Below are 115,343 nucleotides of genomic sequence, written 5' to 3'. Positions count from 1 at the left end.
AATCTAAAGCATTTTGAGCTAGAATACTTTCTCCAGTTTGCAAGACACCTTCTTCTTGTGCTAGTGAAAGCATTGATTTAATATCTTCTTCAGAATTAGTTACATAAACATTTTTTGATAGTTTACTTATTGGATATGTTAATGGGAAAAATAATCAAAACATCAACTCGTTAAATAAGCAAAAGATTTTTAGATATCTTTCAGGATTATATTTAGCAATTAATTTTGGTGTTATTTCACCAAAAAGCACTAATATAGGTGTAACAACTGCTGTAGAAATAATTACTGTTAGTGGATCACCTTCAGCAAAATATAATGAAAGCACATAGGATGTTAATGCTGATGAAGCAACATTAACTAAGTTATTACCAATTAATATAGTTGATAATAATTGATTATATTTTTTTACTTGTTTATTTATTAAGTTAGCAAATTTATGTTCTTTTTCAGCCATATCATGCAATTTAGCAGGTGATATAGTGCTATAAGCTGTTTCGGAACCTGAAAAAATGCTACTTAATAAGAATAAGATAATTAGCACAGCTGCAACAATTCCTGTAATTAGAGGTTTATTTGAATCACTAGTTGTAACTGTATTTGAAACTGTTTCTTGAAAATTTGTTATAAAACTGGGGTAACCATCCATAATTTAATAACTGTTCCCTTCTTTTTCATCTGTAAATTTTACATATTTACCAGTGTAGATTAATGTTTCAGAAACAAATGGTTGTCCGTTTCTATTTTTAGCAACAGTAAGTACTACTGGAATATGTTCATTTTTATTAGATTCTTCTTCGGAAATACCTTTTTTAAGAGGTTTTCTACTTAAGAAAAGTACAATATCGGCATCCTGTTCAATTTGTCCTGATTCACGTAAATCACTTAATTGTGGACGCTTGTCTTCTCTATTTTCGACACTACGAGATAGTTGTGATAATGCAATAATAGGAATTTTTAATTCTAAAGCTAATGTTTTTAATGAACGAGATATTGCAGCAACTTCTGTTTGTCTATTTCCGCTAGCATCACCTGATAATAGTTGTAAGTAATCAATAACAACTAAATCAAGTTTGCCTTCTAGATTTTTCATTAAGTGTCTTATTTTAAATATGATTTCAGAAATATTGCTTTTTGGTTCATCATCAAATCAAACAACACTATCTTTTTTCATATTTTCTATAGTATGGAAAAGTTTTAATGCTTCATCTCCGCTATTAATTAATTTGGGGTTTTGAATTTTATAAAGTTCAATTCCGCTTGAAGTTGATAAATATCTACTTGTTAATTCACTAGTTGGCATTTCTAATGAAATAAAAGCAACATTTTTCACTTCATTTTTCATATTAGCTTCATCAACAATATTTTTAGCAATATTTAAAGCTAAAGCAGTTTTTCCTACTCCGGGTCTAGCTGCTAGAATAATTAATTGTCCGGGTTTAAATCCTTTTATATATTTATCAATTGAGTAAAAACCTGTATAAAGATATTTTTGTTCTTCTGCATTATTTTGCAAAATAGAATTAATTCTTTCAGCTAGTTGCATAGCAGCTTCATCCAAAGGAATGAATTCAGAGTTTTTAATTGACATGTTATTGTTTGATAATAAGAAATTTTGTAAGTCTTGAATACTTTTATCTCATAAAATCACTTTATTTTGTCCTAAAGATTTTAAATATTCAGTATAAAATGATTCTAAATTTCTCATTTTTTGTAGGTCAATTAATTTTTCAATGTTATTTACAAAGTTATCTTCATTATAAAATGATGAAGTAATTTTGTTAAGAATAGCTATATTTAAAGCACTATATTCAAATTGTGTATTATGTGTTTCAATTAACTTTTTAACATCATTATAATCAAATGTTATTGTTTTATTATTTGAATTTGATCTGGTTTGTTTTACAAGTTTAAATAATTGTTGATAAGCAATATTATAAAATGCTTGTGGAGTTAAATAATCAAAACCAAGCGATTGTTTATCTAAATCATTAAACATATTACTAAGCACTTCACGTTCAACACTTTCATCGTGAAATAAAGTATCTTTTAGAGGAACTAATTCACCTGAAATATAGTTATATTGTTTTTCTTCGAAAAATCTTTTACTTCTTGACATGTTTTAATGTAATCACAACTCTTATATTTGCTTTAATATCTTTATACAATATAGCTTCGATATCATGTGGCCCTTCTGAAACTAGACGAACTTTGCTTAATGAGTGTTTATCCAGTTTATAACCTCTATTTTGTAATTCTTTTTCAACGTCTTTAGTTGATACTGAACCATGTACATTTAAATTTCCGTTTGCATCTGTATTAGCTTCTAATACATAGCTTAGTTCTATTTTTTCTAATTCATCTTTTAAATGTAAAGCTGATGTTCTTTTTTCATGTTCTTCAGCAACTAAATTATTTAATCTTCTATTTAGTTGATGAAGTGTTTGTTCATTATATGGAACACCAAAACCATTTTTAATCAAATAATTTGATCCATAACCATTTGAAACTTCTACGATTGTATTAGCTTTTCCATCTTTACAATCTTTAATTAATATTACTTTCATCTTGTATCTCTCTTTCACTAGTAATTATTGCATGTCTAATATTATCAACAAATGTTTCTAGATCCTCATCGGAAGTGGCAGCGGCTGTAGAAAAATGCCCTCCACCACCAACTTGTTCACAAATAATTTGCACATTTGTAGCTATACCACGCGCACTAAGCTTATATTTTTTAGTATCTTTTAATTTAGCGACCACAAAACTAGCTTCACGTCCTTTGATTCTAAGTATTTCATTAGCAGCCATTGAGATTACATCATTTGAAACTTCAATATCTGAGTAAGCTAAATAATATCCACTTTTTACTTCTTGTGTATTTTGCAATAATTTTTGAATTTGTTCTTCTGTTTCATCATCTATTTTAAGTAGATTTCCACTCTTAATTACATTTGCACCTTTAGATTCAAGTCAAGCACTTGCTTCAAATGTTCTTGTTGTTACTGATTTTGAAAATTGAGCCGTATCTAAATAAATACCACTTAAAAGTAACTGAGCACATAATTGTGAAATATGTAAGTTGTAATCCATAAATGTCATTATTTCAGTTACTATTTCAGAGGCTGATGAAGCAGTTGTATCAATATAGATATTGGTTAAAGGACAAAAGTCAATACTTTTTCCAACACGATGGTGATCGAAAACAAATATGTTATTTCTAAGTGCATTAATAACTCCATCTTTATTATCTGTACGATTTATATCAGAGTTATCTACAAGTACAACTAAAGTATTCGCATCAGTTATTTTTGTTGCATGAGCTGGTTTTATGAAAATACCTGTATCAAAATCAGATTCAGTCTTTAATTCATTTAAGTATTTTTCTGTTGTTTGGTCAAATGTTATATTACAAATATAAGCATCTTTTCCAAAACTACGAGCTACTTCAACAATTGCATATGATGAACCTAGCGCATCAAGGTCAGCTAAACTATGACCATAAACAATTACTTTCTCAATAGTTTTATCTTGCAATCTCTTAGAAAACTCTAGAGCAACTGCTTTAATTTTGGTTTTATTATTATTTGACATAATTTCACTATTTGATCCAAAGTATACAGCAGGTTGCACATTAGAAAATATTGCAATTTGGTCACCACCACGGTTTTGTGCCTGCACAAGAGCTTTTTTAGCTTGTTCTAATTTTTCTTTTAAAGAACTCCATCCATGTGCAAATCCGACACTAAGTGATAACTTATTAATAGCTGTATCATTTACATTTTGGTGGATATTAGTAAATAATGAAAAATTATCCTTAGACATTTCTTGTAATGATTTTTCATTTGTGATTACAACAAATTTACCATTGGTATATTGACGATAAATTAAATTATATCTTTCCATATATTCTTTAATTGTGTCTATAACGATTTTATTTACGATAAATAATTGTTCTTCAGATAAAATAGATTGATACATTTGATAATTATCTATTTCTATTTCACCAATTACAGGTTTTTGTTCTCAAGCTTCCACCTTGAATAAATGTTCTGATGTTATATCACGAATTACAATTGTATTAGACAATGGCCAAAACTGCGCTTCATAAATGTTTTTATTATTATAAAACTCTAATTTTGTTTGATTTAAATCGACTTCTTTTTGGTAATTATCATCAATCTTTTCAAAAAATTGATTAATTGATCAATTAATGAAGTCTTTATGAAATTTATTTTTAATGAAATTACTTGTTCATACAATATTTTGATCAATATCATAAATTATCAAACCAATATTGTTGTTAGTCATAATCTTTTCTAAAAATCCATTAAAGGACTTGTTAATTAGTTCTCTTGATTTAGCAAAATTATAAATTGCAAAATAAAGCAGCATTATAACAATACCTAGTACTACAAACATTCCAAATATAATCAAAATATTTGTAAATAAATCTGTTTTAATCTTTGTCAATGCTCATATTAATAAAATGAACATTATGATAAATAATGTAATTAATCCAGAATAAATTCAAACTTTCTGTTTCTTGCGCATCAGCTCCCTTTCAATAATTTCTTAAATTATATAATAATTTAAGGCACATATTCAATGAACCCAAAATTTTGTACCTTGAGAAATATTTATAATGTCGATTTCCTTAAAATTTAGTTAAATAATTCTATAAGAATGTAACTACCACATTATAAAATTCAACTCAATTAGAAAAAAACGCACCTAGATTCTAGATGCAGAAAATTACAATAATAAAGTTTATAAACTTTGAGTGCTATGGGATATAACTCCCATTTCTACTTTATCTTTAAATTAATTTAATTTTGTTTACAAACTTTAGTTTTTTTACATTCAATACTTTGCAATATAGCTAATGCTCACATTGAAATTATTAAAATTATTCCAAATGATGCAATTACTGTAGGCAATGAACTAATTGTATTACCATTAGCATAATTAGGTTTAATATATGCCGCTACCAATGCACATAAGATGAAAATATATATTGAATAAATTAATGTAACAAATTGTGATGTATGCATTATTACTTTATTATGGTATTGTTTTAAGAATTCGCTAATTATTAATAACATAATAAGTATTATTCATGAAAAAACAAATCCTGTTGTTAAAAATTCACCAGGTAGCCCTTCAGATGTACCGCCAATAAATGATATGTAACTATAGATTGTTGTTAGTTTTGCATCAGTATTTGTTACATTTGCGATAATAATTTGATTAGGTACAAGCATTAAAATTAAAATTAGAAATGCAAACCCCATCAGTAAATAACCACTATATTTTTTGAGAAATTTCATTCTTTACCTCTAAGCAATATTTAATAATATTACCTAGTTATATTTTACTCTTTTTGGCATCTATATACCATTTTGTGGAAATGTGGAAATATATGTAAAAACATAAATAATTAAATATTTTTTACTAAATTTAGATATTTTCACTAATGCAGTAGATATTAAAATATCTAAATAAATATTTTTAACTGTTAATTTAATTATTATGAGTATACTCCTTCCCGTTATCTTAACCTGTGATTCCAAGTTAAGAATGTCAAAAATATTTTTGTCCCTAGAAAATAGTTAAATTATTGTATAAAAGTGCTCAAATTACACAGAAAAAATAATTCCACTAATATTTAGCGGAGAATTAGATTCATAAATAATAAAAGATACAATTTTTGAAAACTTCAAAATTTCTGTGTAATTATTGATGCTGAAAAGCAAAAAAGCACTATAAAATAGAGCTAAAAGTAGATTTTATCTGGATAACTTGGAAACTCAGGTTTTTTAATTTACACAAAATTAATTATTGTATCGTAAGTATAGTAATTAGCTAATAATACAGTAATAAAAATCCACTCTAGTGTGAGTGGAATGATAGAATTAAAACTCCTATTATTATTCCAATGAATAATGAAACAAGAACGGTAAATCATTGTTTTTTGCTCATATGATTGTGATAGAATTCAGGAATAAATTCAACTATTGCAATAAATAAGAATATACCAGCAATTGCTGAAAACATAATTGCTTTTAATCATCATAATTCATTTATGTATTGGCCAGCATAAGCACCAATTAACATAAATGGCAAGAATAATGATAAACCTAAAAATGATAAAAGTAATGAATTAATACGGCCAAAACCTGCTTCTCTTAATCTGAAATAAAATATTGATTCTTCAGGTATTAAGTGTAGTATTAATGAAACAAAGTATGCTATTGTTAAGTTATTTGTTTGTCCCTCGGTAGCTAATGTTAAGTTGTAACCTAGTAAAATTCCCTCAGGAATACGATGAGTTAATAACAATAACAATGCAATGACTTTCATTTTAGGAGAAGTTTTATTAATAATCGTTTCTTCTGCTTGAGCTAAATTTTCTTCTTGCCCGAAAATATAATCAGGGTGCGCATGAGAATGTGTGTGATTAAGATGTTTATGTTGGTGAATATATTTATCACCACTATATATCACTACATCAGACGATGAAATTTTCTGTTCAGCATTCAATAAACTATCAGTATTATCATTTTTTTTATTAGTATGTGAATAAACCACTAAACTACTATGATCATGATCATGTGAATGATGTTCAACACCATGATCATGCACAAAAACACTTAGTTTTCGATCTTTTTTAAGAACTTTATTTATACGGTATGTAATTACAAATTTTAAAGCAAATGAAAATAGTAATCCAAAAATTAATCCAGAAACTACAGTTCCTATATTAATTCCATAAATAATACTTTTGTTTCGATCTCCGAAGTGAGCAGCTGCTCCATGTGAAGATTGTTCTATACTTTCTCTTAAAAATCCAAACATTGCAAGTGCAATGAAAAATCCGGTTGAAAAAGCATATAGGTAAAATGTAAAATTTTTAAATCTTTTATCTTTAAGTCGATGGAATAAAGGCAAAATTAGTGATAGCAAAGTAGGTACTGCTAACAAACATAATAAAGCAATTAATATAATTATAAAAGTTGCTAGCGAAGCTGAACTACCGGGTAAATTTGCTAAATATTCATAAAAATTATTTAATGACATTATTCCTTGATATCGATATTATGGTAAACGTCTTGAACATCATCATCATCTTTTAATTTTTCAACAAATTCAAGAAGTTTAGCTTCTTTTTCTGCATCGTATTCTACATACATATTTGGTAAATATGTAACTTCACATTGGATATATTCATTAATACCAAGTGATGATTCTAGAGCTGATTTTAAATCTGAGAAGTTTTCTGGTGCTGTAGTTAATACAAATGAATCTTCAGCAACTTCAACATCATCTGCTCCATTTTCTAAAGCAACTAACATAATGTCATCTTCTGATACATATTGTTTAGAAACTTCAATAATCCCTTTTTTATCGAAAGCAAATGGAATTTGTCCAGTTTTACCAAGTGTAGCATTTTGCTTATTAAAGTATGATTGAATATTTGATTTAACTCTATTTAAATTATCAGATAATGTAACAACTATAAATGTTGCTCCACCACTTACTGTTGCATTAAAAACTGTTTCAACAAATGTGTTAGCATTTTTGTCTCCTGCGGCTTTTTTAATTGCTCTTTCAATGTTATCTTTTGGCATGTTTTTAGCTTTTGCTTTAGCAATTGCTAACTTTAATGCTGGGTTTGTGTCAGGATCTGGTCCTTTTTGTGCTGCAACGAAGATTTCTTTTGATAATTTTTGAAAAACTTTTCCTCTTGCTGCATCTTGTGCCCCTTTACGGTGCATAATATTGGCTGCGTGTGAATGTCCTGCCATAATATCTCCTTTAGTTATTTAATTTCAGATGGCTTATATATTGCGTCTCTCTTATGTTGAGAAATTGCATGCTTATGTTGAATTTTATCAACTGTATCTTTTGATAAAACTTTTGATATCAACTCTTTATTATCAAGATTATCTAAGTAAAAATCAAGTTGTTGATATGAAAATCCAAGTTCGCTTTCATCTGTTTGGTTTTCTCATAAACCAGCAGATGGAGCTTTATTGATAATTTCATTTGGTACATTTAACAATGAAGCTAAAAATCTAACCTCACCTTTGGTTAATCGTGAAATTGGAAGCAAATCAACTCCACCATCGCCATATTTAGTAAAGTATCCAATATATGTTTCGTCTAGATTATCAGTTCCAAGCACTAAAGCATTTTTATCTTGTGCTTTTGCATATAATGTTGTCATTCGTAATCTAGGCTTAATATTTGCTATTGCTAAAGGATTTGAAACATTTACAGCATTATAAATTGAATTAAATGTTTCAGATAAATCAACTACTTCAAATTTATCATCAAATGTTTCTTCTAATTTAGCAATATGTCCTAAATCTTCTTGTAACATTTTACCAACAGGCATGACAATACCAAAGGTTTGACTTGGACGAATATTTTTAGCTATAGCATATACTAAAGCTGAATCAATTCCTCCCGAAATACCTACAACAAAGGCATTTGCATTAGCTTTTTCTAAATATTCAAGTAAGAAGTTTTTAATCACTTCTAAATAATCTAGAGCAGCTTGTTTATCATAAATCGGTCTATTGTTTTGATAACTTGTGATTTTGCTCATAATAACCTCTTTAATTAGCTTGATAAATATCTAAAATTTTACTAAAAATTTTACATTTATGCTTGCTATTAATTTATATCACAATTTTACTAATTTATATTACTTAATAGTAATTTATTAAATTTACTATGATTTTATTAAAAAGTTAAAAATTTCAATATTTTACATATAAAAACTAATTTTTTATTTTTAAACTCTCATATATGTAATTTAAATATATAATATAATTTACTTAAATATTATCGAAGAGTAAATATGAAAAATATTACAAGCAATTTAGTAAATGATCAATATGAAAGAAACATTTTTAGATGAAAAAGCAATCTTATTCCATCGTTTAAGATTGCTTTTTCAGGTTTAATGCTTGCTATTTCCATATTACTATCAATAATTGGATCAGTAATGAAATTTAATAGTTTTTTATCATTTAATCTATCCTTAGTTCCTATATTTATTACATTTATGTATATTGGATTACAATATGCTTTAATAATATCTGTTTCTAGATTCTTATTAGTTCCAGTAATCTCAAGTACTATTCCAACATTAAGTGCCGGTATTCCTTATGAATATTTAGGGAATTTTATTGTCTTAGTTAGTCATTTGTTCATTTTAATAATTTTTTATTTAATATATTGAGTGTTAAATTTATTTTATAAACAAAATATCTTGGCGAAAATATCGATTTCTATGATTATTACATTAATAAGTGTTTCTGTAATTATGCCACTACTAAATACTTTTATTTTTAATGTTATATATTTTTGAATGTTAAATATGACAGAATTTTCATTATTAGATGTAATTGAAAAATACGATTCTTCATTTAAGGCGTTTTTCTTTTTTATACCTAATTATTTTGTTGGTTCTTTTACACTTTATTTTATTTTTAATTTAACAAACATATTAATAAATTTCATTATAATTTATATATTTATTATATGAGAGACAAAGGCTAATTTTATTTATAAAATTAGAAAATCGAATTATTATTAAAGGAGTATGAATGGATAAATTTGATTTCAAACTTATAGACAAAAAGTGACAACAAATTTGAATGGATGAAAACTACTTTGAACCTAAAGAAGATTTTGCTCTACCAAAAAAATATATTTTAAGTATGTTTCCGTATCCTAGTGGAAAGCTTCATATGGGACATGTGAGAAATTATTCAATTGGTGATGCCATAGCTAGATACTATCGTCGTAAAGGATATAATGTCTTACACCCATTTGGATGAGATGCATTTGGATTACCTGCTGAGAATGCAGCTATTAAACACGGAATTCATCCAAGAAAATGAACATATGAAAATATTGAATCAATGGATAATGAAATTCAAAAATTAGGTATTTCATTTGCATGGAATTATGAATGCATTACAGCTGATTACGATTACACTAAATGAGAACAATACATCTTCATTAAACTTTGAGAAAAAGGTCTAATTTACAAAAAGAAATCACAATTAAACTGATGTGAAAACGATAATACTGTTTTAGCTAATGAACAAGTGATTGATAATAAATGCTGAAGATGTGATGGAGAAGTTGTCCAAAAAGAAATGGATACTTATTATTTAAAAATCACAGCTTATGCAGACGAATTATTAAGAGATTTAAAAACTCTTGAAGGACATTGACCACAACAAGTTTTAACAATGCAAAAAAACTGAATTGGTCGTAGTGAAGAATATAAGGTTGAATTTAGTTTAAACACAAATCCATATTCAAATGAAGCGATGTTGAATGTATATGAATCAAATGTTAATGTAATTTCAAACATTGATTATATTACGGTATCTAATAAACATCCGTTAGTTGAACAACTAAAAAACGAAAACTTTTTTACAGACGAACAACTTAATTTACTTGAAGAAATCAATTTAAATTTTGTTAAGAAAGATTTTTCAAAGAAAATTTATATCAATACTCCATTTACTGTTATTAATCCATTTAATAATCAAGAAGTTTCTGTATTTATTTCAGACTTTGCTTCAAATAATCCGAATAAAGAAGCTATTATTGTTTCTGCTACAAATGAAACACAAAAATCTTATATGGATTTTAATAATTTACCATATAGCTTTATTATTAATGATGATATTGATGTTTCATTATTAACTAAAGAAATTAAATATAACTTAAGAGATTGAGGGATATCTCGCCAAAGATACTGAGGAACACCAATTCCTTTAGTAAATTGTGATAAATGTGGAACTCATCCAGTTTCATTAAATACTTTACCAGTCTTATTACCAGAAAAAGTTGCTTTTACAGGACAAGGAAATCCATTAAGCACAAATGAAGACTGAAGATTAATTAAATGTCCTAATTGTGGACAATATGCACAACGCGAAACTGATACTTTAGACACATTCTTTGAATCTAGTTGATATTTTTTAAGATACACTACCCCAACTTATTTAAGAGAAGAATATGCAATTGAACCAAATCATTTAGCTTATTGGAATTCAGTAGATGAATATATCGGTGGAATTGAACATGCTATTTTGCACTTACTTTATGCTAGATTTTTCACTAAAGCTTTAGCCGATGTTGGATTAGTTACATTTAGAGAACCATTTAAAAACTTAATTACTCAAGGTATGGTGCTAAAAGATGGTGCTAAAATGTCAAAATCAAAAGGCAATGTAGTGGAACCTGGCGAAATGATAGAGAAATATGGTGCTGATACTTCAAGATTATTTATTCTTTTTGCAGCACCTCCTCAAAAAGAACTTGAATGAAGTGATTCAGGCATAGTGGGATGTTTTAAATTTATCAACCGTTTGTATGAACGCTCAAAAGAAATAGATATAAATTCCAACTATAAAACTATTGATGCTGATGCTTTAAGCAATCAAGAAAAGTTAGCTAGATTTAAGTTATATACTGGTATGCAAAAACAAATTGTCACTTTTGAAGACAGAAGTAATAATTATGCTTTTAATACATTAGTTTCTTGAACGATGGAAACTTTAAATGAATATGATAATATAACTCGAAGTGATTTAATTACAGAAATGTTTTATATATTATTAAACATTTTAGAACCATTTATACCTCACTTTGCATGAGAATTATCAAATAAATATTTCAATCTTGAAAACTTAAAAGATTTTTATATCGATACTAAAGCTCTAGAGCTTGATTATGTTACATATGGTATTACTATTAATGGAAAAGTTCGTGGTGAACTTCAAATATTTAAATCGGCAAATAAAGATGAAGTATTAGCACAAGCAAAAGAAATAGTTGCGAAATGAATAGAAAATAAAGAGATTATTAAAGAGATATTTGTTCCTGGCAAAATAATTAATTTAGTAATCAAATAAGGAGAAAAAAATGCCTAAAAAAACAACCAAGAAAACAGAGAATCTTGAACAACAAGAATTAAATAATGGATTAGTTATAACAAATACAGAAGATTTAATAGATCTTTTTGAAGCAAATAATGCATTTGATGCAGCTTTAGACTCACTATATCAAAATGTTAGCGGTTCTAAATCGCTTAAGAAATTTATAATGAAAAAATTTGCTCTTGTATTAGATGCTAGTGAAATTTGTTTTCCAGCTGGATTTGGTGTAATAGAAGCATCAAGTGATGATAAACAATTTGCTACATTATACGATTTCTTTAATCAGCCAAATATCAATATTAGCGATAGCAAAAACCGTTTAGTACTAATTTATAACTTTAATAAATTCAATATCGCAGACCCCGAAGATACAAGAGATAAATTTGGATTATTGGTTCAACCTCTTGAAATCGAAAAAGATACTAAAACCAATACAATTAAATTCACTTTTAAATCATTAAATGTATTTAAACAGTTATATTATTCTGAAATTGATGAAGTTCGTATTGATGATGGATTATTAGTTACTCCTAAAATGATTGCATTTGGAAACTTACTTGAAGGGTTTGGGGAAGATTGAAAACAATTTATGCAAACTGATATGGATATTAAAGTAATGCAAGGATTCCTTGATACAATTACTAATATTTCAAATACAGGGCTTCCTTTTGCTATGGACCAAGAAGATCCAAATATTGTTGCATTAGATAAAAATATAATTCCATTTAAATTCAAACGTGGTTCAAAAGCTAAAAGATATACATTCTCTGAAATTCAAAAATTATTTGATAAATACGAAGATAAGAGAAAGAGCAAAACATCTGGTTCATATATTTATGATAAATTATGTACAGTACTTAACTTCTTAGACCCAAATGAATTTATGATTAAATACGATTCATTAGGTCAAAATGATTTATTTGATGGTGGAATGACACCAATTCAAGCTTTAATTAATCAAGTAACTGAAATCATTGCTATGGAAATGCAAGTAGCTTCAAATGTTAATGAAAAACTTTCTAAGAAATTAAATCGTCAACAACAAGAATTTATAGCTAGAGAAAAAATTAAACAATTACAAGATTTTCTTGAAGAAATGGGTGCTCCAGCAGAAGAAGATGAATACACAAAAATAATTAAAGATCCAAAATTAAAAGATATTTATCCTGAATCAGTTATTAAATTAATCGCCGAAGAAGAAAAACGTTCATCTGAAATGATGCCCGCATCACCTGAAGCTGCTATTTCTAAAAATTATGTATCTACTTTAAAGAAATTACCTTGAAGAAAAGTGCAAAAAGAATTATTAGATATTTCTCATGTAAAAGATACTTTAGACCAATACCATTATGGTCTAGAAGAAATTAAAGAAAGAATTTTGGAATATTTAGCTGTCTTGATTAATGTTAGAAATCAAAATAAAGATAAAGATGAATATACAAAAATTGATGATGAAACTTTAATCGATCACAATTTATTCCAAGAGACTGGAAAAAGTCTTCAAGACAAATATAACAATGTTCCAATCCTTACTTTAGTAGGTCCTCCTGGAACTGGAAAAACATCACTTTCTAAAGCTATTGCAGAAGCTCTTAATAGAAGATTTTTAAAAATCTCTCTAGGTGGTGTACATGATGAAAGTGAAATCAGAGGTCACAGAAGAACTTATGTTGGCGCTATGCCTGGAAAAATTATTAAAGGTATAACTAAAACTGGTGTATCTAACCCTGTTATTTTACTTGATGAAATTGATAAAATGGCTTCAGATTTCAAAGGCGATCCAGCTAGTGCTATGTTAGAGGTTTTAGATCCAGAACAAAATACTAAATTCCAAGATCACTATCTTGAACATGAATATGATTTATCAAAATGTATTTTTATTGCAACAGCAAATTACTTTGATAATATACCACCTGCTCTTGTAGATAGAGTTGAAATTATTGAATTATCAGCTTATACATTAAATGAAAAAGTAAACATAGCTAAGAAATATCTAATGCCTAAAGTTGTTGAACAAGCTGGATTAGATGCAGAAATGTTTATTATCGATGATGAGACTTTAGCTTATATTATTAAACACTATACACAAGAAGCTGGAGTGCGTGGATTAAAACGTATTCTTGATAAAATTGCTCGTAAAATTGTTTTAAAGAAATTAAACGATGAAGCATTAATGTCTTATGAAGTAAAAATTTCAGAATTAGAAAATTTACTGGGTGTTATTAAATTTAAAGATGAAGAAAAAGAAGAAGATTTAACTCCTGGTACAGTTACTGGATTAGCTTACACATCATTTGGAGGCTCAACTCTTCCTATTGAAGTTACAACATACCAAGGAAAATCTGAAATTAAATTAACCGGTTCATTAAAAGAAGTTATGCAAGAATCAGCACAAATTGCTTTAACTTATGTTAGAGCTAATGCGGATAGATTTGGAATTAAAGATTTTGATTTCGAATCTAACACCATTCATATTCACGTACCTGAAGGAGCTGTACCAAAAGACGGTCCTTCTGCTGGTGTTACTTTCACAACCGCTATCATTTCAGCACTGTCTCATAGAGCTGTATCAAACGAAATTGGTATGACTGGAGAAATTACATTAAGAGGCAAAGTGCTTGAAATTGGTGGATTAAAAGAAAAATCATTTGCCGCCGCTTCTAAAGGATTAAAACGTATTTTCATTCCTGCTGGAAATGTAAAAAACCTTAAAGATGTTCCGCTTGAAATTAAAGAAAAATTAGAATATATTCCAGTAAAAAATTATGATGAAATATATTCAGTAATTTTTGAGAATAAATCTCCAAAAGAATCATTAACATTTAAGGATAAGTAATCTATGCAAAAGCAGTTTACTGAAAAAAGTTTTACATTTTTTACAATTAACTTTGTTATAGGTGTTGGCTTTATTACTACAGTTTCAACTGTTTTACAAATCTCATATTGAGGATACCTAGTTTTATTATTAGCTGGGTTCTGTGTATTTGGTGTAGCTTTAGTTTATTCAAGACTAGCTAACACCTATAACGACCATTATGGCGGTTCTTATTCATTCGCACGTCATTTAGATGATGATGTTGCAAATAATCGTGCAATTAGGTCAAAAAATAAATGATTAGATAATTTAGTCTTTTTCGTTGGTTGAAATCAATTCATCCAATCTCCATTATTAGCAGCTATTGCTCCATTATTTTTAGCTGATGCAGTTGAAATAGTTATTCCACACGATTACGAATATCGTACTTTAATTATATGAATTACTCGTGTGGTTTCTATTTTGTTTTTCATCGGAATAGTTGCTTTATCTACTATTGGGTTAAAAACTAATAAAAAAATAATAGCTCTTTCATCACTAGGAAAATGATTTATCCTAGTTTTAGCTATTATTTTAATGATAATTGCTATAGCACAAAATGGAACTTTACCACATCTTAATATTGATAAAGATCCTAAATTTAATACTATTCAACCCAAATTAATTATTTCTAATACATTACTCTTCATGTACGCTTTCTCAGGAATTGAAGATGTATCTTCAATGGTAAAGGATGTAAAGTTTAAAAATTTTAGAAAAATTTTACTAATTTCATTTGCATGTATATTTACATTCTATTTAATATTTTTTACATTCTTTTTATTTTTACCTGAAGAACTAAAAATACTATTAGTAAATAGTGCTAATTTGTCAACCATTTATTCTTATTCATTAGGACTATCAGGAGTCATATTATTTATCATTGGATTTTTATCTAATGACTTAAGCTTTAAATTGTTCCAGAGTGTTACAACTGCTAGAAGAGTTGTTCCACTTGCTGAAGATACATATTTTCCAAAATCACTTGCTAAAAGAAATAAAAATGGTGAATTTAAAAATGCTATTGTATTTTCAACTGTTGTAATTCTAGTTTCGATGGTTGTTCTATGAATCATTCCTTCTTTTATGGATGAACAAGGAAGTAAGGAATTCTTTGATGGAACAATTATTGGAACTACAACAGCATTATTTATCGAGGATATAATCACATTAAATATGGCTTTTGCTTTAGAAAAGAAAAAGCGAATTCCGAAAATACCTTGACTAGAAAAAATTGTATATATCGTTACTATGATAGCTATATTTTTCTTATTAATGTTATTTTATACTCCTTGAGTAATCAGTGATTCATGAGGCATAAAAAATACTGTAGCTTTAGTATCCTATTTAGCTTTTGTAGGATTTGGATTCTTACTTAAGAAATGATATCAATATAACATTTCACCTAAGATAAGAACAAAAACCTTATTTAGATCACAAATGTATAATCCTAAACCGCAAAAAAATGCTAAAAAAATATATTCACACAAACACACACGAAAACACTATCATTGAAACAATCATCATTAATGCATTGTCCCTATTATAGGGACAATTTTTTTACAAAAAAATGAGCTATACTAGCTCATTGGATTAATCACCTTCAGGTGTAGGAACAAACACATCTTTTAATTCTTCTTCGACATCATCCGAACTTTCCTCTGGTAAGCTTGCTGTATACTTACATTTAGGGAAATTTTTACATGCTACAAATGGTTGATTTTTCTTATTATATCTTTGCACCAATATTCCACCATCTTCTGGACATGGTTCTGGAAATTCTTTTAATTCAAATTTATAAGTATCAATTTTTTCATCCGCTTGAGCATATTCAACTTCAAATTTATCTCAGAATGATTGCATAACTTCATTTTTTGATAATTGATCTTCAGCAATTGAATCAAGTTCTAATTCAACTTTAGCTGTGTAATCTTCATTTATAATATTAGGGAATGCTTTAATAAGGTTCTTAAGTAATATTTCGCCAAATTCAGTTGGAACTAAAGCTCCACTTTCTTTAACTGCAAAATTTCTATCTTTAACAATTTTTACGGTTGAAGCAAATGTTGAAGGACGACCTACTTTGATATTATCTAATGCTTCAATTAAAGAACCATCATTATATCTTGGTGTAGGTTTAGTTTCATGATCTTGGAAGATAAATTCTTCAACAGGTACTATTTCATTTATTTTGTAACCAGGGTTTTGTTCTTCAAGTTCTTTTCCAGTTACAACATAGTATCCATCGAATTTAATTCTTGAATATGAATTTCTAAAAGTATAATCACCATTTTGGTATGTGTATGCTGTAATTTCTCTAACAGGTTGTTTAATTAAAGCTTGTAATGTATTATCGTAAATCATTTTATAAATTTTATATTCTGATTCAGATAAATTGTAAAGAGCTTTAGCGTGTTCAGGAGTTAATTCTACATCAGTAGGTCTAATTGCTTCATGGGCATCTTGATCACCGCTAAATCCTTTGATTTCAGATGCTACATAATCTTTTCCTCATTTATTTTCAATGTAAGCATGTGCTTTATTAATAAAATCTTGTGATAAACGGGTAGAATCAGTTCTTGGGTATGAAATTAGCCCACCATCTCCAAATCCTTCATATAATTTTTGCAATACATATTGAGTAGATTGAGATGATAATGGCGAACGACGATAAATGACAGCTTGTTTAAATGGTTGCATAGCTTGCATTTTACGTTCGCTAGTTTTAATATTACTTACTACTAATTCATTTTTAGCTGTAGCAAAGTATTTTTTAAAATCATCTAATTGATTTTCAAGAATTCAATCTTTTCTATCACCTGTTATATTATCGTTAAAATAATATGCTAATACTTCATTATTTTTAAGCTTAGCTCCTAGAGTTGCATATTTTTCGGGCACAAAGGCTCTAATTTCATTTTCTCTGTCAACAATTAATTTTAGAGCAATACTTTGTACACGACCTGCTGTTGGAGTTCCTGGCGCTTGTTTTAATTTAGTTCTCATTAATTTAGATAATCTAAACCCAATGATTCTGTCAAGCATTCTACGAGCTTTTTGAGCATCAATTAAACTAAAATCTAGTTCTTGTGGCTTAGTTAAAGATTTTAAAATTGCTTCTTTAGTAATTTCATTATATTTAATACGAGAATATCTATCTTGTACCTTTAGATAATAAACCAAATGAGCTCCAATAGCCTCTCCTTCACGGTCAGGGTCAGTTGCAATAAAAATCTTATCAGCATTTTTAACAGCAGTTTTTAACTGTGCTATAACATTTTTCTTGCTTGGATCTGCAACATATTCTGGTTCTCAAGTTTCCATATCAATTCCAAAACCATATTGCCCAGTGGTTTTCATTTTTAAAATATGACCAACACTAGCTATAACTTCATAATCTGAGCCAACATATTTTTGGATGGTACCTACTTTATTAGGTGACTCAACGATTATTAAATTCTTTTTACTCATAAATAAACCTCATATCTATTTTGTAATCTTTATACCGCAATAGTATATATTAATTATTTGCATTAATGAAAAATTTTTAAGAAAAAACATCATATGATGTTATTCCTTATTTGTTATTTTATTATATATGTAATTAGCCATATTTATAACACTTTGTTTATCAGCTAATTTAAATTCATGATATTGGTATAAAATTTCACCATTTATCATTGTCATCATAACATCAGAACCAGATGTTGAATATACTAAGGAATCAATAATATTAGCTCTTGGGGTATGATTTAAGTTATTTAAATTAACCATAATTAAATCCGCTAAATATCCTGCTTTAATTTTACCTAATTCATTTTCTCTATGTAAAGCTTTGGCTCCATTTACTGTAGCCATTTTCAAAGTATCTCATGCATTTAGCATATCAGGTTGTCCAAATACACCTTTTTGTAATAATGAAGCAAATTTCATTTCTTCAAACATATCTAAATTATTATTTGAAGCCGCTCCATCAGTTCCTAAAGTAACATTAATACCTTTGCTTAGTAATTTATGTACTTCCATAATTCCTGAAGAAAGCTTTAAATTAGAACAAGGATTATGAGCTAGTGAACATCCAACTTCTTGTATTAATTTAATTTCTTCATCATTTAAATGTACTGCATGAGCTACAATAGTTTTTGATGTTAAATTACCAGTTTTATAAGCTTCTAGTAATGGTGTAGTGTTATATTTTTCCATAGAATTATTTACTTCATTTCACGATTCATTTAGATGTATTGTTTCTAACGATCCTAATTCTTTAGCTAATTTACCTGCTTGAATTAAATCACTTTCATCATTAGTGTAAACTGCATGCGGTGCAACGATGATATTAATTAAATCATCATTTTTATAGTAATTAAATAATTCTTTAGTTTGACTTAAATTTCTTTCTAAAGAATCTTTAGTTATACCAATTCCTAAATAAGCACGCATTTTTAATTCTTTAGTTGCTTTAGCTATTTCTTCAACATGGAAATACATATCAACAAATGTTGTTGTTCCAGTCGAAATCATTTCTAAAATTCCTAATCTAGTACCATGATAAATATCTTTAGCACTTAATTTTGTTTCTACTGGAAAAATATGTTTATATAGCCAATCTTCCAAATTTACATCATTAGCATGATTACGAAGTAATACCATAGGTATATGTGAATGAGTGTTAATTAATCCAGGCATTATTACATTTTGTCTTGCATCTATTATTTGGTCTGCAATAAAATTGTGATCAATATCAGTTGAAACAGCACTAATGTGTTTATCAATAATGTAAACATTAGCATTGTATAAAATTCTTTCACTATCATCCATTGTTACAACTGTTGCATGTTTAATTCAAATTTTCATATTTTATACTCCTTATATGTGGATAAATTATATTATTTTGGATTTAAGTATCTAAACTTTTATTAGTTTATTTTTGAATAAAACACATGCTAAATGCATGTGAAATATTTTTAATTCTTTTTGCCTTTTATTTTTATTCTTTCTTTGACAGCAGGAATTTGGTCTCTGTAAGAATGTGTCATTTTACCGTTTTTAAATGCTTTTTGAGTTAATATTGATGAATCATAAATAATTGCAACTTGTTCTTTTTGATTAGCAATTTGTGGATATTTCTTCGGATCTCAATTAGATTGTTCTTGAGTTTGTAAAATCATTTTTCATTTTGTACCTTTTTGATTATCTCTATTTAATTCATCTAAAATATATTGAACTTGTTGAGCATTTCCATCATTAATTTCTGTTAATCCAACTATATCAAATCCACCAGCTTTTATAATTTTTGCGATTGAAACTACTTTAAATTCATTAGTTTCTTTAATTCCACCTTTAGTTCCATAATTTAGAATATTTCAATGAGCGACTCTTAATGATTTATTTCCTTTAGCATAATTTGTAATTGCTGGATTTGATTTAAACTTATCATTGTTTACTTCGACATCAAAGAATACTGGGGCATGATCACTAACTCTATTTCTGATTGCTCATGGTATTGTTTCAGAAGATGGCCAACCAACTAATTGCTTATCTGATTCTTTTAAAATGCCATCATTAAATGCTCTTAAGATATCTATTTTAAATTGAATTTCAGGATTAGTAGCTTGTGTTAATCCTTTTAGTGCATCCATATTTTGGTTCTTGAAAAACATTTTATCATATGGATTAACATATGGATTAGTTGTTCCAATTGATGTTAAATATCTTTTATCTTCTAAATTGCTTATAACAGGTTTATAAGCAGATTTGAATGCATCTTGTAAATAGAAGTTTTCAGTTTCTATATTAGTATCACCACCATAAATTAAGAATGCATTGTCTTCAGATAATTCCTTAAATTTATTCATCATATTTGGAATTGCTAAGAATTCGGATAATTCTTGATTACCAATTTTTTTCTGTACAATAGGGAAGTCTTTTGGTGATACTATTTGTTCACCTGTAACAGTTTTTCTTGCGCCCGGCGAGTCTAAATGAGAAAATACTGTAGTAATATTTGCATTATTATCAATATTTAAATGGAATTGAGCACCAAATGGTGGTCTAACATATACTGTTTTAATATTTGACTTAATTACATACTCATTATTAGCAAAATTAATATTAGGAGCTTCTATTTCGTTTGGTTTAACGAACGTTTTTTCACTACCTGCACTAGGTTTTCCTGGTTTACTTGGTTTATTAGGTTTGTCTTGTTGCTTTTCGTTACCCAGTTTATCAACTACTTCTGGTTCTTTATCTTGAATATTTTCATATTTATATGATGATAAATCAACCTTTTGTAAAACATCTTTATCAGATTTTTTATCATAAGCAAAAATAGTAAATATTCCGTTTTTAGGACTAAATGTACCTGTTAAAACTCTATTTCTTGAATTTTTAGTAGATCTTTCTTTATTTATGAATAAATCATATGTTTCACTATTATATGTAGCTAAAAAGTTATTTTTGTTGTTTATCTTAATAAATATTTTAGATGACGATGGTTGTGCAGATAAATCTAACTCAAAAATATCTGTCATTTCATCTGTATATTCTTCTATTTGATAGCTAGATAAAATAGCTTTAACAATATTTTTGTAAATATCTAATGTTTTTTCATCATCTAGATCTTTTAATATTTCTTCAGAAATATATGCATTGTATTTATTTAGAATTTCAGTAGCATAAGTAGATATTTTATTTAATAAAGCTTCAATTTTAGTATTTACTTCATCTAATTGAATTAATTTAGCAGTCTGTACGTTAGCTTCATCTATTGGAATTAACTCTTGATCAATATTATATAAATAATCATTAGTATCAAGCATATTTAGATTATCTATTTCACTGTACTTATCTCTTATTAATTTAATAGCATTTTTATTAATTTGTATAAATTCAGTTTTTAAACCTTTGAGCTGTTTGATTATGGTATCTAATGATATTTCAAGATTATTTAAAATACTTGTATCAGTAATTTTGTTATCTTTTCTTAATTTATTTAGTTCATATAATTTTGTAGCTTCTATAGAAATTGTGCTTAGTTTCTTACTAATAATTGAATTTTTAATTGAACCATTAGAATTTAATAGTTCTCTAATAGTGTGTATTAAAGCACGATTTCTTTTGAACTTTTTAATATTATGTTTATATTTTTCAACTCTTTCTTTGAAGTTTTTAAATTTCTTATGTTTTTCTCTTAAGAATTCAATATTTTGACTTTCATTATTTTCAATCTCATCTTGATTCAATTCTTTTTCAAGATTATCAATATAAAATTTTTCTTCAGAAACTTCTTCTTTTTCAATATCTTCTAAATCAACTCTAATACTTGTAAGAATTGCTTTATTTTCTTTAATAAGAGTTATTTTATTACTATTTTCTACTGGATTTTCTACTGGATTTTCTACTGGATTTTCTACTGGATTTTCTACTGGATTTTCTACTGGATTTTCTACTGGATTTTCTACTGGATTTTCTACTGGATTTTCTACTGGATTTTCTACTGGCGGGGTTGGTTTTACTTCTAAATCACTCTTATTCCCTTCATTACCACAAGAAGCTGCTATTACTGGTAATGTTAAAATAGATAAACTTGATAAGGGTAAAATGATGGCTTTTATTTTTTTCATATTGAATTATGTTCCTTAAATTAATTTGCTTATATTATTAATTATATTTTTTTATTTATAAATTAAGCATATAATGTTCCGATATGAAAAACTTCCACATTTTGTGGAAGCAATCTATATCATTGTATTTATTAATAAATCATATATAGATTAATAACATTAATCAATATTTAAATACTAATTAATTAAAGTTTATTTCTTTTAAATTTAGAAATTAAACAGTAGATTAAATATACTGTTCCTAATGTTGGTATTATCATTAGAATTCATAATCATTTTTTATTTGAGTTACTATCATTAATATTATCTTCAATTAATTCAGTAGCAGGTTCCTCTTTAGCAGGTTCCTCTTTAGCAGGTTCCTCTTTAGCAGGTTCCTCTTTAGCAGGTTCCTCTTAGCAGGTTCCTCTTTAGCAGGTTCCTCTTTAGCAGGTTCCTCTTTAGCAGGTTCCTCTTAGCAGGTTCCTCTTTAGCAGGTTCCTCTTTAGCAGGTTCCTCTTTAGCAGGTTCCTCTTTAGCAGGTTCCTCTTAGCAGGTTCCTCTTTAGCAGGTTCCTCTTTAGCAGGTTCCTCTTTAGCAGGTTCCTCTTTAGCAGGTTCCTCTTTAGCAGGTTCCTCTTAGCAGGTTCCTCTTTAGCAGGTTCCTCTTAGCAGGTTCCTCTTTAGCAGGTTCCTCTTTAGCAGGTTCCTCTTTAGCAGGTTCCTCTTTAGCAGGTTCCTCTTTAGCAGGTTCCTCTTTAGCAGGTTCCTCTTTAGCAGGTTCCTCTTAGCAGGTTCCTCTTTAGCAGGTTCCTCTTAGCAGGTTCCTCTTTAGCAGGTTCCTCTTAGCAGGTTCCTCTTTAGCAGGTTCCTCTTCAGCAGGTTCCTCTTTAGCAGGTTCCTCTTTAGCAGGTTCCTCTTTAGCAGGTTCCTCTTTAGCAGGTTCCTCTTTAGCTAAAATAATTTCTTTTTGCTCAATAGCATTCTTATAAATATCATCGAGTTTTTTCTTTATTTTTAATAATGTAGACTTATTAAAATCTTTAATAAGTGATTTTTTTAACTCTGTAATATTGTTGATATAAGAATTCTTTAGCATATTTAATTTTTCTGAATTAAATTCAGATGATTTGTATAAATATGTATCAAAATCTTTTAATAACTCTTTAAATTCATTTAAATATTTAATGTTGTCTTCTAATTGTTTGCTTAACAATCCATATTGATTAACATGCTGTGATAATTGACTATTATTATTTGTTTTAATAACATTTGTACTTAAATCAGTATATTGTTCTTTTAATTTCTTACTTAAATCAGTATCATTTTGTGCATCAATTATCTGAATATCTTTTTGAATTTTGTTAATCAAAGAAGCTTTATCGTTTTCAAGTTTATCAATTTGTTGTTTTTGTTTTAATGCTTTATCAAAAGCTTCTTCTAATTGACTTGGTATTGAGTCAAAAACATTCTTATCTCAATTTGCTTCATAAATTTTTTGAGCAATTAGAGCAATATAATTATCATAATTTTCTTTTACATTTTCATAAATAGAATTACTAAATTCTTCGCTTTTAGATGCATAAGTTTTGATTAATTCAATTGTTTCATTTAATTTATTTAAGTAAGTTAAATCATTTGAAATATTTTGTTCCGTTCTCTTTATTTCATCATTAATCAGATCTAATTCTGATATCGAAACAGCATTATTTATTTTCTTATTAATATCATTTAACTTATCTAAATATTTATTAGATATTTCATTATTTTGTGAAATGGTTTGCTTTAAATTATTTATTTTTTCAAGTAACTTTGTTTTAGATTCATTTAATGCTTGAATTAAACCTTTTTTCTTTAAAAATTCATTATAAATAGCATCAGCTCTATTTTTAAAATATTCAACTTTTTCGTGATTTAATGTTGCAATATCATTATATGTTTGCTTATAACCATTTAATTCAACTAATAATGTATTAAGTTGATTCATAAAATCAATATTGCTTTCTGAATTATTATCTTCTTTAATAGTGTTTAAAAACTTATTGATATAAGAGTCAGTGTTGTTATATAAATCAATATTATTTTTAAATGTCTTTATTTGGTTAGAAATATCACCATATTGCTTGTTTACATTTTCAATTGTGTCTTGAGTTATATTATCTTTTGATAAATCTGTCATTAAATTATTTAAAGAGGTAGTAAATTCATTTTTAATTAAATAACCAGATTTTATTACTGAATCATTTAAATTATTTATCGTTGTTTGTAATTTATTTTTTAATGAATTTGCTAAATTAAATAAAACTACGTCATCTTTTACTAGTTCGAATGATTCTCTAATGCTTTTTATAGCATTTTGATATTGTAAAATATCATTTTCATTAGATACCTGGTTATGTAAAATTAATTGATTTAATCTATTTTTAAATGATGAGTATTGATCACTATTTAATTCCTGTTCAATATATGTATTTAGTTCAGAAATCAAATTAAATAAATTATCTTTTTCAATATTTAAATCGTTAATATAAGTTTGCTTCATAAGTTCTAATGTGTTTTGGTGTTTATTAAGACCATTACTTATATCACTGATATTGATTGAATTAATTAATAAATTATTTAATTCTTTTTTATATGTATTTAATAAAACTTTGCTATTTGAATTCTTGAAATAATTAATAGCATATTCCTTATCTTTTTCTATTTGCTCTAAGTCATTAAATTGTGCTTTAATGTTACCTAACTCTTGATTAAATATTTTAAATTTGTTTAATAATTGTGAATAATCATCTTTAGTTTCAGAACCATTTAATTCATTAAATACAATGTTTTTTTGTTGCTCTGATAAATTAACTAGTGAATCTTTGTCACTTTGCACTGGATTGCTATCAATAATTTCATTATATTTATCAATAAATGTTATTAATTTATCTAATGTATCATTTATCCAATTATTGACATTTGTGGTTGTTATTTCTTTTAATTCCTTTTCTAGTTGTTTCTTTTGGAACAAATAAAGCATTGTCTCATTTTCAATATCTGTAGATAATTGAGCAAATCTATTAGAAAGTAAAGTATCTAATTTATTTTTAAGTTCATTTGCTTGAGTAATAGCGTTTTCATATTGTTCTAAATCTATCGAACTGTTCAAAACAGTTTGAATATTATGATCAATTGCTTGATATTGATTTGCAGTTTCATTATTAATAACACCAGCTAGTCTGTATTTGTTGATATCTCCAATTTTGTTTGATATTTCTAATAATTGATTATTTCTTGATACTAGACTTAAAATAATTTCTAATTTATTTTTAAAATCTTCATAATCAATTATTGATTTAATATTAGAAATTAATTGTTTGATATTGCTATTAATGTTTGAATCAGATTCAATAACCATTAATTGTAATGGGTTTAATTCAGCAATATTATTTGCTATATGTAATATGTCATCTGCTTCTTTTTCATTATTTGAATTTTGCACATGTGTTTCAAATGCTACTTTTTGAGAATGAAATAGTGCTAAATTATTTATTTTAACAATAATAGCTTGTTTATAATTTCCTTGAATATAACTTGATAATACTTGTAACTCGCGTAAAGTAGTAATTAAATAATCAGGATTAATAGGATTATCTAGATTTTTAATAGAAGAATCTAATGAATTAATTAAATTACTATATTTTTCTTTTGATTTATTTGGATTTTCCTTAAATAAGAACTCTTTTGCAAAATCATCATATTTTTCAATGACAAGTTTTGCAACAATTATATTAGTTAAATAAGTATCAATAGATTTAATTGAAACATCTAATACCTTAGGTTCTTCCATTTCGGATTTAATACTATCTTTAAATAACTCTAATCGATTTTGAGTTATTTTTTTGCTTTCAAGTAGTGAATTTAATGTATCTATATTACCTTTAAGAGTTATTACATTAGTATTTAATGATTCGATTTTTCGATTATTTTCAATTATTGAAGCTAACAACTTATTAGTTATTTCACTTGTATATTCTTCAGCTTGTTGTAGTAACAATGTTTTGATGCTATCAATTTGATTATTTCATTTTTGTAATCCATAGTTATTTCATTTTAGATTTTCATTAAATACTAATACATAAGGATTAATCTTATCTAGAAAATCTTTTATGTTTTTTACGATATTATTAATAAAACTTAAATAATTATTAATATATTTCTCAATAGATAAGTAATTCACACCTGAATTATTAATGTATGAATTTAATATATGTTGAATGTTGGTTACTATATTTTTGAAGCCGTTAATTAGATCACTACTTAATAATAGACTTAAAGTACTATTATTTACATTAATATGATCGTTTACTGCAGAAATTAGATTATTAACTTTATCAATTAAGTTATCAATTTTTAAAGACTCGGAATCAAATTGTTGAGATAAGTTAACTAATATTTTTTCATTAGTGCTATTTGGTCTAATGTATGATAATGTCTTATCTAAATAATTTGTTTTCAAGTAATTATTTAGATTTTCATTATTAAGGAATGAAACTTTTTGCTGATATTGCTTAATCTTTTCAAGTAAAGCTAAATATCTTTCGTTATGAGCACTATTTATTACTTTATTATTTAAAGTAAATTCATTATATTTTTTTGATTCATAAAAAGCTGTTGGGGGGGTATTGCGATATGCTTTTATTTCGATATTATCATTTAAATTAAAATAATAATCATCTCCTAAATCAATAACAAAAGATTTTGCATCATTAGGTACTTGGATAGTTTTAATTAACTTGTTATTTTCACTAATTTCAAATATGTAATCTTTTAGAGTATCTCCTATGATTGATACTTTATTATCATTAACAATTGGGGTTGTGGTAACTAATTTATTATTTCATTTTAATAAATAATTCTTTTTTAATTGATCATCAGTTAGATAATAATTTGTTTTAAAGATAGATTGAATAATACCGGGAGCTGGGAAATCCATAAAAATGATTCCAAGTTTTTTGTATTGCTGATTTTCATTAATAAATCTATGGAATTTAGGATTTAATTCTCTTGCAGTTTGATAAGGATATCCATCTTTAGCTATTGAAAAGAAATTAGCATATAACAGTGTATTGTTGAAACGATCGTTATTAACTGTTTCGAAAAAATCTTTTACATATTTTTCTTTTTCTTTTTTAGTTACATCGTAATTATCTTGAACAGTATAGCGACGAGAAAAAACATCATCATAATCAAAACCACCACTTCAAGTATTTGCGGTATATTTGTTGCTATATTTATCCATTGCTTCTTGAACAATATGGTGTCAAAAATTAGCAATTATTATTTTTCCTCTTAGATTTTTAAGTTTAAAATCTTCATGTTTTAACTGTTCGTATTGCTTTCCTGTTGGATTGAATAAATATGGATAAATATTCGGATCACTTAAAGCACCTAAATAATTTTTCGCTGCTGTTTCTGCATCGGATTGATTTTTAGATGGACTAAAATCTTCATCTTTTATTCTCATAAAGATGAATTCTGATGGATTTTGCTTTAGAAACTCTACACTTTGAGCTAAAACTTGATAAAAATTTGTATTTAAATTTGCTGGCCCATGTTGTAATCTTAAGTCTTGGTTTGAACGAATATCAAATGCTCTAATCCCAGCATTAAGCTGCTGTGGAATTGTCATAGCTTGAGTTCTCGCAATTCTTCATCCGAAAGATCAAATAAATCCATATCCTTCTTGAGCTCCAGAATCATGGGTTCCAGGCAGAGACATTTCAAATAATGTTTTATTATCGTTTACACCTTTCATTCATTGATTAAATTGATATGGAGCTACAAGTCTATCATAATCCACTTGCCATTTACTGTCCATATAATTATTATTCAAATCTTTTCAAATGTCAGTGTTATTAACCGTTACTTCATAATTAACATTTGGATTTAGTGATAATATTGTACTTAATGCAAATGTAGTAGGTAGTATTGTAGCATGTAAAATAAACAGTTTTTTTCTTTTCATTTAACATCCTTATTTTTGAATTACTATATTAAATATTTTATTATATTTTATATAAAATTTCCTTAATATATTACTTAACAGTAATTAGGTATAATGCAAGATATTTAATACATTAATTTACTAAAGTAATTTAATTGGTATGTCTATAAAACTAATTCCATATACAATATATTAAATGATAATTTATGCAAGTCCATTAAAGAAAATAAATAGCTAAAATTCTACTGTTTAGCTCTAAAAAACAATGCAAAAAATAGAGCTATATGTTAAAATATACAATTATGGAAACAACTATGTATAACTCTTTAAAGCAAATTAAGCAAAAGTATGATGAATTAGAAAAACAACTTCAAGATCCTGAAGTTATTTCTGACATTAAAAAGTACACAAAAATAAATAAGGAAATTAACTCAATTAAAGATATTGTGCTTGCTTTTGAACAATATCTAGATGCTGAATCAAATTTAAAAAATGCTAAAGAAATGTTAAAAGAAGATGATGAAGAAATTGTTTCATTAGCTAAAATGGAAATTTCTGAAGCTGAAGAGAAAATGTCTAAGTTAAGTGATGAATTAAAAATTCTTATTCTTCCTAAAGATGAAAACGATGATAAAGACGTTATTGTTGAAATCCGTGGAGCAGCTGGAGGGGATGAAGCAAATATTTTTGCAGGTGATTTATTTAGAATGTATTCTAAATGAGCCTCACAAAATGATATGAAATTAACATTACTTGAAAGTTCAGCAGCTGAAGCTGGTGGATTTACCTTAGTAGTATTTTCAGTTAAAGGGGATAAACCTTATTCTAAATTAAAATTTGAATCAGGTGTACACAGAGTGCAAAGAATACCTGTAACCGAAACTAAAGGTAGAGTCCATACATCAACAGCTACAGTAACAGTTATGCCTGAAATTGATGATGATATTAATATCGAAATTAAATCAGAAGATGTTAGGGTAGATGTATATCGTTCAAGTGGTAATGGTGGACAATCAGTTAACACCACAGATTCAGCTGTTAGATTAACACACTTACCAACTGGAATTGTTGTTACATGTCAAGAAGGTAAAAATCAAATTCAAAACAAAGATATTGCATTCCGTGTGCTTAAATCAAAACTTTATGATATTGAACTTCAAAAGAAACAAGCCGAAGAATCAGGCTACCGTAAATTAGCTGGTTCAGGTGCTAGAAGCGAAAAAATTAGAACTTACAATTACCCACAAGATAGAGTTACAGATCATAGAATTTCTTATTCAACAAGTTTACTACCCGTTATGGAAGGAAAACTTAATTCAATTATTGATGCATTGCTTGCTGAAGAACAAAATGAAAAAATTGCTGAAGCAGGAATTTAATGCCTACTAAAGAAGATTTATTGCTTGAAAAAAGAAGATATGGTTTACCTCAAACTATATCTTCTTTTGAATTACAACAACTAAAGCAGGGAATGCCGGTACAAAAAATCATGGGATATGTTGATATGCATAATGTTAGAATTTATTTACAACATAAAGTTTTAATCCCCAGATATGAAACAGAAGAATTAATCTTATTAGTTGAACAATATTATAAAGATGCTAATAATATTGATGTTCTAGACATGTGTACAGGTTCAGGTTTTATAGCTATTGCTTTAAAACATGAAAATAAAACTTGAAATATCACAGCTAGTGATATTGATTTAGAAGCTATTAATCAATGTAATATTAATGCTAAAGAAAATAATGTTTATATCAATATTATTCAAAGTGATTTATTTCAAAATATTAATCAAAAATTTGATGTTATTGTTTCAAATCCACCATATATACAAGAAAGCGAACATTTAGCTGATTCAGTAATTAATTATGAACCACTGCATGCATTATATGCACCAGAAGATGGATTTTATTTTTATGATGCAATTATTAAGCATGCACCAAAATATTTAAAGGTAAATGGAACATTATTTTTCGAAATTAATCCATTTCATAAGAAATATTGAGATGAATTATCAAAAACTTATAATATTAAAATTTACAAAGATATGTCAAATAAAGATCGATTTGCTGTAGTTAAATTCGATGATTTAGCGAATAAAAAAGACTAACAAATGTTAGTCTTGCTGAATTGCAATCTGCAGTGCAACACTTTTATTAAAGTATAATAAAAGTGGAGTACTGTTTTTTTTGTGCTCCACTGAAAACCCTCGGGAAGGATTTCGAATAAATTATACAAGAATCACATTCAAATTACGAGTTCAAATCGAGCTATTATTAAGTCAAAATTTCTCAGTTATAGAGATATCTAAAATTCTTAAAATTAATAAAAGTTCATTGTATAGAGAAATTACAAATAACTCTGATTTTTGGGGATATAATGCATTTTCAGCTCAAAATAAATCAGATATTAGAAATGAATGAAAAAATCATTTTAAGCTATTAAATCAAATCAATCAATATCAGGAATTCTCAAGTATTTTTGTTTCTAAATACGATAAGAAAACTTTTGGTGTCAAGCCAACATATACATTTGTGAAAATGAATTATGACATCAAAATTCCATCATTGAGAACTGTATTTAATTGAATAAATTCTAATCAATGAGTTATTAAGAAAAAAGAAAGATTAAGAATGTATTATAAACCAGGTGGCAAAAGATCAAAAACTGTTGTTGATACACTAGTTGGTGCTAGATGAGTAAGACCGTTTTGATCCAGACCAGCAGAGATTAATCAAAGAAATACATTTGGACATTGAGAAGTAGATTTAATAGTTGGTAAATCTGGTGCTGATAATTATGACTTATTAATATTTCAAGAGAGATTAACAAGATATGGAATAATAACAAAATTCCAAGGTAAAAATCCATGGAAAATAGCAGAAGCTTTATGAAACTTGATAAGGAAATATCGATTAAATGTTAAAAGTGTAACAGCTGATAATGGATTTGAATTTAGAACTCTTTTTTATCTTGCATATAGACTTAAAATTTATGTCTACAAAGCTGATCCTTATGCTTCATTTCAAAAAGGAAGTATAGAAAACTTTAATGATATTGTTAGAAGATTTTACAAGAAAGGTAAAAATTTTAATTTAGTATCTGACGATGAAATTAAAGAAACTCAAGACAAAATTAATTCTATGCCAAGAGAAATATTTGATTGAATGAGTGCAGATGAATTATTCTATAATTGAAATTATTATAAAGAACAATGAACACCAATACCAGATGATGAAAAATTCTTCATAAAAACTAAAAGACAACGTGAATCAAATTACAAGAAAAACAAGTTCTTTAAGAACAAGAAATATTAGAGGGTCTCGGTTATTTAAACCTAGTTTTTATATAAAAAAATCTAGAGATTATTTTAATCCCTAGGAATTCTTTATGTTGCAATGGAGATTGCATTTCAGTAAGACTAACAAATGTTAGTCTTTTAATTTAATTATTTTAATGTGAATAATATATCATTAACTCTAGCTTCTGATTTTAAATTTGTAATTTTTTGTAATTTTGAATCTTGTGTTAGTACGAATAATACATCTTTATTAATATTTTCATTATTGAATCTATTTAAGTCTAATTCAAATAATTTATCACCTGCTTTTACCGAATCATTTAATTTAACAAATGATTCAAAACCAATTCCATCTAACTTATAGCTATCTTTACCTAAAACGATTACAGCTTCAATTTCTAGTGTTGAGTTAGATAAAATAAATTGTGATTTATTTGCTGGCATCATTGTTATTTTTCCATCAAATGGAGCAATTACTTGAGCTTGTGTTTTGTTTTCAAGTCTAATTCCAAAACCATTTCCAACTAATCCTTCAGAAAATACACCATCATTTAATTCGCTTAGAGGGAATACTTTCCCTGATACTGGTGCTAGTATTTCTATTTCTGAAGCACATTCTTGATTTTTGTTTTGTTTTGAATCACAACCACAATTTGCATCATTATTATTTTCCACAGAATTACATAAAGGTTTTAATTCTTCTTTGTTTGATTTAACAAAACCATTTAATTCTTCAGCACATGGGAATGTTGCTTGAACATGTTTTGCACCATCAAACACTTTCACTTCGCTAGCTCCTAATTTTTTTAATTGTTCCACATCAACTAGAGATAAATCTTTAACATCATATCTTAATTGAGAAACTGAATTATTAAAAGCTAAAATGTTATCAAAACCACCGAACGCATCAATAATTCCAGCTAAATCACACATATCTTTTTGATTAACATTATTATTTTTTATGTTTTCAAACATAATATCTCCTTATTTAAAATATTACCTAAATTTTATATTATTTTAAAATTCATATAGTTAAAAATTACTATATTTTATAACTGATTTTTAGCAATAAATACTGACTAATTATTACTAATTAGCCAGCAATTGGATTTGTTTAAATCTAGAAATAATACTTATTATAATTTAATATGATTGCTACTTAATATCTTAATATTAATTAAAAAGTTGAAAGTCCACCTAAGTGGTAAATTGAGTAGTTCCTCAATATTGCTGTATAAATTTTACAAAAATGTTCCAAAAGCGTGAAGAAAAATAAAGCCTGAGCTTAAAATTCTTTGTTATTTAGACGAAACTGTTGAAATATTTAGAAGTTTTTAACCTGATTATTCTGCCTGTTTTATCATCAATAAAATCACGATATTGATCATTTATTGCGTTGAACATTTGTGAAATATATTCAAAATTAACATATCTCGGAAACTTGCCTTTTGGTAGAAAGTTTCTGATTTTTTATGAGCATTTTCTATGCTTCCTTTTGTCATGATGAATATGTATCGCACTTGTAAATAACAGGAATTTCTCTTATTTCATTTAACTTCACATTTTCCGAACCATTGTCTATGGTTAGAGATAAAATGGTTAAATTGTGATGATTAATCAATTTAAGAAGTGATTCTTTTATTGAATCTGCATCTCGCCGAGTTAATATCCCAAATAACATTCTTGTCTTTCTTTCTAGCAAGGTAAGAATGCAATATTTAGCTCTTAAATTAAGAATTACTGTGTCCATTTCATAATGTCCAAATTCTTCTCTGTTTCTAATTGTTAATGGTGCGAGATGAATATAAATACCAAAGTTAATTTTTCTTAGATTGCACTCCTTTAGGCTTTTCCTTGCCACGTAGTTTATCTCAATTAGATTTTGAAATACCTCTTTTGATTTCAAAATAAAAATAGAGAAATCAACATCTTTAAATATTCTTAATTCATAAAGTAATAAAAAAGCTTGTGGCGTAGGTATAAAAGCATTTTTATCCTTCAATTGTTCTTTATAGTAATCCAAGAATGTCGTTACTGATATTAGTGGTTCAAATTTCTTTTCATTATCTGAAAGTAAAATACCTTTAGATAATTTTCTCTTAACGATTCTGTGTTGTTTACTTCAAAACCTTCAGAAGCGAACAATATCATCTCATTTTGAAATTGTGTTTTCATGAATTTGTTGAACTGGATTTTGAACATTTTGCATTTTGAGCTGAACTCATTCACGATGTGAAACTTTAAAAATTGTTGTTAGTCTATTTTTACAATTACTGCAAAATTTGTATGAGTCTTCTGCTGTGTAATCTCACATAGCTAGTTTTAAATTTTGCTTGAGAACTTTAGCTGATACGTTCATTGTTTTTGAAATATCATTCAGTGTTTCATGTGTTGCGAAATTTTTAAACATAATAGCTAGCTTTTCGATGTTGAAATGAGTTATATTTTGCTCTCTGAGTTTGTTTATGTCCTTATGGATTTTGTTTATTTCGTTATCATTTAGTGAATCCATTATTGCAAAATGATAATATGCTTCTCTTTGAGTTTTTGATATAACCGTTTGATATACTTTTTCCTCAATTTTTATGCAAAATACTCTTTTTTGTTATACTTCAAATCTATTAACATTATAATTAAGTTAGTTCCTTCCTTTAGATTTGCAATTTTATTATACAAGGAACTAAAAAAAAGCTGTTAGCTCACGATTAGGTGGATTGACAGCTTTTTAATTTATACTTAATATCTTAATAATATGTTTTTATGCTCAAGAAATATTCTCTATATTCATTGATAAACATATTAATATTACACTTTTCATTATTAACAAATGTTTTGTCATAATTTAAAATCATTAATGAATATAAATATTCTTGTTTATCTTTTACTTTAGATAACTTTTTACTTCGAAACCATTGTTTATCAGCTCTATAGACTTTAATGTTAGTTAATTTATTTTCACATCTTTCTAAATCATATTTATTACCCACAATGAAAAGATTACGTTTTGTAGATAAATTTAATTGTGATACTTTGTTTTTCTGTGAAAAATCAATTGTTTTTTCAATTAATAAATCATCAGATAATGTTGAATTAAATTCTGCTCAATTCTTAAATGTTTTATCAATACCATTGAAATGATGAAAAAACAATAAGTTAATAGCAATTCCTCCTATACTAAAAATAATGATTGGAGAAATATTCGAAATAAGTCTTCCTTCTGGATCGGCTAGATTATAAAGGACTATAGCTACAATTAATATAGTAAAGCTATAAATTAATAGACTAATAGATATTCATTTATTAAAATTTAATTTTCTATGTGCTCTAATAAAATATGATTCTTGAACTTTTAAGCTATTATTTGTAAAATATTCCTTACTTTCATATGATTGCATTCAATACTTTCGAAATTCTTTATTCTTTAATAGAATAAGTGATGTTATAGCGCTTATAACCATATAAAATCTACTTGTTTCATAAATTTATATTATTCATGATTGTCTTTAAATATAGCGGTTTGATAGTTATTGCCATATATTTTATCTAAAGTTTCTTTATATGAATTGATTTGATGTGGAAATTTCTTTTTATTTCTACCATCAATTAAATTATATGGTTGTACATAAGCGTTTATATTATTAGATCAAAATGGTGCATTTAGACTAAAAGCAACATTTAATGAACGATAAGTAGTAATTCATTTATCATCATTATTTAAAACATTTTGAGTTCTATCTTTACCAAATAATAATCCAATTGGTAAATTAGATTCATTAACTACTAGTGAACCCGATGCACCCCCAACAATATCATATGGTGCAAGATTTTCATAAGCTAACCCATAGAATTTGCTTTTTTCTTCTTCATTAAATTGCACACCATGACTAGCAATTGGTTGTCCATTATAATCTACCAATGTTCGTCAAAAGTTTTGACTTACTTTTGGAATTACTTGATCAGTTGAATTTAATAAAGATTTATCGACATTGTATAGCAATCTATTTTTAGCATTTGCGACTATAAAAGGATATCCAGCAAAATAATCTCATTGTGGTCATTGTTGTAATTTAACATCACCAAAATATGAAGTTATATCTTCACTAACTTTATTAATTTTATTTATTGTATTAGGCGGAATAAAGTTACCATCTTCATCTCTTGTTAATACATTATTGACATATCAATTAACTGAACCATAATCCATTGTTGCATATGGTAGTGAATTAGTTTGCATTGGATAAGAGCCTGAAGCAAACCTTGCTATAGAAGTATCTAATGAAACTATAGCAGTATTTAATTTTTTAGTTAAATAGCGATTTTCATCTCTTATACGTCTATTTTCAACTATTTTGATTTTTCTTTCAGATAATGGTAAATTAGGATCAATAGCAGGTAATTTATTAAATTGTGCTATGTCAAAATCAAATTCCATTATTGCAAATTCTGTGTAGTATCTACCGTTGTATAAATTTGAAACAGAATCATCCATAAAATTATGTGCTAAAAATAAATTTCTAGGTCACATATCTTTATCTAATACCTTATAAGTAAATTTAGGATTAGAAGTATTATTTAAATCATATCTATCACTTAATGTTCCTAATCTAACTTCTATAACTTTTTTGTTTCTATTTGGTTGTTTATTAAATCCATAATCATTATCATGATACATTTCAATGGCGACATGATAATTTGTCGCAAAGAATAATTTATATTTAGTATCAGATTCCTTGTGGTAATCGAATAATCAAAGAGTTCCGGCTGTACTAGTTCCATCAGAAAAACTTCATATTAAAGTAAATGTTCTTGATAATATTGAATTTAAATAATCAGCATTCTTATCATAAGCTTTATTATGAGTATTATCTAATGTAAATCTTTTTAATGATGGATGTTGTTCATAATATTTATTTATTTCTTCTGTAGTTAAGACTTTATTATTGTTATCTTCTACTTTAGTTGGCTCTTCTACTTTAGTTGGCTCTTCTACTTTAGTTGGCTCTTCTACTTTAGTTGGCTCTTCTACTTTAGTTGGCTCTTCTACTTTAGTTGGCTCTTCTACTTTAGTTGGCTCTTCTACTTTAGTTGGCTCTTCTACTTTAGTTGGCTCTTCTACTTTAGTTGGCTCTTCTACTTTAGTTGGCTCTTCTACTTTAGTTGGCTCTTCTACTTCAGTTGGCTCTTCTACTTAGTTGGCTCTTCTACTCGAGTGGCTCTTCTACTTTAGTTGGCTCTTCTACTTTAGTTGGCTCTTCTACTTTAGTTGGCTCTTCTACTTTAGTTGGCTCTTCCACTTTAGTTGGCTCTTCTACTTTAGTTGGCTCTTCTACTTTAGTTGGCTCTTCTACTTTAGTTGGCTCTTCTACTTTAGTTGGCTCTTCTACTTTAGTTGGCTCTTCTACTTTAGTTGGCTCTTCCATTTTAGTCGGCTCTTCTACTTTAGTTGGCTCTTCTACTTTAGTTGGCTCTTCTACTTCAGTTGCTCTTCTACTTTAGTTGGCTCTTCTACTTTAGTTGGCTCTTCTACTTTAGTTGGCTCTTCTACTTTAGTTGGTTCTTCTTTTCTAGGTTCTTCTTTTCTAGGTTCTTCTTTTCTAGGTTCTTCTTTTCTAGGTTCTTCTTTTCTAGGTTCTTCTTTTCTAGGTTCTTCTTTTCTAGGTTCTTCTTTTCTAGGTCTTCTTTTCTAGGTTCTTCTTTTCTAGGTTCTTCTTTTCTAGGTTCTTCTTTTCTAGGTTCTTCTTTTCTAGGTTCTTCTTTTCTAGGTTCTTCTTTTCTAGGTTCTTCTTTCTAGGTTCTTCTTTTCTAGGTTCTTCTTTTCTAGGTTCTTCTTTTCTAGGTTCTTCTTTTCTAGGTTCTTCTTTTCTAGGTTCTTCTTTTCTAGGTTCTTCTTTTCTAGGTTCTTCTTTTCTAGGTTCTTCTTTTCTAGGTTCTTCTTTCTAGGTTCTTCTTTTCTAGGTTCTTCTTTTCTAGGTTCTTCTTTCTAGGTTCTTCTTTTCTAGGTTCTTCTTTTCTAGGTTCTTCTTTTCTAGGTTCTTCTTTCTAGGTTCTTCTTTTCTAGGTTCTTCTTTCTAGGTTCTTCTTTCTAGGTTCTTCTTTTCTAGGTTCTTCTTTTCTAGGTTCTTCTTTTCTAGGTTCTTCTTTTCTAGGTTCTTCTTTTCTAGGTTTATTTGGATTTCCTATATTTTTTATATCTTCAATTATTTTATTTGTTCTATTTTGTAAATTAATTAATTGATTTTTATATGAATTTAATATTTTGTTTAATTCTTGTATATTAGTTTTATTTTCAACATATTGTTTATCATATTGAATTTTTACTTGATTAAATTCATCATATACCCAATCAAAAACTCATGAATATTGAGTTACATTACTAGCTAAATATGATTTAAATTCACTTGTAGCTTGTTTGAATGGTTCATATTCAGCTTTTTGAAACCCTAATAATAAATATCCTTTTTGTAAGATCGGATTGATAAAAGATGCAAATTCATCAAATTGCTGCTTAATTGTTTTAAAATCAGCATTTGTATTTAAAGGTTCGAGTAAGTTTTTATTATTTTGTAAACTGGTTTGATATTCATTAATAAAAGGTTGAAAATTAAGAAAATATTTCAAGGATGAAATTTTTCTTTTATATTCAGATGTATATTTATCTACTCTTGGAATTTCATTTGAATATACATTGTACTCAGTAATATAATTAGAAATTTGATCTAAAACAGTATTTAATGATTCTTCAAAATTGGTTGGAGCTTGATTAGAAAAATTTTCTAAATTTTCCATTATATGTAAATATTTATCTTTAAATTGCTCTTGAAGTAAACTTCAATTAGATAAATATTTTATATTATATGATTCTTCAAAAATGAGTTTGATATTACTAAATATCGCATTATTATCTTGTAAATTATTTTTAAATATTTGAATAATATTATCTACTAATCATTTGGAATTGTCATAATTATTTGAATTTGTCTCGTAATCAGTATTGTATCAATTGTTATAGATACTTATTATTTGTTTAACATGATTTAAATTACTAAATTTTTGCTGAGCAAATGGATTATTTTGTATTCATTTACTAAAAGATTGTATTTTTTCTAAAAATGATTCATATATATTCATGTTAGGAATATATACCTTAACAAAAAGCTCCTCTAATTCATCATAATCATTTTCATATTGATCCACTTTTTCTCAATACTCGCTATCGGATTCTAGAGGCTTATTTTTTATTAAGTCTTTTTTAGTTTCTTTAATAAATTGCTCTATATCATTTAATTTTTCACCAACCACATTAGAGTAGTATTTATATTTGAGTTTATCAAAAACATCTTTTAAATTATTTAAGTTTGCTTCTAATCTCTCATATTTTGCAACCAATGATTCGGTATCATGCAACTTGCCTTTCCGTTCTTTTCTATCATTATCGGTGTAGTATGTTATAGCAAAAACTCCACCAATAATAGCTCCTGTACCTAAAAGAGTTACTAATAACCCTAATAGTGGGCGAGTCTTAAATCAATTCTTTTCATCTTTCATATACAAATTATATTATCTATTTGTAATATTTAGGCAAACTAGAATAAATAAAATTATATTGAGAAAATTCGAAAAATATTAACACAAAAAACATATTGAAGTAATAACAAATATTCTTAACACCACAAAATACTACTATTAGAGACGAGTTTATAAAAGCATATAAAATTACAGTTGAAAAATAACAACACCCTACATAAGAATGTTGATAGAGGCAAGAAGTTCCTTTCGTTCGTTTTCTAAGTCATTGATTTTAGTTTTATTTTCCTAAATTGTTTTAGTATGAAATATATAGCAACTGAGTAAGTAGAGCAAACAATAACTGTGATTATAAATCAAAAGGTAGTTGTACCTAGGTTATCATATCACATATCGTGCTGCCACATTCCAGTTTGAAAAGCTAAAATATTACCATTAGCTGGTATAAGCATTGCCATAAAACTAAATAACATTATGACTATTTATAAAGCAGAAAATATAAGAGCAGGAATTAAGATAAAGTTATTAACTTTAGTCAATTTTAAAGCTTGTAATCTTTTTAATTTTATCTCTTGCATAAGAGCATTAACTTTTTGTTGTTTTTCGTTTTGTTCCATATAAAAATCATACATTATAAGCAAGTAAGGTAGGTAGTATGTCAAAGCATAATTTAACTAGTAATTAAAATATTGATTCTCCACTAAATGTCTAATTTCCTTATTGAAATTAATGTTGATTAAATTTTACAAAAATTATCTAATTAGTGGAAGACTATCTTTTTAATTTATAGAACAAATTTTGTAAAAATTATATTTGGAAATTGAATGCTTTCCTTTATAATATATGTACTAATTGGCGAATGTGGTGAAGTGGCTAACACAGCGGGTTGTGGTCCCGTCATTCGCGGGTTCGAATCCCGTCATTCGCCCCATATGAGAACAAGGTTGCAAGTAGCAACCTTTTTTCTATACTTTTGCACCTTATGCTATTTATATAATATAATTTATACATTAATACTATATATTAGGAGAAAATGAATAATGTACCATTCGAAATTAAATGTTAGACAAACACAAAGTGCTATTCAAGATTTAAAATTATATTTTCAGGAACAATTAAAAGTACATCTTAACTTAACTAGAGCTACTGCTCCGTTATTTGTTTCACACTCATCAGGATTAAATGATGGATTAAACGGTGAGGAACCGGTATGATTTTTACCAAAAGATAAAGACGAAAGACTTGAAGTTGTTCACTCACTTGCCAAATGAAAAAGAGATGCTTTAAAGAAATATAACTTCTTGCCTTATGAAGGTTTATATACAGATATGAATGCAATTAGAAAAGAAGAAGATTTAGACGGCTTGCATTCATATTATGTTGACCAATGAGACTGAGAATTAGTGATTCTACCACAAGATAGAAACTTAGATTACTTGAAGAAAATCGTGAAACTAATTTACGATTCATTAAAAGTAACTAAAAAATTACTTAAATTAAAATACTATCAATTAGAAGAAGAAATGCCGGAACAAGTATTTTTCATTTCTGCTCAAGAATTAGAAGATATGTATCCAGATTTAGATATTAAAGAAAGAGAAAACGCAATTGCTAAAGAACACGGTGCTGTATTTATTTATGGTATTGGATATAAAATGAAATCTGGATTAATTCATTCAGCTAGAGCTTTTGATTATGATGATTGAAAATTAAATGGAGATTTAATTGTATATTCAAATGTAATAAATCAAGCTATTGAACTTTCTTCAATGGGAATTAGAGTTAATTCAGAATCTTTAGTCACACAAAGTGGATTTGACAAGGAACATGTTAAAGAATTATCACCATATCACAAAAATGTGATAGATAACAAATTACCACTTACAATTGGTGGAGGAATTGGACAAAGTAGAGTTTCTATGTATCTACTTGAAAAAGCTCATATTGGAGAAGTTCAAGCATCACATTGGCCAGAACAATATCGCGACGAAATGAGTGAAAAAGGAATTGAATTACTATAGAATTATTTTTTTAGATAATATAAACTCAATTAATATTGAAATCAAGTTAGTGATATTTATTGTAACTAATAATCAGAATTAACCAACATTACTATAAATAAGTAATTTTGGTTATTTTTTAATCAATTATTAAATTATTATTGAATACTAATATCACAAAAATATTTTAATATTAATTTGTGTGCTTTAACTCACAATTAGTTATAATACTTTCAGAGGATTTATGATACAAAAACAAATAGGTGAAAATATAAAAAAACAAAGAAAAATTCTAAATATGAGTCAGGAATTATTTGCTGATATAGTAAATATTGATAGGGCACAGATTTCAAAAATAGAATCCGGTAAAATCAATATGACAATTGATACCTTGCACCGAATTTCAAAAGCCTTAGGTACAAAATTATCAGATTTAGTTTCAATAAGTGAAGATTTTATTTTACCTAAACCATTTGTTAAATGAGCAGGTGGTAAAACACAGGTCTTAAATGAAATCTTAAAACTAGTTCCTAAAGATTTTAATACTTACTATGAACCTTTTATTGGTGGCGGAGCATTATTATTCTCATTACTTCCTAAAAAAGCAGTAATAGGTGATATTAATAAACATTTAATAGCTTCATATAAATGTTTTAATGATAGTAATTCAATGATAAATTTGATTAAATTATTACATAATCACCAAAATAAACATAGTGAAGAGTATTTCTATTTAATAAGAGAACAAGATAGAGAAGATAACTTTTGAAACAAATCTAATGAACAAATAGCAGCTAGATTAATATATTTAAATAAAGCTTGTTTTAATGGACTATATAGAGAAAATTCTAAAGGTTATTTTAATGTTCCATCTGGTAAAAAAGATAAAGTTGTTGCATATAGTTATGATAACTTTAATGCTATTAGACAATATTTTGCAAATAATAAAATTCATATAATGTCAGGTGATTTTGAAAAAATAATATCAAATGCTAAAGCAAATGATTTTATTTATTTAGATCCTCCATATGATGTATATCCAGATAAAAATGGATTTGTTAATTATGGAAAAGATGGATTTAGTGAAAAAGAGCAAAGAAGACTTGCGGATGTCTTTAAAAAATTAGATAAACAAGGATGTTATGTTATGCTATCAAACCACAATACACCACTAATCAATGAGTTATATGAAGGTCATAATATAAAAGTCATTAAAGCTAAAAGAATGATTAATTCTAAAGGTTCAGGTCGCGGTAATGTGGAGGAAGTAATAATTACTAATTATTAATATGAAACCATATTTTAAAGATTCTAATTTTACTTTATATAATGATGATTGTATAGATGTATTAAGTAAATTGCCACCTAAGTCTATTGATATGATATTTGCAGATCCGCCTTATTTTTTATCAGGTAATGGAATTTCATGCCAATCAGGTAAACAAGTTTCGGTATATAAAGCTTCATGAGATGAAATCAAAACTATAGAAGAAAAAATCACATTTAATCGTGCTTGAATCACAAAAGCTAAAGAAGTATTAAAAGATGATGGGACAATTTGAATTTCAGGTACTTATCATAATATTTATGGCATTGGTGTATCCTTAGAACTCGAAGGCTTTTCAATTCTTAATAATATAACATGACAAAAACCTAATCCGACTCCTAATTTAGGATGTAGATGCTTTACTCATTCTACTGAAACAATATTATGAGCTAGAAAAATAATTAATAATAAAAAAGCTGCTCATTATTTCAATTATGATTTAATGAAACAAATTAATGATAATAAACAAATGAAAGATGTTTGAACCATTAAATTACCTTCTAAAAGTGAGAAAACTTTTGGAAAACATCCAACACAAAAACCATTTGAATTACTTGAAAGAATAATTTTAGCATCTACAAAAGAAAACGATATTGTCCTAGATCCATTTAATGGCAGTGGTACAACTGGTATAGCTTGTATAAAACTAAATAGAAAATATATTGGAATTGACACAGATAAAGATTATTTAGAGTTGAGTATAAAAAGATACAATAATATTAAGGACAACAATGATTAATAAAGATTTTAATGAATGATTTTCTAACTTCAAAGAAACAATATCAGACTATAAATATTTTATTGATTTTGACAAAGTCTATTCAAATGTAAATAAAATTAAAATTAAGTTACAACTATTTAATTCATTAATTGGGACTGACAATATTGAAAATGATTTTAGAGAATTGTGCTTATCATACCCTGAAGTAGTATCTGTAATACCATTATTATTAGCAGATAGAAATGATGTATTAAAATGTCTAGATAATAATGATATAAAAGTATTTAATTTTCAATTTAATAAGAATAACATGAGCAGTTTAGAAATTAATCAATATCTTGATAACTTAGTTCATTTCATGAATGAAACAGGATTATTTTACTTATTGCAAAATTCTATTATCACAAATGTTGTTGATTTTGCAATTGGAATTGAGACTGGATTAAATTCTAATGCTAGAAAAAATCGTGGTGGACACATGATGGAAAATTTAGTTGAAGAATTTATTACAAAAGCAGGATTTATTAAAGATGTCAACTATTTTAAAGAAATGAATGCTTCAATTCTCAAGGATAAATTTAATATTAATTTAAATATATCTGACAAAAATAAAGCTAATAAACGATTTGATTTTGTATTGTTAATTAATGATGTAGTGTATGCTATTGAATGCAACTTTTATGCAAGTAGCGGTTCTAAACTAAATGAAACTGCTAGAAGCTATAAAATGCTATTTCAAGAAACTAAAGATATTGAAAATTTCAATTTTATATGAATAACTGATGGATTAGGATGAAAAAATGCCTTATCTAATCTTCGTGAAACATATATAAATTCAGAGAATATATATAATATTAGCGATTTAGAAAACGGTTTATTTGAATATTTACATAATCAAATTGATAATGATGACTATAAATAATAATTTAAATAATAATTAAGAATATAATTATTCAAATTTAGAAAGGATTAAATGGAGAATTTATTAGATACAGATTTAACTTCTGGTTTATCACAAGAAGAAGCACAAACTCGAATTGCTTCACTTGGTGAAAATACTATTAAAACCAAAAAACGTGATAGTGTTTTCATCATCTTTTTAAAACAATTTAAAGATTTTATGATCATTTTACTTTTAATTGCTGCTACATTTTCATTTGCTGTTGCTATTTCTGATCATGTTGTTGGAAATTTAAAAACAAAAGGTGAAATTGCTGTTGCTTACATTGAGCCATTTATTATACTACTGGTAGTAGCATTAAACTCAATGCTAGGCACTTATCAAGAGATTAAAAGTGATCAAGCTGTACAAGCATTAGCTAAAAGCAACGAACTTTATGCAAAAGTTATCCGTGATGGGAAAATGGTGTCTATTCCATCATCACAAGTTACACTAGGAGATTTAATTGTAATAGAAGCAGGAGATATGATTCCTGCTGATGCTCAATTAGTTGAAGCTTTTTCACTTTCAGTAGTTGAATCAGCAATTACAGGAGAAGCTTTAGCGGTTGATAAAAAAGTAGGAGAAATTCCTAATATTGAACAATTACCTCTTGGGGATAGATATAACACACTCTTTTCAGGAACATATTGTGTTGCTGGACGTGGTATAGCTATAGTTACAGCAATTGGAAAAAATACTGAAGTTGGAAAAATTAATTCAAGCATTCAAGAACAAAAAATGCCTAAAACACCACTTCAAATTAAATTAGATAAATTATCAAAAATATTTGGAATAGCTGGAGTTATTTTATTATTTGTTACAACTATTCTTCAAATTGTTCTTACAGGGGCATTTTCACATAATTGAGCTGAAGCTAAACTTTATTCAGAAGCATTTAAAATTGGTATTTCATTAGCGGTAGCTGCTATACCAGAAGGTTTAATTACCTTTACTACTGTGCTACTAGCTATTGGTGTAGCTAGAATGACAAAAGAAAATGCAATTATTAAAGCTTTTCCTGCAGTTGAATCACTTGGATCGGCTTCAGTAATATGTACTGATAAGACAGGAACATTAACAGAGAATAAAATGACTGTAGTTAAATTCTATGATGCTAGCGGTCATAATAATGAATTAAATAAATCACAAGCATTAGGAAGTTTTGTTGCTTGTTGTGATGCTGAAGTTACTATAGATGAAAGTGGAAATTATGTTGAAGTTGGCGATCCAACCGAAACAGCAATCTTAAGATTTGGATTGCAACAAGGTAACTCAAAACAAGAGTTTTATTCAAAATTCAAAAAACTTTCTTCACTGCCTTTTGATAGTGATAGAAAAATGATGTCGGTGTTAATTAAAGCACCAAATGGAGCTCATATACTAATTACTAAAGGTGCTCCTGATGTGATATTTTCAAGATGTGATAATTTACCACAAAAAGTAATAGAAAAAAATGAACAATGGGCTAATGGTGCTATGAGAGTTATAGCTGTAGCTTACAAAATACTTCCTAATGATAAATACGAAATAGCAAATAGTGATGAAAACAATTTAACATTCTCAGGATTAGTTGGATTAATTGATCCACCTAGAGATAGTGTTAAAGCAAGTATCCAAGAAACTCGAGAAGCTGGTATTAAAACAGTAATGATTACAGGGGATCACTTAACAACAGCGGTTGCTATTGCACGTAGTTTAGATATTTATCGTGAAGGCGATAAAGCTATTGATGGAATTGCTTTAGCTCAAATGAGTGATGAAGAACTAGCTGCTCAAGTTGAAAAAATATCAGTGTATGCTAGAGTAAATCCATCAGATAAGCTTAGAATAGTAAAAGCTTGACAATCACATGATAAAGTTGTTGCTATGACTGGAGATGGTGTTAATGATGCTCCAGCATTAAAAGCAGCTGAAGTTGGTTGTGCTATGGGTATAACTGGTACTGATGTATCAAAACAAGCGGCTGATGTTATTTTAACCGATGATAACTTTAATACTATAGTAAGAGCTATTAAATCAGGTAGAGAAACATTCATTAGAATTAAAACAGTTATTTTAAACTTATTAGTTTCCTCATTGACTGAAATTATTGTAATGTTAGTGGGATTATTCTTATTTAGATTTATTTTTAAAGATCAAATTAATTCAGCTGAATTTATTGTCTTAACTGCTGCTCAATTGCTTTGAATTAATTTACTAACACATGGATTACCAGCTATTGCTCTAGGTATGATACCAAGTGATGTTGATGTAATGCATCAAAAACCAATTAACAAGAGACAAAGCTTATTTGCTAATGGATTAGGAAAACGTTTGATTATTCATAGTGCAATACTATCATTTGCAGCATTATCATCATACTTAATAGTCGGATTATATGCAAAATCACAAGATATAAATGGGAAAAACTTTGTTGAATTAACTTCATCAGCTACATTTATTACTTTAGGAATTGGTTCAAGTATAAATTCACTTAACTTAATGTCTACTAATTCAATTTTTAAATGTTCATTTAAAAAATACAAATTAGTTTATTTAGCAAGTGCCTTTAGTTTAGTTTGCATGATACTAACAGCATTTATACCAGGAATAAATCAATTATTTGGAAACATTGATATAATGACATTTGATAAATTTTACTCACCTGTATATTGATTAGTACCAATATTACTTGGATTTATTCTAATGATTTGTGTTGAGTTCTATAAACTACACAATCATTTACAAGCAAAGAAAAAGAATGTTCAAGATACTAACATAGTAAATGCTTTACCAGAAAGCGAATAAAAATACAGCCGATAAAGGCTGTTTTCTTATATCTTAAAATTCGTTTAAATTCTCAATAAAGATTGGATGTGTATAAATAAAGTTTTTTAAGTCCATAAATTTAATCTTATATACCATAGCTAATGAAATAATATTAATCATTTCGGCTGCTTCATAATTAAATAATGTAGCTCCAATAATATATCCCTTTTCATCAACTAATATTTTATTAAATCCTCTTGTTTCATTTATCACGTGAGCTTTCGGCATAGCTGCTGTAGCTAATCTACGAACTTCATATTTGATGCCTTGTTTATCAGCTTCTTTTTCATTTAACCCTACACGTGCATATGCCGGATCAATAAACATACTTCATGGAACTACAGGACGATTATTTGTAGTTCTATCATTATTTTGGTCCAATAATTGAGGCAGTACAATACGAGAATCATCTAGAGAAATATATGTGAAAAATGCCCCACCTTTACAATCTCCTACAGCTCAAATATTATTTGTTGTTGTTTTTAAGTTTTCATCTACTTTGATTGCACCATTTTGCATTTCAACACCAGCTGATTTAAGATTTAATCCTTCAACATTAGGAATTCTACCAATAGCAACTAAAATTGCATCGAAATAATCTTCTCATTCTTGACCATCAACTTCTGCTTGTACCTTAGTGCCTTTAGCATAGTCTTTAATTAAGGTTAAATTAGCATTAGTGATAAATATAATTCTTTGAGCTTCAAGTGCTTTTTTAACTTCATCTGCATCAGATTTGTCTTCTGAAGGTAAAAAAGAATCATGTGGAGAAAGCACTGTAACTTTTGAACCAAAGTTTGCATACATACTTGCAAATTCAAGTCCAATGAATCCTGATCCAATTACTAATAATTTCTTAGGTAATTCAGTTAAATCTAACATTCCAGTGCTATATAGTACTTTGTGAGATTTAATTTTAACACCTTCTAATAAACGAGATCTAGCACCTGTATTGATAACAATTTTATCTCCGTAAATAACTTCTTGTTTTTTACCATTGCCAATAACTACTTCATGTTGCGATAAAAATGAAGCTTCGCCTATATAAGTGTCAACATTAGGTTTGCTATCTAAAACATTAAAGTTCTTTTTATTTAAGAGTTTAACAAAGTCTCTTTTGTGCTTCATAGCAGCTTGATAATATTGTTCTTTTTTGATTCAAGGGAGTTTAACATCAAGTTTTCTTGCTTGATTTTCAACCTTCGCGCTGTGAACTAGTGCTTTTGTTGGTAAACAACCAATATTAATGCAAGTTCCACCAAACATTTTTGGATCTTTTTCAATTATAGCTATTTTTTTGCCATGAGCTGAGAGTTTAGCAGCAAGAGTTTTACCACCTTTACCCCAACCAATTATTATTACATCATATTTATTCATTTGCTTGTCCTTTCTTCAAGATCTCACTTTCAAATTGAGCAAGATTCTTGCGAGATAATTCTAGATAAATTAAATTATTAAGTGAAGTAATTAATTCCTGTTCTACTGCTTGAATATTTTTAGAGATAATACAATTTGAATTTTGCATTCCACTAAACCATGAATTATTTATTAAATTTAAATTAAGCAAGTCCAGTAATTTACTTAATTTAATTTCACTTAAGTTTACAGCAAGTTGGTAACCACCATCTCTGCCGCGCGTTTTTTTGATTCAGTTAGTTTCATCCAATGTTCTTAATATTTCACGGACTTTAACTGGATTTATATCAACGTTTTTTCCTATTTCTGCACTACTCATTGCTTGCTTCTTATGGCCAAGTATAGTTAAAATATGGATTAATGATATAAAATCACTAAAGCAATGTTTTGTTTTTGTATTTGTATTTTTATATGTAATATTTTTCATTACATATATTGTATAGCAAAAAAATAAAATATTGTAATATTTTTTTAGTAAAAATATACTTTTTATGAATATGGAATTAATAAAAATCAGTAAGGATAAAATTATTCAATTTATATCTAAAATGCATTCTAAAATTAGTCATATTTTTATCAGTTTAATTAACTGTAAATGTAATAATTTTGTAAATTAAAACTATGATATGGTTAAATTAAAAGTATCTAAATTTAGGAACTTATGATAAAATAAACATATGAAAAATAATAAAGTATCACTAGCTTGTGAATTGTGCCGTAAAAAGAATTATGTCACAGACAAAAGTGCAGGAAATCCTGGAAGAATTGAAATTAAAAAATACTGTCCACGTTGTAAAGTACACTCACTTCATAAAGAGGAAGTATAATGACTGAAAATAATCTATCAAATACATCATTGCAACAACCAGATACCGATACCTCTGTTGTTGTTGAAGATAAAAAACCTTCACTAAAAGAAAGATGAAAAGAGCGTAAAAAAAGATATTTCTTTAGAAAAGTTGTTAAAGATATTAAACGTGTTAGATGACCATCACCAAAAGAAAATTGAAAAAATCTTGCAATTATACTAGTATTTACAATTCTCTTTGCTTTATTTGTTTATGGTGTAACTATAGGGTTTACACAATTATGATCAGTAATTCATGCTGGTTAATTAAGGAGTAATTATGAATTCAAATTTTAAATGATATATGATTTCAACAATTCGCGGAAAAGAAGAACAAGTTCTAGAGGCTTTAAGAAACAGAATTATTGCTGAAAATGTTGCTGAATCATTTAATAATGAAGCTACTGAAAATGGTGCTTTTAAAATGTTTACTAAACCAACATTAACGCCAAAAGAAATGGAAAAGAAACGTCTAAATGAACCATACAAAATCAAATATGTAAATATTTATCCCGGATATATATTTGCAAACATGGATATGACAGATGAAGCTTGATACGTTTTGCGTAACACACAATATGTTACTGGTATTATCGGATCATCAGGTAAGGGAGCAAAACCTACACCTGTATCTAATAGTGAAATTAGAAAGATGACTAAAGCAGAAGTTGAATATCAAAAAATGTTTAATGAAGGTAAAAATCTTCTTGATTTAAAACTTGGAGATTTAGTTGAAGTTATTGATGGGCCTTACAAAGGTGAAATTGGCCCAATCTCTTTACTTGATATTGATAAAGATATTGCGATTGTTGAACTTGAATCATTCGGTAAAAAAGTTAAAGTTGAATTTGCTATCGAATTGTTAAAACCTAGTGATACATATTTATAGAATAATTAAAATACACTCCTTAATTGGAATGTATTTTTTAATTACTTTATGTTCAAGTTAATATCTTTATTTCGCATTTTGTGCAATTGATAATAACTATAAATAGTAAATGGAGCGAATACTGCACTAAATGTAAAATTGTTATAGCTCAACTTTTTCTTTTCTGAGATTTTGCAATCTATCTTCAGTATTTTCAATCTTAAGTTCAGACCACATTATTGCTTCTTCAATTGTTGCAACATTTTCTGGAAGTGATTTCATAAAATTTAATAATGACTTAAGTTCTTGAATTTGATATTCAGTTGTTTTCTTAAGATTTTCAATATCTATATGTTGAGTTTTTTTCTTATCATCTAAAGCAAACTTCTTAAATCGTTTTAGTTGATTACGCTGTGAATGTAATTCTTGTGAGCTTTTTCCAATTCTTTGATTTATAGATTCTAATTTTCGACTACGGTCTAATATAATTTCTTGATTCTTATAGCAATAATCAAGTTTTATAACATCTTCTTTATTGTAATTAACAATTTCACTATCAATTGTTTGAAAATCTAATTGAGTAATACGAATTTTACCAGGCATTTTAAATTTATTAAATAAACATAGGCGAATATAACCTAAATAAGAACATGCAAATCCCGGTTCATTAAATTCTTCAATATTTATATCATCAAATTTTTCAGTCAATATTTTTTTAGTTTGGGGGAAATAATCAACATTTTCTAAATGTGGAACAATTATTTTTAAAGCAACTGGTCTACCTTTATGTCTTGATACATTAAAACAGTTTGTATTAAATAATTTATTTAAAATTACATTTTCCATTTCTGGATTTCAACCATAAAATTCAACTTTATTTTTAATATTTTGAATTGTTATTTCTTCTTTAGCTAATATTGAAATATCAGATAATAAATTACTTTTTAATTTATTAATATAAACACGGTATTTAAAGCTTTTAAAAGACATAATTGAAGTACGAGTCATAAAAGCTTTTTTAGGGTCATTATCGCGATAAATGCCAATGGTATAGCAATATGGTAAAAAACGAATATTAAGGTTAATTGGTAATCTTTTTAAATAATTATTAGTAATAGCTTCAAAATCAATAAAAACTTTTATTTTATTATCTTTCATTTAAAGCAACTTCCTTTAATATTGCATAAAATTGTTCAGGATTAAGTGATGCTTTACCGATTAAAAAGCCATCAATATCATCTTTATTAATTAATTTAACGACATTTGTTTCAGTAACACTACCACCATATAAAATATGACAATCTCTGCTCACTAATGAACGAATAAATTCAGATATATCTTGTGCTTGACATGAAGTAGCACATTTACCAGTTCCTGTGGCTCAAACAGGTTCATATGCAATTACATATTTATCCACCTCTAAGTCTTTTGTACATTCTAAAACTTGTTGTTTAATAACTTCTTTAGTAATCCCTAGTTCGAATTCTGATAAATTTTCACCAACACAAATAATTGGAATAATATCTTGCTTAATTAGCTCTTTAGCTTTAGCATTAATTAGCATATTGCTTTCTTTATGGTTTGCGCGTCTTTCATTATGACCAACAATAGCATATTTAACACCTAAATCCTTTAGCATACAAGCACTAATTTCTCCAGTAAATGAACCACATTCATTAGCTGAGACATCTTGAGCTACAAGTACGAAATTATCAATATTTATGTTTTTAAAAGCTGATAAATTAGTAAATGGAGATGCTATTCCAAATGAAATTTTACTTTGAAAAAGTTCTTTATCTTTTTGATAAAGAGCACTTATTTGATTAATAAAATCTTGAGCTTCTGAAAATGTAATATTCATTTTTCAATTACCAATAATTAATATTTTATTCATAATTACCTTCTTTATATATTTTATAGAATTTATCACTAATTAGTAATTATAAATTAGTCATATTTTCCTAATATATAGCAATATAGATTAATTTTACTACTTAAATATTAATAGTTTAAAAATAGTTCATAATATCAAAAAAATATATGAATATTGTATGAATAATAAAAATAAAGGAATGTTTCTTGAAACAATTATTAATCAAACAATTAACTATTATTGAAATGAAAATATTGCCTACATCGAGAAGAAATCAGTGCCCATAGAAATTAATAATATTAAACGAAAATCATCGCATACTTTTGTAGGTTCTTTTTCACTGCGTAAATCTACTGTAGATTATATAGGAATGTATAAAGGTCAATTTATTTGTTTTGAAGCTAAAAGTACAAATGAAAATAAGTTGGAATATCAAAACTTTAGACCACATCAACTTTCTTATTTAAGATTAATTAGCAATAATGGTGGAATCGCTTTTGTAATTGTATATTTTGCATTATATAATGAGTTTTATAAATTATCAATCCAATTTCTAGATCAACACTTTGCATATGCCAAAAACATTAAGTATGAAGAGATAAAGAAAAATTCAAGACCTATGATTCTTGAATTTCCTGGATATTTAAATATATTTAACTAAGCTTTAAAATCAACTAAATCACGTAAGTATTTAGATGGTGTATATTTAACAACACGTCTTTGTGGTACTTCGATGAAGTCTGGTTCTTTATCAGTTTTCTTGAATTTGTTTGTCATTGTTCTTGCTGGTTTAATAGATGTTGAGAAAATTCCGAAACGAGATAATCTAACTTTTTCTTCCATAATTAATTGTTCTTTAAGAACAAATACCATTGCATCAAAAATCTTTTCTACATCTTTTGGCATAAATTCTGAACGTTCAGCAACTTCATTGATAAATTCTTTTTTAGTCATATTTTTTATTCCTCTCATTAGGTTAATTTGTTGTTTATATCTATATTATAGAACAAAAAAATATTTTTTGTAAAAATATTATATTGCGGATGTGGAAATTTTTATTTTATTCCATATTACATGATCTCAAAAGGTATAAAAAAAACTAGTTACCTAGTTAAAAATGGCGGGACAGAGAGGATTTGAACCTCCGCGGGAGTTGCCTCCCCTATAGTCTTAGCAGGACCACCTCTTCAGCCTCTTGAGTACTGCCCCATATAGTGTTTATATTATATAATAAATCAAATAAAACATAGCGATTTTTTTAATAAATTTTGCTTTCTTTTACTCCTTTAAAATAACATTATTTTTCTTTTTTGCATTATATTATAGAGTTATTTGGTATTTTTAGTTGAATAAAAAAACGAACTCTTCTTTGAGTCCGTTATGCGATTTTAAGCATAAATAACAATGATAAAAACAATTGATATAATGAAATAAATTGTGCTTGCAAAAACAAATGGGAATTTGGTTTTTGGATGTAAAGCTTTTTGCAATTCTTGTTTTTTTCGAATTTCTTCCTTCTTTTCTAGATACTTTCTTTTATGTTCATTTGACATTTTTTTCAATTCTTTTTGTTCTCTAGAATCTGAAAAGTTATTTAATGCTATTTTAAATTTTGAAAATGTTTTTTCAAAATATCCTAATTTAATAATTAAAGCAAATAAACTAATAAGGAAAGTAACGAAAGCAGGAACAGAAAAAGCATCTATCATTTTTGCATAGTCTCAGTGTTGTTTATTGACTAAATAGAATGCTAAAACAATAGCAAAATAAATAATAAGATAAACTAAATTAATTAAATAAAATCGTAATGAACTTAACTCATTTTTGAGTTTAAGACCTGATTTATAAATAAACTTATTCATTTTTTCTTAATCATTTTGCTACTTGATCATCTGTTCCATATACATAATGTATTCCATCTTCAACTTCTTGTTCTACAGCAATATTTGGGAACATTTGTTCCTCAAGATATGAAAGTTCAAATTTAACATCTTGGAATTTTTCGTTAGCATTAGAAATTTTCGGAATAGCTTTAAATAAGTTAATTGTATATGGATGAATTGGATTAGCATAGATTGCTTCAGTTTTACCTGATTCAACAATTTTACCTAAGTGCATGATTTGAACTCTATCAGCGATATATTCAATCATTGAAAGGTCATGAGCAATAAATACCATACCAATATTTTTCTTTTTACATAAATCTTTTAATAAGTTAACAACTTGGGCTTGAATCGAAATATCAAGTGAAGCAATTGGTTCATCGGCTACAATTATTTTTGGCTCTGTGATTAAAGCACGAGCTATAACAATTCTTTGTCTTTGCCCACCTGAGAATTCATGTGGATAACGATAAGCAAATTGTTTTAGTAATCCAACATCTTCAAGCGCTTTATAAATAATTGATTGAGTATATAGGTTTGAAATTCTTTTCATTCTTAATGGTTGTCCTATGGCAACTAAGAAATTACCAAATTTACCTAATTTACGGTATCTTCTATCTTTAATGGTAATTCCCATTAATAAATAAACACTATAAAGGTTTTTATTTAAGTACTTACTTTCAATTTTGAATGATTTAATTCCGTTTAATCTATCTTCTACATTAGTTTGATAAACTTTAAGATCGATTTTTCTTTGTTGATACTTCTTGTAAGCTCTAGAATTTTTCTTAGAGTTTTCAAGCGGCTTAATAATTTCATTTTTAAAGAATTTAACGAAATTATCATTATTTTTCATAAATTCAGCAAAGACTTTTTTATCTCTAGCCTGAAGATCTGTTTCAATTGCACTTTGTGCAATAATTTGTTCTTGTAAATGTGCAATTCTTTCTTTATAACCAATTATGTATTTTTTAGATTCTTCGTCGAATAATGCCTGTGCTTTAGCTAATTCAGCTTTGGCTCTCATTCTATCTTCATAATAGTCAGGAGCATATCTAAATGATTCAATAATCATTTTGTTTTTCAATGAATTAATTTCTTTTTTAGATGATTGATATTTAGTTTTAAGTTGTTTTTCTAATTCACGAGATTTATTAATGTATTTAGATAAATCAAAGTTGTATTGAGTCTTAACAATTCCTTTTAATTCTTTAATTGAAGCTTTTGTTGAAGTATTAATATTTAATTTTGTTGCATAAAATTTTTGAGAATACATTTTAAAATCATCTGATAATTCAAGTAAATCTTCAAATGATAAGAATTTTAAGTATTTGTAATTCTTCTTAAGCTCTTTATATAAACGGTAATTAATTAAATATAACTTTAATTTATGGAAGTAGAAGTCTAAAAATGTTGTTGAATATGCATCATTTCTATGCATTCTATATTCATTTTTAACTTCAGCTAAAAAGTTTTTAATAGAAGTTTTTGAAATTTTAGCTGTATCTTTATAGTTTGTTTTATCTTCATCATAACTTGATTTAAGTGCTTTGTATTCAGTTTTTAAATCATAGTATTTTTGTGTATGTCAAAATAATTTCTTTTCATGAAGATATTTATTTTTAGCATTTTCAAGTTCAACTTCATCAAAATCAATTTTCTTGTTTCTGAAATCAGCCTGTTTTTCTTCGTAAAGTGCAATTAATTCTTCAGTATTTTTATACAAGTTATTAATTACTATTGAATTAATTTTAGTTCTTTCTTCTAAATATCCAAAATATGAGTTAAATTGGTCATCTAAATTACCTTTTGCATTAAAACTAATTTTGCCTGATAATTCTTCTCATTTTTTAATAAATGGTTCATGTAATTTATTTGATATTTCTAAATTCTTCAATTGGAATCTTAATGCATGTTCAATAAATGTATATCTGAAGTTTGATTTAACTTTCTTTCAATCAGATTTAATATCTTTATGTTTAGCTTTAATAATTCCATTAACAATTAAAGGTTCTTTTAAAATACTATAAATAGTATTTTGACCATTAAGCGAAGCCATTGGGTCTTGGAAAATCATTTGGATATTTTTGTGCATGAATTTCTTACGTTTTCTTGAAATTCTTTTTCCAGAAATAATTTTGCCATCTAGTCTAACAAATCCATTGTAATCATCATATAATCTTAAAAGCGATCTACCAATTGTAGTTTTTCCGGATCCTGATTCACCAATTAAACCAACTATTTCGCCTTCCTTTACATCAAAAGTTACATTATCTACAGCTTTATTTACCGCATTTTTATTTACGAAATATTTCTTTAGGTTAATTACTTCTAAAATAGTTTTCTTACTCATTAAATACCTTCTTAAAGCTTTCTAATCTTGCTTGTAATTCTTTTGATAATTGTACTTTTGGTGCATCCGGATGAAGTAATCAAGTAGCTGCATAATGACCTTCATTTACTTCGAATAATGGTGGTTCTTTTAAGAAATCAATTTCTAATGCATACTCATTTCTTGGAGCAAATGCATCACCTAATGGTAGATTGTTCATATCTGGTGGTGTTCCGTTAATAGAATATAATCTATCTTCTTTATTTTCAGGGATAGCTGAAATTAAAGCTCATGTATATGGGTGTTTTGGATTTGTAAAGATATCTTTTTTGCTTCCTCTTTCAACAATTTTTCCTGCATACATTACATAAATGTAATCACAGAATTTAGCAACAACCGAAATGTTGTGACTAATTAAAATAATTGTAATTTGGAATTCTTGTCTAATTTGTTCAAATAAGGCTAATACAGAAGCTTGCACAGTTGGGTCTAAAGCTGTAGTTGGCTCATCAGCAATAATTAAGCTTGGTTTTAAAGCCACTACCATTGTAATAACAACACGTTGCTTCATACCACCTGATAATGTATGAGGATACATATCAAATACTTGCTCAGCATTTCTGATACCAAATTGTTTTAGTAGCTTAACTAAGTATTCTTTTTTCTCATATAAATTTTTATCTTTTCATTCAGCATTTTTATTTAACGCATCTAACAATTGTTTTCCAATTTTTCTAGTTGGATTTAAAGATGTAAGTGGATCTTGTGGAATGTATCCAATTTTATGTCCACGAATGTTTTGTCAAAATGAATCTTTTTTACTTTGTAGTAAATCAATACCATCTATTTCCATTTTATTAGCTGTAACAAAAGCATTTTCATTAATATTAAGTAATGATTTAGAAGTAACAGATTTACCTGAACCAGATTCACCAACTATACCAATTATTTCACCTTTATTAATTTCTAAATCTACTCCACGCACGATAGTGATAAATTTATTACGTCTTAATTTAAATGAAACTTTTAAATTTTCGACTGTTAAAAGTCTTTCTTTTTCCATAATAAACTCCTATCTTGTTTTAATAACTTTCGGATCTAGAGCATCGTGTACTCCTAGAGCAACAAAGTGAAGTGAAACCGAAATTAATAATAGAATTAATGCTGGCAATACTAGAATGAATGCATTATCTCCGGCTTGTGAAGCTGCACTTGATAAAATAGCCCCAAGGTTTGCTTGGTCTGATTTGAAGAAACCAAGGAATGCAAGAGATGATACAGACATAATAATTGATGGTATAGAAGCCACATAGCTAGTTGAAATTTTTCCAATAATAGCTGGTAGAGCATGTTTGTAAATTAATCTTGATTTCGAAGCACCAACTGATTTTGAAGCAGTGATGTATTCTTGATCTTTAACTGTAATGATGAACATTCTTGTGCTTCCAACTGAACCAACTCAACCAATGAATACTAAAGCAATACCTAGTGTTAAGTCAGTTGTACCGAATGTTGAAGCAAAGATTAATAATCAAATAAGTGTAGGTGGAGCAACAAAGATATCAATTAGACGCATAATAACTGTATCAATTCATGATCCAACATGGAATCCTAAATATGCTCCAATAGCTACTCCAATTATTGTTTGAATTGTAGCAACAATAATAGCTAATCTAATTGCTTGTCATGTTCCAACTCATGATAATGTTCAAATATCGATTCCTTCTCTATTTGTTCCTAAATAAGTTGATAAATTGAATTGTGGATTTAAAGCAATTATTTTATCAATTTGCGCATTAACTTGTTCTACTGTAGCTACATTAGCTTTTCCATCAAAGATTTTATTTAGTGCGATAGCAATATTACTTACTTTATTAAATACATATGCATTAACTTGTGTAGTTTGTATCCCGTCAGCTAAATCAATAATTTTAATAGCATTATTAGGGTTGTCTGGACCAAAATACATAAATCTTGATCATAATAATCCGTGGTAATATTGTTTATCAGCTCAAGTATTTAATGTTTTATCAAAATCATTAATATTATCTGCTGAATATCAAGGTGAAAATATTGGTGGTAAATTTTGCACTGTTGGAGTACTTGTATCTAATTTAGCTCCACCAGGAAGATAAATTGGAATTGTTGTTGATAATGGTTCAGTAGCCGAATATTTAGCTGAAGCAGTAACAACAATTGAGATAACTAGAATTGCGATGAAAACAATTAAAGCTAATACTGATGATCAACTTGTGAAAAAACGTTTAAAGATTTCAACAAGTAGTTTTTTAGGTTTTCCAGCTATATTATTTAATAAACTTTCTTCATGAGGTGCAAAAGAAGTAATAGCGGGTCTAAGTTGATTTAATGAAAGATTATATTTTTTCTCAAACTCTTTGGCATTCATGCTATTTTCCTCCTTTCGCTACTGTTTCATTCATTTCGAATTCTTTATTTCTTTCTTTTCAAGCAGCTATAAATTTAGTGTAACTATATGGTGAGCTAGTTGTATATTTAATTCTTGGATCTAAGAAAGCAAATGAGACATCCACAATAATAGTGGTAAATAAACTTAATGCTGTAAAGAATACAGTTGAGAACATAATAATGTTGATTTCACCTTTAGGGAATGCTTGCGCAATTACTTGTGATGTCCCTGGTACATTTCAGTATGTTTCAATAACTATCCCACCACTAAGCAATCCGATATATGAAGGAATTAAGATTGCTGCTAATGGAATAGAGATGTTTCTTAAAACATATTTGAAAAAGATTTCTCTTTTTGAAAGTCCTTTTGATTTAGCAATTAAAATGTAGTTTGATGTTAATACTGTAATAACTTGGTTACGTGTATATGTAATGTATCCTGATAATGAACCTAGCACAATAATTGCAATAGGCGGTATTCAAGATACAATCATTTTGCCTACACCATAAGCTTCTACATCTGTTTTATTATTAAAGTTAATAAATTGTGGTGGTATGTTTAGAGAAAATAGGATCGAAATTAAAATAGGTGCAATAACGAATGAAGGTAGTGCAATGAAGAATAATGCGAAGAAATTAATTCCAGCATCATATACACTTCCTCTTTTGTATCCTGCAAAAATACCTAATGTAATTCCTAAAATTGCTGATATTACAAAGGCAGGCAATGTAATAATAATTGAGTATTTAAGGTATTTGAAGAAATACTCTGAAATAGATGTTGTATTTGTTTGTTGTAATAAATTTTGATCAAATGGTAATCCAAATGGATTTTTTGGGTTTGTAAATAATTCTTGAATTCAGTATCCGAAACGAATAAATGGATTTAATCTCATGTTCATTCAAGTATTTTTTACTTCTTCATAGTTTAAATTATTAGGAATTAAGTGATACTGAACAGATTTGTCGTATAAATCACGTAATTCTTTTGCTGTAGTCCCGGCATGACCACTAGCTGATTGTTGTGCTTGGATAGCTTTTTGTGCAAAAGGGTTTTCTGCAAACTGGGCTACTAATAAGTAAACAACTAGCGTAATGATTATCAAGGTTAGTATTGCAAATCCAATACGCTTAAGTATATATTTTCACATAAATTCCTTTCTATTTAGCTTGTTTTACAACTCTATAGTTTGTATTATCTTCATACCCATTGTAAGTATTTGGCATGATGTAGTTAGGATTTGATAGTGTTTTAGAAAATGGCGATTTTGAGGCTGATATCGAAAACATATCAGGAGCATAACCAGCTATATTTCTGATTTCTTGAGCTAAGTTTACTAAATCTAATTTATCCACATCGTCTCTTTGTGAATATGCTAATCAGAATTTAGCGTTGAAATCATTAAAAGTTATATATTGACCAGATGCAATTTCTTCATCAGCTAGTGGAATAAATTGTCCATTTTCATATTTTGAGGTGCCTAATCAATTTTCCATATTAAGCACATCACTAGTTGGCATATTTTTAGCTATATCTTCTAATGAAACAGATATTTTATTACCATCTTTTTTAATATATTCAGCAAATATTTGTGATGCTTTATATAGCTGAGGATAAAGCACTTGCATTTTAGCTGCATAAGATTGATTAGTTAAGATATTAGCAAATAGTGCTATAAAGATTTGATATTGAGACATACCTGTAATTCCGGATGCAATTCCATTATAGTCATATCCTCAACTCATTCTAACAAATCCTGTTGAGTCATTTATTCAGTAATTAAATCATTCATTTCTTTTTTGAGGCTCAAATTCTTTATATTTAAATGATAATCTAGGATCTAGTGAATTTACTGTGTTTACATAGTTTATATAAGCTTGTTTAATTTCAGCTGTAGTATTTGTATAGGTAGACATAATGTCAAATTGTACTTTTTGACCATTTAACTCTGGGTGTGCTGCATATACTTGGTCAAGTAAGTTTTTAATTCTTGTTTGTATTTGCTTGTATACAACTGATTTAGCAGCATCTTGAACAGCAACGTCAGTTGTTGTTGAATCGCCTGTAGTTAGATAAGGTGTATCAAATCCATCAAAAACAATTCTTTTACCTGTACTTGAATCTATAGCATATGTTGAGTTAATTAAATCCATATTTAATCTTAAGGTATTAGGCGCAGAATCATCAGCATCATTATCCGTAATATTAGCATCAGGAGCAAATGGGTTAATTCATGGATTAACTTCCACGCCAGGTCTTGTATATGATGCTAAGAATTGTCAATTAATTGCTGCAGAAAGTAGAGTTCTAAATTCTCCACCTAATCCAGTTGTCGTATATTCAAGTAAATTTTTACCAACACCAGATGAAGCTTGTTGAGCTGAAATGTTTCACATTGTATAAGCAAAAGCATCATTGTAATGTACTTGACTTGAATTTTTAGGCAGTAATCTTCAAGTTAATTTTTGAGTTAAAGCATCTTTCGATAATATTTGTTTGTAAAGCAATCCATATGCTTGTGGATTAGTATTAACTAATCTAGCATTTGATTTAGTTAAATTAAAATATGCATATGTTGCTAGTCCACCTGCTAGATATTGATTATAAGAATTAACTTTATAAGTATCATCAGAAATTTCAGATTGTTGATATGATGTAGTAAATTTCAACATTGTTTGATTTGAACCAGTATAAGTATCATCAAAATAATATTTATTTAAATGTTGCGAGAATGTAAAAGTATCTGAATCAAATGGTGTTCCGTAGTATTTACCTGCGAATAAAGTTGTTTTAGGATTAATTCCATATCAATAAACACCAGTTTCTCTTACTAGTCCAGAAGCAGATAAAATAGCTTCCTTAATTTGATTGTATTTAGCTTCATCATTTCTAACCGAAATATCTTGTGCATAGATATCTTCAGTATTTGTTAATGTAGCTTCTTGTAAGTAGGCTGATGGAGCAGGAACAAAATCATAATTAATTGCAACTGTATCTAGAAACTTAATAAATTCAGCCGGGTCTTGTTGAATGTTTTTATGAACCATAAAGAATTCATCCACATTTCCATTAGCATTTATTTCTTTTTCAACTGCTGTGTCTTTATTTAAGAAAGCTTGGAAATTAATGTTGAATAATGAGTATAAATATTCATTAGGGAATGTTCCATGTGAATCATATTTATTGCCAGGTATGCTTAATAAGTCTCTAGCTTCTTCATCAATATATTCACTACCACCATTAGCATATCTATATTTTGCATCATTCATATATGTTCTGACAACAGATACATAAAAGTCTTCAGCTTGAATTGGGTATTTAGTTCTATTACCATTTGCATCAACTCAAACTTGTCCTTTTCTAATTCTGAAACCGATTTTACTTGCATGTGATAAAGCATCTTGGAAATGTAGCGAGTTAATTGACTTAGGATTACTTGAAGTTCTTGAAACAACAGATAATGAATATGTATTGTCTTCTTTATCAGGTTTTGGAACTAATCCAGCATCATCCGCATCAAATATTTCAACATCATAAGTTGTTTTGCCATCTACAGTTTTAGGATTACTATAAACATAAATTGCATCAGCTAATTCCAATTTGTATCTTTGGATAGCTGGAGAAACAATTGATTGAGTTACTTTTTGGTGGTATCCTTTTTCATCTATGCTGTAATTATCTGTGCTTTTAACAACAGTTCTTCCAAGTGTTTCTATAGATATTAAACTTAATGTTGTGGAATCAACTGTCGAAGAAGCACTTCTACCTCCATATGAACTTGAAAAATCATATGGTGAACTAGAAATTGAATAAGGCGAATTATATCCAATTTGGAATACTCTAGCTTTTGCTATTCTATCTCCAACCGGCGAATTACTAAATGTATAATCAGGATTTATAATCGCATTTAACTGTTGTTGAGTTAAATATTTATCAGTATCATATGTAGGCTCTTGATAAGTATCTAAAGCATTGATATCATATAAATAAATATCTTCTCTTACTTCTTTTAATTGATCAAATATACTTGTATATTGAGTAAATTTTTGATTAAGTGAAGGTTCAATATTTTGACTAATATAGTTTAATACTTCTTCTTTTTTGGATTTATATGCATTATCATCTTGAGTAACTTTGTTTTGAATATTATTTACAACTGTATTTTGAGCATTTATATCAGAATTTAGTTGTTGTGATTTTTCTTGATATCCATTAGTATTTCCTACTAAAGACACTTTTAAAATAGCATCTTTTACTTGTTGTAATACATTTGTGCTTGATATTATATTTACTTGTGCTTTTTGCAAATTAGCTTCTAATTCTTCTTTTACTTTAGTGCTTCTGTTTGTAATATCTGCATTAAGCTTTTGAATTTTTTCACCCAATGTTTTTAATTCATCAGCATCTTCAATATCTTTTGTTTGCTCTTTTAATGTATTTAACTCTTCTTGTAGGTTCTTAATGGCTAAATCATTATTTTTAACATCTTCTTGTGCTTTCTGTAATGCTGCTTGTGCTTTCTTTAAGGAAGCAGTTGCATTATCATATGAAATGCTATTTGTTTTATCTGAACCTTGAGCAACTTCATATGAAGCGCTTTCTAGCGATTCTAAATATTGTCTAGTTTTAGCATTAACTCCTGAATTAGGTAATTTATTAACTAAATCAGATAAAGTATCAAAATCACTTACTCCTTGAGCCATTTCAAAATATTGCAATTCACCTTTTAATGTATTTAATTTATCTTGCTCTTGCAGTAATGTAGATTGTTCTTTTCTTAATGTGTCAACTAATGGTGATAATTCAGATAATTTAGTATTCTTTTGATTTTGCAATGTTACATATTCATTCCATAAAGCACTTGATTGTAAATTTAATTCTTTAGCTTTATTCTGATATTGAGTTAATGTATTTTCATTGTTAATAGTTGTTTCTTTTGTACGTTTTTGATCACCACAACTAATCGATACAGCTATTGGTGCCATTACCACAATTGGAGAAATAATTCCTAGTAATAATTTCCTTTTCATATGTCTCCTTACTTAGTTTTAAAGATTTTATTTCCTAATTTAATTCATTCATCAATTAAGTCTTGTACATATTTAAATCCTAGTGAATAAAAATCTTCAGAATTTAAATCAACACCCACATTTTTTAAAATTTCAATAGGATAATTAGAACATCCAGCCTTCAAGAAATTATTAATGTAACTTTCTAGAGCTGAAACACCTTCTTTTTTATATTTAGCAAAAAAGTAATTTGCTACTAATTGTCCTATGGCATACTTGTAAACATAAAAACCATAATAGTAATGTGGTACATAAATTGATTTTAAATTATCTTTTTCTTTATACTTATATTGTTTTTTCTTATCTATTTTATATTTTAAAGAATTTTTGAAATAAATTTCAGAAATAGTCTCATAGCTACCAGATGCATTTCCTGATGCTATTTCTTTATATAAATCATATTCATAATTTGCTCATTCCACTTGTGTTAATACAGTACCCGAGAATCCTGTAATCATGTTGGTTAATATCTTAAATTTTAAATTATCATTATCTGATGTTTTCAGTAAGTAATCAAATAACATTAATTCATTGAAAATAGAAGCAATTTCAGCTAAAAATATTGGATATTGTGAATTAACTAATGGTTGATATTTTGACGAAAAATAAGAATGCATTGAGTGTCCTAGCTCATGAGCTAAAGTTTCAATACTATCTAATCTACCATCAAAATTCATTAATATGTATTTCTTATCAATACCATAAGTTCCACCAATACTATAAGCTCCACTTCGTTTATTATTCACCGGCATATAATCTATTCAATGTTCATTAAATGCTTTATGTACTTCTGTGTTATATTCATCACCAAATGGTTTCATAGCATTTGTTACAATTTCTTTAGCTTCTTCTACACTATATTCAGATTTAACACTAGCCAAATCTCTTGTAGTGTCTCATTTTTGCATTTTTTCACCATATTTCGCTTTATAGAATTTTTTATATGCTTTAGAGAATTTGTTAAAAATTGAAGCTCTATTTGAAACTTGTTTAAATAAGGTATTTAATATTTCATCTGAAACCTTATCACTTGCTGTAAGCATAACCACAGCAGAATCATATTTTCTAATTTTTGCTTCCACAGTAATAGATTTAAAATGTTGATATAAGGTTTCTGATAATGATTGTCTATGCTTATAGTAAGCATCTCAAAAATTAATATATGCTTGCTTTCTAACTTCTTTATTTTTAGATTTAGCAAATTGCACACGATTAGTTGGATTGAGTTTAACTTTTTTCTTATCTGTTATATTAATAAAGCCATAATCAAGTTCGCTATTAGTAATGATAGAAAAAATATTATGTGGGTCTGGTTCCCCAAGAGCTGTTTTAATAATATATTCTTCAACTTCATCACTTAATTTATGAGAGTATTGTTCAATTAAATCTTCAATTCCTCTCTTATATAAAGATAATCTAGGGTCATCATTTCATTGCTTCATTTGTTCTATATGTGCATAGAAGCGATTTAATTCAGAGCCAAATTCTTCTTCTAATTGTTGATTTAAAAATTCATAATCTTGTAATAATTTTTTAAAATTGGGATCAATGATATTGATATTATGGTTATTCGATAAATAGTTATCAATCTTATAACTAATTAATGTTTGAGTTTCAGAATCTTTTAAATCACTTAAATAAGCTTCAATACTAGTATATTTAGTATCTTTATTAGCTATTCTTTTCTTAAAAACATTTTTATATTGCTCAATCCATTCTTCTAAAGTTTTTCCTTGCAAGATATCTTCCAAATCCCAACGATATTGTTTTGGTACATCAGAATATTTTTTATATTGTTTAGCTACCATTTTTCTCCTTATTTAAATGAAAAAAGAAAGTTTTGCAAGCCATAAACTCACAAAACCTTCTTTAATAATCATTAAAAGAGAATTTGCAAATCTATAGCACCAATGTTGTTAACAAAGAGTAGAAATCTTTTATGCTTTTCTACCAGCTTTAAAGTTGCCACTTTAAATGCTTCGGCTTTTATATCCTTTCAATATTCATTATCGTGTGCCCACTAGAATATTTACTATTACTAAAAGCTCCTCTATAGTTTTTAATTAGCAATAACAGATTTCTGTTGAATCTGTTATTTATAAAACAGATACAACTAAATATTATTCATCATAATTTGTCATGTAAGACGGATGAAATTATTAATAATATTAGTTGTAAAAATAATTCTTTCTGTTTTCATGAGATAATTATATCACAAAATAAGCTGTATACACTTATTGCGATATTGTACCAAATTATATAATTATGTAATTTTTACACCTATGATATAGTAATTAATAAAATCATTAAATTTAGTTAATATTTTTTGTATTTCATTTTTATGAACTAAAAAATGTTAAATTTGGATTTTTATAATTATTTATAAATTGATAAAATACACAAAAGAAAGGATTGAATGGAAAAAGTTAAAGAAAAAGACAATAGAAAGGCTGGATTTTGAGAGGTTTTTATATTTATTTTAAAAGTAACCATTATTGGTTTTGGTGGTGGTAATGCTTTAATGCCTGTTATTCAGCGTGAGGCTGTAGGAAAGAAGAAATGATTAAGCGAAGAAGAATTTGATGATATTGTAATTGTTACTAATATGCTTCCTGGTGCTTCAGTTATTCAAACTCTTTCTTATATAGCAGTTAGTTTACTAGGAAAAGTAAAAGGTACTATTTTAACATTACTGGCAATTATTCCTCATGTATTATTGGCTTTTACTTTCTTAGTTGTTTTAACTAAATACTTTCCGCCTGAATACTTAAAAATAATTTCAGTTGGTGTGCTAGTAGCAATTATTGCATTTTTAATAAATTTTGGTGTTAGATATGCTAAACAAGCTCATAAAACTATGTCTACTCCACTATGAATTTTAATATTCTTATTTTCAGCTGGTTATTCATTATTTATACCTGCTCCTTATAACTTACCAGTTGTTGCAATAGTAGTAGTTATTGCTATTTATTCATTTTGATACTTATTAACTAAAAAGAAAAAAGCAAAATTAAGTCAAAAACAAAAGGAAGAAGAACAAGTAAAAATATGTGAAATAGGTAAAGAAGAATTAATTGAATCAAATTTAGAAACAAATATGCAATGTACTATAAAGCATAATACTTATAATAATATTAATTTGGAGGATAAATGATGACACCTATTATAGGATTTATAGTTTGTATACCTTTAATTATATTTATATCACTATCGGTTTTTGGTGGTGGTCAAGTATTTATGCCCATTTTTCAATGATTATGAAATTTAATGCATTCTACTTTTGGTATTACTCAATTAGATGAAACAGCTATTAATAATATCTTCACAGTTGCCAATACTACTCCAGGTGTAGTATCGACTAAATTTGCATTCTTTACAGGTTATGTTGTTGCTAATGGCTCTTGATGAGGATATATAACTATGTTTATTACATATTTGGTATTTTGTCTTCCTGCTATTATTGTTATGGTAATAACAATGAAATATGTTAAAAAATTTAAAACTAATTCATTTGTTGCTAATATGTTAATTGTGATGAAACCAATAGTCGCAGGTATTATGATATCACTTGCTATTTCTTTATTAATATCTATATTAGTTCCTGAGTATTACTTTAATTCTTCTACCAAAGGATATTTAGGTATTTCAGAAAGTAATTATTTTACTGGTTATAAAAATGTTTTATTAAAGATTTATGTTCCAATTGGAATTATAGGTTCATATTTCCTAGCTAAGAGAAAAGTTTCTTTGTTTTTAATAATTGTTGTAAACATTATTATTTCTTTATTACTCTTTGCACCATATGCTGGATAAAAAAACCAGAAGTTTATCTTCTAGACCTGAGTTTCCAAGTTACGGACTCAAAATATTGATTTTAGAAATTAAATAAGATTTCATATACCTTTGGTATATGGAATTTTTCATATCCCATAAATTATTCATTTTTTTACTTGTATTACTTGTATAATATGATAAAATAGGAGTATGGAAAGTAAATTTATAGTCATAAAACATAAAAGAAAAGACCATACATATATTTCGATAGCCACATCAAATGGATATGGAAAAGGTTATAGTAATCAAATAGGATTAGGAAGATTGGAAAAATTACAAGAATTAAATTCAGAATCTATTAATGTAATTAAAAATTCAATAAAGAATTTATCAATAAGTGAATCAAAAGACAAAATTAAACAAGCAATTATGTTTGATTTAAATAGTTCAAAGTCTGAAACATATAATATTAATTACGGAATTAATCTTCTTTATGATTTAATTGATAAATTTGAAATATTTAGTGCATTACCAAAAACAAGACATAAAGATTTAAACAGATTACTAAAGTACACAGTTTCATCAAGAATTTTGAATGCAGATAGCTTAATTTCTACATATAAAAATAAGTTTCAATACGAAAATACACCAGATTATAAAAAATCTAGTTATTACACATTGCTTGATATTTTGAACAACAATGAAAGCAAAATTCTTAAACAATTAAACGAAAAAATAACAAAGAATACATCTAGAAATATTGAATTAGTTTTTTATGATTCTTCAACAGCTTATTTTGAAAGTTTTAGAAGAACAGGTTTGAGATATCCTGGTTATTCAAAAGATGGTAAATTTAAAGAAAAATTAAGTTGTTATTGGTTTAGCAACAGATGAAAATGGGATTCCGATTCATTACAAATTATTTTAAAGGTAATACAACAGATTCAAAAACATTTATTCCTTTTTGTAATAGAAATGAGCAAAATTTATAACATAAAAAATGTAACAATAGTTGCTGACAAAGGAATGTCTGTAACTGCAAATTTAAGATTTTTAGAACAAAAAGGTATAGATTATGTTATTTCATACAGATTAAAATCAGGTCCAAAAGATTTTAAAGAATATGTTTTAAACGAAACTGATTATATAGGAACTGAAGAATTTAAATATAAGGAACAAACAGTAGCATCTTTATATAACAAAAGAGACCTAATGGTCATCAGAGAAGAAAAAATCATAACATATAGCAGGAAACGAGCTTTAAAAGATAAAGCTGATAGAGATATATTGATTAATAATTTCAATAAATTAAAAAATAAAGATGGTTATGTAGAAGGTTCAAAGTTATTAGGCCACAAAAAATATAGATTCTTTAAAAGAAATGGTGATGCACGATACGAATTAGATTTAATCAAGCTAAATGAAGATAAACAATTTGATGGATTTTATATTTATGAAACATCAAGAAGAGATTTATCAGCACAAGAGATAGTGGAAATTTATGCAAAGCAATGACAAATCAGAAGAAAACTTTAGAACTTTAAAAAATTCACTTGAAGTTAAGACCTATGTATGTATGAACTGATGCACATATAAATGGACATTTCTTGTTATGTTTTATTTCATTAGTTATTTTCAAATATTTGCTGTATACAATAAATAAATCATTAAATGATTATGGTGTTATAGATAAATTTACAAATAAAAGAACAATAGAAGCGATAAAATCTGCACAAAAATTTGTAAAAGTTGTAGATGGTAATGTTGTAGACGAAATTTACATAAAAAATAGTGAAAATAATTCATTAATACAAGATTTTGAACTAATAAAAACGATATTTAATAAATTTGTACAAGTAATTTAGAGCATGAAAAAACGAACAAGTCTATACGGTAGAAATGTTCGTTTTTATTCCGTTATAACTTGGAAACTTAGGGTAAACATTATTATTTCTCCTGAGTTTCCAAGTTACGGACTCAAAATATTGATTTTAGAAATTAAATAAGATTTCATATACCTTTGGTATATGGAATTTTCATATCCCATAAATTATTCATTTTTTTACTTGTATTACTTGTATAATATGATAAAATAGGAGTATGGAAAGTAAATTTATAGTCATAAAACATAAAAGAAAAGACCATACATATATTTCGATAGCCACATCAAATGGATATGGAAAAGGTTATAGTAATCAAATAGGATTAGGAAGATTGGAAAAATTACAAGAATTAAATTCAAATCCTATTAATGTAATTAAAAATTCAATAAAGAATTTATCAATAAGTGAATCAAAAGACAAAATTAAACAAGCAATTATGTTTGATTTAAATAGTTCAAAGTCTGAAACATATAATATTAATTACGGAATTAATCTTCTTTATGATTTAATTGATAAATTTGAAATATTTAGTGCATTACCAAAAACAAGACATAAAGATTTAAACAGATTACTAAAGTACACAGTTTCATCAAGAATTTTGAATGCAGATAGCTTAATTTCTACATATAAAAATAAGTTTCAATACGAAAATACACCAGATTATAAAAAATCTAGTTATTACACATTGCTTGATATTTTGAACAACAATGAAAGCAAAATTCTTAAACAATTAAACGAAAAAATAACAAAGAATACATCTAGAAATATTGAATTAGTTTTTTATGATTCTTCAACAGCTTATTTTGAAAGTTTTAGAAGAACAGGTTTGAGATATCCTGGTTATTCAAAAGATGGTAAATTTAAAGAAAAATTAAGTTGTTATTGGTTTAGCAACAGATGAAAATGGGATTCCGATTCATTACAAATTATTTTAAAGGTAATACAACAGATTCAAAAAACATTTATTCCTTTTGTAATAGAAATGAGCAAAATTTATAACATAAAAAATGTAACAATAGTTGCTGACAAAGGAATGTCTGTAACTGCAAATTTAAGATTTTTAGAACAAAAAGGTATAGATTATGTTATTTCATACAGATTAAAATCAGGTCCAAAAGATTTTAAAGAATATGTTTTAAACGAAACTGATTATATAGGAACTGAAGAATTTAAATATAAGGAACAAACAGTAGCATCTTTATATAACAAAAGAGACCTAATGGTCATCAGAGAAGAAAAAATCATAACATATAGCAGGAAACGAGCTTTAAAAGATAAAGCTGATAGAGATATATTGATTAATAATTTCAATAAATTAAAAAATAAAGATGGTTATGTAGAAGGTTCAAAGTTATTAGGCCACAAAAAATATAGATTCTTTAAAAGAAATGGTGATGCACGATACGAATTAGATTTAATCAAGCTAAATGAAGATAAACAATTTGATGGATTTTATATTTATGAAACATCAAGAAGAGATTTATCAGCACAAGAGATAGTGGAAATTTATGCAAAGCAATGACAAATAGAAGAAAACTTTAGAACTTTAAAAAATTCACTTGAAGTTAGACCTATGTATGTATGAACTGATGCACATATAAATGGACATTTCTTGTTATGTTTTATTTCATTAGTTATTTTCAAATATTTGCTGTATACAATAAATAAATCATTAAATGATTATGGTGTTATAGATAAATTTACAAATAAAAGAACAATAGAAGCGATAAAATCTGCACAAAAATTTGTAAAAGTTGTAGATGGTAATGTTGTAGACGAAATTTACATAAAAAATAGTGAAAATAATTCATTAATACAAGATTTTGAACTAATAAAAACGATATTTAATAAATTTGTACAAGTAATTTAGAGCATGAAAAACGAACAAGTCTATACGGTAGAAATGTTCGTTTTTATTCCGTTATAACTTGGAAACTTAGGGTTTTTTATTCCGTTATAACTTGGAAACTTAGGGTAAACATTATTATTTCTTTATTACTCTTTGCACCATATGCTGGATAAAAAAACCTAGAAGTTTATCTTCTAGATTTTTTATCATTATTTTACATGCGCAACATTAGTGAATACATCATTTATTGTGTAATCTGATGAAAGCTTTGTTAATAATTCGTTATCAATATTATAATCTCCAACATAATTAGGGAATAATTGAGGTGATTTTACAGATAAATAAGCTTTATAAATATCAATTGCAATTCAACTATTAGTTTCAGAATCATAGAACTCTATTCAATAAATACCATTTTTAGCAGTTTCGATAGATTTTTCTAAGTTTTCTTTATCAATTTTTGATGTAGATGATTGTAATTGAGTTTCTAAATCTTGAATAAGTTTTGAATTTGTACCTTTTACTAATTGTAATTTAAATGCACCATTAGCAAATAATAATTGAGCATATAGTTGGTTAAGTGAAAATACATTTGTAATAGCACCACTAATGTATTTGGTTAAATTACTAAAATCATTTTCAATTCCTGATTTAAAATAAGAATTTTGTGAAATCATTGAATCATCAGATATAGTTGTACTATGTGTCATATTTTTAAGAACACCTGATAACCCATTAATTTTTACCATATATTTAGAAACTTTTTCGTCGTCAGTTCCGGTTATAGATGTTGCATCTAGAAGTTGATTTGAAATAGCCGGCCCACCTTTTAATTTTAATAAATTAGTTGAATATGAAACATAAGCATTAAATAATGATTGTGCTTCTTCAAGTGTTAAAGCTATTTTACTGTCAATTTTGGTTTTTAATTCAGATATTGTTTTAAATGCAGGAACCATTTCTCTATCAGAGAATAATTTAATTGATTCCATTACTTTTTTTAGACCTTCTAATTTCACTTCTTCATTTTTAATGAATTGCTCAGCACCTTTTTTAGAAGCTTGAGCTCTCGCTTTTTCTTTTCCTGACTTAGTTTCAATAATTTCTTCTAAATTTTTAATATTTTTCTTTTGAGTATCTATATTTGTTTGCATGTCATATAAGGCAGGCACATATGCTGATGATAAATGAGATCAGAAGAATATATAAGGATCTGATAGAAACTCTCTTTGTTGTTCATCAGTTAAAACTGATGTATATGTTTTTCCACCTCTTCCATTATCAGTATTAATAGTATCAAAAACTTGATATTTGTTACTTTGTATTAATCCATCTGTATTATAATCAGAGATAACATCTGGGTTAACCCCTAGAATTAAGTATTCAGGTGCAAAACCTAAAGCAATACCTCTATTTTCATTTGCTGATAAGGAAACCGAATAATTCTTATATCTATCACTCATTAGATTGAATACTTTTTTAAGATAAGTTTTAGGTTGATTATAAACATTCATAAAGTTAAATTCTGTTATTGAATTGAAAAAATCTTTTTGTACAGTTTGAAATACAGGAGTAGGTATATTGTTATAAAGTTTTAAAATGGTTAAATAATTAAATGTTCCTGTTTTGTTTATATCATCTCAATAAAATATTCTTTTGGTTCTATTTTCGTTTGTGTTAGGAAATTCAGCCATATTCATTAAATATTTGGCATAAAAAGGTGTATCTTTAAGGAAGTTATCAATTACTTGTAAAGCATCATCCATAGTTACTTCATCTGACGGATTATCAAACTTAAATAGTTTGATAGATCATGCATCAGAAATTAATGAAACTAAACTTTGCACCTGTGCAGTAATGGTAGTATCTGCATTGTCTGTTACATTTTTTGATTGTTCATCAACTGAATTAATAGCATTATCATTATAAATATTTGTTCTTTCAGATAGTGGTAAATTAGCTAAATCAACTAATTGTTGGAAACTTCTATATACCTTTGGAACACCTTTGTATTTTCAATTATTTGAATTAATATCAGATAGATAAGATTGCATTTGATCATTTAGTTTTTGAATCTTTTCTAAAGCGATATCTTTACCCTCTTTTGTTGGGATTAAATTAATAACTTTATCATTTGGGATAAATTTATTGTCATTTTCATTAATTGTATATAAATCTTTAAATGTGAATATATAATTATCATTGTTTACTTGTAAGGATTTTGATGGTGCATAAACAAAAGATGAAAATGAATATTTTAGAAGTCCATTATCATATAATTCATTTTCAAATTTCACTAAATTAGGCTTATTATATTTAGCTTGTGAGGTAACTCTTTCTTTTACTGTGAATCCATTACCACCTTCTGAAATAAATTTCTGAGCATATTTGACTGTTGAATCATCTTTGTAGAAACATGAAACAGCAGTTAAAGGTAAACCGGCTAACATAATTGTTGAGCCTAAAATTAATTTTCATTTCTTAAATTTTAATTTCATAACTACTAATTAAACATTTCAACATAGTTTAATGATTTGTATCCCGCATAAGTTATTATGCTTCCCATAACAAATATTAAACATGAAAATGCTAAACCTCCTATACTATATGCTTTTACATATTGGGCTAAATCAATGATTTGAGTGTCCAATACAACTTTATCATTTAAATCAATTATAGGTTGGACCTGAGTAATTAGAACAGATAAAACTATTATACCTATTAAACCTAAAACAGTGAGTATAGACCAAGTAATTACTCTTCTTTTGTAATTTTTCATAATTATCCTTTAATAGTTGAACCTTGTCTACTAATTGCAGCCATAATTCTCTTTCTAAATACTAAGTAAACAATAAACATTGGTAAGATAACCATTAAGCTGGCAGCTAACTTAACATTAAGTGCTACAGCTCCTCCTGATCCAGGGTCAGCTGGGTCAATTCCTGCACGGAATAGTCATACAGACACAACATCAAGTCTTTGTTGACCGATTGTTGAAATAATTGATGGTCATAAGTATGAGTTTCATGATGCTAATGATGTTAATATAATGATAGTTAATGTTGTTGGCATAACCATTGGGAATGCAATTTTAAATAAATATTTAGCACCTGAAGCTCCATCAACTAATGAAACTTCTTTAATTCTACCAGGGATGGCTTCAAATGCGTTTTTATACATTAAAGTATTAAATATACTTGCAGTAAATGGGAATGCAATTGCTAATAAGAATCCTAAGTAATCTCTAGCTAATTTTGTTTTAAGAACAACAAAATATTGTCCTGAGAGAAGTGCAACTTCAGGCAATACTAGAAGAGCTAATGCACAGAATCAAATGAATCCTTTTCCTCTTCAATTACGTAATGAAAATGCATAACCCATTAAGAATGTCACGAATACTTTAAGCACTACTGAAACAAGAACGTTTAATGATGTTAATAAAATTGCACTTCAATATCCAGAAGCCATAGCTTTTTTATAAGTGTTGGCTACTATATCAGATCATGGTAAATACTGCAATGAACCTTGTGTCGTCTTATTACCGACAACATATGTTAATCCACGTTTAAATGTCGGCAAGAATGAAAATTCATCTTTTAATGATTGTGCTTGACTATCATCCATAAAGGAGATAGAAATCATATAGAAAAATGGGAAAAGTACAAGTATACCAAAAACAACGAGAATAAATAATTTTAATAAACTGGAAGTAACTACTTTAGAAGTACTGTGTTCTTTAACTTGTGAAGAAACTCTTTCTTGGTTCTTACGAAGCTTCTTTTGCATTAAGCGCTTTTGTAGCTTTAACTTTAACTCAAACATTTCTTTCTCCTAAATTATTTAGTGATGTTTGCACCATAAAGAATCCACCTCTAACTACTGATGAGAATGTTACACCAATAATAAATAATGAAATAGATGCGGCACCAGCTATATTAATATTTCCAGTTTGTGTTTGAAGGTATACATATAACATCAATGAACCACCACCATAGTTAAATGCATTTGCAGGTTTGTTTTCAAATAATGCTAATGGGAATACCTTTAGTCCACCAATAATTCCTAGTGTTATCAAGAAGTTTATTGTACTTTTAATTGATGGTAATGTAATTGTGAAAAATTGTTTTACTTCTCCTGTTCCATCTATAGATGCTGAACGATATAGATTTTTATCAACTCCTAACATTGCTGTTGTGAATATTAAAATATTAAATGCTAAACCATTTCAAATACCATTTATAATCATAGCAATCAATGCATTAAAGGTATACTGATCATTGGTTTGAAGTCATGGGACTTGAGTCCCTAAAATTTGATTTAATAATCCATATGTTCCGAATAATTGGATAAATGCTAAAGACACAGCAACTCCATTTGTTACATAAGGCATGAAGAATACTGTTTGTCAAAAGCTTTTTGCATATTTTCTATATAGTTTAGCTATAACAGATGAAATAACTAAAGAAATCATCATAACAAATGGAAGGACAAACATTCCATAAATGAATGAGTTTCTTACCCCTACAGCAAATCTAGCATCTGTAAGAACAGTTAAATAGTTTTGTCATGTGAAGCTATTTGTAGATGATGAAGAAGATGTGCTAAATGACTCGATGATGTTAATAAACATCGGAGCAATTGTGAATAGTGAAAGTAATATGATACCAGGCAATAGTAACAATAAAGGTTTTCAAGCTGGAGTTCTTGAATCCAATATTGAATGCGAAAGTGTTGACTTTCTTGATGATTGTTTTTTAACAGACCAATTAAATAAGAACGGTACCTTGCGTTGAAGTGTTTGATGAGTGTTATTATTTAATAATCTCATATTCTAATCTTTCCTCGCTTGCAGCATCAAAAATATGTAATTTATTTATCGGCACATCGAAGTAGATATCATCACCAATTTTAAATTCATATGTGTTATCGATTAAGAAATTGGTTTTTCCTGAGCCTTCTACATCAACAACAAGTTTACTTTCTTTACCAAAGTTTTCTATAACAGCTACTTTTCCATTAAACATATGTTTTTGGTTCTTTGTTTTAATAATGAAATCTTCAGAACGTACACCAATGTTTAATGTAATTGAGTCTTTTGAATCAACTAATTTGACAGGTAATTCTACACCAGCCATAGTTAATTTTCCGTTTTTGTATTCAGATTGGAATAATCCCATTTCTGGCATTCCAAGGAAACGAGCCACAAATTGGTTTTTAGGATTGTTGTATAGCTCTAATGGTGTACCCATTTGTTGTACTTTAGCCATTGACATACATACTATGATATCTGAAATAGACATAGCTTCTTCTTGGTCGTGAGTAACAAATACAGTTGTAATACCAAGAGATTGTTGAATTTGTCTAATTCATTGACGTGTAGAAATACGTAATTTAGCATCTAAGTTTGATAATGGCTCATCCATTAATAAAATTTCAGGCTTTTTAACAATTGCACGTGCGATAGAAACACGTTGTTGTTGTCCACCAGATAATCTTGTTGGTTTCTTTTGTAAAATGTGAACAATTTCCACACGTGAAGCAACTTCCATAACTTCGTTGTGTATTGCTTGTTTCAATGTAATATCTTGTTTAGCAAATTCTTTGATTTTAGATTTTTCATCGTCAGTTAAAGAATTAGCAGAAAGTCCTTTACTTTCTTCTTTAAGATATAATTTTAGTCCATATTTAGTTTCAAGTAAAGAAATTAGATTTTTATAAATCAATTTAGCAGCAATTGGAAGTTTTTTAGAATCATTAACTAGTTGTTGGTACTCAGCATTTGTATTTAATATATTTTTAAAGTTTGCTTTTTCTTCAAGATATTTAGCTTTAGTTGTTGTTTTTAATTCAGCATATGTAGCTAATATTTCTTCTTGTTTAATTAAATATTTATATCTTGTTAAAACTTTTAATGCTTTTTCTTCTAGTTTAACAATTTTAATTCTATCTTTTAAAACTAGATTACTAAAATCAACCAATAATAACTCACTAACGAATTCTTGAATTTCGTTAATTCTTTCTTGCATTTCTTCTTTTGTTTTTAATGGTTTGTAGCAATATTTATTTTTATCTAGATTAATTAAAATATCAGCTTGTTTTAATTCAGGTAGTAAATTATTTGCTTTATCAGAATTAAATTTTTCTTTAATTTCATGTATTTTGGTTTTACTATCTTTATGAATTTTTGAATTTGTTTTAATAACATTTTTTGTCAGTAACGAAATTTCAGAATTTTCATGCACTAAAGTAATTTTATATTCAGTATGTGCTTTTTCATATTTATCAACTAATTTTGCATATAACTCAGCAACTTTATGTGAAGTTTTTTCTGATATTAGAATATAAGCATTTAAAGCTTGTCTTAATTCAGTAACTTCCTGAGGTGTTGCTCCAAGTTTTTCTAGATAAACTATTCTAATTTCGTTTCTAGCTTTTTCTTTGTTTAGATAGAACTTTCTTTGTCAATCTAAATCATTTTTTAACGGGAATGCTATATTAGCATACACACTCATATGTGGATACAAAGCATAGTTTTGGAAAACAAAACCTATTTTTCTTTTTTGCGGAGTGAAATCTGTAACATCTTTTCCTTTAAAAAGGACTTTTCCTGATGTAACAGTTAATAATCCAGCTATAGCATTTAGTGTTGTTGTTTTTCCTGATCCTGATGGACCTAATAGTGTTACTAATTTTCCTTCAGGTATTTTAAAACTAACATTATCAACAGCTAATGTTTCTCCGAAGTCAATGTTAAGATTTTTTAATTCAATTGCAGGAATATTTTCTGAATCTAGTTCTTCTAGTTCAGCAACATATTCTTTTACACGCTTAACATCTTCATCAGTAACTGATGTTGATAACTCTTTTACATATGAAATTAATTTATTAATTAGTTTCATATAATTCCTTTCTTTAAATGTTTTTACTACAGTTAAATATTTTACTAAATATTTATATTTATAGCTATATTAATTATTTATCTTGTTTTTTTAACCAATTTTGATAAATGTTTCAGAATGTTACTCATTGTGTATTTTTCTTAGCCATGTATACAAAATCAGATAATTGAGAAGGTTTTTCAAAATAATGGAAGAATCCTCTTCTATTTTCCATAGCTTGAAACATCGCAATAGCTATTTTTTCATAGAATAAATCAATGTATGAACCCGGTATACTATGAACATTATTTCCATCGTGTTGAACATTATTAGAAGACATTGGTAATGTAAATCCAGCTCTAACTATTTCGGTATTATATGAATATTGATAATCATCTCCGAAAAAGACATCAGCTACCGTTCTTCCATATGCATCTTTCTCCAAGAATGCAACTCTTACATTTTGACTGAAACCATTATCTTTATTTCATAATGCTTCAGCAAAATGAGTAGGCATTAGTGCAAAAGCATATTCAAATGGTGGTGATAATTTTTCGCTTACAGCTTTTTCTGGGGTGTCAATACCTTGCAATCTAATATAAGGCTCTTGCATATTATCTCTTTTTTTATCATGTGAAGATAGCGGGTTTGCACCTTTTTTATATAACCCATTTATTGTTTGTTTATCTTCACGTAGTATAACAGAGAATGTATCTCCATCAGAAACTTTACCTATATAACCGTCGAAATATTGATCTGTTGGTACTTTAGACCAATCAATATTACTCTTTTCAAATATTGATGTATCAAATTTAGTATTGTAATTTTTAAGTAGCGGATCAATAGTTTGATTTGTTTTGATGCTAATATTTACTGTTAAATCTTTAATAGATACATTTTCATTGGTATAAGGTAAATAGACAAATGAATTAATTGCAGTTAAATTCGCTAAGTCTAATGCCTTCTTTTGATCTTTTTCAGTAGGGTTGTTTACTCCTAATTCCAAACCATCTTTTCAATTTTCAAAACTTTGTGCAAAGTTTGATAATACATATAACAATTCAAATTCAGAACCATTAGATTGTTTTACATTAACTTTAAAGTACTTAGGAATATTTGAAAAATATTTATTTGGTGTTAATAAATAATCTTTATCCTCATTTGTTGGTTTAGTATATTTTATGTTTATAGAATCAGACTTAAGAAATTCATCACTTATATTTTTAACCAAATCACTTAATCTTCTATTAAATGCAAGTTTTGAATTAGCTGGTAAATTACGAGCTGGAACTATTTCACCATTTTTTACTTTGAATCGTTCATTTGACTTGAATTCAACATTGAATGGTGTATTGATACCATTTACATAATTTAGCTTTAGTTCTTTCACTTCTTTACCTAAAAACTTATTAGCGCGTGTGTTATCGTCTTCGATTGTCTTACATGATATTGCCATTGCTGATAAAGAAATGAGTGATATCGGCATACTGAGACCTATAATGATTTTATGTCATTTTTTCATATTTTCTCCCTTGCGATAATCCTTAACAATAAAATATAATTTATCCCAGCTGGGATAAATTATAAAAATATTACTAATTTATTATCGAATAATCTGATCTGATTATTTTATGATTGTTTAGTTTTTGTTGATTCTTGTTGAATTTTCTTGATGAATTGATCGAAACCTTGGATCTTTTGACCTGATTCAATTGATGTTTGAAGTGCATCAAAAGCTGAGTCAATGGCTGATCTATAAGCATCTGCCATTTCTGAACCTGGTTCTTCAAATAAAATATAACTGTCATCTTTAGCAACTTTTTGGAATAGTTCAAAGGCAACTCTTAAATATGCATTTGTACCAATAAAGCTTTCATTAGCTTGTTGAATAGTTACATTTTCAAATCCATTATAAGGCATTACATATGACATTTGTTTTTGAATAAAGTCTCTAGGTGTAAATTCAGGTTTAGTTTCATCATCTGGATCAAAAACATATTTATCAGTTGAAGAGATTAATCATTTAATAAATTGTTTTGTAGCTAGTTGATCTACAGCGTTAGAAACAATACCCATGATTGATGGACCTTGTCCAAATACAACATTCTTTGTGTTATCTTTATTTCATTTTGTTGGTGTAGGTAATGAAATTAATTCATCTTCTCCTAAGAATTGTGCTTGTGATTTTTGTGAAACTGTGTATCCTAATTTAGTAAATTCAGCTTTAGCGGTATCAGAAATTCCATATGAACTTGTAACACCGTCTTTAAACACTAAAATGATAGATGTTTGATCTTTTTCGGTTAGTCCTGTGGTAATCAATCCTCCAAATAAGTTCAATTCTTTAGCTTTGGCTAAAAATGCAGAATCTTTTTTCTCATCATATGGCAATACTAAGAAACCTGTTGTTTTTAATCTTGATCTAGAGTCTTTTGTATTTAGAACATCATTAATTTGTGCAGCAAAATGTGTTTGATCTTCTTGTGACTTAAACATTGTTGCATATTTAGCTATTTTATTTATATTTCCTGCTTTTTTAGCAGCTTCAGAATTGAATAAGTTGTACGCAAAAATTGGATTTAATCTTCCACCAATTTTGTATAAAGGTAGTATTTTATCTAGTGGAGTATCTGCTTGAATATCTGTTGTTCCTGGTTCAGTAGGTATTTGAAGTAATTGATATCCTTTACCATAATTTTGTTGTATATCAGTAAAACTACCTTTTTTATCATCAAAACTTAAACCATTACTTGATTTACCATCTTGAGTATAGTTGTATTCAATAAATTCACCCTTAACAAAGTTGTGGTTATAACCAGCTGTTGATCCAATTGAAAATGCAAATTTGTGTTTTTGTTGATCGTTTGATGAGAATCTTCCACCAGGGAATAATTTAGTTCCACCTGATTTTACAGCTTCTGATAAGGCATTATATATCGTTTGTGAATTTACATTAGCAGGTGTACCATTTTTATTAAGAGTTGTATAAGAAATAGTTACACCATCTCTGTTACGGTTAACTGACTGAATCATTTTAGATGTATCACCATCTAGAATAGAGAATAATGCTTGCTCATATAATGATGTAGCAGAGTCGACACCAAAGACATGGACATTTGCTTTAACTGGGTTAGTGGTTGCTGAATTCTTAAATAATGATTGAGCAAATGATGAGAATTCTAATAGTTCTTGATAGTGTTTAAACATTGTTGAAGAGATAACTTTTCCCTTAGCAAGGTCTTTAATATTATCAACTGGTTCTCCTCAATTCTTCTTAACTTCTGATAAATCGGCTGTTCCTTTTTGTTTAATTGTATTATATAAAGTAGTCATTTCTGTATCATTATCTTGAATTTTTCCACCGTTTTCAAGAATTGTGGTTAAGATATAACTCATTACAGGACTATTAATTGCTAGAACATTTGTACTTTTTAGACCAGGTAAAATTCATGAAGAAATTTTATCTACATTTTGTGTTTCAGCATTAATAGATGAAAATTCAGAATTAAAATTATATAAATCGACATTTAATTCCGGATCATCATCGTTGAAACTTAATAGCATGTTTCTTGAAGCTAATGTAGATGCAACTGGAGCATAATTTAAAACAATATCAGCGAAATTAGGGTTTCCATTTTTAACTGCTTGTTGAACAGATTGAGCCCCTGCTGAATATCCAGAACCAAGTGGTGCTGTAGTTACAGGCTTAGCAGCTAATGATAATCCAACTTTAGACTTGAAGTTGATTCCATCTTGATCATTAGGATTTTGTTCTTTATATTTTTTAAAATCTTCATTATTTTGTTGTACAAGTTTGTTATAAACATTAATAAGTTGATCAATCCCATCAGATTGTACAGAACCTTGACTAAATGTATGACCAATTATTATTTGTTTTCTTTCTTCTTGAGAGTATTGATCAACATCCTTATTATTCGCTTTGTTTCCGGTAGCATTAAGGACACGTTCATTCATTGTTGATTCAATACCTAGTAAGTTAATTTTTCCATATTCAGGATTTGTTACTCAAATTGGTTCACTATTTTGACCACCTGTTTCATTAGCTGGATTACCATCTCCAGGGTTTTCAGGGGTATTTTTAGTTTTATCACAAGCAGCTGATAAGCCAATTGCTGTAACACCAATAAGTCCTATTCCCCCTAATAAAATATTTTTAAGTTTAAAATTCATATATTAAATCTCCTTATTTAAAATAATTAAATATTTTAAATAGAAATTTAAGCTTATTAATCACATTCTTCAATTATTATTTTATTTTCGCTTAAATTTTCTATATATTAATTATAAGGTATAAAAATATTTATAAGAGAATTAATTCAATTTCCACATTTTGTTCCACATTTTTAAAATTAAAGAAAAACTCGCTATTTTGCGAGCTCAATTTCATAAATATTTACAACATTTTTAGACATTTTTCTTATTGTTGCAAATTCTTTTTTAAATTCTTCTATCTTGATAAATGATTCGTATGTAGCTTTTGAACTTCAACGTTCAATTACTAATACTTTATCTTCAGATTCAAGACCATATTCAAAAGAAAGGTTTTCTTCTTTCATTCTTGTTTTCTTAGTCAAGATATATAGATAATCAATAAACCCTTTCATTTTTTCAGGATTTATTATATATCTTGTCGCTTTTGCATAAATCATATTATTTACTCTTAATTGAAGTATTTTAATTGCTTATAAAACACTATTTTTTGATGCGTGAAAAAAGAATAAATTCTTTCCCTTGATTAATGTTATCAAATTTAGAATATATTGAAACTAAATCAAATGAAAAATTATTTACTCCAAGAATTTCTGCTACTTCTTTTGTTTTTCTTGGTAATACAGGTGATAAGTATAGAGAAACTGCATAAATACCATTTAATAATCTTATTAGTACTTGTTGTAATCTATCTAAATCTCCTTTTAGAGTTCATGGTTTAGTTTCATCAATATATTTATTAAGTTCGCTAGATAATTTAATAGCTTCATTTAATGCTTTATCAACTTCCAAAGCATCAAAATGATTCTTATATTTAGCAACCGAATCTCTAATTTTATTTTCGATATCTAAATCAATATCCAAATTAGATTCTTGATATTTTAAAGGGTCAACAAAACTATTTGATTTCATCTTTATAGTACGAGCTACTAAATTACCATAATTATTAATTAAATCAGAATTAATAACATCAACGAATCTATTTTCATCTCAAATTCCATCTTCTCCTAAATGAATTTGAGATGCTAAATAATACTTAATCATTTCAGGATGATATTTTTGTAATAATTCATAAGGATCTACCACGTTATTCTTAGATTTAGACATTTTCCCAGTAGGTGTAACTAATCATCCATGAGCTTGAATTTTGCTTGGTTGTTTTAATCCGAGCCCTTGTAAGAAAATAGGTCAATATATCATGTGAAATCTAGCGATTTCTTTTCCAATTAAATGAACAACTTCAGCATTTTGTCAATAATTTATAAAATCTTGTGATTGGTGTGATGCTGTTACATCATAATTTAAAGCTGTTATATAGTTACATAAAGCATCTAGTCATACATATAAAGTGTGACTAGGATCCTCATCAATTTTAATTCCTCAATTAATATTTGTTCTGGTCACTGATAAATCTTCAAGTCCTTTCAAAATGAAATTATTTTTCATTTCATTAATAATTTTATTTGGACCTAAGAAATTAGGATTTTGTTCAATATATTTTAATAATCAATTTGCAAGTTCATTCATTCTAAAGAAATATGAATCTTCAGATACAGTTATTAATTCATGACCGCTTTGAGGGTGGAAATATTTACCATCTTTAAATACTGCTTGAGTATCAGTTAAAAACTCTTCATCACTAACTGAGTATAAACCTTCGTATTTACCACGATAGATAAATCCTTTATCAAGAAAATATGAAAATATTTGTCTAACTTTTTGCATATGATGTGGATTACTGGTGCGGGAAAAGTAATCATATGAAATATCAAAATCATTTCACATTTGTTGGTACTTAGCAACTAAGTTATCAACAAATTCTTGCGGTTCCATATTGTTTTCTTGAGCTTTTTGTTCAATTTTTAATCCATGTTCATCACTTCCGGTTAGCATTTTTACATCATATCCATCTAGACGTTTGTAATTAGCTATTACTCAAGCTAGAGTAGTTGTGTATAAATGCCCAATATGTAAATTACCACTAGCATAATAAATCGGGGTGGTTATATAAAAAGTTTTTTTCATATTTTCTCCTTATACTTTGATAGGTTTATATAGTTCTTTGATTTCTGGTAAATATGAATGATTATCCTTATCATTGCTATCATGTAAATATAAATTAGGTAAGAAATGAACACCTCAGCCAGATTGATATCTTGCCTCAATTAATGCAAATTTTGGCTTATCATTTACACGTGGAAGAATAAATTGAATTCTTTTTGGTTCGAATTTATATTTTCTTAAGTATTCAAATGTATCTACTAAACGTTCTACAGGTAGCACTAATGTTAAAAATCCTTTTTGTTCAATAATTTTACTGCAGCCTTTAATTAGTTGTTCTAAATTTAAATGAATCTCATGAGTTGCAATTAGTTTTTCTTGTGAAATGTTTTTCTTAACTTTACTTTTATCATATGGATAAAATGGAGGATTGCAAAAAATAATTTGATATTTCTTTTGTGCTGTTTTAGACATATATTTTCAGTAATCATTAAAGTCTTGATTAATAATAGAGATTTGATTTTGCATATTATTTAATGCAATATTTCTTTCAGCAAGTTGTGCGGCTTTTGTTTGAATTTCAACTGCGTCAATATGTAATTTTGGATTTCTAGAGGCTACAAAAATAGATAATGCACCATTATTTGCTCCTATTTCTAATGCATTAGTTATTTTCTTATTTAGGTAAATAAAATTACCAAGAAGTATTGTGTCAACTGAGTAATTAAACATACTTTTATCTTGGTAAACATATAAATTTGAATCGAAACCTAAAGAATTCTTAACTAAATTACTTTCTTTGTTTCTTGAACTTTGCATTGTGTCTCTCAGCTTCTTCTTTTTGTTTTTTATTTATATAGTCTTGATATAAATCAGCATGTATACAGTCAACTTTTCCTTCAACTAAATCTACACCTGCTACAACTACATCTACATAATCTCCTAGAGTAAAACTTCTATTTGCTGATATTAATTTTGTTAGCACTTCATTTGCTTCATATTCGCCATCTATTAAAGTAGACTTGTGAACTAATCCACTGGCTTTAAAATCAAATTCAACAAAGAATCCAAAATTTAAAATACTTAAAATTTGAACCCTGAAAGTTTTTCCAACTTGATTTTTTAAAAACTCAGCAAATTTTAAATCATTAACATTACGTTCAATTTGTACAGCTTTTTGCTCACTTTTTGTATTTAAATCACCAAATATTGGAAGCATTTCTCTAAAATGATCTAATTTATCGTATTCTTTATTAATTAAGAAGTTTCTTATAGTACGATGTATTACTAAATCAGGATATCTTCTTATCGGACTTGTAAAATGACAATAATATTTAGAAGCTAATCCGAAGTGGCCAATATTATTATCAGAATAAATTGCTTTTTGCATTGAACGTAAGAACATTAATTTAACAAAGTCGTCATCACGTTCTTGTTTAACTTTGTTAACAAAGTCAGCAAATATTTTTGGGGTTATAGTATTAGGATTTAATTCTGATGCATTAATACTGATTGCAGATAACGAATTTTTTAATGATGTCAATTTATCTTCATCAGGTAATTCGTGCACACGATAAAGCACAGGTAATTTTTGATCATACAGATATTTAGCTACAGTTTCATTAGCTCTAACCATAAAGTCTTCAATTAAAACCTCACTAAATCCGCGTTGATTGATTTCAATTGCTTTAACTCTTCCTTCTTCATCTAATTTAATTTTAGGTTCTTGGATTTCAAAATCAACATAACCTTCATTTATTTTATATTTATGAAGTATTAAGCTAAGTTCTCTAGCTTCAGTTAACATTTCTTTCAATCTTTTTACTTCTTCAGGGTTATCATTTTCATTTATAAGCCCGGTTTTATAAAACTTATCAACGTTTTTATAAGTTAATCTAAATTTGCTTTCGATAATTCCTTGTGAAATTTCGACATTAACATTATTTCCGTTTGAATCAATTTCCATTTCGCAAGCTAGAACAAATCTATCTTCATTAGGATTTAATGAACAAATACCGTTTGAAAGTTCAACAGGCAGCATCGGAATAACTCTATCAACTAAATAAATACTTGTTCCTCTTTTTAATGCTTCTTCATTGATTTTAGTTTCTTCTCTTACATAATAAGAAACGTCAGCTATATAAACTCCTAAGAAGTAATTACCATTAGGAAGTTTTCTAACTGTAATTGCATCATCAAAGTCTTTAGTATCATCACCATCAATGGTTACAATCATGTCATTTCTGAAATCTTTTCGGTTACTTCAATCTTCAGCAACTATGGTTGATGGAATATTAGTAACTTCTGATTCCATATTTTCAGGAAATGATAATGGGGCTTTGATTTGTTCTAAATATGATTTTACAAAAACCATTGGGTCAGCTTCATTTGTAATAACTTTGCTTACTTGAATATCAATACAATTGTGTTCATAAGCAATAATCTTACATGAAACTAAATCATTTAATTTAGTCGGAACTGTAGATGAAACTAATCTTCATTTTGATGTCTTGAAACGATTATCAACAGGAACAAAATATTTAGTTTCATTTTTAACTTTTATAAATCCGATAACATCTTCATTGTTTCTGTTTAAAGTTTGAACAACTACACCATGTGTTAAATCATCAACACCTTGTTGTTCTGATTTGTAAACATTTACCTTTACGGTGTCGCCATTAATTGCTCCATTAAAGTTGAATGATTTAACATAAACACTTTTCTTAGTGTTATTTATTTCATCAATATCATACTCAACAAATCCGAAGTTCCCTTTTTGAGCAACATTTAATGTTCCTTCAATAGTTTCTTCTAAAACTGGGGCATAATATTCATCGCGATTATTTTTAAATATTAAATATTCACTTTGCAGTTCTGAGAGAACCTTAGTTAGTGATTTATTATCTTTAGGGAGAATTTTAAAATGTTTTGCTATATCAAGAAATGATTTTGATTTACTTGATTTTATATACTCATAAATTGAATTTTTTTTCATACTAGTACAAGATTCTAACAATAATTGAAACTACAATGATTAATGTACCTAGTACAATCATTGAATATTTAAGAACCTTTTTGATTCCCCTTTCCTTTGAATGTTTAAATAAATCTAAGTCTCCCGAACCAACTAGAGCTCCTGAAAAACCATTTGAATCAGGTGACATTAAAAACGAAACAATGATAATTAGAAACCCTAAAACCATTAGCAAGACAACAAGTAATGTAGCCACATTTCCTCCTAATATTTAAATATTATTTAAATAATACCATAAATAACAACATTTTAATTTGTGTTTTTATATGTAAAAATATGGTCTTTTAGTATGAATTTTAATTCCAAAAATGTATTTAGTAAATTATTTCGTAGTAGATCAAAGTGAAATAATATCCAGAAATCTATTTAGATTATTTTCTTTTGTTATGAATTTAAATAGTAAAATTGATATTATGAAAAAAATATTTAGAAATTTAGCAATAACTATAGCACCATTAAGTGCTTTAACACTACCTATGGTAGCTAGCTCTTGCTGTGATTGTAAACTTAATACAACTAAGCAAAATCAAGCTAACTTAAAAAATTCGATTCAAACATATAAGAATTTATCTGAAAAATATACTAATCAAAGTATTAACTTTATGATTACTCTAGCTGATCAAACAAAAGCTGATGCATTATTAAAACCATATGTTGATAAAGTATATGAAGAACAAAGCTTAAATAATCCAACATTTGAAAATCTTTTCTTCTCATACTATAATGGTAAAAAGAGCAAAGGTGATGTTGAAAAAGAATTGACCAAAACTTATCAAGATATATTCCAACCAGCATTGGAAATGGATATGACTGAACCATTTATGTATATCCAAAGATTGTCAAAAACCGAACAAGCATTAAGTAATTTATCTAATTTTTATCTTCAAACATATCTTCAAATTTTAAATGAATTAAAAGTTGATAAAAATGATAAATATGAAGAATACTTTAACAAATTTGATACCGATTTCAGACAAAATGTTGCAGTATTTTATGGATTATCAAACGTTTATACTAAGACTCTTCAACAGTTTATCAAGGTATATGGAATTAATGATATGTTAATTCATTTCCAAGATAAAAAAGATGTTAATAAAGATATTAAAAAATTAGCTTATGAAAATGTAGTCAGAAGTACACAATATATAATTGATACTAATAAGAAATTCAATAATTATTCAGTTCAAGAAATTACAAAATTTACTACAGATGACTTAAATACTCTTACTAATGATATTAGTGGTTATATTAATACTAATATTTATAATCCATTCTATGAAAAATTACAAAATGCAGTCATAAAATCAAGATATCCTGAAACTCAAGTTCAATCTATTTTTAATAAAAGTCCTGTTTACTATCAGTTACAATATAAAAACAATGCTAAGGATGAAAATCTAACAAATACTCTTGAAAGTATAAAAGAAACATTAAAAGATAAACCAGAAGCAAATAATGCAATTGAAACATTTAAAGTTTATATGGATAATCATGGTTATAATGTGACAACTATTAATAAAGTAAATGATTTTGCTAATGCAAGACCAGCTGAATTGCAATCTGCAGTGCAACACTTTTATTAAAGTATAATAAAAGTGGAGTACTGTTTTTTGTGCTCCACTGAAAACCCTCGGGAAGGATTTCGAATAAATTATACAAGAATCACATTCAAATTACGAGTTCAAATCGAGCTATTATTAAGTCAAAATTTCTCAGTTATAGAGATATCTAAAATTCTTAAAATTAATAAAAGTTCATTGTATAGAGAAATTACAAATAACTCTGATTTTTGGGGATATAATGCATTTTCAGCTCAAAATAAATCAGATATTAGAAATGAATGAAAAAATCATTTTAAGCTATTAAATCAAATCAATCAATATCAGGAATTCTCAAGTATTTTTGTTTCTAAATACGATAAGAAAACTTTTGGTGTCAAGCCAACATATACATTTGTGAAAATGAATTATGACATCAAAATTCCATCATTGAGAACTGTATTTAATTGAATAAATTCTAATCAATGAGTTATTAAGAAAAAAGAAAGATTAAGAATGTATTATAAACCAGGTGGCAAAGAATTAAAAACTGTTGTTGATACACTAGTTGGTGCTAGATGAGTAAGACCGTTTTGATTCCAGACCAGAGAGATTAATCAAAGAAATACATTTGGACATTGAGAAGTAGATTTAATAGTTGGTAAATCTGGTGCTGATAATTATGACTTATTAATATTTCAAGAGAGATTAACAAGATATGGAATAATAACAAAATTCCAAGGTAAAAATCCAGTGGAAAATAGCAGAAGCTTTATGAAACTTGATAAGGAAATATCGATTAAAATGTTAAAAAGTGTAACAGCTGATAATGGATTTGAATTTAGAACTCTTTTTATCTTGCATATAGACTTAAAATTTATGTCTACAAAGCTAATCCTTATGCTTCATTTCAAAAAAGGAAGTATAGAAAACTTTAATGATATTGTTAGAAGATTTTACAAGAAAGGTAAAAATTTTAATTTAGTATCTGACGATGAAATTAAAGAAACTCAAGACAAAATTAATTCTATGCCAAGAGAAATATTTGATTGAATGAGTGCAGATGAATTATTCTATAATTGAAATTATTATAAAGAACAATGAACACCAATACCAGATGATGAAAAATTCTTCATAAAAACTAAAAGACAACGTGAATCAAATTACAAGAAAAACAAGTTCTTTAAGAACAAGAAATATTAGAGTGTCTCGGTTATTTAAACCTAGTTTTTATATAAAAAAATCTAGAGATTATTTTAATCCCTAGGAATTCTTTATGTTGCAATGGAGATTGCATTTCAGTTGATTTTGCTAATGCAAGACCATTTGATAATATTGCTTTTTCATCATTTGCTACGGGTACTAGAGTAGATACTCCATTATTACAAGGAACTTTATACACAAGAAATAAAGAAACTAATTCATTTAGCACATCTAATAATACAAATGAAAACTCAATGGCAAAATTATTTGATGCTTCACAAGTTAACAATGTTATAAAAGTATCAATGCCAGCTTCAATTTTTGGCGAAATGCAAATTTTAACTCCATTAAATCGTATTGTATCTGATGTAGATGCTATAAATAATTTCACTTCAGCAACTGGATATGGTCTTTATGCTTTAAGAACTCCACAACCTATTGACCAAAAAATGATTGGAAAAGGTGTTATACAACTTCCTTCAATTTTCCAAGGGTTAGCTGAAGGAAGATACATAATGAATTATTGAGATTTATTAATTTTTGGATTCCAAAATATCATGTTAATTAATCAAGAGCAAATTAAATCATTAAATGTTGAACTTTATATTGGAATTGATAATGAAGTTATGAATAAAATAATTTCAGTTAGAGATCAAGCTGTAAATCTGGAAAATCAAATTAAACAATGAAATGATAATGCAAAAATAAATGAAGTTACTTTACCAAGCGGATATGATCAATTGGTTAAAAACTTCTTGGTACCAAAATATAGTATATATCTTGATTCATTATCACAAGATGCTAAAGAAACTGCTTTAAGCGAAACTGAATACTATAAACAAGAAATGGCAAAATATATAATTACAAAAGATGATAAACAATTTATTACACAAGCAAAATTAGTCGAAATGTTAAATAATGTTATTGAATTCCTAAAAAGTGCTCCTGCACAAAACTTTGATCAACAAGCAAAAGAAGCTAAAATAGCACAGCTTGAAAACGATAAAGCAAAAGATACAGAACAATTTAATAATACAATTCAACAAATTGATAATGAACTTAAAAACCAACAAGATCTTTTAAGCAAAGCTACAAGTGAAGAGGAAAAAGCTAAAATTAATCAAAATATCGAAGGATTAAATAATAGTAAACAACAAACTACATCTGCTCACAATAGCTTAATTAAAGCATTAGATTATCAAATTACGCAAGTTTTAACAATTACTGAATGAATTAATAAAGCTAGTCAAGATTTCGAATTACCAATTACAAAATATGAAGATATAGCTACATATCAAGAGAAAATTACAAAAGTTCTTGATACAAATGCTAAAGAACTTAATGACTTACAAAATCAATTATCTAAATTAGATGATCAATTAACTACATATTTATTATTCACATTAGAAAAACTCTAATACTATAGTGCTCGCATAAAAAAGCGAAGCACTTTTTTTATGCTTCACTTTACTAATTATTAGGTTTCTTAACTCATCAAGGTACTAAATGTTGTTTTGGGTTATAAGCATTTAATTTCAAAATATTTCTAACTAATGATTTACTATTAATTAAATCAAGTGGATGTTCATTATTATAATTTAATCCAAAATAATTGAAACTATCATTAGTATTTGATCATGATACTCCAATGTGGTTAGAGGTTGATGAGTTAAATGTTGAAATATAATTTCCGTGAGTATCAACTAATCCACTACCAGATGAACCACCTTCGTCATAAATAGGCATGAATTTATAATCATGAATAAATCATCTTATACCGTTTTCTGCGTCTCCATTTGCATATGCACCATGTATTGTAGATAATCTATTAACAATATGACTTGAGTGTTGGAAGTTTCCAAATGAACTTCATGTTACAGATACATCATTATATGCAGTAGCACCTGATCATGTAGCGATATAATCGGTTAAATTTTTGTTTTTGAATGTAAATCATTTTTCAAAGTAATTTGCTAAAGCAAATTTACCATCTAATTTAGCTTGTTGGATAAAAGGAATAATGTCAATTTCTAACACTGTTATATCAACGAATTTATCTTTTATTAATGTTTTATCATTTCTTTTTACATTGCGTTTATAACCAATTTGACTATATCCTGTTCATACAATATTTACTTTTCCTCTTTGACCGTTTAATCCCACAGCTTGGTGTGTACTTCCGCCATCTATTTCTGTGGTAAATAAATCAGGTTTTTTCATTAATGTAACTGTAGTTAAATATTCTTCATCTTCAAAAGCTTTTTGTGGTTGTCATCTAATTCTGTCATTTTTAACCACATGTTCATTAGTTACAGCATAAAACCTTCCATCTTTAGGGTCATTATTAACTTTTCCTAGTACATAAATTGAATCAAAGACAGCTTTAGGCCAAATAAACATTCCAAGCAATCTATCATTAGATTCAGCCACTAAAGGATCTGCATAATATTGCTTTTTAGCGATTTCTATAGGGAATTTGTATCCATTATGTAATTTATATTCAACATTTTGATTTGGATTATATTTAAATACATTATCTTTTCTATCTTCTGAATAAAGATAATAAGGTGAATTCTTTTCATTATAATCTAAGTTTTTATAAGAAATTATATTAGTTGGATTGGAGCTAAATTTCTCATTAACTATATTATTAGTATATCTCATTGATACTAGAGAACCATTTCTATCAATATATAGCTGTCCATTTTGATTTAGTGTGTTTTCTTTATCTCTTGGAACTTTATCTGAAAAGAAATCGTATCTTAAATTATCAGCCACTATACTATATTGGGGATCTAGAGATTTGTAAATAAATTCAATGCCTTCATTAGTGTATTTTATTTCTAAACGAACTGGTATTTGGTGAGTGATATTATTTTTATCTGTAATAGCACTAGTTGTTGTATCAATAAATAATGTGCCTTTTTGTTTTAGCTCATCATAATTAATATCAAAATTTAACCCAGCATTAAGACTAAAGATTCGATGTTCTTTTGCATCATCTCAAAAAACAATATTTGAAAATAAATGTAAATTAAGTCATTTATCTCGATTATTTACATTATCCATTATATCAGTGTAATATTGCTTAGGTAATGTTCATTTAGCTTGCTGTGGTGTTATATCTCATAAGTTATCATTAATATTTAAATCAACATTACGATGTCTTAAAATATCTCCATTTGATTTAAATATTGTTTTTAAATTTTCTGGTCTAGCATGTCAGATATCCCTATCTCTGCCTAGAGAATTAATAATTGTACTATCACTAGCTTGATAAATATGATTTTGCTTAAATCCTTTAATTTGATATCAAGTTGTTCCATTTATTACACGATTACTATTTTGATATTTAAGAGTTATAAATACTGAATTTGTTTCATTTGGAACTCTTCATACTTTTTCAATACTTATTAATTCTTTTTCTATTTCATAGCGATTATTATAGTTAAGGTTATATTTTAAAATTCCACCATGATTTTGTAATCATGAATTAATAACATTCATATCTTGTGAAATAAATTGTTCCACAGTTATATTTGATACATCTAATAAATCAAGATTTAGCTCATCACGAGATATCATATTTAACATCATATTAGGATAATATTCTTCATAATAATCATTTTGTAAGTTATATAGATTAATATATTTATCACTTGTAAAACGAATATCATTATCCTTTTTATTAATAAATCCGAGTTTAAATCTTAAATGTCCTAGTTTAGTTTTGGAATTGTGTTCTCCAGATACATCAATGAAATAAATATAATAATTTCTCTTTATATATTCAATATCTACATTATTTATCTTATCAGCACTATCTTGAATAATATTGCTATCATTATTTGGTCCAGATTCATTTTGCGAGTTTTTCAATTCTTTATCTGAATTAATAAACTTAAACATATAAGGCATTTTATCAAATGATTGCTCCTCTAGTAATGTAGCTACATCAATCATTCTATTATTAGGTGTTCGATAACCATTTCGATATGTTATATTTGTTGAATTAATCATTCTTGCTAGAGCAATGTCTCTTTGATATTTACTTAACTTAGCATCACTTGTTATGAAATCATTATCGGTTCAGATTTCACCTTTTTTCTCTACATCAAATTGATCGAACTTTTTAAATCATTCTAGTTTGAAGCTTTGACTTTTAAGCACAATATCTTGCTTAGTCATTGGATCATACTTAGTTACTAGAGTATTAGTTTTTGTATCTAATATTACAAATCTAATTTGAGCTGTACCATTTATTTTATCAACAATATTTGGTTGTGATTCGTCTACTTGCAATTGATATCTACCAAATGTTGGCCAATTATAAATATCATTTAATTTCGAAGCTACTTGTCAAGCAACTATATTTGAGTGTGTTATTTGTGGATTTTTCGAAGTTGTTTTTTCAAATATTGCTTTCTGCAAGACTTTATTGTTTGAACTTTGTGGTAGAGATAGCATATATGTAGCATTTAAATAATCATTTATATTTTCTGATTGATAATCTCCGGTTGAAAAATTAAATGATCCTTTTAATGTTTTACTATTTATATTAACAGTTAAATTATATTTAATAAGGTTTTTATCATTTTCAAATGAAGCATATTGCTCATTTTGCTTATAAGTAGATAATGATCATTGTAATGTCTCTTGTGTTTTTATTTTAAAATTACGCCGAATAAATTGTTCATGAATTTTTATTTTCATTTCATCACTATATTGATTATTTCTAAATCATTCTCTAAGCGATGCAGGTATAGAGTTTAAATTTTGTATTCTACCTACAGTATTTATCATGATGAAAAATTCAATAGGAACATCATTATTAATAGTATATGGAATTGCATAATTAAATTCAGATGCAATGCTTAAAATTTCTTCCAATCAAAAACTTACAGGAGTAATTCCGCTAGCTTTATAAAATGGTTTTTTATAAAATTCAGTTTTTTGATATCTTTCAGTTGGTTCAACTTGAATTAAGTATTGATATGGATTTTGCAACGTTACTGTTTGATTACTTTCTAAAAGAAATTCTTTAATTTCATAGTTGTTGTGCAATAACTTAATAGTAGCTTGCAATTTATTATTATTTAATTTAATAGAATTAATTTGTATTTGTAAATCAAAGTATCTATTTACATCTATATTCTTATTACTAAATATCGGAAGTATTTTATCGTTTATATTTAAATCATCAGTACTTAAGAATGCTAAGTTATAGTAATTAATATTATAAATATCATCTAAGGTTTTAGGTTCAAAATCACTAATTAATTTTTCAATACCACTATATGCATCATCAAATTTAATTCTTTTAGCTATATTTAGAGTTTTATTATCAGCAACAGTTCTGTAATTAATTATTAAAGTATTAGGATCATCCTTGTCAATATGATAATTTTCTCTTTTGTATTGAATACTTTTATCAGATACATTTTCATCTAAATAAATTCAGAAATTATCATCAGTAATAGACGCAGATGAAGGTTTAATATCATAATTATGTTTATCTTCATGTAATTTAACTTCTAAATTTAAATTAGCATACTTGATAAATACAGAATTTTTTATATTCGATATATCACTATCTAATTGAATATTAAAACTTGTTAATTTATCTAAAGCTGTTTGACTAGGATTATTTAAATAAGAGTTTTTGAGTTCATGTCATTTTTCAATTAATGTATTTGCCTTTGTTTTATCATCATTATATTCTTCTAGTCTATATTTTTCGTTTTTTAAGTCTGAAAATAAGTCATTTATTTTTAAATCAACGGTATTAAATAACAATTTCTGTAATTCAATATCTACATATTTGTTATGTATATTATTTAAATCAATACTTGAAATGATTTTATCTAATTCATCGTTGTCAAATAACTCATTATTAGCTTTGTTATCTATTAACTTGTCGTTTATTAATTTTATATTTAACAAATCTTGATTTTGATTTGAAATAGAACCATTATATTTTAGTATTTGTGCTTTTATATAATTGCTTTCTTTTTTAAGTTTTTCTAATGTTTTATTGTAATCTAACTCAAACTTTCTATTATTGTTAATGTGGAGTCTAATATTATTTAAAATTTGGCTAAATGCTGATAAATCATTGGTGGATTTATTTATTAGAGCAGTTATTTTATATCTTAGTTGTAAAGAATTATTTGAGTCACTATAAAAATTATTTAAATTTAATTCTTGATATTTATTTAATTGTTGATTAATTACTTGTAGCACTTCAAGATAATCATTATGATTCTCGTGGTTTCTTATTTGTAAAATTTTATTTCTTATTATTGTTTGCAAACTTTTTAATAAATCAGATTGATATGAATTATTTGTTTCTAATCAAACATCATTATATTTAGTTAATAAATCTTCATATTTTGCATTTATATCTATAGTAGATTTTAGTTGTGATATAGCTGTTTTAAGTTCTTGAATCGAAGTAATGTTTTTATTGAGTATAAAGTCAAGATTTTGTTTTGATTTTTCAATCTTATAACTAGATATAGTATTTTTTAAACCGAAATTAACATATGATTCAACTATATTATTAAGTTGTTCGTAAGAAGAAAGAATTTCATCATAATTTATATATCTATTTGTGCTATCTATTTGTGATTGTAACAGTGTAATTAAATTATTTAATAAATTAGAAGGATATTGCTCTTTAGCTTTATTTAATAGGTCATTATATTTTCTTAAAATACTGTCATACTTTCCGTAATTACTTAGTACATCATTAACTTCATCAATAACATTGGTAAAATCTGCCGTTGTTTCGTATTTAGAATCTAGAATTGATTTGATTTTATTTTGCAAATTATCAGAATACTTGTTAAAATTAGTATTTAAATTAAGTTCATTGTATGAATGTAATATATCATTTATTTTTGCAAGATTACTGTATGTATTATTAAAATAGGCATTAGTGTTGATTTTATCATATTCATTTTTTGCAAATTTTAAAATATCTGTTACAAATTTGGATTTAAAAGCTAAATTAGCACCAAATTTTATATCTGAATAATTTTTTGATGCATCAAGATAGCTATTTTTGTATTGTTCAAAAATGAAGTTTCTTGAGTTAATTTCATCTATTAATTTATTAATTTCATTAGTATGCAAGTTAGTAATTTTAAATAATTTATCTATAAGATTATTAGTTTGCTCTACATATATTCATTCATTATAATTTGTACGAACAGTTTTTAAGTTCTGTAATCTTAAAATTAATCCTTGTTGATATTCTATTTCTTTCTTATATTCGTTAATATTACCGTTTGATATTATGCTATACATAATATCGGATATGGATGAAATAATCTTATTTAATATAGGTGTGTTTTTAAATAAATTATTAATTCTAAAAGAATTAAATTTATCTAGAGAAATTTCTTGTAATAATTGTATTCTGTGTATATATGAATTATCTATTGCTTCTGTATCTATTTTTGCTATATCATCTAGAGTTAAATTGCTTTTTTTCTTTAGAAACTCTATTTGTTCTTTTAATTCGTTAATTTCATTTGAGATTTCAGTTTGATCATATTTTATGTAGTTTTCATATTTACTTAAGCTATTTCTGAATTTGCTTTCAATATTAAGAATGTTATTTTGCTTAAGATGATATTGAGTAATTATATTTTCATTATTTTGCCAAAGTTGTTTTATATATACAAGTTTCTCTTCCAATTGATCGAATTTTATTTCGCTATCATTAATAATTTCTAAGGTTTTATTTTTGGATATTTCTTCAATTTTAAAATCATCATTTTTAGAAAGTAAAACATCTAATTTTAAATCGAGTATATTTATAAGATTACCATATATTTTTTTATATGCACTTTCTATACTCATCAGCTCAGTAGAACCATTTTTAATATTGGTAATTTGATGTTCTATTTCATTTAAAAGTATTGTTTTAATTACTGAATCCATTACTTTTGATAAATATTTTTCTTTTAATTCTTCAAATTTTTTTAATAAATTATTATATTTATCAATTGAATTAATATATGAATCTATATAGTGTGTTATGCTATTTAATATAGATTCCATCTCTTCTAAATTAGTTGACCTTGTAGCTAGTAATTGTTCTATATGTATTTTTTGATTATTATGATCTGAAGTATTAAATATTTTTTTATCCGCTAGTTTTGAGTATAAACTTTTGTAACTATTATATAGAGCATTTATTTTTATTAAATTCCAATCAACATCATTATATTTAATGTTATAAGGTATAGCTAAAATTTTATCATCAATTATTTTGATGATATTATCTCTCATTTGTGATTGCTGTAATTTTAACAGGTTGTTTTTAGTTTCTGTTAGTTTCATTCTCTCTATAGCATTTATATCCTGTTGAATAATCGTCTCAGATGTTATAGTACTTTGAGGTTTATGACAACTAGTTGCCACAATTCCTGTAGCAGGAATTACTATACCAATATTTAATAACAATATTAATTTTGTTTTTTTACTCATAGTTTGCTCCATAAAAGTCAACTTTATATTTATATTTTAATTTAATTATTTTATTATTTCAAAAAATGTAAAAAGAAAAGTTGGATGATACCAACTTAACTAAGTATTATTTATATGCTATTTTTTCATCATAAACTTTTTTTGAAAATGATTTTAAAAACTCAGTCATTAAGTCAATTGTTGCTTGTATATCAATTAATGAGCAAGCACCTATTGGTGAATGTAAGTATCTTTGAGGAATAGAAATTGTCATAACTGAAGCTCCACCTTGAGCATATTGTAATTCAGCAGCATCAGTTCCGCCACCTTCAGCTACATATTTATATGCTGGGATATCATTTTTCTTAGAGATTTCCATTAATATAGCTAATAATTTTGGATCAGGTAATGTTCCGCCATCTTTAACTAATAAAGATACACCTTTACCAAGTACTGGTGTTCCTGGTTTACATCCAGTTGTATCGTGGGCTGCACCTGTATCTACAGCAAAAGCTACATCAGGATTAATAATTGAAACTGAAGTTTTAGCTCCACGAGTTCCAACTTCTTCTTGAACAGTTCCAACTAAATAAACATCACAATCTAAATCTAAATCAGCAATGTTATTAGCAATAAATTCAAGTGCTGTTACACCTGCTCTATTATCCATTGCTTTTCCACCAATAATGTTATTAGCAAATTGAATTGTTTCTCCTGATAGAAATACTTTATCTCCGATTTCGATTCCAGCTTCTTGCACTTCTTTTTTAGAAGCAAAACCTAAATCAACAAATAAATCCGCTTCTTTTAAAGCTACAGACATTTTGTCCCTGTCCATAATGTGAATTGAAGTATGTCCGAATACACCCTCAAATCTTTTACCAGTTGTATTAGATACTACAGTTGCTTTAGTACCTATAACAACACTTGGTCAAACTCCTCCAATTGTTGTTAATAAAATGTTTCCATTATCAGCAATTGATTTTACCATATATCCAACTTCATCCATATGTGCAGCTAGCATAACAGATGGAACATCATTTTTCTTTGATTTTTTATGAAAAATAATTGATCCAAAATTATCTCTTGAAACTTCAAATTGAGAAGCTTTGACATTAGCTAATAATTCTTGAGCCACAGGTTCTTCAAAACGTGAAATAGCTTCAATTGACATGTATTTTGCTAAACGATTAGCTAATTTTTCATATTTTTTATCCATTATTTTCTCCTAATAATTCATCTAATCTGGCTTGCATCGATTTAAAGTCAACTTGCTCACCTGTCTTTTCGTTAATTTGTACATATTGAACTTTATTTAAATCATCTAAGATAAATAATGATCTAGCACATAATTGTAGTTCTTCAATTAGAACACCAAGTCCACGAGCGACTTCATGATCTAAGTAATCAGAATATAATTGAACCTTACCAACTTCATGATCTTCACTATAGTTACTTAAAGCTGTTGGTAAATCCATTGAAAAAGTAACGAAATCAACATTTTTGTATTTATGTGATAACTCTGCCATTTTTAAAATTTGCATATCGCAAACTGCTGTATCAGCTGAAGGAAATGTTCCAAGTACCATATATTTATTTTTACGTTCAGGTTTAGTTTGAGTAAATTTTCCTTCTTTAGCACCAACTAAAACTACTTCATTTCCAATAATTGGTTGTGTTCCAGCAAGTTCATAATCTTTATTTCCGAATTTTACTGTTCTCATATTTCTCCTTTAATTTAATAGTTAAATTTTACTAAATATATTTTTTAGTAATCATATTATATGAAAAAAATTATAGAAAAAAATTCACAGTTATTTTGCGGATATTAATTAAAAAGTTGAAAGTCCGCCTATGTGGTAAATTGAGTAGTTCCTCAATATTGCTGTATAAATTTTACAAAAATGTTCCAAAAGTGTGAAGAAAAATACAGCCTGAGCTTAAAATTCTTTGTTATTTAGATGAAACTGTTGAAATATTTAGAAGTTTTTAACCTAATTATTCTGCCTGTTTTATCATCAATAAAATCACGATATTGATCATTTATTGCGTTGAACATTTGTAAAATATATTCAAAATTAACATATCTCGGAAACTTGCCTTTTGGTAGAAAGTTTCTGATTTTTTATGAGCATTTTCTATGCTTCCTTTTTGTCATGATGAATATGTATCGCACTTGTAAATAACAGGAATTTCTCTTATTTCATTTAACTTCACATTTTCCGAACCATTGTCTATGGTTAGAGATAAAATGGTTAAATTGTGATGATTAATCAATTTAAGAAGTGATTCTTTTATTGAATCTGCATCTCGCCGAGTTAATATCCCAAATAACATTCTTGTCTTTCTTTCTAGCAAGGTAAGAATGCAATATTTAGCTCTTAAATTAAGAATTACTGTGTCCATTTCATAATGTCCAAATTCTTCTCTGTTTCTAATTGTTAATGGTGCGAGATGAATAGAAATACCAAAGTTAATTTTCTTAGATTGCACTCCTTTAGGCTTTTTCCTTGCCACGTAGTTTATCTCAATTAGATTTTGAAATACCTCTTTTGATTTCAAAATAAAAATAGAGAAATCAACATCTTTAAATATTCTTAATCCATAAAGTAATAAAAAAGCTTGTGGCGTAGGTATAAAAGCATTTTTATCCTTCAATTGTTCTTTATAGTAATCCAAGAATGTCGTTACTGATATTAGTGGTTCAAATTTCTTTTCATTATCTGAAAGTAAAATACCTTTAGATAATTTTCTCTTAACGATTCTGTGTTGTTTACTTCAAAACCTTCAGAAGCGAACAATATCATCTCATTTTGAAATTGTGTTTTCATGAATTTGTTGAACTGGATTTTGAACATTTTGCATTTTGAGCTGAACTCATTCACGATGTGAAACTTTAAAAATTGTTGTTAGTCTATTTTTACAATTACTGCAAAATTTGTATGAGTCTTCTGCTGTGTAATCTCACATAGCTAGTTTTAAATTTTGCTTGAGAACTTTAGCTGATACGTTCATTGTTTTTGAAATATCATTCAGTGTTTCATGTGTTGCGAAATTTTTAAACATAATAGCTAGCTTTTCCATGTTGAAATGAGTTATATTTTGCTCTCTGAGTTTGTTTATGTCCTTATGGATTTTGTTTATTTCGTTATCATTTAGTGAATCCATTATTGCAAAATGATAATATGCTTCTCTTTGAGTTTTTGATATACTTTTTCCTCAATTTTTATGCAAAATACTCTTTTTTGTTATACTTCAAATCTATTAACATTATAATTAAGTTAGTTCCTTCCTTTAGATTTGCGATTTTATTATACAAGGAACTACAAAAAAAGCTGTTAGCTCACAATAAGGTGGATTGACAGCTTTTTAATTTATAGTTATTTTGCGGAATTTATTGAGTTAGAACTACTTGTTTATTTTTATATACATGAAAAAACATCATAAGGTAAAAAGTCAAAATATATACAATGACAAATACGATTCAAATGACAAATGATATTAATGATCCTAATGTAAAGTAATTAATAGCAAATATGAAAGTTATAATTATTACAAGAACATTTATTGCAAATAATATTGATGAAGCAATAATAAACTTATTTCTTGATATGTTCGAATCATTTAATTTATTTAAATATAAAAACGGTAAAAAGATATTAATAAATTATTTTTGTTATTACAGAAGAAAATAACAGTAAAAATATAATTTATAACAAGAATTAAGAGAGTTAATGTGTAATCTTTTAAAAAATAAAATTTATTTAGGTAAATTCCACGCTCAAGATAAGGTGGTAAATTATAATCTATTTCATTATAAGTTAATATTTTCTGATTTACAAAAACATTTAAGTATAAAGGTAAGATTACCACAAGATTTAGGATTATTAACAATAATGTTACAAGTGAAAAATATGCAAAGATTTTCTTCATTTTTTACTCCCTATCCTACGAATTCCTCGTAGTTTTTATAAATCTCATTAGTGATATTCTATTTAATAAACATTATTGAAAACTATATTCAAAATCTATAATTTATTTTGATTATTAAAAAATATTTATTGTTTAATGTTATTTATATCTATAGAATAATACTATTTTTAAAAAAATATTGAATTATTTATTTATAAAATAATACATCCATCAATTGTTGATACTATTATTATGATATCCAATAATAATAAATTATTCTTTAGATAGAATTTCCAAAGGCATTAAAAAAGACTCTTACGAGTCATATGGTGCCTTAGACAGGACTTGAACCTGCACGGGATTGCTCCAGCGGATTTTGAGTCCGCAGCGTCTACCATTCCACCACTAAGGCATAAGCTATAATATTATATAGCTTTTTTATTGTATTAATAATTATTTGCTATTCTTTCATAATTTTTACGATTTTTCTTTTCATATGCATAAAATAAATCATCATAATCATATCCTAGCATTGTAAAACTCCCCAAAGCAACTTTAAAGGCACGAAGAATATTTTCTTTATTTACTTCTTTCATAATTTCAGCTATATCAATAAATAGTTGTTGAAATTGAATATTAATATCATTACTTACAATTAAAGGTGTAATTTCAGGATCAATATTATATTTATATGCGAAATTAACAAGGAAATGGATTAAATCAGCAAACTCTTCTGTTACTGCTGTTTTTTTAATATCACGATGTATTTTTCAATATTTGAAGCTTTGAACTTCATTTATATATTCAGCTGCTTCAATGATTAACGCTAGAGTTTTTTGTACTTTAATATCTTCACTATTTAACTCTGGATGAGTTTCTTTGCGCTTGATTGAGATTTGTTTATCTAGCTCTTTTTGCATTTCAAAAATTGTGCTTAAATTCATGTTTGTATTATATTACATTCTTACAAATAAGGCAAAAAATAAAAAACAAAGCCTAATTATTGACTTTGTTTCAACTCCTGAGTTTCCAAGTTACGGACTCAAAATATTGATTTTAAAATTAAATAAGATTTCATATACCTTTGGTATATGGAATTTTTCATATCCCATAAATTATTCATTTTTTTACTTGTATTACTTGTATAATATGATAAAAATAGGAGTATGGAAAGTAAAATTTATAGTCATAAAACATAAAAGAAAAGACCATACATATATTTCGATAGCCACATCAAATGGATATGGAAAAGGTTATAGTAATCAAATAGGATTAGGAAGATTGGAAAAATTACAAGAATTAAAAATTCAGAATCCTATTAATGTAATTAAAAATTCAATAAAGAATTTATCAATAAGTGAATCAAAAGACAAAATTAAACAAGCAATTATGTTTGATTTAAATAGTTCAAAGTCTGAAACATATAATATTAATTACGGAATTAATCTTCTTTATGATTTAATTGATAAATTTGAAATATTTAGTGCATTACCAAAAACAAGACATAAAGATTTAAACAGATTACTAAAGTACACAGTTTCATCAAGAATTTTGAATGCAGATAGCTTAATTTCTACATATAAAAATAAGTTTCAATACGAAAATACACCAGATTATAAAAAATCTAGTTATTACACATTGCTTGATATTTTGAACAACAATGAAAGCAAAATTCTTAAACAATTAAACGAAAAAATAACAAAGAATACATCTAGAAATATTGAATTAGTTTTTTATGATTCTTCAACAGCTTATTTTGAAAGTTTTAGAAGAACAGGTTTGAGATATCCTGGTTATTCAAAAGATGGTAAATTTAAAGAAAATCAAGTTGTTATTGGTTTAGCAACAGATGAAAATGGGATTCCGATTCATTACAAATTATTTAAAGGTAATACAACAGATTCAAAAACATTTATTCCTTTTGTAATAGAAATGAGCAAAATTTATAACATAAAAAATGTAACAATAGTTGCTGACAAAGGAATGTCTGTAACTGCAAATTTAAGATTTTTAGAACAAAAAGGTATAGATTATGTTATTTCATACAGATTAAAATCAGGTCCAAAAGATTTTAAAGAATATGTTTTAAACGAAACTGATTATATAGGAACTGAAGAATTTAAATATAAGGAACAAACAGTAGCATCTTTATATAACAAAAGAGACCTAATGGTCATCAGAGAAGAAAAAATCATAACATATAGCAGGAAACGAGCTTTAAAAGATAAAGCTGATAGAGATATATTGATTAATAATTTCAATAAATTAAAAAATAAAGATGGTTATGTAGAAGGTTCAAAGTTATTAGGCAACAAAAAATATAGATTCTTTAAAAGAAATGGTGATGCACGATACGAATTAGATTTAATCAAGCTAAATGAAGATAAACAATTTGATGGATTTTATATTTATGAAACATCAAGAAGAGATTTATCAGCACAAGAGATAGTGGAAATTTATGCAAAGCAATGACAAATAGAAGAAAACTTTAGAACTTTAAAAAATTCACTTGAAGTTAAGACCTATGTATGTATGAACTGATGCACATATAAATGGACATTTCTTGTTATGTTTTATTTCATTAGTTATTTTCAAATATTTGCTGTATACAATAAAAATAAATCATTAAATGATTATGGTGTTATAGATAAATTTACAAATAAAAGAACAATAGAAGCGATAAAATCTGCACAAAAATTTGTAAAAGTTGTAGATGGTAATGTTGTAGACGAAATTTACATAAAAAATAGTGAAAATAATTCATTAATACAAGATTTTGAACTAATAAAAACGATATTTAATAAATTTGTACAAGTAATTTAGAGCATGAAAAACGAACAAGTCTATACGGTAGAAATGTTCGTTTTTTATTCCGTTATAACTTGGAAACTTAGGATAAGGCAAAAAATAAAAAACAAAGCCTAATTATTGACTTTGTTTCAACTTTTATTATTCATCTTCAGATTCATCCTATGTTTCCAAGTTAACAAAGTGAAAAAATAAATAGCTCTACAGTGTAGGGCTATATTTTTTGACATAGTGAAAATTACACAGAAAAACCATCAGATACAAGCATTTTTATTTCTCTGTATAACTCAATTTCATTTCTAAATATCTCATTATCTCATGAAGATGAATAAGTAATTTTGCCATCAACTTTAGTGAAGTTTATGTTAGCTACTTTTATTGATTCTATTATTTGAGATGGAGTAACTCTATCTAAAACACCTCATTTATCTTTTTGCTTATGATTTATATATCAAGTTAAATAATTTAATACAACTAATCCTAAAAAACAAATGGTTATATGTCCAAAAATGTGATTATCTGTTCTTACATACATTGGTCTAGCATCTAATGTTGATTTAAGATCTCTGAAATTTCTCTCAATTGTTCATTGTTTTTTGTATATATCAACTATTTCTCTTGCCGTTAGGTTATATCTAGTTGTTTCGAATGCGACATAACCATCAAGTTTAGCATCTTCTTTTAGCATTTCTACATCTATTGCAATCTTTGATTCTTGAATTTCTTTGAAGAATTTATATTTCTTATAGGAAATCATACTTTTTGCTGTTGCTGTACCGTCTTTTCCTTTGATTTTGTCAAATCTATCGAGCACTTCTTTTCTTAATATCTTGTCTCTTTTAGCTTTTCAAGTGTCATATATAATAATTCTTCTGTATTTTATTCTATTTTCTGCTCTATCATCTACTTGTTGAATTTCTTTATATAATAAACCATCAACTTTTTGGTAATCAGTTTCACTAACTACATATTGCTTGAATTTGTGTGATTCGCCTTTCAATCTAATAGGAAAAATATAATGCATATTTTGATACTTTACATAATCCTTATTTTGTGCGAATTCATTCCTTTGTCTGCAACAACAGTTACATTTTGTAAATTGTATATTTCACTTAATTCATGAATTGTAGGGATAAAAGTTTTTTAATTTAGCTATATTACCTGGTAATAAAACAAAATTTAATGGTATTCCGTTTGTGTCTGTTACCATACCTAAAACTACTTGATCTTCTTTAAATTTACCATCTTTAGAATATCCAGCTCTTTTTAATGAAAACTTTTCTTTTAAATTCTCGTTAGCATTAACAAATGTTTCAAAATATAGAGTTGTAGCATCCAAAAATATCAAATTTGCTTCTCTCTTAGTTGATACATTCATTTTTTCATTTATGTTCGCTACTAGTTTTTGTTTGTTATCTGCAACAAAGTCCAAAAAGTTGTAAACTGTTGATTTTTGAATGTTTATTTCATTTACATATTTATCTTTCAGATTGAAACTACGAATTAAACTCTCGGGTTCTAATATTCTTTTTGCTATTAAAAACTTAAATATTTGTTCACATTCTTTTTTTACCGTATTGATATCCTTAAATAAGTTGATTTCATCAATTACTTTATAAAGTAATTCAATCCCTACATTATATGTTCCGATTTCTATTTTAGATGTTTCAAAATATTCAGCAACTTTATTCTTCACATAGTTTTTATCAGCATCTAGTGGTAAACTTTCAGCAATTTTCTTAAGTATAGAAATAGGATTATTGTGTTTTGTAGATAATTTTGATAATGAACCAATACTTATGCTTTTATCGTATCCTTTACCATAACCGGCTGATATCGCTAATCCAACATAGTAATCATCTTTTTCTTTGTTTTTGTTACTAATCACTTCTTCATATCACTAATATTTTACCATTTTTCTGTGTAATTATGTAATAAAAAAGATAAAAAAATTATCTCCTTATACTATGTATAAGAAGACATTAACTGATTGAAAAAATAGGTCCTAACTTGGAAACATAGGTAGAAATGTTCGTTTTTTATTCCGTTATAACTTGGAAACTTAGGATAAGGCAAAAAATAAAAAACAAAGCCTAATTATTGACTTTGTTTCAACTTTTATTATTCATCTTCAGATTCATCGAAATCATGAGACATTTCTAATACATCATCATCGATATCAAATACTTCATGATTTTCTTCATCATCATTCATATCCATTTCATCTGCTGGATTCATGTCTAATGAATCATCATCAAATGAAGTAGGAATTTCGATATCGTCAAATGTTGCATTGATTTCATCTTGTTGTTCTTCACTTAATTCAAGAGTTTGTGTATCTGGATCAATTTTATCTGTAAAGTATGATTTAGGATCACGAATATCGTATTTTCCTTTTAATTCATAATTTGAGTTTGTTCCAGCAGGAATCTTGTGACCTAAAATAATATTTTCTTTAAGCCCTTCTAGATAATCAACTCTTTTAGCAATAGATGAGTTAACAAGAATTTTAGCTGTTTCTTGGTATGAGGCGGCAGCTAAGAAAGAATCACTTAATAAAGGCGTTTGTTTTGCTCCACGAATCTTAACTTCTCCGAAAGCAGGACGTTTACCTTGAGCAAGTAATTTTCCGTTTTCTTTTTGATAAACAAATGTATCAACAAGACTTCCAGTAAAGAATTTAGAATCTCCCGGATCAGTAATCATAATTTTTGAAAGCATTTGTCTAATGATTATTTCGATATATTTATCTGAAATTGTAATACCTTGTAAACGGTATAGTCTTTGAACTTCTTTTAGTAAGTAATTTTGTACCGCACGTGTGTCGGCTGCTTCTAAAAGTTGGTTAAGGATAATTGGACCTTCAAAGATCTTTTGACCACTTACTACTTTATCACCTAATTTAACACGAAGTTTTTGAGATACTTTTCCACTATATGTAACAGTTTCATTTGTTCCATCAGCTTTTTTAGTTTCTACATCAACAAGTAAAATGTCTGTGCTATCGTTTCCATTTTTATCTTTAGCTGGTGCAATATTTACAACAGTACCATATACAGTTGAAATAACAGCAGGTTTACCTCATGGGAAGTCATAAGCATCGATAAGCTCGATTAAACGACCAAATCCACCTGTAATATCTTCAACCCCAGCAACCCCTCCGGTGTGGAATGTACGCATTGTAAGCTGAGTTCCGGGTTCCCCAATTGATTGTGCAGCAACTACTCCGACAGCTTCACCAATGTTTACAATTCTATTTGTAGCTAAATCTTTACCGTAACAGTGTTTACATACACCATTTTTAGTATGACATGATAATACTGAACGAATTTCAACTTGTTTTTGTCCATATTCATTAACAATTTTATCTGCTAATTCAGGTGTGATTAAAGTATTAGCCGGAACTAATTCATTTCCATTTTCATCAAGAATTGCTTTGTTAGTAAATCTTCCTTCAATTCTTTCTTGTAATGATTCAATAACTGTATCTGTTTTTGTATCTTTAATATCTTTTACAATAAAGCCAAAGTCAGAACCACAATCATCTTGACGAACTACGATTCCTTGAGCAACATCAACAAGTCTACGTGTTAGGTATCCAGATTTAGCGGTGTTAAGAGCAGTATCTGTAAGTCCTTTTCTGGCCCCGTGGGTTGATGAATAGAATTCATAAGCTGTAAGACCTGAGAGGAATGATGATTTAACAGGAATTTCAACAGTTGAACGAACAACACGGTCGTTTTCAGCATCAGCTTTAAGAACTTTGGTGTTGTTGTTCATAAGTCCACGCATACCAGCTAACTGTGTAAAGTTTGATGAGTTACCACGAGCTCCTGAGGTAAACATCATAAATAATGGGTTATCAATATCAGACTTTGTAACTTCTTTAAGATCTTTTTCGATTGAGTCTTTAACTTCTGATCATTTTTGAATTGTTAATGTATAACGTTCATCATCAGTTAAATATCCTTCTTCGAAGAACTTCTTAAGTTGATCTGTATATTCCTCACCTTTTTTAATCTTTTCAGCAGTTGTATTTAATGTTGTAATATCGTTCATTGATATTGTTGTTCCTGATATTGTTGAAAATTTAAATCCTAAATTCTTAACTCTATCTAAAATAGAAGCAACATAGTTAGTATAGTCGAATCAAACATTTTCAAGAACCTTTGTATATTCTTTTAATGTTCAAACTGGATGAGACATATAATCTGCATGCATATTTTTCTTAGTTCATTCAAAGTTAATAGCTTCAAAATGTTCTTTGATTGAGTTAGAAATTATTCTAGCATGTGAAGTAGGAATCGGATTATTAGCGAAATCAACTAATTCAGCACATGAAGAGAATCTATCTTCAAAATTATCTTGTGTAGTATCGTTAATAATATTAGCTATATCTTCCAATGTAACTACTGCTACATATTTTTCATATACTTTACGTACAATTTTAGCAATATCTTTTTTAGCTAAAGCTAAATTCACAGGCATTTGAGCAACTTTTTCAACAAAGTTATCTCCATATTGCAATACATATTTGTATAAGTCTTTTTCTGAATAATCAATTTTCTCACTTTCAGAAACTTTAGCAGTTCCATCTGCTTGCATAACTTCTTTTCTTGTTACATATTTACCAAATATGAAGTCAAAATCAGATGGGAATGCTTTATTAAGGATGAATTTTCCAACTGTCGATACTAAATAAGGAGCATTTGTAAACTTAGATACAGATTCCTTATTTAAAGCTGAAACAGGAAGAACAACTCTTGTGTGAAGTGTGATATATCCATTTTCATAAGCTAGCATCATTTCATCAAATGATCCATAGAAGTTTCCTTCACCTTTTTGTCCAGCTTTTTCAATTGTTAAGTAGTATAGTCCAAGAATCATATCTTGAGATGGGTTAATAATAGGTTCACCATCTTTTGGACCAAGAATGTTTTTAGAAGCTAGCATAAGTTCTTTGGCTTCTCTAACGGCTTGATCAGAAATTGGAACGTGAACAGCCATTTGGTCCCCATCGAAGTCAGCATTGAATGCTGTTGTTACAAGTGGGTGTAATTTAATAGCTTTACCACGAATTAAAACAGGCTGGAATGCTTGGATTGATAAACGGTGTAATGTAGGAGCACGGTTTAATAATACAGGTCTACCTTCAATTGCTTTTTCAACATATGGTCAAATAATTGGGTCAAGTGAATCGATTTTTTTCTTAGCTGATTTAACACTTGTAATTGATGGCTCACCTTTAATTATTTCTTTAATAATTCAAGGCTCGAATAATTTAGCAGCCATATCACGAGGAATACCAACTTCATGCATTCTTAATGATGGACCAACAACGATAACACTACGCCCTGAGTAGTCGACACGTTTTCCAAGAAGGTTTTGTCTGAAACGCCCTTTTTTACCAGTTAACGCATCTGAAATAGATTTTAAAGGATGAGAATCTTTTGATACAACTGGTGTAGGTTTTTTTCTTGCATTATCAATTAAAGCATCAACTGCTTCTTGAATCATACGATACTCATTTTGTTTAATAAGCATCGGAGCATCTGCTTCGTTTCATTTAGCTAAACGGTTGTTTCTAATAATAATACGACGGTAAAGTTCGTTAACATCACTAGTTGAGTGACGTCCACCATCTAATTGAACTAATGGACGAAGATCAGCAGGGATAACAGGTAAGTTATAAATTAACATGCTTTTTGGATCTTGTCCTGATTTAATAAATGAGTTAATAACTGTTAGACGTTTATATAATTTGGATCTATCTTGATCTTTTGTAGATGACAGACCTGCTTCAACATCCATTTCAGCATTAATTTTGTCAATTTCTTCTTGAACAGATTGAGCTTCTTTTTCTAAATCGATATGGGTTAATAAATATTCTATCGCACGAGAACCGGTGTCAATTTTTGCATCTGAATATTCATGAATAATTTCATTATATTGATAGAAGTCAATACCAAAATCTTTTCCAATTTTTGATTCAGCATATTCTCTTAATTCGATTAAAGCTGTTTCGATATCTTCGTATTCATATGTATCAGGTTCATAGTGACCTAACATTTCTTCTAATGCGGCTTCATAAATAACAGCAGCTTCATTAATATCAATAATCGTATTTTTCTTTAAGCTTGTTAAGTTACCTGATTCAAGTACGATATGTGATTTATAGTAAATTAATTTTTCTAAATCAGCTTTTGTAACTTGTTTTGTCGAATCAGCAACTCTAAGCCCAAGAAGTTTTGAAATAATTGAGTGATCAATTTTGAAGAATCAGAAGTGAACCACTGGGTTGTGTAACTTGATGTGTCCCATTCTGCTTCTACGTGTAATTTTAGGTAAAATAACAGGTCTATATTTTTCACAAGCAGGGGTTTTGGTACATACAGAGTTTTCATCACTTTTCTTGTATTTTGTATTACAAATAGGACATTTGTAGTCAGTAACTGGCCCAAAAATTAATTCATCAAATAAACCATCTTTTTCTGGTCTATATGATTTATAGTTAATTGTTTCAGGTCTTGTAACTTCACCATGTGATCATTCTAAAATGTCTTTGTCGGTTGCAAGTGAGAGAGTTATTTTATTAATTTGTTCAACTAATTCGTCTTGTTCTTTATCAAAATTATTCATAATCCTCTCCTCCTATTTCGTTGGTTTCAACATATTGATATTGAGCATGATCAATATTTTCTTCTTCATCAAGAGATCTTGTTGAAGGATCTAATTTCATTCCTAATCCTTTAAGTTCATAACTTAAAACATTAAATGATTCAGGAACACCAGGCATTGGTAATTCTTTTCCAGAAACTAATGCAGAATATAATGCATTACGTCCAATAATGTCATCTGATTTGAATGTAAGGATTTCTTGCAACACATTTGTAGCACCATAAGATTCGATAGCTCATGTCTCCATTTCTCCAAATCTTTGTCCCCCGTTTTGAGATTTACCACCAAGTGGTTGTTGTGTAATAAGTGAATATGGTCCAACGCTACGAGCATGCATCTTATCATCAACCATGTGGTTTAGTTTAAGCATGTACATAACACCAATTGAAATTGGTTTATCAAATTTTCTACCAGTAATTGGGTCAATAAGTGTTTGTTTTCCACTTTTATCTAATCCAGCTTCTACTAAAGCATTTTCAATATCAGTTTTCTTAACCCCATCGAATGAAGGAGTAACAAATTTAACACCTAATTTTCTTGCAGCCATACCTAAGTGAAGCTCAAGAACTTGACCTATGTTCATACGTGAAGGAACCCCTTGTGGGTTAAGCATAATGTCCAATGGTGTACCATCTTCTAAATATGGCATATCTTCTTCAGGTAATACGATAGAAATAACCCCTTTATTACCGTGACGTCCAGCCATCTTATCACCAACTTTGATTTTACGTTTTTGAGCAATAGACACTTTAACAATTTTATCTACACCTTCTTCAAGTGCATCACCTTGTTCTCTTGATAGAACTTCAACATGTATAACTGTTCCAGCATGTCCATTTTTAACTTTTAATGAAGTATCTTTTGTTGTTTGTGGACGTTGTTGAAGTATAGCCATAAGAAGTTTTTCTTCTTGAGATGGATTATCCTCTCCTTTTGGTGATAATCTACCAACAAGTACATCACCAGGAAGAACTTCAGAGCCAACTTTAACAATACCTCTATCATCAAGGTTTCTTAAGGCGAATTTAGAAACATTTTGAATTTCGTTAGTTAAAATATCATCTCCAGCACGTGAAGTTCTAAATTGAATAGTTTGTTCTTCAATATGAATCGAAGTATAAACATCGTCTTTAACTAATCTTTCATTAATAATAACAGCATCCTCAAAGTTATATCCATTTCAAGTTGTAAATCCTACAAGAACGTTTTTTCCAAGAGCCATTTCTCCATTTTTAAATGATGAACCATCAACTAATAAATCACCTTTTTTAACTTCTTGTCCAACAAAAACAATTGGTCTTTGTTGAATTAAAGTACCTTGGTTACTTCTTTCGAAGTTTCTTAATGAATATCTATCTGTATTGCCTTTTTCGTTTTTGATCATAATTTTTGATCCATCAACGAAAGTAACAACTCCAGCATTTTTAGCAACTAAGTTATATGATGAATATCTAGCGATATCAGCTTCTATACCTGTAGCAACAAATGGTGCTTCAGCTTGAAGTAGCGGAACTGCTTGACGTTGCATGTTAGAACCCATAAGTGCACGGTTAGCATCGTCGTTTTCCAAGAATGGAATAGCAGCTGCAGCTACTGAAACTATTTGTTTAGATGAAACCTCAATGTAATCTATTTCATCAGGTGTACCAATGATATAGTTGTAATCACGTCTAATTGTTAAATATGGATCAATAATTTTATTTGTATCATCAACTTTAACAGAAGATTGTGCAAATGAGAACCCAATTTCTTCTGCAGCTGTTAGATAATGAGTTGTTGAGTAATCTACAACACCGTTATTAACTTTAAAGTATGGGGTTTTTAAGAAACCTAAATCGTCAACTTTTGCATATGTTGCATAGTTAAGAATAAGACCGATGTTAGGCCCTTCAGGTGTTTCAATAGGACAAATTCTTCCATAGTGAGTTGCATGAACGTCACGAACTTCAAATTGGGCTGTATCACGGTTAAGACCACCAGGCCCTAAAGATGTAACACGACGTTTGTTAGAAACTTCAGCAAGTGGATTGATTTGATCCATAAATTGTGAAAGTTTAGATGAGTTAAAGAATTGTTTCATTTGATTAGTTACAAGTTTATTGTTTGTAACATTTTTAGCTGTAACTTTATCTGCTTCTTTAGCTCCCATACGTTCACGTGTTGTTTTTTCTAATTTTGTTAAAGCAACTGATAATTGTCCTTCAAGTAATTCACCAACTGAAACAATACGTTTATTTGTTAATGAATCGGGATCATCATCTTGGCCAATTCCTTCAATTAAGTTAAAGTAGTAATTAATTGCTGCTACAATATCAGAAATTAACAAATGTGTTTCTGTAGATTTAGGATCATTTCCTATAACAAGTACAGGCTCATCATTTCTTTCTTCCATTCATTTTCTTGTTGGGTAAACTTTTAATTTAATGATATTGATTCTTTTAGCAAGATTCTTATTGTGGTTTAATAATTTGTGATATACGATTTCTGGATCAATACCAGGAATTTTTTCACTTCTTACTAATCCTTCATTAAATGCATTTTGAATTTCTTTAGCCTTCTTAATGTCAATGAATGTTCCTTTAGGGAATAAAACAATTTTTTCCCCTACTTCATGTGATTTCACTAAAAAGTCATCTGCTAGATATGTATTTGTAATACGGTCAACAAGAGAAAGTTTCTTGTTTAACATATAACGACCAGTTGTTGATAAACTGTAACGTTTTTTATCAAATAACATTCCCGGAATTAATGAACGTTTAGCTTCCTCGGAAATACGATCACCTTTTCTTAATCCACGGAATAATTCTTCTTGACATAAATCAAGAATTTCCATATCGCTTAATTCAGAATTTTCGATTAACTTATCTTTTTTAAGTGTTTCAAGTAATAATTCACTGCTTCCAAATAACTCTTTAATAGTTTTTGGTGTAAATCCAAATGAACCTAGGAATGTTGCTAAGTTAACATTCTTGTTTTTATCGATTTTAATTTTTACAGTGTCTAAAGTTGATGATGTAACTTTGTGAGATACTTCAAGTCATGACCCAATTCTTGGTAGTATTTCAAGTTTGTTGAATAAGTCATCTGATTGCTTATTACGAACACCAAGTCCAAAGTATGCACCAGGTGATCTAATTAACTGAGAAACGATAACTTTTTCTGAACCATTGATAATAAAACTTCCACCTGAAGTCATGTAAGGAATTTCACCTAAAAGAACTTCATCAATTTTAACCTCTCCGGTATTTGTAATTTCTCTTTTTAAGCTAACATAAACTTTAACACTGAAGTTAATTCCTTTAGCTTTACATTTTTTTAT

General features: G+C 27.3%; 78 protein-coding genes, 3 tRNA genes, 1 pseudogene and 1 riboswitch (2 of these 83 only partly in view). Of the genes and pseudogenes, 29 read left to right on the top strand and 53 right to left on the bottom strand.

All coding sequences use genetic code 4. The annotated features are described in order from the left end of the window. The 8 genes from SAM46_RS01500 to nadE all read right to left on the bottom strand — a co-directional run. Positions 1-646 carry the start of a CNNM domain-containing protein gene (locus tag SAM46_RS01500; RefSeq protein WP_078747128.1) on the bottom strand. The gene continues 662 nt to the left of window position 1, outside the view, so only the first 646 of its 1,308 coding nucleotides appear in the window; it begins with the start codon at positions 644-646; its stop codon lies beyond the left edge, outside the window. 3 nt (positions 647-649) lie between these two features. Beyond that, entirely contained in the window at positions 650-2,116 is a 1,467-nt protein-coding gene (locus tag SAM46_RS01495; RefSeq protein WP_078747127.1) for a DnaB-like helicase C-terminal domain-containing protein, read from the bottom strand. Next, positions 2,103-2,564, bottom strand: coding sequence for a 50S ribosomal protein L9 (gene rplI / locus SAM46_RS01490; protein WP_078747126.1), 462 nt, complete (start codon positions 2,562-2,564; stop codon positions 2,103-2,105). The genes SAM46_RS01495 and rplI overlap by 14 nt, the downstream gene beginning before the upstream one ends. Beyond that, complete coding sequence (locus tag SAM46_RS01485) at positions 2,545-4,551, bottom strand: GGDEF domain-containing protein (protein ID WP_078747125.1); 2,007 nt, start codon at positions 4,549-4,551, stop codon at positions 2,545-2,547. The genes rplI and SAM46_RS01485 overlap by 20 nt, the downstream gene beginning before the upstream one ends. A gap of 275 nt (positions 4,552-4,826) precedes the next feature. After that, positions 4,827-5,261 (bottom strand): hypothetical protein, encoded by a 435-nt coding sequence (locus SAM46_RS01480; RefSeq protein ID WP_143826124.1) that lies wholly within the window; start codon positions 5,259-5,261, stop codon positions 4,827-4,829. Positions 5,262-5,889: 628 nt separating this feature from the next. Beyond that, positions 5,890-7,077, bottom strand: a complete 1,188-nt coding sequence (locus tag SAM46_RS01475) for a ZIP family metal transporter (protein ID WP_078747123.1) — start codon at positions 7,075-7,077, stop codon at positions 5,890-5,892. Beyond that, positions 7,077-7,805 (bottom strand): YebC/PmpR family DNA-binding transcriptional regulator, encoded by a 729-nt coding sequence (locus tag SAM46_RS01470; RefSeq protein WP_078747122.1) that lies wholly within the window; start codon positions 7,803-7,805, stop codon positions 7,077-7,079. The genes SAM46_RS01475 and SAM46_RS01470 overlap by 1 nt, the downstream gene beginning before the upstream one ends. 14 nt (positions 7,806-7,819) lie before the next feature. Further along, entirely contained in the window at positions 7,820-8,611 is a 792-nt protein-coding gene (gene nadE, locus SAM46_RS01465) for an NAD(+) synthase (protein WP_078747121.1), read from the bottom strand. Between the two features lie 255 nt (positions 8,612-8,866). Between nadE and SAM46_RS01460 the strand changes: the two genes are divergently transcribed. The 4 genes and pseudogenes from SAM46_RS01460 (at position 8,867) to SAM46_RS01445 (ending at position 16,356) form a co-directional block, all read left to right on the top strand. Beyond that, the gene (locus SAM46_RS01460; RefSeq protein ID WP_078747120.1) at positions 8,867-9,607 is read left to right on the top strand and encodes an MPN527 family putative ECF transporter permease subunit; all 741 of its coding nucleotides are present in this window, start codon (positions 8,867-8,869) and stop codon (positions 9,605-9,607) included. A 10-nt stretch (positions 9,608-9,617) separates the two neighbouring features. Continuing rightward, on the top strand, positions 9,618-11,948 hold the full coding sequence (locus SAM46_RS01455) for a class I tRNA ligase family protein (RefSeq protein ID WP_078747119.1): 2,331 nt from the start codon (positions 9,618-9,620) through the stop codon (positions 11,946-11,948). 979 nt (positions 11,949-12,927) lie between these two features. Next, positions 12,928-14,808: pseudogene (gene lon / locus SAM46_RS01450) on the top strand (endopeptidase La); the annotation flags it as partial. A gap of 3 nt (positions 14,809-14,811) precedes the next feature. After that, the gene (locus SAM46_RS01445) at positions 14,812-16,356 is read left to right on the top strand and encodes an amino acid permease (protein WP_078747118.1); all 1,545 of its coding nucleotides are present in this window, start codon (positions 14,812-14,814) and stop codon (positions 16,354-16,356) included. Between the two features lie 63 nt (positions 16,357-16,419). On the opposite strand, the gene topA is transcribed toward SAM46_RS01445, so the two are convergent. From topA to SAM46_RS01430, 3 genes are all read right to left on the bottom strand, one after another. Next, a complete protein-coding gene (gene topA, locus SAM46_RS01440; RefSeq protein WP_078747117.1) occupies positions 16,420-18,297 on the bottom strand; it encodes a type I DNA topoisomerase in 1,878 nt (625 codons plus the stop codon). A 99-nt stretch (positions 18,298-18,396) separates the two neighbouring features. Beyond that, on the bottom strand, positions 18,397-19,680 hold the full coding sequence (locus SAM46_RS01435; RefSeq protein ID WP_078747116.1) for an amidohydrolase family protein: 1,284 nt from the start codon (positions 19,678-19,680) through the stop codon (positions 18,397-18,399). 110 nt (positions 19,681-19,790) lie between these two features. Then, positions 19,791-22,448 carry a hypothetical protein gene (locus SAM46_RS01430; RefSeq protein ID WP_318635627.1) on the bottom strand — a complete coding sequence of 886 codons (2,658 nt, stop codon included), beginning with the start codon at positions 22,446-22,448 and terminating at the stop codon, positions 19,791-19,793. Positions 22,449-23,094: 646 nt separating this feature from the next. Here SAM46_RS01430 and SAM46_RS03670 point away from each other — a divergent pair. Beyond that, entirely contained in the window at positions 23,095-23,217 is a 123-nt protein-coding gene (locus SAM46_RS03670; RefSeq protein WP_404824655.1) for a pentapeptide repeat-containing protein, read from the top strand. 11 nt (positions 23,218-23,228) lie between these two features. On the opposite strand, the gene SAM46_RS01425 is transcribed toward SAM46_RS03670, so the two are convergent. Beyond that, positions 23,229-28,436, bottom strand: coding sequence for a hypothetical protein (locus SAM46_RS01425; protein ID WP_318635626.1), 5,208 nt, complete (start codon positions 28,434-28,436; stop codon positions 23,229-23,231). Positions 28,437-28,717: 281 nt separating this feature from the next. On the opposite strand from SAM46_RS01425, the gene prfA reads away from it, so the two are divergent. The 3 genes from prfA to SAM46_RS01410 all read left to right on the top strand — a co-directional run bounded on the left by prfA (position 28,718) and on the right by SAM46_RS01410 (position 31,735). Then, positions 28,718-29,794 carry a peptide chain release factor 1 gene (gene prfA, locus SAM46_RS01420; protein WP_078747354.1) on the top strand — a complete coding sequence of 359 codons (1,077 nt, stop codon included), beginning with the start codon at positions 28,718-28,720 and terminating at the stop codon, positions 29,792-29,794. Then, positions 29,794-30,528 carry a peptide chain release factor N(5)-glutamine methyltransferase gene (gene prmC, locus SAM46_RS01415; protein ID WP_078747353.1) on the top strand — a complete coding sequence of 245 codons (735 nt, stop codon included), beginning with the start codon at positions 29,794-29,796 and terminating at the stop codon, positions 30,526-30,528. Before prfA ends, prmC begins: the two co-directional genes overlap by 1 nt. Before the next feature lie 115 nt (positions 30,529-30,643). Further along, complete coding sequence (locus tag SAM46_RS01410) at positions 30,644-31,735, top strand: IS30 family transposase (RefSeq protein WP_404824654.1); 1,092 nt, start codon at positions 30,644-30,646, stop codon at positions 31,733-31,735. A gap of 131 nt (positions 31,736-31,866) precedes the next feature. Here the strand turns inward: SAM46_RS01410 and SAM46_RS01405 are convergent, their stop codons facing one another. The 4 genes from SAM46_RS01405 to SAM46_RS01390 form a co-directional block, all read right to left on the bottom strand. Next, on the bottom strand, positions 31,867-32,694 hold the full coding sequence (locus SAM46_RS01405) for a PTS glucose transporter subunit IIA (protein WP_078747396.1): 828 nt from the start codon (positions 32,692-32,694) through the stop codon (positions 31,867-31,869). 508 nt (positions 32,695-33,202) lie between these two features. Next, positions 33,203-34,231 carry an IS30 family transposase gene (locus SAM46_RS01400; protein WP_318635624.1) on the bottom strand — a complete coding sequence of 343 codons (1,029 nt, stop codon included), beginning with the start codon at positions 34,229-34,231 and terminating at the stop codon, positions 33,203-33,205. 232 nt (positions 34,232-34,463) lie between these two features. Continuing rightward, on the bottom strand, positions 34,464-35,177 hold the full coding sequence (locus SAM46_RS01395) for an MAG0920 family protein (protein ID WP_078747390.1): 714 nt from the start codon (positions 35,175-35,177) through the stop codon (positions 34,464-34,466). Positions 35,178-35,206: 29 nt separating this feature from the next. Continuing rightward, on the bottom strand, positions 35,207-36,466 hold the full coding sequence (locus SAM46_RS01390; RefSeq protein WP_318635643.1) for an MIP family Ig-specific serine endopeptidase: 1,260 nt from the start codon (positions 36,464-36,466) through the stop codon (positions 35,207-35,209). A 193-nt stretch (positions 36,467-36,659) separates the two neighbouring features. Between SAM46_RS01390 and SAM46_RS01385 the strand changes: the two genes are divergently transcribed. Next, positions 36,660-36,911 (top strand): hypothetical protein, encoded by a 252-nt coding sequence (locus tag SAM46_RS01385; RefSeq protein ID WP_318635623.1) that lies wholly within the window; start codon positions 36,660-36,662, stop codon positions 36,909-36,911. 9 nt (positions 36,912-36,920) lie between these two features. On the opposite strand, the gene SAM46_RS01380 is transcribed toward SAM46_RS01385, so the two are convergent. The 3 genes from SAM46_RS01380 to SAM46_RS01370 form a co-directional block, all read right to left on the bottom strand. Continuing rightward, positions 36,921-37,139: a hypothetical protein gene (locus tag SAM46_RS01380; protein WP_318635622.1), complete on the bottom strand. Its 219-nt coding sequence runs from the start codon at positions 37,137-37,139 to the stop codon at positions 36,921-36,923. A gap of 634 nt (positions 37,140-37,773) precedes the next feature. Further along, on the bottom strand, positions 37,774-39,264 hold the full coding sequence (locus tag SAM46_RS01375) for a hypothetical protein (RefSeq protein ID WP_318635621.1): 1,491 nt from the start codon (positions 39,262-39,264) through the stop codon (positions 37,774-37,776). A 461-nt stretch (positions 39,265-39,725) separates the two neighbouring features. After that, on the bottom strand, positions 39,726-39,860 hold the full coding sequence (locus tag SAM46_RS01370; protein ID WP_272936860.1) for a hypothetical protein: 135 nt from the start codon (positions 39,858-39,860) through the stop codon (positions 39,726-39,728). Between the two features lie 238 nt (positions 39,861-40,098). On the opposite strand from SAM46_RS01370, the gene SAM46_RS01365 reads away from it, so the two are divergent. The 6 genes from SAM46_RS01365 to SAM46_RS01340 all read left to right on the top strand — a co-directional run bounded on the left by SAM46_RS01365 (position 40,099) and on the right by SAM46_RS01340 (position 47,021). After that, positions 40,099-40,174, top strand: a tRNA-His gene (locus SAM46_RS01365). 109 nt (positions 40,175-40,283) lie between these two features. Beyond that, entirely contained in the window at positions 40,284-41,264 is a 981-nt protein-coding gene (gene asnA, locus SAM46_RS01360; protein ID WP_078747073.1) for an aspartate--ammonia ligase, read from the top strand. A 223-nt stretch (positions 41,265-41,487) separates the two neighbouring features. After that, positions 41,488-42,531, top strand: a complete 1,044-nt coding sequence (locus tag SAM46_RS01355; RefSeq protein WP_078747074.1) for a Dam family site-specific DNA-(adenine-N6)-methyltransferase — start codon at positions 41,488-41,490, stop codon at positions 42,529-42,531. Position 42,532: 1 nt separating this feature from the next. Next, complete coding sequence (locus SAM46_RS01350; protein ID WP_078747075.1) at positions 42,533-43,309, top strand: DNA-methyltransferase; 777 nt, start codon at positions 42,533-42,535, stop codon at positions 43,307-43,309. Next, a complete protein-coding gene (locus tag SAM46_RS01345) occupies positions 43,302-44,213 on the top strand; it encodes a type II restriction endonuclease (RefSeq protein ID WP_078747076.1) in 912 nt (303 codons plus the stop codon). The genes SAM46_RS01350 and SAM46_RS01345 overlap by 8 nt, the downstream gene beginning before the upstream one ends. Positions 44,214-44,264: 51 nt before the next feature. Continuing rightward, on the top strand, positions 44,265-47,021 hold the full coding sequence (locus tag SAM46_RS01340; protein ID WP_078747077.1) for a cation-translocating P-type ATPase: 2,757 nt from the start codon (positions 44,265-44,267) through the stop codon (positions 47,019-47,021). Between the two features lie 33 nt (positions 47,022-47,054). Here the strand turns inward: SAM46_RS01340 and SAM46_RS01335 are convergent, their stop codons facing one another. After that, positions 47,055-48,419: a dihydrolipoyl dehydrogenase family protein gene (locus tag SAM46_RS01335; RefSeq protein WP_078747078.1), complete on the bottom strand. Its 1,365-nt coding sequence runs from the start codon at positions 48,417-48,419 to the stop codon at positions 47,055-47,057. Further along, a complete protein-coding gene (locus SAM46_RS01330) occupies positions 48,412-48,885 on the bottom strand; it encodes an Rrf2 family transcriptional regulator (protein ID WP_078747079.1) in 474 nt (157 codons plus the stop codon). The genes SAM46_RS01335 and SAM46_RS01330 overlap by 8 nt, the downstream gene beginning before the upstream one ends. Before the next feature lie 250 nt (positions 48,886-49,135). On the opposite strand from SAM46_RS01330, the gene rpmG reads away from it, so the two are divergent. From rpmG to nusG, 3 genes are read left to right on the top strand one after another with little or no spacing between them, the layout of a single operon-like run. Next, positions 49,136-49,285, top strand: coding sequence for a 50S ribosomal protein L33 (gene rpmG / locus SAM46_RS01325; RefSeq protein WP_078747080.1), 150 nt, complete (start codon positions 49,136-49,138; stop codon positions 49,283-49,285). Then, on the top strand, positions 49,285-49,572 hold the full coding sequence (secE, locus tag SAM46_RS01320; protein ID WP_078747081.1) for a preprotein translocase subunit SecE: 288 nt from the start codon (positions 49,285-49,287) through the stop codon (positions 49,570-49,572). The genes rpmG and secE overlap by 1 nt, the downstream gene beginning before the upstream one ends. A gap of 13 nt (positions 49,573-49,585) precedes the next feature. Beyond that, entirely contained in the window at positions 49,586-50,194 is a 609-nt protein-coding gene (gene nusG / locus SAM46_RS01315; RefSeq protein WP_078747082.1) for a transcription termination/antitermination protein NusG, read from the top strand. A 141-nt stretch (positions 50,195-50,335) separates the two neighbouring features. Here the strand turns inward: nusG and SAM46_RS01310 are convergent, their stop codons facing one another. After that, entirely contained in the window at positions 50,336-51,331 is a 996-nt protein-coding gene (locus SAM46_RS01310) for a hypothetical protein (RefSeq protein WP_078747083.1), read from the bottom strand. Next, positions 51,321-52,067 (bottom strand): triose-phosphate isomerase, encoded by a 747-nt coding sequence (gene tpiA, locus SAM46_RS01305; protein ID WP_078747084.1) that lies wholly within the window; start codon positions 52,065-52,067, stop codon positions 51,321-51,323. Before tpiA ends, SAM46_RS01310 begins: the two co-directional genes overlap by 11 nt. Before the next feature lie 157 nt (positions 52,068-52,224). On the opposite strand from tpiA, the gene recU reads away from it, so the two are divergent. Next, positions 52,225-52,707: a Holliday junction resolvase RecU gene (gene recU / locus SAM46_RS01300; RefSeq protein WP_143826117.1), complete on the top strand. Its 483-nt coding sequence runs from the start codon at positions 52,225-52,227 to the stop codon at positions 52,705-52,707. On the opposite strand, the gene SAM46_RS01295 is transcribed toward recU, so the two are convergent. The 9 genes from SAM46_RS01295 to pepF form a co-directional block, all read right to left on the bottom strand. Then, entirely contained in the window at positions 52,704-53,000 is a 297-nt protein-coding gene (locus tag SAM46_RS01295; RefSeq protein ID WP_078747085.1) for an HU family DNA-binding protein, read from the bottom strand. The two genes, recU and SAM46_RS01295, sit on opposite strands and share 4 nt — an antisense overlap. 164 nt (positions 53,001-53,164) lie before the next feature. Then, positions 53,165-53,255, bottom strand: a tRNA-Ser gene (locus SAM46_RS01290). A 179-nt stretch (positions 53,256-53,434) separates the two neighbouring features. After that, positions 53,435-53,908, bottom strand: coding sequence for a DUF3899 domain-containing protein (locus SAM46_RS01285; RefSeq protein ID WP_078747086.1), 474 nt, complete (start codon positions 53,906-53,908; stop codon positions 53,435-53,437). Then, on the bottom strand, positions 53,901-56,282 hold the full coding sequence (locus tag SAM46_RS01280) for an ATP-binding cassette domain-containing protein (RefSeq protein ID WP_078747087.1): 2,382 nt from the start codon (positions 56,280-56,282) through the stop codon (positions 53,901-53,903). The genes SAM46_RS01285 and SAM46_RS01280 overlap by 8 nt, the downstream gene beginning before the upstream one ends. Further along, positions 56,275-57,324 carry an ABC transporter ATP-binding protein gene (locus SAM46_RS01275; RefSeq protein WP_143826118.1) on the bottom strand — a complete coding sequence of 350 codons (1,050 nt, stop codon included), beginning with the start codon at positions 57,322-57,324 and terminating at the stop codon, positions 56,275-56,277. The genes SAM46_RS01280 and SAM46_RS01275 overlap by 8 nt, the downstream gene beginning before the upstream one ends. A 9-nt stretch (positions 57,325-57,333) precedes the next feature. Beyond that, positions 57,334-58,668 (bottom strand): ABC transporter permease, encoded by a 1,335-nt coding sequence (locus SAM46_RS01270; RefSeq protein ID WP_143826119.1) that lies wholly within the window; start codon positions 58,666-58,668, stop codon positions 57,334-57,336. Position 58,669: 1 nt separating this feature from the next. Continuing rightward, positions 58,670-59,839: an ABC transporter permease gene (locus tag SAM46_RS01265; RefSeq protein WP_078747088.1), complete on the bottom strand. Its 1,170-nt coding sequence runs from the start codon at positions 59,837-59,839 to the stop codon at positions 58,670-58,672. Between the two features lie 10 nt (positions 59,840-59,849). Beyond that, the gene (locus SAM46_RS01260; protein WP_078747089.1) at positions 59,850-63,719 is read right to left on the bottom strand and encodes an OppA family ABC transporter substrate-binding lipoprotein; all 3,870 of its coding nucleotides are present in this window, start codon (positions 63,717-63,719) and stop codon (positions 59,850-59,852) included. A gap of 8 nt (positions 63,720-63,727) precedes the next feature. Next, positions 63,728-65,566: an oligoendopeptidase F gene (pepF, locus tag SAM46_RS01255; protein WP_078747090.1), complete on the bottom strand. Its 1,839-nt coding sequence runs from the start codon at positions 65,564-65,566 to the stop codon at positions 63,728-63,730. 86 nt (positions 65,567-65,652) lie between these two features. Continuing rightward, positions 65,653-65,819, bottom strand: a riboswitch (Lysine riboswitch). Positions 65,820-66,174: 355 nt separating this feature from the next. On the opposite strand from pepF, the gene SAM46_RS01250 reads away from it, so the two are divergent. From SAM46_RS01250 to SAM46_RS01230, 5 genes are all read left to right on the top strand, one after another. After that, the gene (locus SAM46_RS01250) at positions 66,175-66,927 is read left to right on the top strand and encodes a chromate transporter (protein WP_078747091.1); all 753 of its coding nucleotides are present in this window, start codon (positions 66,175-66,177) and stop codon (positions 66,925-66,927) included. Beyond that, entirely contained in the window at positions 66,909-67,571 is a 663-nt protein-coding gene (locus SAM46_RS01245; RefSeq protein WP_318024798.1) for a chromate transporter, read from the top strand. Before SAM46_RS01250 ends, SAM46_RS01245 begins: the two co-directional genes overlap by 19 nt. A 171-nt stretch (positions 67,572-67,742) precedes the next feature. After that, on the top strand, positions 67,743-69,068 hold the full coding sequence (locus SAM46_RS01240) for an IS1634 family transposase (RefSeq protein ID WP_318635620.1): 1,326 nt from the start codon (positions 67,743-67,745) through the stop codon (positions 69,066-69,068). 17 nt (positions 69,069-69,085) lie between these two features. Beyond that, complete coding sequence (locus SAM46_RS01235; protein ID WP_318635619.1) at positions 69,086-69,397, top strand: hypothetical protein; 312 nt, start codon at positions 69,086-69,088, stop codon at positions 69,395-69,397. Positions 69,398-69,632: 235 nt separating this feature from the next. Further along, positions 69,633-71,285, top strand: a complete 1,653-nt coding sequence (locus SAM46_RS01230; protein WP_318635618.1) for an IS1634 family transposase — start codon at positions 69,633-69,635, stop codon at positions 71,283-71,285. A gap of 188 nt (positions 71,286-71,473) precedes the next feature. Here SAM46_RS01230 and SAM46_RS01225 read toward each other — a convergent pair whose 3' ends face one another. The 12 genes from SAM46_RS01225 to secG form a co-directional block, all read right to left on the bottom strand. Continuing rightward, the gene (locus tag SAM46_RS01225) at positions 71,474-73,762 is read right to left on the bottom strand and encodes a hypothetical protein (RefSeq protein WP_078747213.1); all 2,289 of its coding nucleotides are present in this window, start codon (positions 73,760-73,762) and stop codon (positions 71,474-71,476) included. A gap of 5 nt (positions 73,763-73,767) precedes the next feature. Next, a complete protein-coding gene (locus SAM46_RS01220) occupies positions 73,768-74,043 on the bottom strand; it encodes a hypothetical protein (protein ID WP_078747212.1) in 276 nt (91 codons plus the stop codon). 2 nt (positions 74,044-74,045) lie between these two features. After that, the gene (locus SAM46_RS01215; RefSeq protein ID WP_078747211.1) at positions 74,046-75,086 is read right to left on the bottom strand and encodes a carbohydrate ABC transporter permease; all 1,041 of its coding nucleotides are present in this window, start codon (positions 75,084-75,086) and stop codon (positions 74,046-74,048) included. Further along, positions 75,031-76,092 carry a carbohydrate ABC transporter permease gene (locus SAM46_RS01210; RefSeq protein ID WP_078747210.1) on the bottom strand — a complete coding sequence of 354 codons (1,062 nt, stop codon included), beginning with the start codon at positions 76,090-76,092 and terminating at the stop codon, positions 75,031-75,033. The genes SAM46_RS01215 and SAM46_RS01210 overlap by 56 nt, the downstream gene beginning before the upstream one ends. Continuing rightward, positions 76,076-78,163, bottom strand: a complete 2,088-nt coding sequence (locus SAM46_RS01205; RefSeq protein ID WP_078747209.1) for an ATP-binding cassette domain-containing protein — start codon at positions 78,161-78,163, stop codon at positions 76,076-76,078. The genes SAM46_RS01210 and SAM46_RS01205 overlap by 17 nt, the downstream gene beginning before the upstream one ends. A 73-nt stretch (positions 78,164-78,236) precedes the next feature. Continuing rightward, positions 78,237-79,628 carry a thermonuclease family protein gene (locus SAM46_RS01200; RefSeq protein WP_318635617.1) on the bottom strand — a complete coding sequence of 464 codons (1,392 nt, stop codon included), beginning with the start codon at positions 79,626-79,628 and terminating at the stop codon, positions 78,237-78,239. A gap of 143 nt (positions 79,629-79,771) precedes the next feature. After that, entirely contained in the window at positions 79,772-82,333 is a 2,562-nt protein-coding gene (locus SAM46_RS01195) for a P68 family surface lipoprotein (protein WP_318635616.1), read from the bottom strand. Positions 82,334-82,527: 194 nt separating this feature from the next. Beyond that, on the bottom strand, positions 82,528-82,812 hold the full coding sequence (locus tag SAM46_RS01190) for a putative quinol monooxygenase (RefSeq protein ID WP_078747206.1): 285 nt from the start codon (positions 82,810-82,812) through the stop codon (positions 82,528-82,530). A 43-nt stretch (positions 82,813-82,855) separates the two neighbouring features. Next, positions 82,856-84,397, bottom strand: coding sequence for a methionine--tRNA ligase (gene metG / locus SAM46_RS01185; protein ID WP_078747205.1), 1,542 nt, complete (start codon positions 84,395-84,397; stop codon positions 82,856-82,858). Positions 84,398-84,406: 9 nt separating this feature from the next. Beyond that, positions 84,407-85,192, bottom strand: coding sequence for a tRNA1(Val) (adenine(37)-N6)-methyltransferase (locus SAM46_RS01180; RefSeq protein ID WP_078747204.1), 786 nt, complete (start codon positions 85,190-85,192; stop codon positions 84,407-84,409). Beyond that, a complete protein-coding gene (rnr, locus tag SAM46_RS01175) occupies positions 85,164-87,368 on the bottom strand; it encodes a ribonuclease R (RefSeq protein ID WP_078747203.1) in 2,205 nt (734 codons plus the stop codon). The genes SAM46_RS01180 and rnr overlap by 29 nt, the downstream gene beginning before the upstream one ends. A 1-nt stretch (position 87,369) precedes the next feature. Then, entirely contained in the window at positions 87,370-87,603 is a 234-nt protein-coding gene (secG, locus tag SAM46_RS01170; protein WP_078747202.1) for a preprotein translocase subunit SecG, read from the bottom strand. A 217-nt stretch (positions 87,604-87,820) separates the two neighbouring features. Between secG and SAM46_RS01165 the strand changes: the two genes are divergently transcribed. From SAM46_RS01165 to SAM46_RS01155, 3 genes are all read left to right on the top strand, one after another. Beyond that, positions 87,821-88,990 carry a hypothetical protein gene (locus SAM46_RS01165; protein WP_143826133.1) on the top strand — a complete coding sequence of 390 codons (1,170 nt, stop codon included), beginning with the start codon at positions 87,821-87,823 and terminating at the stop codon, positions 88,988-88,990. Between the two features lie 174 nt (positions 88,991-89,164). Continuing rightward, the gene (locus SAM46_RS01160; RefSeq protein WP_318635615.1) at positions 89,165-90,148 is read left to right on the top strand and encodes an IS30 family transposase; all 984 of its coding nucleotides are present in this window, start codon (positions 89,165-89,167) and stop codon (positions 90,146-90,148) included. A 254-nt stretch (positions 90,149-90,402) separates the two neighbouring features. Beyond that, on the top strand, positions 90,403-91,566 hold the full coding sequence (locus SAM46_RS01155; protein WP_078747312.1) for a hypothetical protein: 1,164 nt from the start codon (positions 90,403-90,405) through the stop codon (positions 91,564-91,566). Between the two features lie 52 nt (positions 91,567-91,618). Here the strand turns inward: SAM46_RS01155 and SAM46_RS01150 are convergent, their stop codons facing one another. The 4 genes from SAM46_RS01150 to SAM46_RS01135 all read right to left on the bottom strand — a co-directional run bounded on the left by SAM46_RS01150 (position 91,619) and on the right by SAM46_RS01135 (position 101,794). Beyond that, the gene (locus SAM46_RS01150; protein ID WP_078747313.1) at positions 91,619-98,647 is read right to left on the bottom strand and encodes an MGA_1079 family surface serine endopeptidase; all 7,029 of its coding nucleotides are present in this window, start codon (positions 98,645-98,647) and stop codon (positions 91,619-91,621) included. A 106-nt stretch (positions 98,648-98,753) separates the two neighbouring features. Then, positions 98,754-99,845, bottom strand: coding sequence for a M42 family metallopeptidase (locus SAM46_RS01145; RefSeq protein WP_078747315.1), 1,092 nt, complete (start codon positions 99,843-99,845; stop codon positions 98,754-98,756). Beyond that, a complete protein-coding gene (locus tag SAM46_RS01140; protein ID WP_078747317.1) occupies positions 99,838-100,350 on the bottom strand; it encodes a redoxin domain-containing protein in 513 nt (170 codons plus the stop codon). The genes SAM46_RS01145 and SAM46_RS01140 overlap by 8 nt, the downstream gene beginning before the upstream one ends. A 319-nt stretch (positions 100,351-100,669) precedes the next feature. Next, positions 100,670-101,794: an IS30 family transposase gene (locus SAM46_RS01135; protein WP_318635614.1), complete on the bottom strand. Its 1,125-nt coding sequence runs from the start codon at positions 101,792-101,794 to the stop codon at positions 100,670-100,672. A 368-nt stretch (positions 101,795-102,162) separates the two neighbouring features. Here SAM46_RS01135 and SAM46_RS01130 point away from each other — a divergent pair, with 368 nt between their 5' ends. After that, complete coding sequence (locus SAM46_RS01130) at positions 102,163-102,321, top strand: hypothetical protein (RefSeq protein ID WP_159442422.1); 159 nt, start codon at positions 102,163-102,165, stop codon at positions 102,319-102,321. A gap of 544 nt (positions 102,322-102,865) precedes the next feature. Here the strand turns inward: SAM46_RS01130 and SAM46_RS01125 are convergent. Further along, positions 102,866-102,950: transfer RNA gene (locus tag SAM46_RS01125), tRNA-Leu, on the bottom strand. A 34-nt stretch (positions 102,951-102,984) separates the two neighbouring features. Beyond that, complete coding sequence (locus SAM46_RS01120) at positions 102,985-103,482, bottom strand: dUTP diphosphatase (protein WP_078747394.1); 498 nt, start codon at positions 103,480-103,482, stop codon at positions 102,985-102,987. A 205-nt stretch (positions 103,483-103,687) separates the two neighbouring features. Between SAM46_RS01120 and SAM46_RS01115 the strand changes: the two genes are divergently transcribed. After that, positions 103,688-105,361 carry an IS1634 family transposase gene (locus tag SAM46_RS01115; protein WP_318635613.1) on the top strand — a complete coding sequence of 558 codons (1,674 nt, stop codon included), beginning with the start codon at positions 103,688-103,690 and terminating at the stop codon, positions 105,359-105,361. A gap of 223 nt (positions 105,362-105,584) precedes the next feature. Here the strand turns inward: SAM46_RS01115 and SAM46_RS01110 are convergent, their stop codons facing one another. From SAM46_RS01110 to rpoB, 3 genes are all read right to left on the bottom strand, one after another. After that, positions 105,585-107,234, bottom strand: coding sequence for an IS1634 family transposase (locus SAM46_RS01110; protein WP_318635612.1), 1,650 nt, complete (start codon positions 107,232-107,234; stop codon positions 105,585-105,587). A 233-nt stretch (positions 107,235-107,467) separates the two neighbouring features. Beyond that, entirely contained in the window at positions 107,468-111,985 is a 4,518-nt protein-coding gene (locus SAM46_RS01105) for a DNA-directed RNA polymerase subunit beta' (RefSeq protein ID WP_078747276.1), read from the bottom strand. Continuing rightward, on the bottom strand, positions 111,978-115,343 hold the 3' portion of the coding sequence (gene rpoB, locus SAM46_RS01100) for a DNA-directed RNA polymerase subunit beta (protein WP_078747277.1). It continues 267 nt past the right edge of the window; only the last 3,366 of its 3,633 coding nucleotides appear in the window; its start codon lies beyond the right edge, outside the window; its stop codon occupies positions 111,978-111,980. Before rpoB ends, SAM46_RS01105 begins: the two co-directional genes overlap by 8 nt.

Source organism: Mycoplasmopsis verecunda (genome assembly GCF_033546915.1).
Lineage (GTDB): Bacteria > Bacillota_I > Bacilli_A > Mycoplasmatales > Metamycoplasmataceae > Mycoplasmopsis > Mycoplasmopsis verecunda.
This window is presented reverse-complemented; position numbering and strand designations above follow the sequence as displayed.